The following is a 115,343-nucleotide window of genomic DNA, read 5'->3' as shown; positions in this document are numbered from 1 at the left end:
CCCATCGATGATCTCGACATTGCGCCCATGGATCTGCTCCATCCACACCAGCCGATCCGGCGTCAGCCCGATCCCCTCGGCCAGCCGATCCCGATTGCGCCGCACCGTAGCCGGATCATCCCCCACATGATCCCCCAGATTGAACGACTCATACGGCGGCGCCGAAAACCCACCCGCCCTGGTCGTCGTCACTCGTCGAACGGTCAGCGTAGGGGCAGAAGTCATCCCCCAACCCTAGCCAACCCCCACCCCCGCACCGGTCTCACAGAGCTCCCATACGTCTCACAGGCCCGCCGCCCCCTGTGAGGCGTATGGACGTCCTGTGAGATCAACGACTTTCACACACTCACCCGGCGAGGCCAACCCGCGACGGGGCGAGGTGGCGCGAAGGCCCTGATCCCGGGTGGGGTCAGGGCCTTCGTTCAGCTTGTTGTGCGCGCGGGGGTGGACGTCACCTTCGCATGAAGGAGGGGACGTCTACGTCGTCGTCATCGTCGTCGGGGGGGTCGATGTGGGTGCGGGCGTTGTTTGTCACGGTGGGGTCGGCCATTCGGGCCTTTTCGCTGTCTCGGTAGCTCGGGACGGCGCCTCGGGTCGAGGAGGTCGAGCTCGCGGCGGCGGCGGCGATGTCGGTGCTGCGGGCCGCTACCTCGGCGGGGCGGCTCTGGCCGATCTCGCCGGCACGGGCCGCGCCGATGGTGCTCCGGCTCGGGTTCTCGAAGGTCCGCCGGGCGGGGCCTCCCCCGTCAAAACCCGCTGCGATCACGGTGACTCGCACTTCGTCGCCGAGCGAGTCGTCGATCACCGTGCCGAAGATGATGTTGGCCTCGATGTGCGCGGCCTCCTGGACCAGCGAGGCGGCCTCGTTGATCTCGAATAGGCCGAGGTCGGAGCCGCCCGCGATGGACAGCAGCACGCCGTGCGCGCCGTCCATGGACGCCTCGAGCAACGGCGAGTTGATCGCCGACTCGGCGGCCTTTACCGAACGGCCCTCGCCGCGCGCGGAGCCGATACCCATCAGCGCGCTACCCGCGCCGGACATCACGCTCTTGACGTCGGCGAAGTCGACGTTGATCAGGCCGGGGGTGGTGATCAGGTCGGTGATGCCCTGCACACCGTTGAGCAGCACCTCGTCCGCCGAGCGGAACGCGTCCATCAGGCTCACCGCCGCGTCGCCGAGCTGCAGCAGCCGGTCGTTCGGGATCACGATGAGCGTGTCGCAGGACTCGCGCAGCTGGCCGATGCCGGTCTCGGCCTGGCCGCCGCGCCGCTTGCCCTCGAACGAGAACGGGCGCGTGACGACGCCGATGGTCAACGCGCCGAGCTTGCGCGCGATCTGGGCGACGACCGGGGCGCCACCGGTGCCGGTGCCACCACCCTCGCCCGCGGTGACGAAGACCATGTCGGCGCCCTTGAGCACCTCTTCGATCTCGTCCTTGTGGTCCTCGGCGGCGCGTCGGCCGACCTCGGGGTCGGCGCCGGCACCGAGACCACGGGTGAGTTCGCGGCCGACGTCGAGCTTGACGTCGGCATCGCTCATCAGCAGGGCCTGCGCGTCGGTGTTGACCGCGATGAACTCGACACCTTTGAGGCCCTGTTCGATCATCCGGTTGACGGCATTCACACCGCCGCCGCCGATACCGACGACCTTGATCACGGCAAGGTAGTTGTGCGGGGGCGTCATGGGCTCTCGCCTTCCTTCGATCTAAAGCCTGTCGTTTTCGGATTCGAGACACTTCGCCGGTTCCGCCTGAGCGGCTTCACTCAGCGAACCGCCGCCCGGGCAAACCCTCAACCTCAACCATAGGGTTAGCGTTATGTCAAGTATCCGACTGCTGCGGAACGCTATTCGCCGCCGCTGCAATACGCGCGCAGGCGCGCCGAAACGAAAGACAGAATCTTGTGTGATCCCTCTCGTTTCGCAGCGCCGCACGACGTATGGTGAACGGTTGCCCCCCGGCGCTCGGTTCCCGGCGCGAGGGCCGGTGCCATGAGCGTCAGGCCCGGAAGCGGCAGCTCGCGCGACCGGGGAGGGTCTGCGAACGCCACCCGTCGAATACTGCAATTCGACGCGGGCGCAATGGGTATCGCTCACTTTACCGTGACCAGGTTGGGACTCGACACATCGAACACCGTTCCGGGGCGGGTCAGCAGCGGGAGCACGACCGCCGCCTTGCGTTCGGCGTCGTTCGTCCCGCCCCAGAGTACCGTGCGGCCGTCCTTCAGATTCAGCGAAACATCCGAAATAGACCGCGCCACAACCTCGTCCACCTGAACGGCCAGCGCGGGCGGCACCGCGGCGAGCACCGCGACCGCGGCCCTGGTCACGGGGGCGTCACTGGCCGGATGATCGGTGACCAGCTTGGGCACGCCGATGGGCGCGTCCTCGATCGCGAACTCCACGCTCTCGGCGTCGAGCAGATGCGCGCCCTGCGGACTGTCGAAGAACAGCACCGGAGTCCGCTCCACCACGGTCACCCGCACCGTCGAGGGGAAAACACGCCGCACCCGTGCGGTGCGCACCTTCGGAATGCTCGCCACCCGCCGGGCGATGACGGTGGTGTCGATGCGCAACATCGAGCGCCCGGACGGGATTTCGAGCAAGTCACGCACCTGCTGCTCGGGCACCGCGACCACGCCGTCGATCTTGACGGCACGCACCGACAGCACGGGTGTGAACCAGGCAACGGCACCGACGATGGCAAGAACGCACACGCCCAGCAATCCCCACAGCCGAACCCGCCGCCACCCGTTCGGGCCCATGGGCAGGCTGTGTCTTTGGTTCGCTCGCTGACGCTCGCTCATGACTACACCTCGCTGACGCTCGGCTCCGTCATGACCGAGCGATGCTCGACTGTGACTTTGGTTCGCTCGCTGACGCTCGCTCACGGCATCACCGGCCGTACTGAGGGCGCGCCCGTAAACCGTCGAGGATCTGGCTGCCGAGCATGGTCACATCGCCCGCGCCCATGGTGATCACGACATCACCGGGCAGCGCGAGCTTGGCGACCTGACGGCCGACGCGCGACATATCCGGCTGGTAGTGCACGGGTTTGGTGACCGACTGGGCGACCAGCGCACCGTTCACCCCGGGCAGCGGCTTCTCCCGCGCGCCGTAGACGTCGAGCACGACCACCTCGTCGGCGAGGCTCAGTGCCGCACCGAAGTCCTGCGCGAAAGTCGCGGTGCGGCTGTACAGATGCGGTTGGAAGACCACGATCACCCGGCCCTGCCGAGACCGGGCCCCGTCGCGCGCCTCCTGCTGCACCAGCTCGGCGGCGGCGCCGAGCACGGCCCGCACCTCGGTCGGATGGTGGGCGTAGTCGTCGAAGACGCGCACCCCGTTCTCCCGGCCCGCGAACTGGAACCGGCGGTGCACGCCACCGAAACCCTCCAGGCCCTGGATGATTTCGTCCATGTCGGCCCCCGCCGCGCGGGCGGCGAGCAGCGCGGCCAGCGCGTTCAACGCCATGTGCCTGCCAGGCACCGACAACCGCAGGGTGCGTGGCGTCGGTTCGTCGTCGAGCTGGAACTGGGCGATGCCGCCGACATCGCGCGGCTCCCAGCTGTGCAGCCGCACGCCGACGGGCACCGGCGCGTCGGCGAGTTCGCCGGAGCCGTAACCCAGTACGCGGATGTTCTTGGCGGCGAGCTTCGCGCCGACCCGTTCGGCCAGCGCCCGGGAGCCGGGATCATCCAGGCACACCACCAGCAGGCCGCCTTCGGCCAGCCGGTCGGCGAAGTCGTCGAAGACCTGGACGTAGGCCTCGTCGGTGCCGAAGAAGTCCAGATGATCGGACTCGATGTTGGTGACCACCGCGACGTCCGGGTCGTACTGCAGCAGTGACCCGTCGCTCTCGTCGGCCTCGGCGACGAAGATGTCCCCGGTGCCGTGGTGCGCGTTGGTGCCCGCCTCGTTCAGCTCGCCGCCGACCGCGAAGGACGGGTCGAAGCCGCAGTGCTGCAACGAGACGATGAGCATCGAGGTGGTGGAGGTCTTGCCGTGCGTACCCGACACCAGCAGGGTGCGATGGCCCCGCATCAGCGACGCGAGCACGGCGGGACGGAGCAGCACCGGGATGTCGCGCCGATTCGCTTCCATCAGTTCGGGATTGGTCTTCGGAATGGCCGCGTAGGTGGTGACCACCACGGTCGGCCCGCCGGGCAGCAGGTCGAGCGCGCTGGCGTCGTGGCCGATGCGCACCTGCGCGCCGCGCGCCCGCAACGCGAGCACGCCGCGGCTCTCCTTGGCATCCGAGCCGGACACGGCACCACCGCGGGACAGCAGAATCCGCGCGATACCGGACATCCCGGCCCCGCCGATACCGACCATGTGCACCCGCGCCAACGACGGCGGCAAAGCCGAAAGGTTCTCGTCAGCCACGTGCGACCTCCAGCACGATCCGCGCCACCGTGTCGGCGGCGTCGCGATGCCCGGCGCCGGCCGCCGCGCGACCCATCTCGATCAGCCGTGCGGAGTCCATGAGCAGCGGAATCACCTCATCGATCACGTATTTCGGCGTCAGCTCGGAATCCGGGACAATGCTGCCCCCGCCCTGCCGGACGACGGGCCTGGCGTTGAGCTCCTGCTCGCCGTTGCCGTGTGGCAGTGGCACATAGAAGGCGGGCAGCCCGACCGCCGACACCTCGGCGACGGTCATCGCGCCCGACCGGCAGACCACCGCGTCGGCGGCGGCGTAGGCGAGGTCCATCCGGGAAAGATACGGCACCGCGACATACGGTGCGGTGGCGCCACTCCCGGCCGCGGGCTGCGCTCCCGCAGCTACCTCGAGGGTGTTCTTCGGCCCGTGCGCGTGCAGCACGGAGATACCCGCGGCGGCGAGCTGTGTCGCGGCACCCGACACCGCCTCGTTCAGGCTGACCGCGCCCTGCGATCCGCCGAACACCAGCAGCACCGGTCCCTCGGCGGGCAGCCCGAAATGCGCGCGCGCCTCGGCCCGCAGCGCGGCCCGATCGAGCGTGGTGATCGCGGCGCGTACCGGGATGCCGACGACCTGCGCCCCGGCCAGCCCCGAATCCGGTACCGCGGCAAGCACTCGCGCGGCGCGACGCGCGCCGACCTTGTTCGCGATCCCGGCCTTGGCGTTCGCTTCGTGCACCACCACCGGCACCTTGCGCCTGCGCCGCAGCCCCGACCCGGCGGCCAGGTACGCGGGCAGTGCCACATATCCCCCGAAGCCGACGATCACGTCGGCCTCGACCGCGTCGATCACCGCCCTGGTCCGCGCCACCGAGGCACGCACCCGGCCGGGCAGCCGCAGCAGATCGGCGGTCGGCTTACGCGGCAGCGGAACCGGCGGGATGAGTTCGAGTGGATAGCCGCGCTCGGGCACCAGCTTGGTCTCCAGGCCGCGTTCGGTGCCAAGCACCGTCACCCGGATCGAATCGTCGAGCCGCCGCAGCGCGTCCGCCACCGCGAGGGCGGGTTCGATATGGCCCGCCGTGCCGCCGCCTGCGACGATTACCGAGATCACCTAGATTTTCCTCGTTCTCTTGTGTGGTTGACCGGGTAGCTGGGTTCCCACGCTCTGGTGGCCCGCGCCGAGCTGGTGCCGCGACTCTCCGGCGAGCGGCGTCGTCCCGGCTCCGGCTGCGGGCGTCGTGCGGGCAATGCCGGTGCGCCCGGCCGAGGCGCCTTGCGCTGCGCGGACTTCGCCCGTGCGGCGCTGGCCCTGGCCGGCGAGTACACCTCCGGCTTGGGCAGCCGCAGCAACTTACTGAACCTACCGTCTTGCCCGGCGTGCAGCGCGGAGACAGCCTCCGGTTCATGCCTGGCCGCGTTCGCGATGATGCCGAACATGAACAGGGTGATGGCCAGCGACGAACCGCCCGCCGACACCAGCGGCAGCTGCAGGCCGGTGACCGGGAGCAGCCCGACCACGTAACCGATGTTGATCAGCGCCTGGCCGGTGATCCAGGTCGTCGCGGTGGCCGTGAGCAGCCGGAGGAACGGATCGACCGAGCGGCTGGCGATGCGAATTCCGGTGTAGACGAACAGCGCGAACAGTCCGAGCACCAGGGCGCAGCCGAGGAAGCCGAGCTCCTCGCCGATGATGGCGAAGATGAAGTCGTTGTGCGAGTTGGGCAGATAGCTCCACTTGGCCCGGCTCTGCCCGAGGCCGCGGCCCCAGATGCCGCCGTCGGCGAGCGAGTAGAGCGCCTGCCGCGCTTGATAACCCATGCCCTGCGGGTCGTCGCCAGGGTTGAAGAACGCGCGCATGCGATCGGATCGATAACCCGCCGACAAGGCGAGCACCGTCGCCGCGACCAGGCCGGAAACCGCAACCGTCACGAACAGCCGCAGCGGCAGGCCGCCGAACCACAGCAGCGCCGCGATCACGATGCCCAACGCGATCGTCGTCGACAGGTTCGGCTCCACCACGACGAGCAGACACACCAGCAGACCCGCCGGAACCAGCGGCATCAGAATGTCTTTCAGCCCCGCGTGCTCCGAGCGGCGCGACGCCAGCAGGTGCGCACCCCACACCACCAACGTGACCTTCACGATTTCCGACGGCTGCACGTTGAAGACGCCGAGGTCGATCCACCGCCGCGCACCCTGCACCTTGGAACCGATACCCGGGACCAGCACCAGTACCAGCCCGAGCACCGAAAGCACGAACAGCGGAAACGACCACTGCCGCAACCGGCGCAGCGGAATCCGCAGCGCGAGATAGAACAGCACGGTGCCGATCGCGGCGAACATCGCCTGCTGGATGAACAGCGAATACGCCGATCCCCCATCGGCATACGCCTCGACACTCGACGCGGAAAGCACCATCACCAGGCCGAGCACGGTGAGCAGGGTGGCGATGGTGACGACCAGATGAAACGACGCGAGCGGCCGCGCCAGCCAGGCCACGAACCTGGCACCGGCCCGGGGCTGTTCCTTACGCCGCCCCGTTTCGTTCATATCGTCCGCCCGACGTCACCGTCTTCCAGTGCGTGCACCGCCGCCGCGAAACTGCGGCCTCGATGCGTGTAGTCGGCGAACATGTCCAGCGAAGCCGCCGCGGGAGCGAGCAGTACGGTGTCGCCGCGTCGGGCGTACCCGGCCGCGGCCTGCACGGCACGCGCCATCACGGCGTCGGCCTTATCTCTCGACGCGTCACCCATCCCTGCATCGTCTCCCGCGATCAGCTCGATGACCGGGACCTCAGGCGCGTGTCGCGCCAACGCGACCGCGAAAACCGGTGCGTCGGCCCCGATCAGCACCACCGCGACCAGCCGGTCGGCGACCTCTTCGACCAGGTCCTCGATGTGCGCGCCCTTGAGTTGACCGCCGGCCACCCAGACCACCTGCGGGTGCGCCAGGATCGCGGTGCGCGCGGCATGCGGGTTGGTGGCCTTGGAGTCATCGATGAAATCGACGCCGCCGACCTCGCGCACGAACGCGGACCGGTGCGGGCCGACCTTGTGCTCGATCAGCCCCTCCCGGATGAACTGCGGCGCCACATCGATGGCCCTGGTCAGCGCGGACGCGGCGAGCGCGTCGGCGACACCGGCCGGTCCCGGCGGGCTGATGTCGCCGACCTCGGCCAGGATCGCGGCCTTGGTGAACGCGCGATCGAGCAGCTTGCCGTCCACCACGCCGAGCTCACCGTCGGCGGGCACGCCGATCCGGAAGCCAACGGTGCGACGGGCTTTCGACCGGCGGGCCAGCGAGGCCGCCACCGGATCGTCGAGCCCGACCACGCCGACCCGGCCGACCAGCGCGCGTGCCTTCGCGGCGGCGTACGCGTCCAGGCCGCCGTGCCAATCCAGGTGATCCTCGGCCACATTGAGCACCACGCCCGCCTCCGGGCGCACCGACGGCGCCCAGTGCAGCTGGAACGAGGACAGCTCGACGGCGAGCACCTGCGGTCCCGGGTTGCGCCGCAACGCATCCAGGATCGGCAGGCCGATATTGCCGCACGCGACGCTGGGGATGCCCGCGGCGCGCAGGATGGCGTGCGTCATCTGCGTGGTGGTGGTCTTGCCGTTGGTTCCGGTCACCACCAGCCACTTGCGCACCGGACCGTAGATCCTGGCTTGATCCACCCACCAGGCGAATTCGACGTCGCCCCACACCGGCGTGCCCTCGGCCACCGCCGCGGCGAGCACCGGTGAGTCCGGTCGCCAGCCCGGGCTGGTGATCACCAGCGCGAACCGGCTCCAATCGGTGGTTTCCAGTTCCACGCAGGTGGCGATGTCCAGGCCGAGCCCGGCCGCCTCGGCCAGCGCCGCGGCGCCGCCGTCGGTGACCACCGGGCGCGCGCCGATATCGCGAAGCGGCTCGACGAGCGAGCGCCCCGATATGCCCCAGCCCGCGACGAGAACGTCACGGCCACGCAGGAATTCGAGCATGGGCCCAGGTGATCGCAGGGCCCGAGGAGAATGTTCGACCATCGCTAGTTCACCCGACCGCAGAGAGATATTCGCTGTAGAACAAGCCGAGGCCGACGGCGGAAGCCATCGCGGCCAATAGCCAGAACCTGATGATCACCGTAGTCTCGGCCCACTTGCTGAGTTCGAAGTGATGATGGAACGGCGCCATCTTGAACAACCGGTTGCGCGTGGTGCGATACACCGCCACCTGCAGCACAACCGACAGGGTTTCGGCAACGAACAGTGCGCCGATGACGATCATCAGCAGCTCGGTGCGGGTGGTGATGGACAGTCCGGCCAGCATGCCGCCGAGCGCAAGCGAACCGGTATCACCCATGAAAATCTTGGCGGGCGCGGCATTCCACCACAGGAAGCCGACGCACGCCGCGGCGCCCGCGGCGCAGACCAGCGCCAGGTCGAGCGGGTCACGCACGTTGTAACAGCCGACCTCGGCCTTGACCTCGCAGGCGTGGTAGTACTGCCAGAACGTGATGACCACGTAGCCGCCGAGCACCAGGCTCATCGACCCGGCGGCGAGCCCGTCCAGGCCGTCGGTGAGGTTCACCGCGTTGGACCAGGCGACGACCACCAGGCAGACGAAGACGAGGAACACGACGACACCCATCGTCACCGTGCTGATGTCGCGCACATAGGACAGGTGCCTGCTGGCCGGGGTCAGCCCGCTGGCACCGCGAAACTGCAGCGCGAGCACGCCGAACACGACGGCGGCGGTGAGCTGGCCTAGATACTTGCCCGCGGCGGTCAGGCCGAGGTTGCGCTGCTTGCGGATCTTGATGAAGTCGTCGACGAAGCCGACGCCGCCGAGCGCGGTGGCCAGGCCGAGTACCAGCAGGCCCGAGGCCGACGGCCCGTCCGCGCGATAGCCGATGCCGATCAGATGCGAGCCGAGATAGCCGGCCCACATGCCGATGATGATGGCGACGCCGCCCATGGTCGGGGTGCCGCGCTTGGCCTGGTGACTGGCCGGACCGTCGACCCGGATCTCCTGGCCGAAGCCCTGCTTGGCGAACATCTTGATCAGCAGCGGGGTCAGCAGAATAGACACGGCAAGCGCTATCGCCGCCGCGAATAGAATCTGTCTCACTCAAGTGCCTCCGTGCTTCCCATACGTCCGCTGGATGGCTCTGCTGCGATCAAGTGTTCGGCGACCTCCCAGAGGCCCACCGACTTCGACGCCTTGACCAGCACCACATCGCCCGCCTCGACCTCGTCGTCGAGCAACGCGATGGCCGCGCCGATGTCGGGCACGAGGATCGACTCCTCGCCCCATGAGCCTTCCATCACCGCTCCCTGATGCATCGCGCGGGACGGCCTTCCGTCGCCGACCACGATCAGCCGGTGCACGTCCAGCCGCACCGCGAGCCTGCCGATCCGGTCGTGTTCGATCACGGAATCTTCTCCCAGCTCACCCATTTCGCCGAGCACCGCCCAGCTGCGGCGCGGGGTCTCGCCCGCGCGCGCCATGGTGACCAGGGCCTTGAGGGCGGCGCGCACCGAGTCCGGGTTGGCGTTGTAGGAGTCGTTGACGACGGTCACCCCGGCGGCGGTGGTCCGCACATCCATCCGGCGGGCCGACGCGGCGCGCGCCTCGGACAGCGACCGCGCGATGGTGTCGAGGTCGGCGCCGCATTCGAGGGCGACCGCCGCCGCGGACAGCGCGTTGCCGACCTGGTGTTCGCCGTGCACCGCCAACTGAATCGGGATGCTGCCCAACGGCGTATGCAGGGTGAAGCCGGCGCGGGCCGCGTCGTCGAGCCGGATGTCGGTGGCACGGATGTCGGCACCGTCGGACTGGCCGACGGTCACCACGCGGGCGGTGGTCCGCGAGCTCATCGCGGCGACCTGGTTGTCGTCGGCATTGAGCACGGCCAGCCCGGACGGCGGGAGTGCTTGCACCAGTTCGCCTTTGGTCTTGGCGATCGCCTCGCGGCTGCCGAACTCGCCGAGGTGCGCGGTGCCGACGTTGAGCACGACGCCGATGGTCGGCGGGGTCACCTCGGCCGCCGCCGCGATATGACCTGGGCCGCGGGCCGACATCTCGAGCACCAGGAAGCGGGTATCGGCGTTGGCGCGCAACGCGGTCCACGGGTGACCGAGTTCGCTGTTGAACGAGCCCGGCGGCGCGACCACGGTGCCGAGCGGCGCGAGCACGGCCGCGAGCAGGTCTTTGGTCGAGGTCTTGCCGGACGAACCGGTCACCCCGATCACGGTGAGAGTGCCTGCCGCGGTGAGGTGTTGCACGCTGGCGCGGGCCAGGTCGGCGAGCGCGGCGAGCACCGCGGCACCGGAGCCGTCCGAATCACCGGCCAGCGCAACCGAAGTCGACGGCACCGAGCCTGGATGGGGCGCCACGACGATGGCGGGCACCCCGACCGGGCGTGCCGCGAGCACCGCGACCGCACCGGCCGCGACCGCCGGGACCGCCCAGTCGTGCCCGTCCGCTCGCGTGCCCGGCAGGGCCAGGAACAGATCGCCGGGACCGATTCGGCGCGAATCGAATTCCACCGAACCGGTCACTCGCACCTCCGGGTCGGGGACGTCGTGCAGCGTGCCGCCGACGACCTCCGCGATCTCCCGCAGTGTCATCTCGATCATGAAACCGTCAAGTCCTCCGCGTCCGCGTTATGCGGACTTCGCTTGTCCAGTGCCGCCGCGAGCACGTCGCGGTCGTCGAAGGGGTGCTTCACACCCCGGATCTCCTGCCCTGCCTCGTGCCCCTTGCCCGCAACCAGTACCACGTCGCCGGGCTGAGCCCAATTCACCGCCGCCGCAATGGCTTCGGCGCGGTCGCTGAGCTCGCGCACCTCGGCGCGGCCGGGCGCCGCCAGCGCGCCGGTGCGCATCGCCGCCCGGATCTCGGCCGGGTCCTCGCTGCGCGGGTTGTCGTCGGTGATGATCACCAGGTCGGCGCCTTTGGCCGCCACCGCGCCCATCAGCGGACGTTTACCCGCGTCCCGGTCGCCACCGGCTCCGACCACCACGGCGAGGCGCCCTGGCGCTTCCGGCGCGTCTGCCGCGAGATGTCCACGCAGCGTGGCGATCACCGATTCCAGCGCGGCGGGCTTGTGCGCGTAGTCGACGATCGCGAGGAAGTCTTGCCCGCGCTCCACCCGCTGCATCCGGCCCGGCACGTCGACGGTGGCCAGGGCGGGCGCGGCAATCGAGGCGTCGACACCGGCGGCCGCGCACACGGCGACCGCGAGCAGGCCGTTGGCCACGTTGTAGCGGCCCGGAAGGCGCAGCCGCACAGCGACATCGCCGCTGGGGCCGGTCGCGGTGAACTCCTGCTCACCGCCGTGCGCCGCGATCGGACCGTTCAGGCGCCAGTCGCCGGTTCCGGTGGTGGACACCGTGATCGGGGCTTCGAGACCGTCGGCGAGGCGCTGGCCCCACTCGTCATCGATACAGACCACCGCGGTCCGCGCGGCAATCGGCGACGTCGCCTCGAACAGCCTGCGCTTGGCGGCGAAGTAGTCCTCGAAGTCCGCGTGGAAGTCCAGGTGATCCTGCGAGAGATTGGTGAACGCGCCGACCGCGAACCGCACGCCGTCCACCCGGCCGAGCGCCAGCGCGTGGCTGGACACCTCCATCACCACCGCGTCCACACCCTGCTCGACCATCAGCGCGAACATCGCGTGCAGCTGCGGCGCCTCGGGCGTGGTCAGCGCGCTCGGCACCCTGCGGCCGCCGATCCTGGTCTCGATGGTGCCGATCAGCGCCGTCGACAGTCCTGCCGCGGCCAGACCGGCCTCGATTAGGTAAGAGGTTGTCGTCTTGCCGGAGGTGCCGGTGATGCCCACGATGCGCAGCCGCTCGCAGGGGTTGCCGTAGATCATGGCCGACAATTCCCCGAGCACCGCGCGCGGATTTTCCCGCACCAGCACCGGGACAGTCAGCTCGCCGGCCAGCTCAGCGCCTGCCGCATCGGTGAACACCGCCACCGCACCGTGCTCGACCGCGTCCCGCGCGAACCGGGCGCCGTGTGCCTGCGCGCCGGGTAGCGCGACGAACAGGTCGCCGGGCAGCACCGACGCCGAGCGCTGCTCGATTCCGGTCACCGACGCCGTGCCCAGCGGCCGCGGACCGACCGAATTCACCGCGACGGCGGACGCCAGGGCGTCCAGCGGCGTCACGGGTGACTGGGCGGGCCGCAACGTGCGCGGTTCACCGGACTGCACAGAAATCAGGCTCCTCTCGGCGGCAGCGATCGACGTGCCAGGTTACCGGCGACCGACCATCGCGCGACCAGGCAGCCCCACCGCAGCGGGCCGGCGCCGCTCATCGCACCCTACGACGCCGGCAACCCGACAGTGTGCCACCACGCGGCCCGCCACATTCGAATCAACGGAATTCGCCCACCAGTACTTCGCGTTCCTGCGACTACAGCGCTATCGCACCGCTAGCGAAAGATATTTCGCCTGCCATGATTCACGACAGGTAGGCAGCAAAATACTTGACACCGTATACATCGCGCGACAGACCTCGAGTACGCCGATAATTTGCCACCGAAATAAACTCGAGCCCAACGATATTCGCGCATTGTTCGAGTCGGCGCATTGTTGCCGGAACAAGGGCCACAAGCCCAGGCTTCGGGCAGCAAGGGCCGTACCGAGCTGGCGTGCGAGCCCCTTTCAACTAGCCGAAAGGGCCCATCTCAGCGTGGTCGGTGGCGGCGCACCGGCCGTAAGCAATGCGGCACCGGAAATCCTGATAAACATGAGCCCGCCCATTTCGCCCTTGCCCTAATTCCGGGGAACCGAGCAACACATTTGCCGTGACGGATTCAGTCCGCCTGGAGCACGAAACGTTTGGACGGTTCCGGCGATGGCGGGATTCGGTCGCGCTGCAACGCCCAGGAGGCGATGTTGTGGAACAGCGGTGCGGCCGACTGGCCGCCGCTGCCGTCGGAGCTGCGGATGGGGTTGTCCAGCATCAGGCCGATGACGTAGCGCGGGTTGTCGGCGGGGGCGATGCCCGCGAAGGTGATGAAGAACGAGGAGGTCGAGTAGCACCCGCAGCTGGGGTCGACCTTTTGCGCGGTGCCGGTCTTGCCCGCGATCTGGTAGCCGTCGATCGCGGCGGGCCAGCCGGTGCCGTTCTGGTTGGCGTTCATCGGGTCACGCTGGACCACCGACTGGAACATGGTGCGCAGCGTCGCGGCGGTCTGCGGGCTCACCACGCGCACACCGTCGGGCTGGGCCTCGTCGGTACGGGTACCGTCCGGCGCGATCTCGGCCTTGATGATCCGCGGCGGGATGCGCACGCCGTCGTTGGCGATGGCCTGGTACATGCCCGTCATTTGCAAGGTGGTCATCGAAAGACCCTGACCGATAGGAAGGTTGGCGAAGGTGCCGCCCGACCACTGGTCGCGGGCGGGCACCACACCGGCACTTTCGCCCGGCAGGCCGACGCCGGTTCGCTGGCCGAGTCCGAAGCGATTCACCATGTCGGCGAATCGGTCCTCGCCCACTCGCTGCGCGAGCATCAGGGTCCCCACGTTGGAAGACCTGCCGAAGATGCCGGTGGTGGTGTAGGGCGCCACACCGTGCACCCACGCGTCGTGGACGGTCACCCCCGCCATTCGGATCTCGCCCGGAACCTGGTGCACCTCATCGGGATTGGTCAACCCGTACTCGATCGAGGCGGCCGCGGTAATGATCTTGTTCACCGAGCCGGGCTCGAACACGTTGACCACCGCCGGATTGCTCATTTCGGCGCTTGCCCACGTTTGCGGCCCCTGCTGCGGATTGAAGGTGTTGTCGTTGGCCATCGACAACACCTGCCCGGTCTTGGCGTCGAGCACGACCGCGGAGGCCGAGTTGGCACCGGACATCTCCTTGGCCTGCTGCACCTGCTGCTGCACGTAATACTGCAGGTCCGAGTCCAGCGTCAGCTCCACGCCGTGGCCGTTGACGGCGTCCTGCTTGTCGCGCGAGCTGCCGGGAATGACCGCGCCGTCGGAACCGCGGTCGTAGGTGTGCGAACCGTCGGTGCCCGCGAGCGCCGAGTCGAGCGACGACTCCAGCCCGATCTGACCGTGCCCGTCCCAGCCGGTGGCGCCGAGCACGTTGGCCGCCAACGAGCCGCCCGGGTGCTCCCTCGGGTATTGGGAATCCGCGCCGACCTCGGGGTACTGCGTGCGGATATCCGTGGCGATTCTCGGGTCGACGCCGCGCGCCAGGTACACGAACGTTTCATCGCTGTGCAGCTTGGCGAGCAGGTCCGCCTCCGACGGGCCCGCCTTACCGAGCTTGTCGTGGATGGTCTTGGCGATCGCCTTCAGCCGTTCGTCCGGGTCGGGCGCCTTATCGTTTTTGGCCTTCGCGTCGGCCAGCTGCTTACGGACCGGGATCGGCTGGAAAGTCAGCTGTTTCGCGGCGATGGTGTACGCGAGGGCCTTGCCGTTGCGGTCGGTTATCGGGCCACGCACCGCGTAGTCGATCTCGTGCTGCGTGCGCTGAGTCGCCGCCTGCGCGGAAAGGCTTGGCGCACCGATGGTCTGGATCCACAGCAACTGCAGCGCCACGACGCCGAGCGCGAGCAGCATGATGATCCGGCCCGCGCCGAGTCGTCTGCGTTGCGGCCGGCCCTTTTTGGCCGGCGCGGAGCGTGGCCGGGCCGACTTGCTCGGACCAGGCTCGCGCCGCCTGCGCGGCGCGGGCCTGGTCTGTGTCACCGCTGGCCTCCGTCAGGAAGTGCTTGGGGCTGTGGGGTTTCCGGCTGACCCTGTGCGAGATCCACCGGCGGGTGCAGGGTTTCGGCCTGCGGCGGTGCGGGCTCGGCCGGTGCCGCGGGGACCGGGCTGACCGGCACCGGGCTCGCCGGGGCCGCGTTCACCTGAACATTGTTCGCCTGGGCACCGTTGCCCGGCGCGGGCGGCAGGGCGGGCGGCGGCGGGGTAGTCGTCACCGGCACCACGCGTTCACCGCGCGCCTGCACGTTGCCTGCCTGCGGGTTGGGCGGGGTGGTCGGCGAAATGTTCAGCGGCGGCACCGGGGGGCCGTCCGCCGGGGCCGGCTTGCCGACCACGGTCACGGCGCCGTCGGGGGCGACGATGATGCGGGCCGGGTCCTTGGCCGGGATCATGCCCTGTTCCCGAGCACGGGCGGCCAGGTCGGGCGGGGAATCCGCCGACTCCACCTCACGCAGCAACGCGGCGCGCTCGTCGGCCAGCCGCTTGTTGGTCGCCCGGATATCACCGAGCTGGTAGCTGTCCTCCGCGGCGCGGGTGGTCAGCAGCAGGGTGAGCGCGAGACCACAGCCGAGCAGCGCGATGATCGCCGCGACGAACGGAATGCGCCCCGCCATCGCCGACCCTTGCCGACGCGGCAGATCGGGAGTGTCCGAACGAGTTTCGGCGCGGGTCCGGCGCCGGGCGTAAGCCCGTTGCGCGGCACCCGATTTCACCCGCTCGGATTCGTGGACCCGGCGGGCGATCCGCCCGGGTGCCTCGACGGTCCGCGTCCTGATGCTCATGCCTCCACCTCGCTGGCGCTCGGTTCCGGCATGCGCATGGCGCCCTGATACATGATTCGCTCGCTGCGCTCGCTCATTCCTCTGCCGTCCCCTCGTGAGTCTGTGCGGGACATCCGGCCTCCCTTGTCCAGGCCCCGCACCCGGTCCGCCGGACGAGCTCATGTCTCATCCGGCCTCCTGAATTCGCTCCGCGGCCCGCATCCGTACCGGTGCGGCCCGCGGGTTCTCCACTATCTCCTCCTCGGTCGCCTTCTCCGCGCCACGGGTCAGCATCCGGAATTCCGGTCCCATGCCTGGCAATTCGACCGGTAGGTCGACGGGGGTCCTGGAAGCCGCGCGCGGCGCGAACTCCTGCTTGACCACCTTGTCCTCGAGTGACTGATAGGACATGACGACAATCCGGCCGCCGATCCGCAGCGAATCGAGCGCCGCGGGCAGCGCGGCACGCAGCGAATCGAGCTCGCGATTGACCTCCACCCGCAGCGCCTGAAAGGTGCGCTTGGCCGGATGCCCGCCGGTGCGGCGGGTGGCCGCCGGTATCGCCGCGTAGAGCAGCTCCACCAGCTCGGCGCTGGTGGTGAACGGCCGCTGCGCGCGGCGGCGCAGCACCTCGGAGGCGATCCGGCCCGCAAAGCGTTCCTCGCCATAGGTTTTCAGCACGCGGGCCAGGTCGCCGTGGCTGTAGGTGTTGAGCACGTCGGCGGCGGTGGGGCCGGTGGTGGGATCCATCCGCATGTCCAGCGGCGCGTCGATGGAGTAGGCGAAGCCGCGATCGGCCTCGTCGAGTTGCATCGAGGACACGCCGAGGTCCATCAGGATGCCGGAGACCGAGCCGCGGGCGGCCAGCCCGGCCTGCTCGAGCGCGTCGGCGATCCCGTCATATCGGGTGTGCACCAGGGTGACTCGGTCCGCGAACGGCGCGAGCCGCTCGGTGGCCAGCTTCAGCGCGGCGGTATCGCGATCGAGACCGACGAGCCGGAGGCCGGGGTAGGTGCGCAGGAAGTGTTCGGCGTGTCCGCCGAGACCGAGCGTCGCGTCGAGATAGACCGCACCGGGTTCGGTGAGCGCGGGCCCGAGCAGCGCGTCGGCCCGGCCGAGCAGAACGGGAACATGGCGAGGGCCGTCCTGCTCATGATTCACCTCGACCTCCCGGGATCTCGCCTGGCTTCGTCGCGTATCCCGGCCGGGTCGCGTTGTTCCTCTGTGCCGGTGCCGGAGTGCCAGCACCGCGTCGGTTCAACCAGTAGTTCGCGATTGTTTTGTGTTGGGCCGCAAGCGTTTTGCTCAGAAACTGTTGCCGGAGACGAATGCCCCGTGGTCTCTGACCGAACCTCGGCACCTGGCGTCGGGGAAGTACGTCAGGGTCCGCGTCCGGGCAGAGGCCGCGCGGCACTCGTTCGCTCGGGCTAGAAGATTCCGCCCAGTGACTCGTCTCTCGCTTGCGAGAAATCCTCCTCGTGCTCGGCGAGGTAGGAGTCCCACGCCTGCTTGTCCCATATTTCGAGGAAATCGACCGAGCCGGTCACCACGCAATCCCGTTGCAGGTTTGCGTACCGCCGGTGTTCGGCTGATAACACGATCCGGCCCTGTGCGTCCGGACGTTGTTCATCCGTTCCGGCCGCTAGTGCCCGGACGAACGCGCGCGCCTGCGGGTTACTTCGAGATGCCGCCGCGGCTCGTCGAGCGAGCGCGGTGAACTCTTCTTTGGGATACACGGCAAGGCTGTGGTCTTGACCCTTCGTGACCATCAACCCTCCCGCCAGATCGTCTCGAAATTTCGCAGGCAACGTGAGTCGCCCCTTGTCGTCCAGCCGAGGTGTGTAGGTACCGAGAAACAACTCGATACCTCCCTAGTCGATCACCTCGATGGTCGGCCTTTCCTGTAGTGCGCGCTCCACATTACCCCACTTTCCCCCACTTTCAATCGAAACTGCCGGTGATCTGGCTCCCGGCCCAGACGATTTCGCAGGTCATCCCAGCTATCACCATGGTGGAGAACTTTTTGCGTGTTCTGCCGACACGCACAGTCCGCATGGACAAAGGCCCGGAAACACCCAGCAAACGCCCAGGTGCGAGGTCACTCGGCCGAAGATGGGGGGAAGTGGGGGATCTTGTGGGGGGATGTGGAGCAAGCGCCGCCACCCCCCGCGCGGCGCGGCCGCGCTATCCACCCGCGAGACAGCGACGCCGCACCGGATCGGTGCGGCGTCGCCGTCTGTCTGCAGATGTCAGGCTACGAGCGAGCTAATCCTGCTCGAACCGTCGCCGGAAGCGGTCCTCCATGCGTTCGGAGAAACCGCCGGACTTACGTTGGCGCCCACGCGGTCCGGCCGTTCCACCGCTGGGACCGCCGGGCGTGGCGTCGCCACCGGCCCGATCGCCCTTCGCCATGCCCTTGGAGGTGCCGACCAGCAGCAGTACGCCGGCCGCGAACATGACGATGAAGCCGACCAGACTGATGATCGGGAAGCCGCCGGGCTTCACTGGGGCAGCGATGCCGGCGACGAGTAAAAACAGACCGAGGACGAACAAAGCCGCGGCCTGGAGTCTGCGACGACTCGAGGTCGAGCGAAGGCGCCCGCCGCGGACGGACGACGCGAACTTCGGATCCTCAGCATAGAGCGCGCTCTCGATCTGTTCGAGCATGCGCTGCTCGTGCTCGGAGAGTGGCACGGTACCTCCCCCGGCACTAGGCGTGGCTGTCGCCTCCGGGTAGGCGACCTGATAGCCGACCTTGGCGGCTATCTGTCACCAATGATACGAGTTCGATCAGGGCCGTACCACCTAGTCGCCCATAACTATGTGGGCGTGCCGCCGGTCACTATCCGGTCATGCCGCCTGTCCACCCCGGTGCGGGGCGCAACCGAGCCGATGCGGTAAGGAGATCTTCGACGTCGTGCAGGAATGCTCCTACCCGCGAATAGAACTCGTCGGCCTCGTCTTCGTCGACGTCACGATCGAGTCCGGCCTCCAGCGCGGCCCTGGTCTCCGAGCGCCCGCTGAAGTAATCCGCCCACATGACGAACTCGGGCGCGGCGGACTGCATCAGCACCCACGCGTTGCGCGAACGAGCCCGCGGCGCGTTGTCCGCACCGGTGAGCGCGATCACCGCGCCCGCCCCGCGTAATGCCGCCAGATAGGCGGTGCGGAACCGCTCGCGCGGGTCCCGCTCGCCCGCCGCCTGCATGAGCAGGCCATCGGCCCGTTGCAGCAGCTTGCCCGCCCGCCCGGGCTGTCCCGGATGTTCGACCCGACCAGACATCTCGGAGTCCCTCCGCCATCGCGTACCTGGAGCCAACACCGCCTAGTGTGACCGAACAGGTATTCGAACGTTTGAATTGAGATTGAATATAGAGACGCCCACCGACAAACTTTCCGCGCCCGCTGTGGACCCGACGAGAGCCATGACCGCCGTCAAGCCCAATCACACCCCCGCACCCGTTGTCGTCGACCTGTCTGTCGCGACTTTGCGCTCCCGGCTGCACGATGCGCTGGCGGTGTATGTCGCGGCGATGGACTATCCGCGCGGCACCGAACACCATCGCGCGCCGATGTGGACCGAGCACACCACCCGCCCCGGCTGGCAGGCCGTGGCGGCGGTGGTCCCCGACGATTCGGGGCACGTCGACCTGCGCTCGTCGCCGATTGTGGCGATCGCCTACGGCTACCGCGGTGCCGCGCACCAGTGGTGGCATCAGCAGGTGCACAGCGGTATGCGGCGCTCCGGATGGCCGGAACATTCGACGCGCGAACTGCTTTCGGACTATTTCGAACTGACCGAGCTGCACGTGCACCCCTCGGCACAGGGCCTCGGCATCGGCAGCACGCTGCTGGAACGCCTGCTGCGCGCGCGGCCGGAGAAGGCGGTGCTGCTGTCCACCCCCGAGGTGGAGCGGGAGGACAACCGGGCCTGGCGGCTGTACCGGCGGCAGGAATTCACCGACGTGGTGCGGAATTTCGTGTTCGCCGGTGACAATCGGCCGTTCGCCATTCTCGGACGACGGCTGCCGCTGTGAGGGTTACGCGCACAACGCCGCTGGGACCGCGGAGTGCCGGCGTGAGGGTCACGTGACGGTCGTTGTGGTCGGTTCGGGCCACAATGCGCTGGTCGCCGCCTGTTATCTCGCGCGGGCCGGGCACCCGGTGGAGGTGCTCGAGCGCGACGAGGTGCTCGGCGGGGCGGTGTCGACCGTCGAACGGTTTCCCGGGCATCGCGTTGATCGCGGATCGTCCGCGCACATCATGGTGCGGCACACGGGGATCATCGAGGAGCTCGAGCTTTCCCGTTTCGGGCTGCGGTACATCGATTGCGACCCTTGGGGTTTCACGCCCGGCAGCGATGGGCGCCCGCCGCTGGTGTTCCATCGCGATCTGGCTGCCACCTGCGCGTCGATCGCGGCCGCCGTTGGCGAGCGGGATGCCGCGGCGTATCGGCGTTTCGTGGAGGTGTGGGGGCCACGAAGCGCGCGGGTGATGCGGGCGTTCGGCGGTGGGCCGACGCCGGGCCGGTTGCTGCGTTCGTTCTGGGGACTGGACGCCAAGAACGGTGGGAGCGCGTTGTCGCGCGAGTTCCTGCAATCCGGGGACGCGTTGCTGGACACGTACTTTCAGGACGAACGGCTCAAGGCTTCGCTGGCGTGGTTCGGCGCGCAATCCGGACCGCCGATGTCGGAGCCGGGCACCGCGCCGATGGTGGGGTTCGCCGCGCTGATGCACACGCTGCCGCCGGGACGTGCGGTCGGCGGTAGTGGTGCGTTGTCCGCCGCGCTCGTCGAGCGGCTGCGCTCCGAGGGCGGCGTGGTGACGGCGGGTGACGCCGTGACCGCGCTGCGGCGCGAGGGTGACGGCTGGCGGGTGCGCACCGCCTCGGGGCGAAACCTCTACGCGGACACCGTTATCGCGGGCTCGCACGTGCTGACCACCCTGGATCTGTTGCGCGAGGGCGGGTTCGACGCCGCCATGCTCGATGACTGGAAGCGGCGGATTCGGGTCGGCCCTGGGATCGGCATGGTGGTGCGGGTGGCGACCCGGTCATTGCCGCACTACCCAGGCAGCTCGGTCGGCGAATCCGCGCGTGGACTCCAGTTTCTCGTGTCCGACCGGCGTCAGCTTCGGCTCGCCCACGGTGCCGCGTCGGCCGGGGAGCTGCCGCCGCGACCGGTGGTGCTGGCGATGAGTTTCAGCGCGCTCGACCCGAGTATCGCGCCGTCCGGCGAGCATCAGCTCTCCCTGTGGGCACAGTGGCACCCGTATCGGCTGGCCGACGGCAGCGATTGGGCCGCACACGCCGAACGGGAGGGCGACCGCATCATCGCCGAGGTCGACTCCTACGCACCGGGTTTCGCCGATTCGGTGCTGCGCAGGTTGGTGCAGACACCGGTCGATCTGGAGCGGGAGATGGGGCTGCTCGGCGGCAACGTGATGCACGTGGAGATGTCGCTGGATCAGATGATGCTGTGGCGGCCGCTGCCGGAACTGTCCGGGCAGCGGGTACCCGGTGCGCCTGGGCTGTATCTGACCGGCGCGTCGACGCATCCAGGCGGCGGCGTCTCCGGCGCCAGCGGCCGCAGCGCCGCCAACCTCGCCATGCGCGACCTCCGCCGCCGCCGATTCCCGCTGTTGCGCAAGCGATGACGGTGTACACGCCTACGGCCGTGCGGCGGGGCGGCGCACGTGCGACAGTGCGCCGAGGTGCGCCGCTTGCCTGTGCGGTGACGCTGATCCTCGTGCAGATCGCCTATCCGCTGACGTCCGGGGGCGGGCGGGACCGGGTCACCGTTGCGGTGGTGCTGCTCTCGGCGGGCACGGCGTTGGCGCACGCGACAGCGACCCGCGGGATTCGTTATGCGGCCGCATTTTTGGTGATCGTGTCGGGTCTCGGGCTGGCCGCTGAGATCGTCGGTACCGCAACAGGATTGCCGTTCGGGTGTTACGAGTACGCGGTGGATCGACTGGGGCCAGCGCTCAGTGGGGTGCCGCTGGTGGTCCCGCTGGCCTGGACGGGCGGGTTGTATCCGGTGTGGGTGGTCGCGGGGCTGCTCGCCCCTCGGGCGGCCTCGCGGATCGGCCTGCTGGCGGTGGGCGCGGTCGGCTGGGATCTTTTCCTCGACCCTCAGATGGTCGCCGACGGGCAGTGGACCTGGTGCGACACCGGCTCCGGGCTGCCCGGTCTCGCGGCGATTCCGGTCACGAATTATCTCGGTTGGTGCACGGTGGCGTTGCTGATGGGTGCGCTGCTGACCCTCTTGGATCGGGCGGTGCCCGCGTCAGCGGGGCTGGATAACCCGTCGAATCCGTCAGCGGGGCTGGACACCACTGTCTCGGATTCCGGCTCGGTCGCGGTGCCGGTGGCGGTCTTCCTGTGGACCTGGCTCGGGTCCGCACTCGCGCACGCGGTGTTTCTCGGTCTACCGGTTTCGGCCTGTTACGGCGGCATCGGGCTGGCTATTCTGGGCCTCCCGATGCTGCGTCACCTCTGGTTTTCCCGCCTCCGACCGGAACCGCCGGGCTAGCAGAAGCACATCGCGGGCCTCCTTCCGCCCGTCGCGTGGGCATCTGGACGGATGGCCTGGCACGATGTCCCCGTGCACCCGAGTCCCATCACCACGATGCCCGATGCCCCGGTACTACCGTCGCCGCGGACGCCCCGCCCTGGAGTGCGTGTCGCCGCGGCAGTCCTGCTCGCGGCGTTGCTGGTACCCGTACTCGCGGGCTGCCTGCGGGTGCAGGTATCGATGGGTGTTTCGTCCAACGACCGCGTGTCCGGGCGGATCGTCGCCGCGGTGGTGCCCGCCGAAGCCAATGACAAGGGCCCGCAGTTGAAGGCGCCCGACTCGCTGGCCGCGAAGGTACGGGTGGAGCCCTACTCCCAGGACGGGTACGTGGGCAGCCAGGTGTTCTTCGAGGACATGTCGTTCGGCGAGGTCGGCCAGCTCGGTCAGCTGTCCGAGCAAACCCAGGGCATGTTCCAACTGCAGTTCCAGCGGGCCGGTGACCTGGTCAGCCTGAGCGGGCGCGTCGACCTGAAATCCGTGCCGCCGCACGGCTCCGACGTGCAATTCACCATCGCGTTCCCGGCCCGCGTGGCCAAGACCAACGGCAATCGCGAGGGCGACAACATCGTCTCCTGGAAGCTGCCCGCCGGTGACGTCTCCACGTTGCGCGCCGAGGTCAGCTACGCCGACCCGAACACCCGCTCGTTCGCTGGCTGGGCGGGCATCGTCGGCGGCATCACCCTCGCCGTGGCCGCCGTCATCGCCGCCATGGCCTTCATGGACCGCAATCCGCCCGCACCGGGTGCTCCGACCGGCCTGTCCTGGAGCCGGTGGTGGAAAACGGTCAAGCAGGGCCGCTGAGCCGTTCGCCGGTGCGGGCGGCCGCGTGGGCCGGTGCCGGAATCTCGTTGGCGGGCGCTGGGATCGCGCTGTACAACCGGATCACGGTGCGACAGCTGGCGGATACCGCCGTCGAGGTGATCGAGCCGGTCACCGTGTGTGTTCCGGCTCGTGACGAGGCCGCGCGGCTGCCCGGGTTGATCGCGGATCTGCGGGCACAGCGTGGCGTCGCGCGGATGCGTGTCGTGATCATCGATGACGCGTCCGATGATGAGACCTATGCGATGGCCGTCGACGCGGTCGGTGGGGATCCGCGAATCACGGTGTTGCGCAACGACGCCGAGCCGCCCACCGGATGGACCGGCAAAGCCGCCGCGTGTGCGCGACTGGCCGAATCGGTGGTCACGCCCGTGCTGGTGTTCGTGGACGCGGATGTGCGGCTGGCGCCGGGAGCGATCGCCGCGGCCGTCACCGAATTACGCAGGCAGCGCGTCGTTGCGTTGGTGTCGCCATGGCCGATACAGCGGGCCGAATCGGTGGTCGAGGGCTTGGTGCAGCCGTTGCTGTGCTGGTCGTGGGCGGCCACGCTGCCGATCGCACCGGCCAACCGGAGCCTGCGACCGTCGACTTCCGTTGCCTGCGGCCAATTTCTGGTGTTCGACACCGCCGCCTACCGTGCCATCGGCGGACACGCGGCGGTGGCCGCCAGCGCCACGGAAGACCTCGACATCGCCCGAACACTGCGTCGCGCAGGACAATCCACCACCCTCGTTGCCGGGGGCCGCATGGCAAGCACCCGGATGTATGCGGGCACTGCCGAACTCGAGGCCGGTTACACCCGCTGGCTGTGGTCCGCGTACGGCGGCACCATCGCGGGCGGAGCGGTCGTGGGAACGATTGCCGCCCTGGCTTATTGGGTCCCGCCATTGGCGGCTATCAGTGGTCGTGGGGTGATCCGCCGCGCCGGTGTCCTCGGCTACGCGGCGGCCGTCACCGGCAGGCTGCTGGCCCGCTCCACCGAAACCTGCGGCCCGCTCTCCCCCGCTGATGTCCTTGCGGCCCTGGCCCACCCGTTCTCCGTGGCGGCCTACTTGCGGCTCTGGGCGCGCTCCCACCGCGCCCGAGGACGGGGCGCGCTGCGCTGGAAGGGTCGCGCGCTCAGGTCTGACGGCGGGTAGCCCGATCATTCGCGGCACCACGACTGCGGACCTGAAAATGACCCGCTCGCAACGTAAGCGGCACCACTTACGGAACCTCGGTGATCCCCACCGTCGGCAGGAAGAAGCAGGACTTGCCGCCGTTCTCGACGGTGCCGAAGACCGCGGCGAGCACCGTGCCCTGGCCGGTGTCGACAGGCACGGCGCGGACGCCACCCATCGGGAGGGCGGCGAAGAAGAAGTCCTGGATGGCGCGTTCGGCGATCGGGCGCAGGGCGACCGGGACCTCGGGCGGGATCATCGCGCGCAGGATGGTGGACAGCGGACCCATCGAGGCGAGGCCGCCGCGGCCGCTGGTCACGTTCAGCCAAGCCACCTGCATGCCGGTGGTGTCCGGCCCGTCCTGGTTCAGGCCGTAGGGGACGAAGGTGAACATGGTCTGTCCGGCCTTGACGGCGGACAGGTCGAGTCCGGGGATGGTGACCGAGGTCTTGGGCCATGGGCCCGGCACCGCACCGGCGACGGCCGGGGCGAGACCGAGGGAGTTGCCGTTGAGGCAGTACGCGGCCGCGGTCGGATAGAGGAACGGCTGCATGCCGAAGGCGCGCAGGCCGTCGATCGCGGTGTTGTAGACGCCGAACAGGTCGCCGGGAGCGACGGTGCCGGTCTGGTTGGTGCCGGGCGGCACGGGGGCCGTCGTGGGCGGCGCCGGGGCCGCGCCCGCGGTGGGGGCCGCGAGCGCCAGCGCGACCGAGCAGGTCACGACAGCGGACAGCATGGTCAGACGGCGCGGTACGGCCACGGAGACCTCTTCTCCTCGTCGACGCGAATCGAAGGCTGACGGTACTCCGGCAAACGCTGTGAACAGGCGGTATTGCTTGCGGCAAGCTCTCGGCGTGTCTCCCGGCCGCGACGGCGGCCCCTTACACTCACGATGATTACTTCCCTTGCCCAAGGGTCCCCCCGCTGGGCATGATAATTCGGCTCGACCCTGACATCATCCGGTGTCCGGATCGGACGACAACCATCCAGAGCGACCGAGAGACCTGGCTCGTCGACGTCGCAGCAACCCCCCGGTTCACCGGGTGCGGGTGCTTCCGCCGGGACCGATGGAGGAACCGAAGTGATCATCGCCGCTGTCCGAGGCACCCGTTGGCGCCGTCGCCATATCGATCAGTGCACAGTGACGTCCGCGAGCTGTCGGGGCTGACCCGCAGCCAGGCTGTTGCACCCGTCGCTGGCCGGGTGATGTGATCGCCGCCCGATGGGGGCGCGGTCTCGTTCGTTCTTCCGAAGGACCTCGACAATGAGTGAGCGCAGCGAGCGAGCAATAGGCATAGCTGCCACCGCAGTCATGACGGAGCACGGCGATTCGATCGCCACCGCCACGCCCGCACCCGGCGCCGGGACTGCTGTCCGTACCGAATCCGCGCTCGCGCCGGACGAATCCCCCACCGCACCGGGCGATTCCGCGCCGACCGTCGCCAAGACGTGGCACCCGTGGCGTTGGGTGATCAGTGCCGTCGCGCTCGTCCTGCTCGCGCAGTTCATGCACGGTCTGGTCACCAACCCGGGTTGGGATTGGCCGACTTTCGCGAAGTACATCACCGCCAAGTCGGTGCTGGCCTCGCTGAAGGTGACACTGGAACTCACCGCGTGGGGCACCGCCCTCGGCTTCCTGCTCGGCACCGCGCTGGCTATCGCGCGGTTGTCCAGCAATCCGGTGCTGCGGGTGATCTCGTGGTGCTACATCTGGGCGTTCCGGTCGATTCCGCTCATCGTGCAGCTGTTGTTCTGGTTCAACATCGCCTACCTGTACCACACACTGTCGGTCGGAATCCCGTTCGGCCCTTCGTTTTTCACCTTCGAGGTGAACGGCGTGATCAGCGGATTCACCGCGGCGGTGATCGGGCTCGCGCTGCACCAAGCGGCGTATTCGGCCGAAATCATTCGTGCGGGCATCATCTCCGTGGACGCCGGGCAACTCGAAGCCGCTGCCGCGCTGGGCATTCCGAAGGTGCGGCAGTTTCGCTCCATCGTGGTCCCGCAGGCCATGCGCTCGATCCTGCCCAACGCGACCAACGAGGTGATCAGCCTGTTCAAGGGCACTTCGATCGTGTCCGTGATGGCGATCGCGGAGCTGTTCTACCAGGTCCAGGTGATCTACGGCCGTAACGGGCGGGTGGTACCGCTGCTGCTGGTCGCCACCGCCTGGTACATCGTGCTCACCACCGTTCTCTCGGTGGCGCAGTACTACATCGAGCGCCACTACGCCAAGGGCACTCAGCGCACACCGCCGCCGTCACCGACACAGCGGGTCTGGCAGAAGCTGCGCGAGATCGCCGAATCCGGTTCCACCGCACCACGAGGAGCGACCCGATGACCGCCGCACTCGCCGTCGAGGTCCGCGGCGTCCGCAAAGCCTATGGCGCGCACGAGGTGCTGCGCGGCGTCGACCTGACCGTGCGCTCCGGCGAGGTGGTCACGGTGATCGGCCCGTCCGGTTCCGGCAAGTCCACGCTGCTGCGGGTGGTCAACCACCTGGAGTCGCTGGACGCGGGCACCGTGCACATCGACGGGGAGCTGATCGGCTATCGCCTGCGCCGCAATACTTTGCACGCGCTGCCCGACCGCGAGGTGCGCAAGCAGCGCTCCCGCATCGGGTTCGTCTTCCAGCAGTTCAACCTGTTCCCGCATCTCACCGTGCTCGACAATGTCACGCTCGCACCGCTTTCCGCGCAGCGCCGGGACCGCAAGGAGGTCGAGGCCGAGGCGCGGGTGCTGCTGGACCGGGTCGGCATCGGCGCACTGGCCGACGCGTACCCGCGCAGGCTGTCCGGCGGGCAGCAGCAGCGGGTGGCGATCGCGCGGGCACTTGCCTTGCGTCCCAGGGTGATCCTGTTCGACGAGCCGACCTCCGCACTGGATCCCGAGCTGGTCGGCGAGGTGCTCGACGTGATCCGTGACCTCGCGCACGGCGGCACCGCGCTGGTGATCGTCACCCACGAGATCGGCTTCGCCCGCGAGATCGCGGACACCGTGGTGTTTCTCGACGCGGGCGCGATCGTAGAGCAGGGCACGCCCCAGGCGGTTTTCGATAATCCGCGCCACCCGCGCACCCGCGCGTTCCTTTCCAGAGTCCGCTGATGAACAGGTATCCGATGAAGCTCTCCGCCCTGGCCACCGCCGCCGCCACCGCGATCGTACTGCTGGCCACCGGCTGCACCGATCCCGAAGCGGAGTCCGCGGTCAAGCCCGCCGGTGCGATCACCTTCGACCTCTCCGCCGCCCAGACCGCCCGCGTCCGCGCCGCCAAGGTGGACAGCATCGCCGCCGAGGTGCCGCAGGCCATTCGCGATCGCGGCACGTTGGTGGTGACCGGTGCGTCCGGCACGGCGCCGCCGCTGCGCTTCTACGCCGACGACGACAAGACCGTGGTCGGCTCCGAGATCGATTTCGCCTCCTTGGTCGCCGACATCCTCGGCCTGAAACTCGATGCGCAGGTGGCGGATTGGGCGCAGAACTTCGTGCGCATCGATTCCGGCGAGGTCGACGCCTTCGTCTCCAACGTGACGGTCACCGAGGAGCGCAAGGAAAAGTACGACTTCGCCACCTACCGCAACGACACCGTCGCGCTGGAGGTGCCCAAGCAGAGCACCCTCGACTTCAAGGACCGCAAGAGCCTGGCGGGCAAGCGGATCGGCGTCAGCAGCGGCACCAACCAGGAGCAGCTGCTGGTGAAGTGGAACGAGCAGAACCGCGCGGACGGCTTGGCGCCCATCGACATCGCCTACTTCCAGCAGACCAGCGACTACTATCTGGCGCTCGCCTCACAGCGGCTGGACGGCTACATCGGCCCGAACCCGACCGCGATCTACCACTCCGCCACCGCGAACCAGACCAAGATCCTCGGCACCTTCTCCGGCGCGGGCGACGCGCTGCAGGGCGAGATCGCGGTACTCACCAAGAAGAACAGCGGGCTGGTCACCGCGATCCAGCATGCGCTGAACTACGCCATCGAGCACGGCACCTATCAGCAGGTGATCGATCGGTGGGGCCTGAAGACCGAGCAGGTCACCGCGTCGCGGATCAATCCGCCCGGCCTACCTAAGCAGCGGTGACCCGGTGCCCCAACAACTTTCGACACCCGACCTGCGCGTACACCAGGTCGCCCAGGACGATCCGCTGGCCGCCCCCCTGCTGGCCGAGCTCGCCGTCGAATACAGCAGCCGCTACGGACGCAGTCCCGGCGAGATGCACGCGTCGTTGCGCGACTATCCGGCAACGGAGTTCGCTCCCCCGCACGGCGCGCTGCTGGTCGTCACCCGCGACAGCGAGGCGGTGGCGGGCGGTGCGTTCCAGCGCTACGACGCGGAAACGGCGGAACTCAAACGGATCTGGACCTCGCGCGAGCACCGCAGGCAGGGGCTCGGGTTGTTCGTGCTCGCGCAGCTCGAAGCCGAGATCGCGCGACGCGGCTACCGGCGCGTCTACCTGACCACCGGTCCGCGCCAGCCCGAGGCCGTCGGCCTGTACCTGGCTGCCGGTTACACCGCCCTCTACGACCCGGCCGTGCCCGCCGAGGAGCTCGGCCCGCATCCGTTCGAGAAGCATTTACCCGCCATCACCGGCGAACTGGGAGCCACCGCATGAAGTTCCTACTGTTCACCCTGGTCACCCGGGTGCCCGATCCGATAACAGGCCGGCTGCCCGGCACCAGGGAACGGCTGCGCAACGTCGTCGAACAGGCCAGGCTGGCCGAGGATCTCGGCTACGACGGATTCGCCGTCGGTGAGCGGCACGAGGATCCATTCCTGTCCGCGGCGCCGCCGGTGATCCTCAGCCACATTGCCGCGGTCACCTCCCGGATCACCCTGTTCACGGCGGTCACCACGCTGAGCCTGCTCGACCCGGTGCGCGCCTTCGAGGACTATTCGACGCTGGACAATCTGTCCGGCGGTCGCCTGGAGCTGATCATCGGCAAGGGCAACGGCGCCGCGCAGGCCGAGCTGTTCCACGTCACCGCCGACGACCAGTGGGACCGCAATCGCGAAGGCTATGACCTGTTTCGGGCGCTGTGGGGCAGCGACAGCGTCACCTGGTCGGGCCGGTTCCGGCCGGAACTGAAGGGCGCCAAGGCGCTGCCGCGGCCGTGGCAGCCGAGGATCCGGATCTGGCACGGCAGCGCGACCAGCCGGGATTCGGTGGAACTCGCCGCGCGCCACGGAGATCCGCTGTTCTCGGCGAACGTCACCAACCCGATCGAGCCGTACGCCGAACTGGTCCGCCACTATCGGGAGCGCTGGGAGTTCTACGGGCGCAACCCTGCCGACGCCCTCGTCGGCGCGGGCACGGCCGGATTCCATGTCGCCCGCAGTTCCCAGCAAGCCCTGCAGACCTACCGGCCGATCTTCGAGGCGCGACTGGCGTTGGCGCGCAAGCTCGGTCTGCCGGTCGTGTTCGAGACCCTCGACGACTTCGTCACCCGCAGTTCGGCATTGGTCGGCAGCCCGGAGCAGGTGATCGACAAAGTCGGCAGGCAGCACGAGCGGTTCGGCCACGAGGTGATCCACCTGTCCGCCGAGCGGGACGGCCGCCCCGAGATCGACTACCTGGACAGTCTCGCGCTGTTCCAGACCGAGGTGGCGCCGGAACTGCGCCGCCGAATCCCCAGCCGCCCGTTGGCGACCGGCGCCGATACCGCCGAGCTCGACCCGCGCGACGAACCCGTTCGCGCCGAAACTTCTGGAGTTACCTCGTGATTCGCACCCGCCGCCGGATCGTCGCGCGAACTGAGCCGCGCTCGGCTCCGTTTCGCGCGCGTCACGCCGCGCCTTCGATCCGCACGTTGATATGCGTGCTCGCCGCGGCCGGCACCGTCGCCGCCTGCGGCACCGATTCGGCTGCGCCTGGCGGCGACGCCGGACCGCCGAAGCCGGGCGGCACCCTGCGCTATGGCCTGTCGCAGGCTCCTACCTGCTCGGACCCCGCGCAGGCCGGCACCAACCAAACCCTGTACGTGACACGGCAGATCGTCGACTCGCTGACCGATCAGGATCCGAAGACAGGCCAACTGAAGCCGTGGCTCGCACAGAGCTGGGAGGTCACGCCGGACGCGAAGGTGTTCACCTTCCATCTCACCGACGGCGTCACCTTCAGTGACGGCACGCCGCTCACCGCGGACTCGGTGCGGCAGACCTTCGATTCGATCATCAAGCTGGGTTCGGCGAAAGCGCCGCTGGCCGCCAGCTACCTCACCAACTATGTCGGCACCACGGCCGTGGACCGGTTGACCGCGCGGGTCGAGTTCGGTAAGCCCAACGCACAGTTCCTACAGGCGTCCTCGACCACCCAGCTCGGGATCCTGGCCGAGGCCACCACCACCAAGCCCGCCGAGCAGCGCTGCCTCGGGGACAACATCGCCAGCGGTCCGTTCACCTATGCGAGCTACCGCCAGGACGCGTCGGCGACGCTGGCCAAACGCACTGGGTACCAGTGGGGTTCGGCGGTGTTCGCACATCGCGGCGAGGCGTACCTGGACAAGATAGAATTCACCGTGGTGCCCGAATCCGGGGTGCGCACCGGCAGTCTCGCGTCGGGTCAGCTCGACGCCATCAGCGACGCGCTACCGCAGGACGCGCCGCAGATCGAGGCGTCGGGCGGGCGAGTGCTGAGCACCGCGAATCCCGGCCTGCCGTTCGGTTTCCAGACCAACGTGACGCGCGGACCGCTGCGCGATCCGGCGGTTCGCCAGGCGCTGCTGCCCGCGATCGACCGTAAACAGTTGGTGGACACCGTGCTCGGGCCGCAGTTCAAGCCCGCGACCAGCTCGCTGGCCAGCAGCACGCCCGGCTATGCGGATCTTTCGGCGCGACTCGCCTACGACCCGGCCAAGGCCCGCGGCATTCTCGATCAGGCGGGCTGGGTGCCCGGCGGAGACGGTATCCGGGTGAAGGACGGTGCGCGCCTGTCCTTCTCGGTGGTGTTCAGTCAGGTTTTCGGCGGCAATCAGGCGATCATCGAGCTGGTGCAGCAGCAGCTGCGGCAGGTCGGGGTCGAGCTGACGCTGGATCTGGTATCGATCGCCGAGCAGACGGTCAAGCAGAACGCGAAGGACTTCGACAGCAGCTACGGCAACACCACCCGCGCCGACGGTGACATCCTGCGCACGGCGTTCGGGCTGGATGGCCGCAATCTCAATGCGCGCGAACCCATCCCAGCGCTCGATGACGCGCTGAACGGTCAGCTGAGCACGGTCGACGCCAATGTCCGCAACGACCTCATCCACTCCGCGCAGCAGCAGGTGCTCGACGCCGGGCTGTTGATTCCGACGGTGGAGCTGTCCCAGGCGATCGGCGCGGGCAGTGCCGCACAGGATCTGAAGTTCGAGGCCTCGGCGCGACTACAGTTCTTCGACGCCTGGCTGAGCGGGCGGTAACGATGACGCGCTATCTGGTGCTGCGGGTGCTGCAGGCGTTCTGGGTGCTGTGGGCGGCGTTCACCATCTCGTTCGTGGTGCTCTACCTGCTGCCCGCCGACCCGATCTCGATCGCGGCCGACGGCGGCGGTACAGGCACACCGGTGGACAAGGCCGCCATCGCCGAGTTGCAGGCCCGGTATGGGCTGGATCGCCCGCTGTGGGAACAGTATTGGACCGCGCTCGGGCACGCGATGCACGGCGATCTCGGGCATTCGATCGTCACCGGGCAGCCGGTGACCGATGCCATCGGCAACGCGCTGCCCGGGACGTTCGGATTGGCCGGGCTCGCGGTGGTTTTCGCGACGGTCGGCGGCGTGGCACTGGCCTTCGCCTCGACGTATACGCGGCGGCCGTGGCTGCGCACCGCGCTCGGCGCGCTGCCCTCGCTCGCGGTATCGGTACCCACCTTCTGGACCGGATTGCTGCTGCTGCAACTGTTCTCGTTCCGGTGGCGGCTAGCTCCCGCCTTCGGCGGTCATGGCTTCTCGGGCACTATATTGCCCGCGCTGACCCTCGCGCTGCCCATCGGCGCGGTGATCGCCCAGGTGCTGGCCGCCGGGCTGGCGTCGACCTGGCGTCAGCCGTACGTCGATGTGGCGTTGTCGAAGGGTGGCTCGCGCTGGTGGGTCCAGCGCAAACATGTGCTGCGCGCGGCCAGTGTGCCCACCTTCACCATCGCGGGGGTCTTGGTCGGCAACATGCTCGCCGGATCGGTCGTGGTGGAAACGGTCTTCGCCCGCCAGGGCGTCGGCCGCCTCACCCAGACCGCCGTACTGGCCCAGGACATTCCGGTGGTGCAGGGCATCGTCGTGCTCACCTCGATCGTCTTCGTCACCGTGAATCTCGCGGTGGACCTGCTGTATCCGCTGCTCGACCCGCGCATCGCCACGCGGTCGCGCCGGGCGGCCAAGGACGAGGAGACCGACGAACGGATCGGCAGCACTGTCGAAGGGGTGGCTATTCATGGTTGACGTCATCGATGAACGGCGCGGCACGGTGCCCCGCCTGCGCACACCGGCACTGCGATGGAAGTGGTTGCGCGACAACGCGGTACTGGTCTTGTCCGGTGTTGTTGTAGTGCTCGCGGTCGGCTGGGCCCTGTTCCCTTCGGTGTTCGCCAGTGGCGATCCGTTGATCGGGGTGCCCGTGCAGAAGTTCCAAAGCCCCAGTGCACAGCACTGGTTCGGCACCGACAATCTCGGCCGCGACCTGTACACCCGCATGGTGCACGGCGCCGGACTCTCGCTCACCGCGACACTCGCCGCGGTAGGCATCGCGTTGTTCGCCGGGTCCGGCCTCGGCCTGCTGGCGGGGGCGACCGGTGGCATCGTGGACGCCGTCGTCATGCGCGTCGTCGATGTGCTGTTGTCGATTCCGGCGCTGCTACTGTCGCTGGCACTGGTTACCGCGCTCGGCTTCGGTACCCGCAATGTGGCCATCGCGGTGGGTGTTTCCCTCGTCGCCAACTTCGCCCGGGTGATGCGGTCGGAAGTGCTCCGGGTACGCCACGCGGTATTCGTCGAGGCGGCGCACGCCTCGGGCGTCCGCTGGTACACGGTGCTGCTGCGGCACGTGCTGCCCAACTCCTATCAGCCGGTGCTCGCGCTGGCCGCCGTCGAGTTCGGCATGGCCGTGCTCTCGATCTCGGCGCTGAGCTTCCTCGGCTACGGCGCGAAACCGCCTACGCCCGAGTGGGGTTCGCTCATTTCCGAGGGCCGCAACTATCTCGCCACCGCCTGGTGGATGACCACCCTCCCCGGACTGGTCATCGTCGCGGTCGTGGTGGCCGCCCAGCGCCTCGGACGCGCCGTAGGAAGGAACGAATAGCCATGACCACTACCTCTTCGCCCTGGGCGGCACCGATCGACGCGCCTGCGCCGGTCGAAACCTCAGCGCCGGAAGCGGGCCCGCTGTTGCGGGTCGACAACCTTCGCGTGCGTTACCGATCGGATTCCGGTGACGTCACCGCGTTGGCCGGGGTCTCGCTCAGCGTGGCCCGCGGCGAAGTGGTGGCGCTGGTCGGTGAATCCGGTTCCGGCAAGTCCACTCTCGCGCAGGCGGTCATCGGCCTGCTCGGCGCGAATGCCAACATCGCGGGCGGGACGGTCGCCTTCGACGGGCACGTCATCGACACCCGGTCCGAGCGGGCATTGCGGCGGCTGCGTGGCGTGCGGATCGGGTTCGTGCCGCAAGACCCCGGGATGTCGCTCAATCCCGTACGGCGCGTGGGCGATCAGGTGGCCGAGGCGCTGCTGGTGCACCGCCTCGCCGACAAGCGTTCGGCGCGTGAGCGCGCGATCGAGCTGCTGGCCGACGCTGGCCTGGACCGACCGGAACTGCGGGAAGTGCAGTACCCCCATGAACTTTCGGGCGGGCAGCGGCAGCGGGTGCTCATCGCGTCCGCGCTGGCCTGCCAGCCGGACCTGGTGATCGCGGACGAGCCGACCAGCGCGCTGGACGCCACGGTGGCGCGGCGGGTGCTCGATCAGCTGGCGGCGCAGATCGCGGCCAAGGGTACCGCGGTGCTGTTGATCACCCACGATCTCGCGGTGGCCGCCGAGCGGGCCGATCGGATCGTCGTGCTGAACGGCGGCGAGATCGTGGAGACCGGGCCGACCGCGACGGTGCTCGCCGACCCACGGCATCCGTACACGAAGCGACTGCTCGCCGCGTCGCCGAGCCTGGCGCCCGCGGGCGCCTATCGGACGCCCAAACCGCGCGCGGGCGCGCCGCTGCTCGCGCTGCGCGAGGTGCACAAGCGGTTCCGCGCGCAGGCCGGCGGATCGGTGACAGCGGTCGCCGGGGTCGGATTCGAACTCGGCCGCGGCGAAACCCTCTCACTGGTCGGCGAATCCGGTTCGGGCAAGTCGACGACGGCGCGAATCGCGTTGCGGCTCACCGAGGCCGACAGCGGCCGGGTCACCTTCGACGGGCAGGAGCTGACCCAGGTGCGCGGTACCCGGCTGCGGGCGCTGCGCAAGCGGTTCCAGGTGGTGTATCAGAACCCGTACTCCTCACTGGATCCCCGGTGGCGGGTCGGCACGATCATCGAGGAACCGTTGCGCGCGTACGGTGTCGGCGACCGCGCGGCCAGGCAGGCCCGCGTCACCGAACTGCTCGGGCAGGTCGCACTGCCGGAGCACTTCGCCCAGCGTCGCCCCGCGGAACTCTCTGGCGGACAACGCCAACGCGTCGCCATCGCCCGTGCCCTCGCCCTGCACCCGGACCTGCTGGTGCTCGACGAACCGGTCTCCGCGCTCGACGCCTCGGTCCAGGCGCAGATCTTGGAGCTGCTCGACCGGCTGCAGGCCGAGCTCTCGCTGAGCTACCTGTTCATCTCGCACGACCTCGCGGTGGTCCGCCGCATCAGCGACCACGTCGCCGTCATGCGGCACGGCCGCATCGTCGAATCCGGGCCGGCCGCCGCGATTTTCGACAACCCGCAGCACGAGTACACCCGCGAGTTGTTGTCCGCCATCCCCACCCCCGCCGTCGCGAAAGGACCATCCTGATGTCGGAATCGACCTATCGGCACAGCCGGATACTCGTCCGCACCGAGCGGCCCGCGCACTGCCGCAGCACACCGGAGCGGTCCGGATCGCTGCCTGCCCGAGCCAAGCGCTGGTGGCGCACCCATCTGCACGTACCGGAGCACACCGCGGCCACCGATCTGTGGCAGCACGCGTTCTTCTTCGCGCCCGACGCCGCCGGCGTGCACCCCGCCGCGCGGCAATGCCTCGACTGGAAGGAAATCCACTGATGGCCGAATCCGACTTCTTCCTTGGCCTGGAACTCGCCGGAACCGGGATCCACCCCGCGTCGTGGCGACGGGACGACTCCCGGGCCGAGGATCTGTTCACCGGCGGGTATTGGGTCGACGCGGTCACCGCAGCCGAAAAGGCCGGTGTCGACGCGGTATTCGTGCCGGACTCGTTCGGCCTGCAGCCCGGTGGGGCCGGTGTCGCGCGGGGCAGGCTCGACGCGGTGGCGATCGCCGCCAGAGTTGCGGCGGCAACCCGGCACATCGGTCTGCTGCCGCAGGGGGCGGTGACGCATACCGAGCCTTTCCATCTGGCCAAAGCGATCCAAAGTCTGGATTTCGCCACGGCCGGGCGCGCGGGCTGGGAGGTCACCGTGTCCGAAGGTGGTGAGCAGGCACGGGCATTCGGGCGTAAGGACGAACAGGACGCGGCATCGCTGTGGCATGAGGCGAACGAGGCGATCGAGGTGGTCACCCGGCTGTGGGACAGTTGGGAGGACGACGCGGAGATTCGTGACGTGCCCACCGGGCGCTTCATCGATCGGGACAAGCTGCATTACATCGACTTCGCCGGGGACAACTTCTCGGTGCGGGGTCCCTCGATCACGCCGCGCTCGCCGCAGGGTCAGTCGATCGTCGCGGTGCGCGCGGACGATGACGCGAGCACTGGTGTGGCAGTGCGCCGAGCCGACCTGATCCGGTTCGCCGCAAGCGATCTGAACTCGGCGCGGGCCCTGCGGACGGCGCTGCGCACGGCCGTACGGGCGGCTGATCGGGATCCCGATGCGGTGCGAGTTTTGCTGGATGTCGAAGTGCATCTGGCCGATTCGGCGGAAACCGCCCACGACGAGGTGGTCCAGCTGGACCGATGGACCACCGACGCCCCCGCCAGTCTGCGCCACATCGGAACTCCGGCAACCCTGCGCGAATTGCTGGGCGCGGTCGGCGCTTCCGGCGCCGCCGACGGCGTCGTGCTCCGCCCGCTCGCGATACCTGCGGCGGTGCGCCATCTCACAGCGTTGACACGGAAACCCGTGTCCTCCGGCACATTGCGAGATCGGCTCGAACTGCCGCGGCCGGTCAGCCGTTATGCCCAGCAGGGAGCGGCTGCGTCATGAGCCCTGCCGAACGCTCGGACTGCCGGTGTACCGGAAAGCAACCCGCCGACAGCACTCCCACGATCCAGGAAGGTACGCCGTCGTGACCGGCAAACCACGCAAGCAGATCCATCTCGCCGCGCACTTCCCCGGCGTCAACAACACCACCGTCTGGGCCGACCCGGCGTCCAAGAGCCAGGTCGACTTCGAGTCGTTCACGCACCTCGCGAAGACCGCCGAGCGCGGCCTGTTCGACTTCTTCTTCCTCGCCGAGGGGCTGCGGTTGCGCGAACACCTCGGGCGCATCCACGATCTCGACGTGGTGGGCAGGCCGGACACCTTCACGGTGCTCAACGCGCTGGCCGGGGTGACCGACAAGCTCGGCCTCGCGGGCACCATCAACAGCACCTACAACGAGCCGTTCGAGCTGGCCAAGCAGTTCGCCTCGCTGGATCATCTGTCCGGCGGCCGCGCCGCCTGGAACGTCGTCACCTCCTCCGACGCGTTCACCGGCGAAAACTTCCGCCGCGGCGGCTATCTCGAGCACGCGCAGCGCTACCAGCGCGCCGCCGAGGTCGTCGAGGTGACCCGCAAGCTCTGGGACAGCTGGGCCGCCGACACCCTGGTGGTCGATCGTGCCGCCGGGGTGTTCGCCCGCGAGATCCCGGAAACCCGTCATCGCGGTGCGCAATTCGATATCGCCGGACGATTCGTGCTGCCGCCGAGCCCCCAGGGTCATCCGGTGTTGTTGCAGGCGGGCGATTCCGACGACGGCCGGGAGTTCGGTGCGGCCGCCGCCGACGCGATCTTCACCGGCCACGGCACGCTCGAAGACGGACAACGCTTCTACGCCGACGTCAAAGGCCGTCTGGCGAAATACGGCCGGGCGCCGGAGGAGTTGAAGATCCTCCCCGCCGCGACCTTCGTGCTCGGTGACAGCGCAGCGGACGCCGAGGATCGTGCCCGCCATATCCGCCGCCAGCAGGTCGGTCCGCAGACCGCCATCGCGTTCCTCGAACAGGTGTGGGGCCGTGACCTTTCCGGCTATGACCCGGACGGCCCGCTGCCCGACGTCGAGCCGACCGACAACGTCACCGTCACCCGCGGCCGGGTGCGCCACGCCAAGGACCCGCGCGAGGTCGCCGACGCGTGGCGGGCCAGGACCGAGGCCGACAACCTCAGCATCCGTGAGCTGATCATGGAGGTCACCGCGCGTCAGCAGTTCGTCGGCACGCCCGCCGCGGTCGCCGAGCAGATCGACACCTACGTCCAGGCCGACGCCAGCGACGGTTTCATCCTCGTCCCGCACCTCACCCCGGCCGGGCTCGACGAATTCGTCGACCTGGTCGTCCCGGAACTGCAGGAGCGCGGCAGTTTCCGCACCGAATACACCGGCACGACCCTGCGCGAGCATCTCGGTCTTCGCCATCCGCACCAGCACATCACCGCCCACGAAGGAGCACGAGCGTCATGACGACAAGCATCAGCACCGTTTTCGAAACCGAGTGGGCGCACTGGCATGACAGCAGGGAAGACCAGCTGCGCGACCCGCTCGGCTTCCTCAGCCTGACCGGATTGCATTGGCTCACCGACCAACCCGAGCGACTGCCGGACGTGCCAGGCACCTGGTGGGTCACCGACGACAAGGTATTCATCACCGCGCAGCCCGCCGACCGGCTGGCGTTCGACGGGGTCGGCATCGCGGGCGTGCGGATCATCACGCCCGCCGAGGGTGCGCCGGGACTCAATGTGCTGCACGAGAATCGGGTGCTCGAAGTGATCCGGCGAACCGGTCAGTACGCGGTGCGCGTGCACGATCCGGCCGCGCCGACACTGTCGAGTTTCGACGGCATCCCCAGCTACGCACCGGATCCGCGCTGGGTGGTGCCGGGCCGGTTCACGCCGTTCGACGAGCAGACCACGATCACCACCGGCGCCGTTGTCGACGGACTCGAACATCACCACACCGCCTCGGGCACCATCGAATTCACCGTCGGCGAGGCCACCGAACGGGTCATCGCGTTCGGCGATCCGAGCGATCTCCGCCTGCTGTTCACCGACGCGACCAGCGGTATCACCACCTACCCGGCGGCACGCGCGCTCGCGGTCGGCGCACCGGACGCGGACGGCACGGTGCGCCTCGACTTCAATCGCGCGGCGAATTTGCCGTGCGCCTTCACCGATTTCGCGACCTGCCCGATCGCGCCCGCGCAGAACCGGCTGCGGGTGGCCATCGAGGCGGGCGAGCAGCATCCACGGCTAGGGAGGCATTCATGACCGTGCCACTGTCCATCCTCGACCTGTCCCCGATCAGCGCCGGGTCGACCGCGCAGCAGGCGCTGCGCAATACGGTCGACCTCGCGCAGCACGCGGAACAGTGGGGCTACCACCGTTATTGGCTGGCCGAGCATCATTTCGTCTCGGTCGCGAGCTCCTCGTCGATCACCGTGATCGGCCTGGTCGCGGCGGCCACCTCGCGAATTCGGGTGGGGTCGGCGGCCGTTCAGGTCGGCCACCATACGTCGGCCTCGATTGTGGAGGCGTTCGGCACGATCGACGCGCTGTACCCCGGCCGGCTCGACCTCGGACTCGGCCGGTCCGGTCATCGGCGCAGTCAGTACGGCTCGGAGCCGTCTCACCCGAAAGGCAGCCACCCCAAGGTAGCTACGGCAACCGGGCGGACCGAGATCAGGGACGGTGTGGTGGTGCCGCCGCCGTTCGACCCCGGCCGGATCGCGGACCGGTCGAAGTTCCTCGCCTCGGCCAGCGCCCTACAGCAGGAGGGCGCGCAGCCGCTGGACTTCGCCGAACAGGTCGACGAGGTGCGGGCACTGCTCGGCGGCTACTTCGTGAGCAAGGATGGCGTTGCGCTGCACGCGGTTCCGGGCGAACGCGCACAGGTCGAGCTGTGGCTGTTCGGCAGCTCGGGCGGCGAAAGCGCAGTGCTGGCCGGGCAACTCGGCTTGCCGTTCGCGGCGGCCTACCACGTGTCGCCTGGTACCGCCCTGGACGCGGTCGAGGCCTATCGTGCGGCCTTCCGGCCGTCCGCACAGCTGGCCGAGCCCTATGTGGTGGTATCGGCGGACGTGGTCGTCGCCGGTGACGACGCCACCGCCCAACACCACGCCGCCACCTATGGCCACTGGGTGCACAGCATTCGCAGCGGCGCCGGCGCCGCCGACTACCTCGACCCCGCCACCGCCGCCCCGCTGACCCCCGAACAGCACCGCCTGGTAGCCGACCGCCTCGCCTCCCAATTCGTCGGTTCCCCAACCACCGTCGTCGAGCGGCTAGCGGCCTTGCAACGCGTCACCGGCGCCGACGAACTCCTCGTCACGAGCATCACCCACCACCACGCCGACCGCCTCGAATCCCACCGCCTACTAGCCGACGCCTGGGGCCTACGCACAGCCCGCGCCGCCTAACCACCCCGCACCCCTCCCGAGGTGCCCCAAACAAACATCGACGTGAGTCATATGGCTGCTAATTGATCTTGAACAGTAGCCATTTGACTCACCTCGACGGCCCAAAGCCCGGGCACACCCAGCTTTGTACTGCCGAAGACTGCACCCGGACTCGGGATCCGCACTGAGAATAGGGCCATAAAGTCGGTGCGGATCCCGAGAAGGTGCGCGGATTGCTGTTGGCGGGGCGAGCGGGCGGGGTCGGCAGATCGGCCAGGTTGGGGTGGGGTTCTTTGGCATATCGACAAGCTTCTCGCAATTGGGTTGAAACATACAATCGTGCATGTATATTTCTGGCCGACCAGGAGAGGGGGATATCGATGAGGATTGCTCCAGCCCGCCGGTGGACCAGGGTATTTGTCGGAGTGCTTGCGCTGCTTGCGGTTTCGCAGGTGGTGGTGCCCAGGGTGTCGGCCGCGCCCGAGGGGGTGGCGGCTTGGGCGGCGCTACATGATGGTCCGCAGCAGTATCCGTCGATGTATATCGACTGGGACGTGCCGATCACCATGAGTGACGGGACCGTGCTGAAGGCGAACGTGTATCGGCCGGCGGATGCGAACGGGCCGGTGCGCACGCCGCTGCCGACGATCGTGAATCTGACGCCTTACACGAAGCTGTTGTCGATGATCGCGCAGACGGCGCTGTCGGTGCCGGTGCTGTCCGACGCGATTGTCGGGTTCCTGCGTGACTTCGAGTTGCCCGGGACGCCGTTGGCGGCGCTGACCGACGCGACCCGGGTGGCGGGCGGCGGGTTCGGGCGCGCTTTCGCGGTGGACCCCAACCTGATTCGCAGCGGCTACACCCAGGTCGTCGTCGACGTGCGCGGCACCGGCTTCTCCCAAGGGATCTGGGAACCGTGGGGGCCGAAGGACCAGCAGGACACCCCGGAGGTGATCGGCTGGGCGGCGGCGCAACCGTGGTCGGACGGCAAGGTCGGGATGACCGGCGCCTCCTACTCCGGGATCAATCAGGTACAGGCGGCCGAAAAGCAGCCGCCCGCACTGAAAGCCATCGTGCCGGTGGTGCCGGGCAACGATCTGGTGCGCGACATGATCGCCCCGGGCGGCGCGGCCATCGGCATCCTGCTCCCCTACCTGCTCGCGGTGAACGCGGCCAAGTTCGTGCCGGATCTGGTGTCGATGGTGCAGGGCAACTTCGATATGCAGTGGCTGGCCGACCGGTTGGCCAGCCCGATGTCGTTCATGGACGTCGGAATTCAGACCATGGGCACCGATTCGTTCGACGCCATCCAGCCGCAGCTACGCGACGTCCTCGACCCGGACAGTCCGATCCGCCAGGCCTGGCTCGGGCATCCCGAACGCATTACCGTGCCCACCCTGGTGATCGGCGACTGGCACGACAACTTCGCCAACGGCGAACCCCGCATCTACCAAGACATTCCGCTGCCACCCGGTCAGAAGCAGCTGATCATGGGTAACAGCTACCACGTGAACGCGGGCTTCGACATGCGCGGCAAGCCCGGCGAACCGCCGCGTATCGACGTGCTGCAACGCGCCTGGTTCGACAAGTGGCTCAAGGGCATCGACAACGGCATCGACGGCTACGGCCCGGTGACGATGTGGCAGCAAGGCGCGGGCTGGACCAGCAACGACCAGTTCCCGCGGGTCGAGGCGAGCCACCGGCGGTTGTACCTGTCGGCGGCACCGAGCGGCAGTACCGCCACCAGCGCGCACGACGGAACCCTCACGGCCGAACCAACTTCCGAGACGACGCGGCTCACCGTCGCGCCCGGCCTGGCCAGCCTGTGTTCGGCGGATGCGGTCCAGGGCACCGCGGGCCTGCTCGTCTTCTCCGGCTGCGGCAAAGATGCCAGGGTGCAGGAACTCAGCGGGCTGACCTTCACCAGCCCGCCGGTGGCCGAGCCGACGACGATCTCCGGGCCGATCGCGGTGCACCTGAACACCGTGCACGACGCCACCGACGGCTACTGGACGGCGACGCTGAATGATGTTGCCCCCGACGGCCGTTCGGTGACGCTGAGCACCGGCCAGCTGATGTCTTCGATGCGGGCCATCGATGACGACAAAAGCCGCAGGTCGCCCGACGGCGCCTACACCGATCCGTTCCCGCTGATGTCCCTCGCCGCCAGGCAACCCATGGTCCCCGGCCAGCCCACCCAACTCGACCTCGGGCTCGCCCCCACCGACGCGATACTGCGACCGGGACACCGGCTTCGGGTCGATGTCTTCGCGGGCAACTACCCGAAGGGCCTGCCCATCCGCCCGATGCTGGACGCCACCGAGCTCAAACCCCAACACCTGCAACTGGATCCGTCGGCACCGAGCTACGTCAACGTCCCCATGGCCGGCACCCCAGGCTGGTAACCGCACACCTTATCGGGAAATCGGGAGCAGTGCTCAGGCGCTGATCGGGGCGGCGGTGACACCGTAGCCGAGGTTGGTGAGCACCTCGGTGGTCGCCTTGGCGAAGTTCAGCGTGATGAAATGCAGGCAGGGGGCGCCCTCATCGATGAGCCGCTGGGCCATCTCGGTGGCGATCTCGATGCCGACCTCGCGCACCGCGGCCTGATTCCCGTCGGGGTCGTCGCCCGCGGCCTTGTTCAGTCGCTCGAGCACCGCTGGCGGCAGCGAACGGCCACACAGCTCCTCGGCCCGCGCCACCGTGCGCAGCGAGGTGATCGGCATCAGCTCGGGAATGATCGGCTTGGCGCCCTCGACCGGGTCGAACTTCGCGATCCGGTCACGCAGCCGCAGGTAATGTTCGACGTCGAAGAACATCTGGGTGATCGAATACTCCGCGCCCGCACGCAGTTTCGCGGCCAGGTAGGCGGTGTCGGTGTCCAGATCCGGCGAGCGGTGGTGGCCCTGCGGGAACGAGGCGACGCCGACGTGGAAGTCACCGAGGTCGCGCACGATCCGCACCAGCTCCTCGGCGTAGGCGACCCCCTCGGGATGCTGCTGCCATTCGCCGAGCGGGTCGCCGGGCGGGTCGCCGCGCAGCACCAGGATGTTGCGGATGCCCGAATCGGCGTAAGAGCCGACCAGCGAACGCAATTCGGACAGGCTGTGCTCCACGGCGGTGAGATGCGCCACCGGCAGCAGCGTGGTTTCCTGCGCCAGCTCGCCGGTGACCCGCACGGTGCGATCGCGGGTGGACCCGCCCGCGCCGTAGGTCATCGAGACGAACGCGGGATGCATCCGCTCGAACTGCCGGACGGCCCGCCACAGCCTGGCCTCGTTGGCGGCGTCGCGCGGCGGGTTGAACTCGACGGAGAACGGCACCGAGGCGCCGGAATGGGCCCGCAGACTCTGGACAACCGAAGGTGTTGCAGAGACGTCCGGGTGCGTCCGGGGCGGACGGCCTGGGGTCGAGCGTCCCCGCGCATTGTCGAAAGTCACCGGTCCAGTGTAGTGGTGACCGACGGCAGGCCCCACGGGTCGTACCGACGAGTACGCGTATTCTTCGGACCACACCAGTGGCGCCACGCGCCCATCACCGCACGACTTTGGAGGCTCCCCTGTCCGCCGGACCTGGTATCCAGACGCCTCACCGCACCTCGGCTGCCGAGCTCATCGCCGCACAGCCGGGGACGGCGGCCTTCGTCACCGCCGTGGAAGACGCGGTGACAAGGTTCTTCGCCACCCGCCGCGGCACCGTCGAAGAGCTCGGCCCGGTCTTCGTCGAGGCCGCCGACGCGCTGGAACTGTTCGTGCTGCGCGGCGGCAAGCGCACCAGGCCCGCGTTCGCCTGGACCGGCTGGCTCGGCGCGGGCGGTGACGCCGGCGACCCGGCCGCCGCTGCGGTGCTGACCGCGTGCGCGGCGCTGGAACTCGTGCAGGCCTGCGCGCTGATCCACGACGACATCATCGATTCCTCGCGGACCAGGCGCCGCTTCCCGACCGTGCACGTCGATTTCGAGCAGCGCCACCGCGACCGTGGCTGGGCGGGCGACTCCGCGCACTTCGGCACCAGCGTCGCGATCCTGGTCGGCGATCTGGCGCTGGCCTGGGCCGATGACATGGTGCACGCGTCCGGACTCGACCCGGCGGCGATCGCCCGGTTCGCGCCGGTGTGGGCGGGCATGCGCACCGAGGTGCTCGGCGGCCAGCTCCTCGACATCCACGGCGAGGCGGGTGCCGACGAGTCGGTCGAGGCGGCGCTGCGGATCAACCGGTACAAGACCGCCGCCTACACCGTCGAACGCCCGCTGCACCTCGGCGCGGCTATCGCCGGCGCCGACCAGCGTCTGATCGACGCGTACCGCCTGTTCGGCACCGACATCGGCATCGCCTTCCAGCTGCGCGACGACCTGCTCGGCGTCTTCGGCGACCCCGCCGTCACCGGCAAACCGTCCGGCGACGACCTGCGCGAGGGCAAGCGCACCGTGCTGCTCGCCGAGGCGCTGGCCAGGGCCGACGAGGCCGATCCGGCTGCGGCGAAGCTGCTGCGCACCAGCATCGGCACCGATCTCGGCGCGGACGACGTGGCGAAGCTGCGCGATGTCATCACCGAACTCGGCGCGGTGGACGAGGTGGAACGCCGGATCACCGAGCTCACCGACGCCGGGCTGGCCGCCATCGAAACCAGCACGGCGACACCGGCCGCGAAGGAGCGGCTGCGGACCATGGCATTGGCGGCGACCAAGCGCGCCGCGTGACAGTGGTTGCGGATACCTGAACAACGCCGGTCCGATGGGTGCCGCGAAGAGGGGAATCTCATGAAAACCGTTGCCGGACCGACGGATCGTGTCGTCGTGGTCGGTGCCGGACTGGCCGGGCTGTCCGCCGCGCTGTACCTCACCGGCGCCGGACGCAAGGTCACCCTGCTGGAGCGAGCCGATCATCCCGGCGGGCGGGTCGGCCGCTATCAGGGCCCGGATTACGAGATCGATTCCGGCGCAACGGTGTTGACGTTGCCCGAGCTGATCACCGACGCGCTGGCCGCGGTCGGCCGGACGCCGCAGGACTGTGCGCTGCGCATCCACCAGCTGGCGCCCAGCTATCACGCCAAGTTCGCCGACGGTGCCACCCTGCGGGTATTCGCCGACCCCGACGCGATGGCCGAGGAGGTCGCGCTGGTCTGCGGCCCGGCGCAGGCGCGACGCTATCGGCGGCTGCGTGACTGGCTGGCGCGAATCTACGCGGCCGCGTTCAGCGAGTTCATGGACACCAACTTCGATTCGCCGCTGGATATGGTCCGGGTGCCCGAAAAGCGCCGCGCCCTAGCGGCTTTGGTGCGTCTCGGCGCGTTCGGCAGGCTCGGCCCCCGGGTCGACCGATTCCTGCGGGATCCCCGGCTGGCCCGGTTGTTCACCTTCCAGGCGCTGTACGCGGGCCTGCCGCCCGCCGAGGCACTCGCGGTGTACGGCGCGATCCCGCACATGGACACCTCGCTCGGCGTCTTTTTCCCCGAGGGCGGGATGCGGGCCATCGCGATGGCGATGGCCGAGGCGTTCACGACGGCGGGCGGCACGCTCGAGCTGGGCGCCGAAGTGACGAAGGTGGACTATGTGGGGCGGCGGGCCGAGCGGGTGCGCACCGCGGACGGTCGTGTGTTCGACTGTGATGCTCTGGTGTTGACCGCCGATCTCGGTTCGATCGACCGCTTCGGCGTGCGCCGCCGCCGCGGGTTGCGGGCCGCGCCCTCCGCAGTCGTCGCGCACGGCACCGTGCCCGCCGAGGTTGCCCGCGCCTGGCCCGTTCAGGCGCATCACACCATCGAATTCGGCGAGGCCTGGGACAAGACGTTCGCGGAGATCGCGGGCCGACGTGGCCGACTGATGAGCGACCCGTCGCTGTTGCTCACCCGGCCCGCACTCACCGACCCCGGCCTCTACATCGCCCGCGCCGACGGCCGGCACGAACCATTCTCGGTACTTGCCCCCTGTCCGAATTTGGCCGCCGCCGCACTGGACTGGCCTCGAATCGGCCCCGCTTACCTGCGTGAACTGCTCCAGGTGCTGGAAAACCGCGGTTACACGGGCATTGCCGACCATTTCACCGTCGACCATCTCGACACGCCACAAACCTGGCGCGATCAGGGCATGCTGGCCGGAACCCCGTTCTCCGCGGCACACCTCTTCCGGCAGACCGGACCATTTCGTTCGCGCAATTTTCCGCGCACCAGCGACAATGTAGTTATCGCCGGTTGCGGCACCACGCCGGGCGTTGGGGTGCCGACTACGCTGCTGTCCGGGAAACTGGCGGCAACCCGCATTACCGGCGAGACCGCCCCGCTCGAGATGAAACCGTGCGTACCAGCGAGATAGTGTTCCCGGCGACGCCGTAAACTAGGCGCCGACCTATTCACTCGCGGTTATCACCGCTGACCATTCGGGGGGACCGACACCAGATGGCACCCCCCGAAACGCGCGCCGCAGAGGCCACCTTGACTGAAATCACCGGCCACGCACCGAACATCGCGGCGAAACGCGAATCGGCCCCCGCCGAGCCACCGAGCCTGCGGTCGTGGATGCGCACCGCCGGCCTCTTCCTGCGCAGCCCGGAAGGGCATGCCGCGATGCTCGGCTGCTACGGCGCGATCATGATCACCTTCGGCGGGTTCGGGGCGGGCAGCACCCGCCAGCGCGACCCGATACTCGAGGCGCTGCACCTGTCCTGGCTACGGTTCGGCCACGGGTACGCGCTGTCGACCATCGTCGTCTGGATCGGCGTGCTGATGATGATCACCGCGTGGGTGCGACTCGGCCGCACCACGATCGGCCGGGGCGACCGCGTCGATGTCGGCGTGACGCTCAACGAGCTGCGCGCGATCGTCGGCATCTGGATCACCCCGCTGCTGTTCGCCGTGCCCATGTTCAGCCAGGACGTCTACTCGTATCTGGCGCAGGGCGCGCTGCTGCGCGACGGCTTCGACCCCTACGTCGACGGGCCGGTCAAGAACCCCGGCGTGCTGCTCGACAACGTGAGCCCGGTGTGGAAACTCACCACCGCGCCCTACGGCCCGATCTTCCTGCTGCTCGGCCGCGGCATCACCACCATCACCGGCGACAATGTCGTCGCGGGCACCATCGCGATGCGGATCGTCATGCTGCCCGGCCTCGCCCTGATGATGTGGGCGGTGCCCTATCTGACCAAGCACCTCGGCGGCAAGCCGACGGTGGCGCTGTGGCTCGCGGTGCTCAACCCGCTGGTGCTGATCCACCTCTGGGGTGGCGTGCACAACGAGATGCTGATGGTCGGCCTGATGTGCGCGGGCATCGCGCTGGTGCTGGAACGCCACCACGTGGCAGGCATCGTGGTGGTCGCCATCGGCGTGGCGATCAAGGCGACAGCGGGCATCGCCCTGCCGTTCCTGGTGTGGATCTGGATGCTGCACGAACGCGAGAAGCGCGCCGCCGAGCGGGCCGGACGCGACCCGGCGAACCTACCGGAGAGCGAACGGCCGCACGACGCCGCCGAGCCGACCGAGGACATGCCGCACCCCGCGCTGATGTTCGCCAAGATCGCCGGGCTCGGGCTCAGCGTGTTCGCGGCGGTCTTCGTGGCCGCCTCGGCCATCGCCGGCGTCGGCATCGGCTGGCTGACCGCGCTGTCCGGCTCGAAGAAGATCATCAACTGGCTGTCGCTGCCGACGATCATGATGCACGCGGTCGGCTGGGTGACCTCGTTCGACCCCGGCAAGGTGCTGAACGTGACCAGGGCGATGTGCGCGGTGGCGCTGGTGGCCGTGCTGGTGTGGGCCTGGTGGCGCTTCCGGCACAGCGAGCGGGAGGCGGTGTTCGGCATCCTGATCGCGTTCGTCGGGATCGTCATCCTGTCCCCCGCCGCGCTGCCCTGGTACTACTCGTGGCCGCTGGCGCTCGCCGCCGGGTTCGCGCTGTCCACCACGACCTTGATGGTGCTGGTCGGCCTGTGTACCTGGCTGATGCTGGTGTTCCAACCGGACGGCTCGATCGGGTTGTACAGCTTCTGGCACGTCGCCCTGGCGACCTTTGCCGCCGTGGTGGCGGCGATGTCGCTGCGCAAGGTGGACCCGCTGCGGTTGCGGGCCACGCCGCCGAGTATCGATCCGGCCGCGCCCGCTCGACCATGATCGGCGGCACGCCGCAGTCGGATCTCGCCGTCGCGTATCGCGAATGCAGGCAGATCGCGGCGGCGCACGGACGCACCTATTTTCTGGCCACCCGGTTGCTCTCGGCGGAGCGTCGACCGGCGGTGCACGCGCTGTACGCGTTCGCCAGGATGGTGGACGACATCGTCGATCATGCGGAAACCGATGTCGCACAGCGCTATCCGAACCAGATTCGGGAGCACGAGCTGCCCGAGCACGGTCCGGGCGGTGAGCTCGAGCTGATCGAGAAGCAGCTGCGCATTGTGCTGGAGTCCGGGGCGGGCGCCGCCAATGCCGCTCGGCTGCTAGGGGTCTCGCTGGACACGTCCCCGGCGTCGACCGGTGCGCGGCAACCGAGCGCTGCGGGTCGAGCCATGATCCTGCTCGCCGTGGCCGACACCATCCATCGCTATGACATTGCCGCACAGCACTTCTGGACGTTCCTGGACTCCATGCGGATGGACGTGCCCGGCACCGCGCGCTTCCGCGACCGCTACGCCACGATGGCCGAGCTGAACGAATACATGAGCGGTTCGGCCGCGGCCATCGGGCTCCAGGTGCTGCCCGTCCTCGGCACCGTGGTGCCGATCGCCGAGGCCGAACCTGCTGCCGCGGCGCTCGGCGAGGCGTTCCAGCTCACCAATTTCCTGCGCGATGTCGCGGAGGACCTCGATCGTGGACGGGTGTATCTGCCCGCCGACGAGCTCGCCGCCTTCGGTGTCGACCACGAGCTGCTGATCCACTGCCACCGCACGCACCGCACCGATCCGCGAGTCCGCCGAGCCCTCGCCCACCTCATCGCGATCAACCGCGACAGCTATCGACGCGCCGAACCCGGCATCGAACTACTAGAGCCGCGAGTTCGACCGGCCATCCGCACGGCCGCCGTGCTCTACGCGAGCATCCTCGACCACATCGAGGACTCCGGTTATGCCGTGTTCACCCACCGAGCAGTAGTACCCACCCACCAGCGCCTAGCCGTAGCCGCGACACAGTTCACCACCGCCGCACTACACAACCGCACTCGCCACTAACGTCAGGCCCACCACATCCCACTCACCCGACCACCACAGCGCGAGTTTTGCGAGCGCCGTTCGTGGCCCGTCGCGCGTCCGAGCGGTCGAAGCGCATGCGCCGCAGGCGCGAGTCTCGACCGCTCGGACGCGCGACACCCGGGGGCCACGAACACGCCGCCCCCGCGCGGCCAATATTTCAGAAGGGGTCGGCTGCGGCGCGGCGGATGACCTCGCGGGCGAGCGGGCCGTGCAAGGCCTCGACGGGGGTGCCGGGGAGGCTGTCGTCCTCGGTGAAGACCCATTCCAGGATCTCCTCGTCGGTGTATTTGGCGTCCTTCATCACGGTGATCAGGCCGGGCAGGAACCTGACTACGCCTTCGTGGTCGAAGAACCGTTCCGGGACGCTGACCACGCCGTCGCGGCGGACGGCGAGCAGCTGGTGGTCACGCAGCATCTGATGGACCCGGGTCACCACGAGCCCGAGCCTGTCTGCCACCTCGGGTAGCGGCAGCACTGCCACGGACTCCGGAAGGACATCATCACTGCAGGGAAATGCACTCACGACTGCGCCTCGCTGACGCTCGGCTCCGTCGTGAGTGCATATGCGGCTGTGCTGTTGGTTCGTTCGCTGCGCTCACTCACGCGGATAACGGTAGACGGTCGCCCGCAGCAAGTCGTGAGACACCCGGGTGCGTTTGGTCGATACCATCGTGAGGGCCGCACGGGGCGGTCGATCGCTTGTGGGATCAACCGCGAGGGGTGAGAACTTTGTGAAAGCCGGAGGACATCAATTGATCGGCCAGATGCTGGAAGGGCGCTATCGCATCGATGCGCCGATCGCCCGCGGCGGCATGTCGATGGTCTTCCGGGGCGTCGACACCCGTCTTGACCGGCCGGTGGCCATCAAGGTGATGGACCCGAAGTTCGCCGGTGATCCGCAGTTCCTTTCCCGGTTCGAGTTCGAGGCTCGCGCGGTCGCCAAGCTCAAGCACTCGTCGCTGGTCGCGGTGTACGACCAGGGTGTCGACGGCGAGTATCCGTTCCTGATCATGGAGTTGGTCGAGGGTGGCACGCTGCGCGAACTGCTGCGTGAACGCGGCCCGATGCCGCCGCACGCGGTGCGCGCGGTAGCCGAGCCGGTGCTCGCGGCGATCGGCGTCGCGCATTCGGCGGGGCTGGTGCACCGCGACATCAAGCCGGAGAACGTGCTGATCTCCGATGCGGGCGAGGTCAAGATCGCCGACTTCGGCCTGGTTCGCGCGGTGGCGGCGGCCAACACCACTTCGGCCAGCGTGATTCTCGGCACTGCCGCCTACCTGTCCCCCGAACAGGTGACCACCGGCACGGCCGACGCGCGCAGTGACGTGTATTCGTTCGGCGTGCTGATCTTCGAGCTGTTGACCGGGCGGGTGCCGTTCACCGGTGACACCTCGCTCTCGGTGGCGTATCAGCGGATCGAGAACGATGTGCCGAGCCCGAGCCGATTCATTTCGGGTGTGCCGCCGGAGTTCGACGAGCTGGTCGCGAAGGCGACCGCGCGCGAGCCCGCGCACCGGTTCGCCGACGCCAACGAGATGGCGGCGGCGCTGCGGCAGATCGGCGCGAAGCTGAACCTGCCGCCCTACCGGGTGCCCTCGCCGCAGGAGTCGGCCGAGCATCTGAGCGCGAGCTACCGGGTAGCCACGCCAGCCGCTCAGCCTGCCGGGATGCCCGCGCCGGAGCCGTACCCGCCGCAGACCGTGCAGCACACCAAGGTGGTCACCGCGCCGCGGCCTCGGGTGGATTACGGTCCGCCCGACGATTACCAGCCGCAACCGGTGCGTCAGCAGCACGCGTCGTCGCCGTATCAGGCGTACGCGCCCGACCGCACCAAATCGCGCCGCATGATGTGGGTGTGGGTCGCCATTGTGGTAATTCTCACGCTGGTCGTCGGGGTCGGCGGCTGGTGGCTCGGCGTCGGCCGGTACTCGCCGGTTCCGGCGATCGCCGGGATGGACTCCGATCGCGCCGTCGCCGCGCTGCGGGAGGCCGGGTTCGAGACCTCGATTCGGCAGAAGGCGTCGGACATCATCCCGGTCGGCGGCGTGGTCGGCAGCGACCCGTCGGCGGGCTCGCGGGTCACCAAGGGATCGACCGTCGAGGTTCTGGTGTCCAGCGGCAAGCCGAAGGTGCCCGACGTGCAGCCGGGTGATCCGATCACCAAGGTCAACCAGCTGATTCGTGACGCGGGGCTGCAACCGGTGGATTCCGGTGAGATAGGCAACGCCGCGCCGAAAGGATCGCTGGCCAAGGTGGATCCAGGTCCCGGAGTCGTCCTCCCGATGGGCGGACAGGTAAAGGTCTACCGCAGCAAGGGTTCTCAGCCGGTGAAGGTGCCCGACGTGCGCGGGAAAACCACCGCCGAGGCCACCAAGATCCTCACCGACGCGGGCATCGCGGTGCGCGAGAACCGATCTCAGTTCGACCGCAGTATCGAAGCCGACAAGGCGATCGGCACCGACCCGGCCGCGGGCACCACCATCCAATCCGGTGACGGGGTCGCCCTGCTGGTGTCCAACGCCTTGAAGATGCCCGATGTCCGCGGCTGGACGGTCGCCAACGCCAGGGCGAAGCTGCAATCCCTCGGCGTTCAGGTCGAGGTGAAACAGCTTGTGGCGAGCGACAGTTCACTCATCGTCTCGCAATCCCCGGCCGTCGGCGCCAACATCGAATCCGGCAACTCCGTCTCGCTGGTCGCCCTGCCTTAGAGCCGCTGAGGTCTCATCAGGCCCCGTGTGCGGAGCGCGGTCGAAACGCCCCCTCAGGGCCCTACTCGGCCTCCCCTTCGCCAGCACAGCACGAGACTGTGCGCGGCATCGGGAGTCAGCCCGGCGCGCATTGCCTGACTTGTCAGCCGAGCCGTAAACGCTTGCTCAGCGGAGCATTTCGGCGACGAGGAAGGCGAGTTCCAGGGACTGCTGGGTGTTCAACCGGGGATCGCAGGCGGTTTCGTAACGGCCGGAGAGGTCGAGATCGGAGATGTCCTGGGCGCCGCCGAGACATTCGGTGACGTCCTCGCCGGTGAGTTCGATGTGCAGGCCGCCGGGGTGGGTGCCGAGGGCGTGGTGCACCTCGAAGAAGCCCTGGACCTCGTCGACTATGCGGTCGAAGTGGCGGGTCTTGAAGCCGGTGGACGCCTCGTGGGTGTTGCCGTGCATGGGGTCGCACTGCCAGATGACCTGATGGCCGGTGGCCTGAACCTTCTCGATGATGGGCGGCAGCACGTCGCGGACCTTGCCGTTGCCCATCCGGGAGACGATGGTGAGCCGGCCCGGCTCGTTGTTCGGGTCGAGCCGCTCGACGTACTCCACAGCCATATCGGGCGAGGTGGTCGGGCCGATCTTCAGACCGATCGGGTTGGCGATCAGTTCGGCGAGCGCGATGTGCGCGCCGTCGAGCTGCCTCGTCCGTTCGCCGATCCACAGGAAGTGCGCGGACAGGTCGTAGAGCACCGGCTCGCCCGCGGCGTTCTCGCTGAGGCGCAGCATGGCGCGCTCGTAGTCGAGGACCAAGGCCTCGTGGCTGGCGTAGATGCGGGCCGAACTCAGGCTCGGGTCGTTGACCCGGCAGGCGGTCATGAACGCGAGGCCGCGGTCGATCTCCTCGGCCAGCGCCTCGTATCGAGCACCGGCGGGCGACTTGGCGACGAAGTCACGGTTCCAGTCGTGCACCTTGTGCAGGTCGGCCATGCCCGCGCCGGTCAGCGCGCGCACCAGGTTCATCGCGGCGCTGGCGTTGGCGTAGGCGCGGACCAGGCGGGACGGATCGTGCTCGCGCTGCGCGGCGTCGGCGACCAGCGCGTTGATCATGTCGCCGCGGTAGGACCTGAGGCCGAGCGAATCCGTATCGGAGGACCGCGGTTTCGCGTACTGGCCGGCGATGCGGGCCACCTTGACCACCGGCACGCTCGCGCCGTAGGTGAGCACGACGGCCATCTGCAGCAGGGTGCGGATGTTGCCTCGGATGTGCGGCTCGGTGTTGTCGGCGAACGTCTCGGCGCAATCACCGCCCTGCATGAGGAACGCCTCGCCGCGGGCCACCTCGGCGAGCTGCGCGCGCAGGTCCTCCACCTCGGCGGGCACGCAGATCGGCGGCACGCTCTCCAGCACGGTGCGCATCTGCGCCGCCTGCTCTCGATCCCACGACGGCTGCTGTAACGCGGGGCGGCCCAGCGCTTCGTCCAACCGCCTGCGCAACTCGGTAGGCAGCGGCGGCAGTTCCGGCAGGCGATCGATCGGCACGTCCACGGTCCAGTTCACTCGTTCAGAATACGGATCAGTCGGGCGCGGGCGGTACCCACCACACGGGTGGCACCGGCCACCCTTGATATCGCGGTTCGAGATCCGAGCCCGGCTGCCTAACCGACCCCCCGCCCACCTAGGGTGAATGTTCGGAGGTACCTCCGGCGTCACATCGGGCGCCGTACCGAACTGCTGAGGAGTAGACCGATCTCGCTTCGATACTTTTATGACTGCGAATTCATCGAGGACGGGGTCGTCATCGACCTGGTCTCCATCGGTGTCGTGTGCGAGGACGGGCGCGAATACTACGCGGTGTCCACGGAATTCGATCCCGAGCGGGCGGGCCCGTGGGTGCGCAGGCACGTGCTGCCGCAGCTGCCCTCGCCGTCCTCGCCGCTGTGGCGCGGCAGGAAGCAGATCCGCGACGACCTGTACAAGTTCCTGGTGCCGCGCTCGTCGGTGGTGCCGGAGCTGTGGGCCTGGGTCGGCGCGTACGACCACGTCGCGCTGTGCCAGCTGTGGGGTTCGATGGTCGACCTGCCCACCGCCCTCCCCCGCTACACCAACGAACTACGCCAGCACTGGGACGCCCACGGCCGCCCCGAACTCCCCCCCGTCCCCCCGGACGCCCACGACGCACTCGCCGACGCCCGCCACAACCTCGCCAAGTTCGAGGCCATCGAGGCATCCCGCCGCAGCACACCCCGGTTGTAGAGACCAAAAACGCAGGCCCCGAGTCGAAAACGACTCGGGGCCTTCGGTGTTCAGCTATCAGTGGCTGTTGTTGCCGTTGCCGTGCTCTTTTTCCTGACGCGCCTGCAGTACCTTGAGCTGCTTGTGCTCTTCGGCGTGCTCGTTCTCGAAGTGCTGCTCGCTCTCCTGCCACGGGTCGGCCCGCAGGAAGCTGCCGGTGCCGGGCTTGCCGGCCAGGCCGAGCTTGCTCATCTTCTTCGGGACCGTGGCGCCCTGGTACTCCAGCGGGATCGGGTGGCCGTGGTCGTCGACCGGGCCGAGCGGCTGGTGCACCTCGATGTACTCACCGTGCGGCAGGCGCTTGATCACGCCGGTCTCGATGCCGTGCTCGAGCACCGCCCGGTCGCCGCGCTGCAGGCCGATGCAGAACCGGTAGGCGATGAAGTACGCCAGCGGCGGCACGACGAGGATGCCGATGCGGCCCATCCAGGTGGTCGCGTTCAACGAGATGTCGAACTTCAGCGCGACGATGTCGTTGACACACGACAGGGTCAGCACCACGTAGAAGCCGATCGACATGGCGCCGATCGCGGTACGCACCGGCACGTCGCGCGGACGCTGCAGCAGGTTGTGCCCGGCGGTGTCGCCGGTCAGCCGCTTCTCGATCCACGGGTACATGATCAGCACCGTGAACACCAGGCCCATGATCAGCGCCACCCAGAACACGGCGGGGACCGTGTAGCGACCCAGGTAGAGCTCCCAGGGCGGCATCAGACGCGCCAGGCCGTCGGTCCACATCATGTAGAAGTCCGGCTGCGAACCCGCGGACACCTGAGACGGGTTGTAAGGACCGAGGTTCCAGATCGGGTTGATCTGGAACAGGCCACCCATGATGCCGATGATGCCGAGGGTGAAGGCGAAGAACGCGCCCTGGTCCGCGGCGAACACCGGGATGATGCGCGCGCCGACCACGTTGTTCTCGGTACGGCCCGGCCCGGGGAACTGGGTGTGCTTCTGGTACCAGACCAGCGCCACGTGGGCGGCGATCAGGGCCAGGATGATGCCCGGCAGCAGCAGCACGTGCGCGATGTAGAGGCGCGGGATGATGATCGTGCCGGGGAAGTCCCCGCCGAAGATCAGCCAGTGCATCCAGGTGCCCGCGATCGGGATACTCATCGTGATACCGCCGAACGCGGCGCGCAGGCCGGTGCCGGACAGCAGGTCGTCGGGCAGCGAGTAACCGAAGAAGCCCTCGAACATGGCCAGGATGAGCAGCAGCGAGCCGATCACCCAGTTCGCCTCACGCGGCTTGCGGAACGCGCCGGTGAAGAAGATGCGGAACAGGTGCACGATGATCGACGCCGCGAACAGCAGCGCGGCCCAGTGGTGCACCTGGCGGACGAACAAACCGCCACGCACCTCGAAGGTGATGTCCAGCGCTGTCTCGTAGGCCCGCGACATGGTGACACCACGCAGCGGCTGGTACGAGCCGTTGTAGACGACCTCGGTCATCGACGGATCGAAGAACAGCGTCAGGTAGACACCCGACAGCAGCAGGATGATGAACGCGTACAGCGCGATCTCACCCAGCAGGAACGACCAGTGGGTCGGGAAGACCTTGTTGATCGACCGCTTCATGAACGCGGCGGCTTGGTACCGCTCGTCCATCTCGTTGGCTTGCGCTGCGACAGAAGGGCTCATGAACGACGCTCCCAGTAAGCCGGGCCGAGCGGCTCGATGAAGTCGCCGTTGGCGACGAGGTAGCCCTCGGAGTTGACGGTGATCGGCAGCTGCGGCAGTGCGCGAGCGGCGGGACCGAAGACCGGCTTACCCCATTCGGTCGCCAGGAACTGCGACTGATGGCAGGGGCAGAGGATCTTGTTGGTCTGCGACTCGAACAGCGACGTCGGGCAACCGAGGTGGGTGCAGATCTTCGAGTAGGCGAAGTAGTCGCCGTAGTTGAAGCTCTCCTGGCCCTTACGCTTGACCGCCTTCTGCGCGTCTTCGGTGCGCAGGCGAATCATCATGACCGCGTTGCGGATACCGCGCAGCGATTGGAGCGTGGCGTGCTCGTCGCCGCGCCACTTTTCCTTCCAGGGGAACACCGTCTCCATGGCGCCCGCGTCCATGTCCTCGGGGCGGACGAGCACGATGTCTTCCGGGCGACCGGTGTCGCGGCGGATGTAGACGGTCTCGCCCTCGAAGTCCGGGGTCCAGCCCGACACCCACAGCGGCGACTTCTCGCGCTTGGCCCACGGGTTCTTCACCATGCCGCCGACGAACACCAGCAGCGCGCCGATGCCGAGCACGCCGACGCCCGCGCCCGCGGTGCGGGTGATCAGTTTGCGGCGGGCCAGCGTGGAGGTTTCCAGCGCGTCGGTGAGTTCGGCGACCAGGGTGCGGCGCTCGACCTCGGGCGACGGGCCGTCGTGGCGGTCCTGGATGGACAGCTCGGCGGGGATGAACATCTTGCGGATCAGCACCACCGCGACGCCGATGACCAGCACCGAGACGCCGAAGGTGACGCCGACCAGCGGGGTGAACAGCGAGTAGGCGGTGTGGCCTTCCTCGTCGGACGGCTTGAACTTCCACGGCCAGAACAGGTACACACCGACCAGCGCCGCCGCGGCGATGCCGGAGATGGCGAACCAGAACGCGACCGCGCGCTCGGCGCGCTTCTCGGCGCGGGTGCCCGGAACCGGGAACCGCTCGCGCCGGTAGGCGACGTCGACGCCGTCTCGCTCGGTGCCGAGCTTGACCAGCTCGTCGCGCGACATCGCGTCGAGTTCGGCCTCGGTGTAGTCCCGCTTCGCCGCGTGGCTGGCGGACTCCGCCACCGCGTGCCCGTCGGACTCCGCTACGGCATGGCCGTCGGAACCGGCGACCACCTCGTGGGAACCGTGGCCCGTGGATTCCTTCGACGGCTCGCCGTCGTGGCCCTCATCCGGCCGACCCATGTCGTTTGGCTCCTTCTCGTTCTCGCTCATGACTGTGTCCTCTGGGTCATGCGCCCGAGCCCTACGTGGTTACGCTGCGCTGCCGCCTCCGGGCTTGACGTGCTCATGACCGCGACCCGATCCAAATCGCGGCACCGACGACCGTCGTAATGCCGATCACCCACATGACCAGGCCCTCGGTCGCGGGACCGAAGCCGCCGAGGTCCCAGCCGCCGGGGGCCTTCTCCTCTTTCGAGTTCATGACGTAGGCGACGATGTCGCGCTTCTCTTCCGGCGACAGCTGCCGGTCGGAGAACTTCGGCATGTTCTGCGGGCCGGTCATCATCGCGTCGTAGACCTGCTGCTCGGAGGCGGGCTCCAGCGGGGGCGCGAACTTACCGGAGGACAGCGCGCCGCCGCGTCCGGTGAAGTTGTGGCAGGAGGCGCAGTTCATCCGGAACAGTTCCGAACCGCGGGCGATGTCGTCGCCGCGCAGCGACTCCTGCGCGATCTGGCCGTTCGCGTCGCGGACCACGCTGGGGCCGCCGCCGTTGGCCGCGACGTAGGCCATCAGCGCGTCGGTCTGGTGCTCGTCGAACTTCGGTGGCTTGCGCTGCGCCTGGGCCTCGTTGCGGGCCATCGGCATGCGGCCGGAGGACACCTGGAAGTAGACGGCGGCCTCACCGACACCGATGAGGCTGGGGCCGCGGTCCTGGACACCCTGCAGGTTCGCGCCGTGGCAGGTGATGCAGGACGTGTCGTACAGCTGGTTGCCCTCGCGGATCAGCGCCGAGGAATCCTCGTTCGCGGTCGCCCGCTGCGGGTCCGGCGTCAAAGCCGCTGCCAGGAAGCCTGCTCCGACGAGGCCCACCAACAGCGCGAGCCCGCCCGCGATGCGACGGCGAACGCGGCGCTGCCTGCGTGTCTTGCTGGCCTCGCCGTTCCCGTTGCTGGCGGGCTCTGGCGCTGACGGGGGAGATGAACTCATCTGTGTCCCTTTGGAGTAGACGGAACCGACGTGTGCAAAAGACTGGGGTATGCCCGGCTCAGCGGACGAAGTAGATCGTGGCGAACAACCCGATCCAGACGATGTCGACGAAGTGCCAGTAGTACGAGACGACGATCGCGGCGGTGGCCTGCGCGGGGGTGAACTTACTGACCTTGGTGCGGATCAGCAGGAACACGAACGCGATCAGACCGCCGATGACGTGCAAACCGTGGAAACCGGTGGTGATGAAGAACACCGAGCCGTAGGCGCTGCTCGAGATCGAGGTGCCCTCCTGGTACAGCGCGTGATATTCGGTGCCCTGACCCGCGACGAACATCGCGCCCATGATCAGGGTGACCACATACCAGCGGCGCAGGCCGAACACGTCGCCCCGCTCCGCGGCGAACACACCCATCTGGCAGGTGAACGACGACGCGACCAGCACGGCGGTGACCGGCACGGCGAGCTTGAGGTTCAACTCGGTCGGTTCCGGTGGCCAGACGCCGTGCGCCTGTGCGCGCGCGACGAAATACATCGCGAAAAGGCCGGCGAAGAACATCAACTCGCTGGACAGCCAGATGATGGTACCGACGCTGACCATGTTGGGCCGATTCAGCGAGTGCACACGCTGGGTAATGGCCGATCCGGGGGTCCCTACTGCGGTCGTCACGGGGGTAAGTATGACTCGTCGTAGTACGACACAAGTACCCGGGTGCGAAACTTGTGTCTCCGTGTCGGAAAACCCACGGACAGACGGCCTCTCGACCAGGGCTCGGCGTGTTGAAGTCGGCCCGCCCGCGGCGCGGCGGCGTCGGTCGGGACGGGTGCCGGTGCCGGGTCCGCGTGCCTTCGGGTAGCTGGACCACAGCATGACAGGTGTGCGTAAGTAAAAGCTGAGATGGAGGCGACGTGGCAGCGCGGTTGTGGAGTCGATTGTTCGGGCGCGGCGGTCCGGTGCCGCTGGATCCGAGTAGAGCCGACCTAGTGGTGGTCGCGGCGAGTTTCGATGACACCGAGGCCTGTTCGGTGGCGCTGGCGCGGGCGACCGAGCTGGTGCCGGACGCGGACGCGGTGCTGCGCCATCATCTGCGGATTCCGCCTGGGCAGGTCGCGGCGGTGTGCGCGATCGCGGCACAGGACGGGTATGCGCCCGCGCCGCAGGTCGGCGGGCCGGGGACCGATGCGCTGGAAACGGTGATCCTGCAGCGGGTGCAGGTGCTCGACGCGCTGCACTGTGCGCAGGAGCAGTCGCGGATGGCGGGGCTCGCGCAGCGGCACGAGGGCACGGCCGACGGCTGGGACGCGCTGCAACCGCGTCCCGCGACCGAAGAATCCGGGCCTGCTGCCGGGCCTCGGCAATAAGTTGTCCCGACTACACCGTTCGCGATTTAACGACGCGATTCGCACCAACCGGGCACAGTAAGCTACTCCGCGACAAACTGGTGTGAACCAGTGTGACGGGAGAAAGTAAGTTCATGAGCGAGCGCAGCGAGCGAATCGTGACACAGCGCGCCGCGCGCGTGACGGAACCGAGCGCCAGCGAGGTGGAGTCATGAGCGTGCGCAGCTGGCCCCAGGTGCTCGGAACCCTCGCCGACGGTGGCGACCTGGCCGCGGACGACACGGCGTGGGCGATGGACGAGATCATGTCGGACAACGCCACCCCGGCCCAGATCGCGGCGTTCGGCGTCGCTATCAAGATCAAGGGGCCGACCGCCGCCGAACTGACCGGCCTCGCCACGGGCATGCTCGAGCACGCCAGACTGGTGCACATCGACGGCGACGCGGTGGACATCGTCGGCACCGGCGGTGATCGATCCGGTTCGGTGAACATCTCCACCATGTCCTCGATCGTGGTCGCGGCGGCCGGGGTGCCGGTGGTCAAGCACGGCAACCGCGCGGCCTCGTCCAAGAGCGGCGGCGCCGACGTGCTCGAATCGCTGGGTGTGCGGCTGGCGCTCGGGCCGGAGGCGGTGGCGCGCTGCGTGCGCGAGGTCGGGATCGGCTTCTGTTTCGCGCCGGTATTCCACCCCGCGCTGCGTTTCGCGGGTGCGGCGCGCAAGGAAATCGGCATTCCTACTGTCTTCAATGTGCTCGGGCCGCTGACGAATCCGGCCCAGCCGCGCGCCGGGCTGGTCGGATGCGCGTTCGCCGAACTGCTCCCGGTGATCGCGGGCGTGTTCGCCGGACGCGGCGGGAGCGCGCTGGTGGTGCGGGGTGACGACGGGCTCGACGAGATCACCACGTCCGACACCACCACCGCCTGGGTGGTGTCCGGCGGCCAGCTGCGCGAGACCACGATCGATCCGACCCGCCTCGGCATCCCGCGCGTCGACCTGGAGGCGCTGCGCGGCGGCGATGCCGAGGTCAACGCGGGCGTGGCACGCAGCGTGTTCGCCGGAACGAGCGGCGCGGTGCGGGACGCGGTGCTGGTGAACTCCGCCGCGGCCATCGTGGCCTACGACTTGTCGCAAGGGGCAGTCGATTACGCGGCCGACGTGCACGACGCGCTGGCAGGCGGACTCGAGCGGGCCGCCGAGGCGATCGACTCGGGCAAGGCCGCTGCGCTGCTCGAACGGTGGACGAAGTTGACGGTCACGCTCGGCGATCGCTGAACCCTGACGTCATCCGGCACGCGGGTCGTGGCCGCACTCATAGAAAAGGGCTCGCCGAGCACCGGCTCGCAGGTTCGATGCCGAAGGCGATGCGCTGTGATAGCTGAAGTGCATAGTATGGGGTCAGCGCGATAGCTGCATAGTGTGTCTACTACCTAGCCGACTCGGCGCGAGGATGGGCCGAACGGCTTCGACTGGCGAGGAGCACAGCATGCGACGCAGTGTTCGAGCAGTACTCGGGACCCTTTCGGCGGCCGCGATCTGCGCCGCCGCGCCGCTCGCCGTGGCCGACGAATGTGGACTCTTCGTCGACGGTGTGAACTACACCAACCGAAACGGATGCCTCCTCCTCGGCGAGGACGCGCCCCGTAATTTCGAGAACGGCACCGACAGCGTGGTGACCATCTATGCCGACGCCACCTGTGGTGGCATCTCGACCGGAGTGCTGTCTGCACACGACAGCGGCACATACACCGGTAAGTCGATGATCATCAGCTGATCGGGTCGCTCCCCGGTTCGACTGACGAGGAACGCGCTATGAAACACAGCGTTCGTACGACACTCACGGTGCTCTTACTGGTGGCCATGTTCGCTGCCGCGCCGATAGCCGGTGCGGCAGAAGGCGAATTGCTCGTCGACGGCACCGACTACGGCGGGCAGTCCGGCTGCATCGACCTCGGCCCCAACGCGCCACGCAAATTCAAGAACAACAGCGACCGCACGGTGACCATCTACATGAATGTCCACTGCGTCGGTGCCGCCTCCGGAATCATCACCGCCCGCGGCAGCGGCACCTACACCGGCAGTTCGATGCTGCGGAGCTGATCCTGGCTCACTCCCCCAGCGAGAATCCGGCCTCGGTGTCCGCGCTGGCGTAGGACTTGAACGCGATGTGCGTGGTGGTCCGGGCGACCCCGGCGACCTTGTCGATCCGGTTGGTCACCACCTCGGCGATCTGCTCGTGATCGCGCACCCGCACGATCGCGATCAGATCCACGTCACCCGCGCAGGAGTACACCTCGGCAACACCGTCGGTGTCCGCAACGGCCTGGGCGGTCTCGGGAATGCGGCCATTGTCGGCGTCAATCATCACGATCGCGGTAATCATGCGCTCAGCCTAAGCGGTCGATGTACGCCTCCTCAGCGGGTTGGGCGTGCGCCGCCGCATCCGCCACCTCCGCCCACCCCGACCACCGCGCGGCGCCATACATCGGCTCCCGATAGCCCTCGGTGGTCCGCACGATCCGCACCCCCGCCCGCGCCAGCCACCGCGCGATGAGAGCCGCCTCCTCCGGCGAGGCGCCGCGCAATGGGGGCACGTTCACCGGGACCCAATCCGGCCCCGGAGCGTCGACCGCCGACTGCGCTTGGGCCGCAACATCGCCTGCCGAGTTGAAGCCTGTTGCGCCATCATCCGCCGGGTTGTCCGAATCTTCGAGGTGCTGACGGTGATCCGGCGCGGCAGCGGCATCCGACCCACCCAGATGCCCCGAGACGACGGGTCTGGCGTGATCCAGCCCGGATTCTGCCCGCGATGTTCCAGCCAGACGGCCAGCACCCTGCGCGGGCACAGACGATCGGACCGCCAGGTCCACAGCGATCTGGGCCTGTGCGGATACACCGCCCTCGGGGATCACTGTTTCGGCCGCGGCAACGATCTGTTCGACGACAGCCATCGGCGGCACTCCCCGCACGGCGTTCCCCGCGCCCGCGAGGCGTCCGTAGCGGATGACCGCGAACTCCCAGCCGCCCGCGCCGTCGGGGTGGGCGGCGATCAATTCCGCGATGCGGGCGACGGCGGCGAGTCGCTGGGTGCGGTGCAGGGCGCGCACGACGGCGGCGGTTCGGTCGCGTAACCGCGCCGCTGCCTCGAAATGTTCGGCGCGGGAATGGGTTTCGATGGTGTCGAGCATGGTGCGCAGCGGGGCATCGGAGTAACCGGCGAACAGTGCGCGGACGAGGGCCGGAGCGGGTGCGTATTCCTCTGTATTAATAGGAGTGCCACTGACGGCCGCGGGGCACCCGCCGACGATCGCGGGCGGGCACTCGTGCAGGCCACGCCGAGGCAGCCGAGTGCCGCAGGTGCGCAGGCCGGTGTATTCGGCGATGATCACCGCCAGTTCGGCCGCGTCGGCGCGAGAGTTGAAGGGCCCCAGCGCATCCCGGTTCGGGGTGCGGACGATGGAGAATCGGGGGAAGGGCTCGTCGGTGAGCGTGATCCACCAGGCGCGCTTGGGGAACTTGGAGCGGCGGTTGTACGGCGGGGCGTGCGCGACGAGCAGGCGCAGCTCGCGGACGCCCGCCTCCAGCGCGTGCGCGCAGACCACGTGGTCGACCCTGGTGGCCAGGGCGACCATCTCTTTCATCCGGCCCCGGGTCTCCGAGCCGGTGAAGTAATTGCGCACTCGGCGGCGCAGATTCACCGCCGTGCCGATGTAGAGGACCTCCTCGGCCGGACCGCGGAACAGGTACACGCCGGGGCTCGCGGGCATATCGGCGGCGAGGACGCGCTTGGCGCGCTGGCGCGGGGTGACGTCGGGCAGGTAGTCGACCAGCTCGGTGAGGCTGTGCACGCCCTGATTACCGACCCGGGCGATCAGCGCGTGCAGCACGTCGACGGTCGCCCGCGCGTCGTCCAGCGCCCGGTGCGTCGGCTGTGTGCTCGCGCCGAGCAGCTGGGCCAGCGCGCTCAGCCGGACCGACGGCGCCTCGTCCCGGCCGAGCACGCGGCGGGCCAGCTTCACGGTGCACAGCACGGTCGCCGCGGGCCATGCCATGTCGTGCGCCGCCGCCGCGGCCCGCAGGAACGCCATGTCGAACCGCGCGTTGTGCGCGACGAGCACCGCGCCCGACGCGAATTCGAGGAAACCGGGCAGCACGGACGCGATGGTGGGCGCCGCGTAGACCATCGCGGTGGTGATCCCGGTGACCTGCACGATCGCCGGCGGCACCGCCCGTCCCGGGTTGACCAGCGTGGCGAACTCGCCGAGCACCTCACCGCCGCGCACCTTCACCGCGCCGATCTCGGTGATCGCGTCGCCGCCGGGACTGGTCCCGGTCGTCTCCAGGTCGACGACCACGAAGGTGGTGTCGTAGAGGGGCGTGTCTAGGTCATCGAAGACCAGCTGCTTGGCAATGGCCTTGCGCGGCGCGGGGTCGGACACGGGCTGGAGCGTAGGGGGTGGGTCCGACAAGGATGGGCGCACGCGGGCAGAGTTCGGCGCACACGAAAAAGCCAGGAAATGTCTGAATTACAGCGTGCGTATTTACGCTCGGGTACCCAGGAAATGATCTAGAACGTGGAAAAGTGATGCAGGTCACATTGTTGCATAAAGCGTATCAATCGGTCGGGCGTGTCGGATTCCGCGGACGGGCCGCTTGCCGCTCGCTGTGACCGATCACAGCGAGCAGGCCAACCGGTCAGTGTTGGACCCGCAGGTGTCCCCGAGATGAACGTAGCGACCTGGGGAAATGTCTAAACGGTTCACTTCGGGGCGCCGGTCGGCCATGGCATGGCTGACCGGGATAGCGACCGGGAAGCTCGTCGGCGGCAATGCATCGTTATCTGTTCGTGATTGTTGGGATATATCTCACACTGATTAAGCGTGAATTCAGACCCGCGCACGCATTTGCCAGGAGCCGGACTTTACAAACCCCCGTGATGTGTTCGTAACCTTTTCGAGACCTCACGGAGTCCGACGCACCAACTCGGTGCGAACGACACGAAGTCCGCGGCACCAGTCAGGGTGCGGCGTCGTGGGGCAGATTGGGAGTACCGCATAATGACGACCAAATCCGTCAAGCGTTCGGCGCAGCGTGCCGTCGCCGCCGGGGCCGTCGGCGCTGCCACCATCGGCGCGTTCCTGCTTCCGGCCGCCCCCGCATCGGCTCAGCCGGTGAACATCCCCGGCGTGGGAACCTTCGAGGTGCCGAACGAGATCCAGATCCCGCAGGGCATCCCGGGCATCGAACTGCCAAGCCAGTCGCCGCTGCCGTTCGTCGCCCCGAAGCGGACCATCGGCGAGGAAGCCCTCGACGCCGCCATGAGCAAGCTCGGCTCGCCGTACGTGTACGGCGCCGCTGGCCCGAACGCGTTCGACTGCTCCGGCCTCGTCAAGTGGTCCTACGAGCAGGCCGGCCTGGAGCTGCCGCGCACCAGCGGCGCCCAGCTGTCCGCGGGCAGCCCGGTCTCGATGGACGACCTGCAGCCCGGCGACCTGGTGTCGTTCTACGGCGGCGGCCACTCCGGCCTGTACGCCGGTGACGGCAATGTCGTGCACGCGTCCACCGCCGGCACGCCCGTGCAGGTGGCCCCGATCTCCTCGATGCCGGTCGCCGGAGCCCGTCGCTTCTGAGAAACCGCTGGTCGGGCCGTACGTTGCGGCCCGACCGCCGGACGGGCGCTGTGATCATTTCGTTCTCTACTGGACACAGACCCAGGCCGTTCCGTAACCTAATCGAGACCTTCTCGAAGTACCCGAGGCTCGCACAGCGCAAACCTCGTTTTCGATGAAGGTGCTCATCGGTTCAGATCGTCGGTTCCAGAGAGATCGTTTCACGAGAGAGCGGGGCAAGGCAGGCTGTGGCAGCGCACCGGAGACATGGCACGCGACGTCTGGTCGGCGGAGCACTGGCGGCCGGAGTCCTGGCCACCACCGCCCTTTACGGTGGCAGTCCGGCTGGAGCTGATCCGGTCGCGCTCCCGTCCACGGCCACCGAGGCCGTGCAGCGGATGATCGACCTCTCGCGACAGTCCGAGCAACTCAACCAGCAGGCGCTCGACGCTCAGTCCGACCTCGACGCCAAGCAGGTGATCCAGCGCGACGCCGACGCCAAGCTGGCCGCGAGCACCGACGTGGTGAACCAAGCCCGCGCCGAGGTGCGCAAGTACCAGCCGATCATCGACCGGACCGCGATCGCCGCCTACCAGGGCGCGCGCACCAACCGGCTGTTCGCCGTGCTGGTCAGCGATTCCCCGCAGCAGCTGCTCGACCAGATGTCGACGCTGGACGTGCTCGCCGCCCAGACCTCCGCACAGCTGGACCAGTACAAGGTGGCCACCGACTCCGCCGACGCCGCCGAAATCGTCGCGCGCCGCGCCGCCGACGAGGCTCGCGCGGCCGCCGACAAGGCCGACACGGTGCGCGCCGATCTGGAACGCAAACGCAGCGACCTCGGCGGCGCCATCGCCCAGGTGGTGCAGGCGTGGGGCTCGCTGTCCACCAAGGACAGGTCCGCGCTCGCCGGATCCCCCTTCCCGCCCGGCTTCGACCGCGACAGCCTGCTGCAAGGACTGGTTCCCGGCAGCGGCACCAGCGCACTCGCCGCGGGCCTCACCCGCATCGGCGACCCTTACGTGTGGGGCGCGACCGGCCCGAACCAGTTCGACTGCTCCGGCCTCGTGCAGTGGGCCTTCAAACAGGTCGGCAAGAACGTGCCGCGCACCAGCTCCGCGCAGGCGACCTACGGCACGCCGGTCGCCAAGGACGAACTGCAGCCCGGCGACGTCGTGTTCTTCTACTCCGACATCTCCCACGTCGGCATCTACGCGGGCAACGGACTCATGCTGCACGCCTCCACCTTCGGCGTCCCGGTGGCCGTCGCACCCATGGGCTCGACGCCCTATAACTCCGCTCGGCGATACTGACCAACTATGAATGGGCATGACCTGTCCACACTTTTCGGTCGCGCCGTCCGCGGACCTGCTCCAAGCAGCGGAGCAGCGGCGATGAACGAGCACGCCCGCGCGCGAACCGACGGTGTCGCGCCTGATGGGGCCGGGTGTCGGCGACGCGGAGTCATGAGCAGCGAGGCGCGGTCGTGAGTGGCGTGCGGGGGTTGCGCGCGTGGTGGTCGGCGCGGCGGCGGTTCGAGTTCTGCCTGACCGTGGCGATGATGGTCGCGCTGACCGGGTTCTGTGGTGCGCTGGTCATGCTGCCGAACTCGGCGCTACCGAAACCACATGCGGCACAGGCGACCGCCGATGCTGTCGGTCAGGCCCCGGCCACCGATCCGCGGCTGGCCGAGGTGCGGCGCAGCATCGAACCGTTCGGGCCGATCCTCGCCCAGCAGGTGGCGACCGGCGACGGACAGCAGTCCCTGGTCGTCGGCCATCCCGCACAGCGGACCGAAATCGACGTCCTGGAGCGGGAACTCGCCGCTGCCACCACCGCGGTCAGTGACGTGTGGGGCAAGGACTGGGCGCAGGCAACCACGGTCGTCGTCGCCTCCTCCCCGTCCGAATTCGCCGGACTCGTGCACGCGGGCAGCATGTCCGCCGAGGTCGCCGCCGCGTCTGTGGCCGACCCATTCGCACCGGGGACTCAGCCCACCGGCCAGCGCATCGTGTTCGGTCCCGACGCGGGCCGTCGCCTCGACCCCGACGGCTTACGCACCCTGCTCCGCCACGAACTCACCCACATCGCCACCCGCGCCGAGACCCGTGACGGCGCACCACTGTGGATGCTCGAGGGCTTCGCCGACTACACCGCCCACCGCGGCCAGGGCCACCGCTTCGCCGATGTCGCGCCCACCCTTACCGCGCAGGCCCGCCGCCACGACCTCCCCGGCGATCTCCCGGCCGACCCCGACTTCACCGGTCGCGACGCGGCGGGCACCTACGAACAAGCCTGGTCCGTCTGCGCCTACATCGCCGACAAATACGACCAGCCGCGCTTGGTCGAGCTCTACCGCCAGATCGCCGCCGACCGCCAGACTCCGGCCAGCGAGGACCAGATCCTGCAGAACGTGCTCGGCATCAGTCGCGACGACTTCGTTGCAGGCTGGCGCAATTGGCTGTCGACGCAGACGGTCTGAGCCGGGCACTTGGAGCGTCGACATGTCAGCCAAGGCACGCACGCGACCCGGTCGCTGGCTGGCGGCCGAGGCCAAACGATCTGAGCCCGCCGCGGACGTGACAAAGGCTCGTCAGCGAGCGAATCGCCGCAGCCGCACACCTTTCGACATCCGCACGCGTGTTAGTGCGGCGAGTCGGTGTGTGGGAAATCAGAAGGTGTGCGGCTGTTGTGGTCACAGCCCCGCTCGGCCGTCGCAGTCACTCGGCGGCAAGACCCGAGGGGCAGGGACACGCCGCGCGGAGTAGCGCGAAATCCAACACAGTAGGTTGTCACCATGGCCCGAACTCTGCTGGTGACCAATGATTTCCCGCCGCGGCCGGGTGGTATTCAGTCCTATCTGCATGCCTTGGCCGGTCAGCTCCCGCCGGACGATCTCGTCGTGTACGCCCCGCGCTGGCGCGGCGACAGCCACCTGAAATTCGATGCCAAACAGAAGTTTCAGGTGGTCCGCCACCCCACCACGCTGATGCTGCCGACCCCGCTGGTGACGCGCCGGGCCGCGCGGCTGCTGCGCAGCGAGAAGTGCGACACGGTGTGGTTCGGCGCGGCCGCACCCCTCGCCCTTATGTCGCCGATGCTGCGCCGCGCGGGCGCGGAGCGCATCCTGGCCAGCACGCACGGGCACGAGGTCGGCTGGTCCATGCTGCCCGGCGCCAGGCAATCGTTGCGTCAGATCGGTGAGCACACCGACGTGATCACCTACGTCAGTAAGTACACGCGCGGGCGTTTCGCGTCGGCGTTCGGCCGTAACGCCGCACTGGAGTACCTGCCGCCGGGCGTGGACACCGACGCGTTCGGCCCCGACCCGGCCGCTCGCGCGGAACTGCGCGACCGCTACGGACTCGACGACCGCCCGACCGTCCTCTGCCTGTCCCGCCTGGTCCCCCGCAAGGGCCAGGACGCGCTGATCGTCGCCATGCGCGAGATCCGCGACCGGGTCCCCGGGGCCGTGCTGGTGATCGCGGGCGGTGGACCCTACGAGGAGAAACTGCGCCAACTCGCGATCGCCACCGGCGTCTCCGATGACGTCATCTTCACCGGCCGCGTCCCCTCCGGCGAGCTCGCCGCCCACCACACCCTCGCCGACGTCTTCGCCATGCCGTGCCGCACCCGCGGCGCGGGCCTCGACGTGGAAGGGCTCGGCATCGTCTACCTCGAAGCCTCCGCCTCGGGCGTGCCGGTCGTCGCGGGTCGTTCCGGTGGTGCGCCGGAAACGGTCATCGAGGGCGAAACCGGGCGCGTCGTGGACGGACGCTCCGTCCAGCAGATCACCGATGCCCTGGTAGACATCCTTTCCGATCCCGACGCGGCGAAGCGGATGGGTGCCGCGGGCCGTGCCTTCGTCGAGGAACGCTGGCGCTGGGACACCCACGGTGCCCGGCTCCGCCAGCTACTGCGGTGATCACTGCTGGGGTGTATACGCCTCGATCCGATACGCTCTCGTACGTGAGGGAGCGCAGCGAGCGAACCATGGACACAGCGCCGGTGGGCACGACGGAGCCGAGCGCTAGCGAGGTGCAGTCGTGAGCACTATTCAGGTCGCCGATCAAACCTTCGTCGCCGCGCCGGGGATCGCCGTCGCCGATGTCCTATCGGCATCGAACAACTGGCGCCGCTGGTGGCCGGACCTCACGCTCGTCGTCCGGGAAGATCGGGGCGACAAGGGAATCCGCTGGACCGTTTCGGGCGCACTGGACGGCACCATGGAAGTCTGGCTGCAACCCGCGCTGGACGGAGTGATCGTGCACTACTTCCTGCACGCCGAACCGCAACCCGCGCTGCCGCAGAACCGGATGGCCGCCGCCAACCGCGCGCGCCGCGTGGCGGGCCGGAGCATGGCCTTCGAACTGAAATCCCGGCTGGAGGCAGGTCGCCCGGCGGGCGTCGCACCCGCGCACGCCTCCTGACGCTCACCCACCCCGCGCCGGCTCCGCCGGCCGCCGTCCCCAACCGACGCTGAAAGGAACCGCTGTCCGCCATGGCCGACAGGACCCAGAGGTCGATCATCATCGAGGCCACGTCGCAGCAGGTGATGTCCGTCATCGCCGACCTGGAGTCCTACCCGGAGTGGGTCTCGGCGGCGAAGTCGGTCGAAGTGCAGGAAAAGGGACCGGACGGCCGGGCGCGCACCGCGCGGTTCGTGCTGGACGCGGGCGTGGTGAAGGACAGCTATGTCCTGTCCTACACCTGGCAACCCGACAACAAGGCGGTCAGCTGGACGCTGGTCAGCGGTGAGCTGCAGAAGGCGCAGAACGGCACCTACGAACTCATCGATCAGCCCGACGGCAACACCGAGGTCGTCTACACGCTGACCGTCGACCTGAACATCCCGATGATCGGCATGTTCAAACGCAAGGCCGAGAAGGTGATCACCGATACCGCGCTGAAAGAACTGAAGAAACGGGTCGAAGGCTGACGACGCACACGACCCGGGTCGAACTGTTCATCGGCAAAGGCGGGGTAGGCAAGACGACGCTGGCGTGCGCCACCGCCATGTCCTATGCCAGGGCGGGCAGTCGGGTGCTGGTGGCCTCGCTCGACCAGGCGCACTCGCTCGGCGACGCGCTCGGCTTCCGCTTTCCGCACGATCCCGGCACCGTCACCGGCATCGCGAACGTGCTGCCCGGCCTCGACGTCATCGAGGTGGATTCCCTTGCGCTGCTGGAGGATCGGTTCCGCGACGTGGTACGCGTGCTGGCGCCGGGCGTCGGCCACGAGCACGGCATCGACCTCGCCGCGCTCGACCCGGCCGAGCTGACCGGCCTGCCCGGCGTGCAGGAACTGCTGATGCTCGTCGAGATCACCCAGTTCGCCAACGAGGACGACTGGGACGTGATCGTCGTCGACTGCCCGCCGTCGGCCGACATGCTGCGCATCATCACCGCGCCGGACACTCTGCTCGGCTATCTCGAGCGGATCTGGCCGCCGCACGCCAGGGCGATGAGCACGGTCGGCACCGATCTGCGCCAGGCCATCCTCGCCGCCACCGTCGAACGGATCGTCAAGGCGGTCACCGAGGTCCGCGATCTGCTCGCCGACCATCAGCGCACCGGCGCGCGGCTGATCACCGTCGCCGAGCGGGTCACGCTCGCCGAATCAGAACGGGTCCGCTCCGCCGCCACACTGCTCGGGCTGCGACTGGACGCGGTGGTGGTCAACAAGGTGCTGCCGCCGACATCCCCGCTCGACACCGAACACCCAGCGGTGCACTGGTATCTGAACCGGCGCGGCGAACAGCTCGCCGCCATCGCCGAATTAGAACGTGCCATGCCGGGTATCCCGCTGCTGATCGCCCAGCACACCGGACCGGAGCCGATCGGCCTGACCTCGCTCGCGGCCCTGTCGTACGCGGCGGACTCGGACAGGAACACCGGCGGCACAGGACCTATGCTGAGCGACAGTCCGGCGGAGGTTGACGCGAGTTCCGGCGAACCGGTGGTTCGATGTGAATCAGGCACCGGCCTGCGCGCGATATACACACTGCGGATGCCCCTGCCCGTTGTCGATGCGGCGACGCTGCGACTTGGCCGAGTGGAGGACGATTTGATCGTGGGAGCGGACGGTGTCCGGCGGCGAGTTCGTCTAGCGCCGGTGTTGCGGCGGTGCACGGTCGACGGTGCCGAACTCGACGGAGGACATCTCGTGGTGCGTTTCCGGCCGGATCCGGAGTTATGGCCCGAAGGTAGCGGCGATGAGCGGTGATCGAACGTCCGGATTCTTCCGGCGGGCTGCCGAAGGCCGGGAGATGAGCGGGACCGGTTTCTTCGGGCGCGGCGGCAAAGAGCGGGATCAGGCTTCCGAAGGCCAGGAGATGCCGGTCGATGCCGGGGATCGCGAGTCTGCGGACCCTGGTGCGCACAGTGATCGGATCGGCGGTACTGGAGGGAGCGCCGAGGACACCGCGAGTGGTTCGGGTGGCAGCGCTGAGGCGCACGCCAACCGGAGTAGCGACGGGCCGGACATGGGTGGTACCGCGGGCACCGAGCGGCCGAAAGGCGCTGCGGGCGAAGGCATTCCGGAAGACGGCATGGCCGAGTTCGTCGCGGAGTTGAAGCTGCTCGCCGAATCCGTGCTCGAGCGGGTGGAGCCGGTGTTGCGCCAGGCCGCCGACGGGCAGGTCGAATGGTCGAGTTGCAGTTGGTGTCCCGTCTGTGCGGCCGCCGCGCTGATGCGCGGGCAACACCACGAGGTGCTGCAGACCGTGGCCGATCACGGCACCGCCATCGTGACGGTGCTGCGCGAGGCGTTGGCCGGAGTACCGGTCGATCCGGTCATGCCGGAGTCCGATCCGGCTGACGGACCACAGCACAATCACGGTGTGCCACAGGATAATTCACCCCGCGCGGAATCGACCGCCGCACCCAACACATCGCGGACGACCAAGCGGTCCCGCTATGTCAGCATCCCCGTGACGATCAAGGGATGACGCACCGCATAGCAGGTGCGCGACCGCTGACCGTCGGAATCGACGTCGGCGGCACCAACATTCGCGCCTCCGTGATCGACAGCAGCGGCGAGGTCCTCGACACCGTCCAGGCGCCGACGCCGCATTCGGCCAAGGCGCTCGAGGACGCGCTCGCCCGCTCCGTCCGTGAGCTGTGCCAACGGCATCCGATCGGGGCGGTGGGCTTGGCCGTCGCCGGCTTCATCACCGGCGACCGCACCACCGTCCGCTTCGCCCCGCACCTGCCCTGGCAGGACACCCCCGTCGCGCAGCGGCTCAGCGAACGGCTCGAGCTGCCCGTCATCCTCGAGCACGACGCCAACGCCGCCATGTGGGCCGAGTATCGGTTCGGCGCGGCCGCGGGCGGCCACAACGTGGTACTCGTCGCGATCGGCACCGGCATCGGAGCCGCGCTGCTCATCGACGGCAAGTTGTATCGCGGAACCCACGGCGTCGCACCGGAACTCGGGCATCTACAGGTGGTACCGCAGGGTCGCTCCTGCCCGTGCGGCAAACACGGCTGCTGGGAAAGGTATTGCAGCGGAACGGCACTCGCCGACACCGCGATCGAAATGCTGGCCACCGACCCGGTCCGCTCGGTCCTCGCCAAGGACGTCTACCGCGACCCGGGCTCACTCACCGGCCGCCGCGTCGCCAATGCCGCGCAAGACGGTGATCCGCTCGCGGTCCGCGTGATGGCGGATTTCGCCCGCTGGCTCGGCCTCGGCCTGGCGTTCGTCAGCGACATCTTCGATCCCGACCTCGTCGTCATCGCCGGCGGCGTCAGCAGCTCCGCTCCCCTGTTCCTGGACGAAGCCCGCGAGGAATACGCCCGCTCGGTCACCGGCGCGGGCCATCGCCCCCTCGCCCGCATCCGCACCACCCAACTCGGTGAGGCCGCAGGCATGATCGGCGCCGCCGACCTCGCCCGCGCGGCGCTGATCGAGAACGAACGCAAGTCCTCCCGGGTAGCCCGCAGCCACTGACCCCACTCGTCAATGAGACCTGACCGGGTCATCGACAGCCGTAGATCATGAAGCAGCAGCGCCCAACTCGGCCACGGTGCGGGCTTCCGGGAGAGAACAAAGATTGGTTTCATCACCTGGGGCAGTGGTATTCAACAGAGGAAGGCTTGCTTCGGTCGCCGATGACCTCATTCCGGTCGCCGAGGAATCTGCTTCCGGTCGCCGATTACGGCGCGTCCGCCTGCGCATGGCAGAGTGTGGTGAGATTCGCCGCTGCGGTTGGATGTGATCTAGCTCCAGCGGTAAAGTCGGCAACTGACGCAGGTGCCCGCCTCAATCCCGGTCCCGGGGGAAGGACGTCATGTTCTACTGGCTGCTGAAGTACGTGCTGCTGGGGCCGTTCATGCATCTCTACAATCGACCCACGGTCGAAGGTGTGGAGAACATTCCGGCGGATGGTCCGGCGATCATGGCGGGTAATCATCTCTCCTTTGCGGACTGGCTGTTCGCGCCGCTGCTGAGCCCGCGGCGAATCAACTATCTGGCCAAGGCCGAATACTTCAACACCCCGGGCATCAAGGGCGCGTTCCAGAAGTGGTTCTTCACCACCTCCGGTCAGTTCCCGATCGACCGCACCGGCGCCGACGCGGCCGAGGACGCCCTCAACGCCGCGCGCAAGCTGCTCGACCAGGGCCGCCTCGTCGGCCTCTACCCCGAGGGCACCCGGTCCCCCGACGGCCGCCTGTACAAGGGCAAGACCGGCTTGGCCCGCCTCGCACTGGAAACCGGCGTCCCCGTCATCCCGGTCGCCGTCATCGGCACCGACGACGTGAGCCCGCCCGGCCCCTTCCGCTGGCGCCGCCGCAAGGTCACCGTCAAATTCGGCACCCCCATCGACTTCTCCCGTTACGAAGGCATGGGCGGCAACCGTTTCGTCGAGCGCGCCGTCACCGACGAAGTCATGTACGAACTCATGCAACTCGGCGGCCAAGAATACGTAGACGTCTACGCGGCCAGCCTGAAGAAGAACGTCCCGAGCGCACGCGAAGCCACACGCATCCCGCACACCGCCGCCAGCTGAACCGTCCCGCCCAGCAGAACGCCGCTAGTCAGCTGACTAGTGGCGTTCTCTGTATCCAGGCACTCGCCACGCGCGAGCAGGGTCGTTGAACGCAATCGAGGTGAGTCAAATGGTTGCTGTTGGAGATCAATTAGCCGCCCTATGACTCACCTCGATGGGCTCGTACCGCTGGCGTGGCTCGCGCCCGGTTACGGCGTGGTCAGGATGGCGGTGGTGAGGTGGGTAGCGTAGGCGACGATTTCGGGGCGGGAGGCCGGGATTCGGCCTGCGAGCCAGTCCAGGAAAAGCGAGACGAGAGCGCCGGAGAGGGCGCTGATCGGCATGGTGAGATCGCTCGGGGTGAGCTGGGCGGCCCGGTCCGGGGACAGTTGGGTGGCGATGAGGCGGACAAAGTCGGGGAGGGCGGCGGCGCCGTGGGTGCGCAGGGTGTCGTCGGCGAGAGTTTCGCGGAACATGATGCGACCGCGGCGAGGGTCGTCTTCGAAGTAACCCGCCGCGGCGTCGAAAGCGGCGTGGATACGGGCGATTTCGTCGGCGGGGGCGGCGGCCAGCCGGGTGGTGACCGCTGCCAGCAAGCCGTGCGCGACTTCGTCGTAGACCTCGACGAGCAGCGCCTCGCGGTCGGGGAAGTTCTCGTAGAAGTAGCGCAGGCTCAGCCCGGCCGTGCGGCAGACCGCGCGCATGGTGGTGGCCGCCGCGCCGTCCGCGCCGAGCAGTTCGAAACCGGCGCGCACCAACTGGTCCCGCCGCTCGGCGGAACGGGCGGCCATAGTGCTGCCGCGCCAGGTGTTGTCAGCTGAACTCACGGTCCTGATGATGTCACGGGAGCGTCGAGTGGTTCGGCGGCGTGCGGCAGTGCGCGGTTTTCGAGTCGGCGGATCAGCTCGTGCGTTGGCGCGTCGAGGCTGAGATAGCGATCGAGCGCGACGTTGACGGCGCCACGCAGCAGCGCGTACGGCTCCCAGGCACTCGGTGCGATCGTGCGCGGCGCCCGGCGCGCGATGCCGTCGGCGATGGTCGCGGCGGCCTCGGCGGCGGTGATACGCCGGTTCAGCGGCCAGGGCAGCAGCCTGCCTACCTCGCGGCCAAGCTCGTCTTCGTCCAGGGTGTGGTGGGTCATCGCGGTATCCACGATGCCGAAGTAGGCCACTCCCGCGCTGGCCCCCACCGCGGCGAGTTCGACGCGTAGCGCGCGACCGAGTTGTTCGACGCCCGCCTTGCTGATCATGTACGGCGACCCGCCCATGCCGGGGGCGAAGGCGGCGCAGGAGGACACCACCACGACATGCCCACGGGCAGCGACGATGTCGTCGAGGGCCGGACGCACGGTGTTGAACACTCCGGTCAGATTGATCGCGAGGACCCGGTCGAAATCGGCGGGGTCCATCGTGCGAATCGTCGCCGGAGCGGGCGTCACTCCGGCGTTCGCGACCACAAGGTCGATCCGGCCGAACCGTTCGCGAACCTTCTTCGTGGCTTCGACCATCTCCTCGCGATCGGCGACGTCGGCCCGTACGGCGAGAGCCCGCTCGCCCAATTCGCGTGCGGCAACGCGAGTTCTCGCCGCATCGAGGTCAATCATCGCCACCGAGGCGCCGCGCCGATACAGCTTTCGAGCCAACTCCAGTCCGATCCCCTGCCCCGCACCGGTGATCACCACCACCCGGCCGCGCACATCGAAACCCGCTGTCGACCAACGTAAACCCAGCATCACGCTACCGTCTTTGCAAGGTCGGTCTTCCGGACTGAATTCGACACAACCATCGGCGGCCCTGCATGCCCAGCCACGCGACAGTGATATCTGTGGTCGGTCGCCACACGGTCACCGCCCCTTGCCCCGAGCTGCATTACTCCCGCCGCCGGTCGCCCTAAAGGCCGCATCATCCACGCACCTCACTCGTCTGATAGGCATCCTGATCGAATCTGCTTGTGCGGCGGGCGTATTCGAAGCTCCAGTTCGGGTACAGGCCTGCGTTGCCGGTGCCGTCGGCGGTTTGGTAGTAGCTGCGGCAGTTTCCGGTCACCCAAACGGTGTCGCGGCTGCGAGCGTCCATTTCCTGAAGGAAGGCCCGTTGTGCTTCCGGGCGTACTTCGATTCGCTGGAGTCCGTTGTCCCGCATCGTTTTCAGCGCGTCCACGAGGTAGGTGACCTGTGCTTCGATCATGTAGATGGCCGACTGGTTTCCGGCGGCGCCGAAGGGGCCGAGGGTGGTGAAGAAGTTCGGAAAACCGGTCACCGTGGTGCCCAGATAGCTTTGCGGGCGTTCGCGATACAGCTCGCCCATGCTCCGCCCGTCGCTGCCGCGCACTCGGTCGAATACCTGCGGCGGCACGCCGAAACCGGTGCCCCAGATGATGGTGTCCACCTCGTGGTCCACGCCGTCGTCGGTGCGGATGGAGCGCGGTCCCACCGACGCGATCCGCGCGGTGACCACCTCGACGTTCGGCTTGGTGAGCGCGGGATAGTAGGCGTCGGAGAAGATCGCTCGCTTACAGCCGATCATGTAATCGGGGGTCAGCCGTTCGCGCAGCCGCCGATTCCGCACCTGCCGACGTAGCTGGAGCCGGCCCAGCGCCTCGTACGGGTGCCGGAATCGTTTGTCCACGAAGCCGACCAGCCCGAACCCCTCGATGCCCGCGAAATACGCGCCGCGGACGGCCTTGCCCAGCAAAGGCATCCGCCGCAGCATGGTCCGCTCGAGATCGGAGGTTGCCCAGTCCAGTCGCGGCACGATCCACGGCGCGGACCGCTGAAACACCGTCAGCTGCCGCACCATTGGCTGGATCTCGGGAATGAACTGCACCGCCGACGCCCCGGTCCCGATAACGGCAACCCGCTTGCCGGTCAGGTCGTGTTCGTGATCCCAATGCAGCGAATGGAATTGAGTGCCGGTGAAGTTCTCGCCCCCCGGCAGCTCCGGAATCCGCGCCTCACTGAACGGCCCGATCGCCGAGACCAGCACATCAGCCGTCATCGACCCCTGCGAGGTGTCGATCCGCCAATACCCGCGCGCATCATCCCAACTCGCCGCCAACAGCTCGGTGTTGTAGCGAATATGTTGCGGCACATTGAATTTCGCCGCAACACTGCGTAGGTAGTCGAGAATCTCCGGCTGTGTGCCATACCGGCGCGACCACTCCGGATTCGGTGCGAATGAATACGAATACAACATCGACGGCACATCACAGGCACATCCGGGGTACGTATTCGCACGCCAAGTACCGCCGAGCTCGCCAGCCCGCTCCAGGATCACGAAACCCTCGAAACCCGCCTCCCGCAATCGCACCCCGAGCCCGATCCCCGCGAACCCGGCGCCGACGACCGCGACAGCCACATGCTTTTCATCGAGCCGCACGTCGCCCGTACTGCGTTCCTGGTCCATCTGGCCTCCTAGCAGGGCCGCAGCCCGTTCGACCAGGCCGCCCGCCGGGGCGGAACAGACAACGTCGCTTCAAAGGAATCACTTGATTCCATTGGAATCAGATGATTCCCCTATGGGTTGAGGAAGTCAAGGACACGCGTCGGGATCTGAGGGGACGGCCGATTCGGTGACCACGCACGATGCCCGGCCCAGACGAGGCGCCCGCAGCCGACAATGGGTGAAAATCACTGCCACTATCGAAAGGGCCGCTGGAGGCCGATACATTCGACTTCACGCGCCGGTAGCCGCTGCCTCGCAACAACTTCCAGCTTCAGAGCAGTAACGCTCCCGCGCGCTTGATGGTCCTGATGATGGGGGCGGTCTCCATCGAGTTGACGCCTCGCAGCGGAGCGATCCGTTCGGTAAGAAACAAACTCAGGTCAGTGGTGTCACGGCAGTTGACCGCCACCAGCAGATTGGTCGACCCGGTGGTCAGCGCGGCGAAAGCAACCTCGGACCTGCGCGCCAAGGCTTCGGCGACATCCACGACGTAAGCGGGCTGCGCGTTGATCCACAGCCTGGCCTCGGTGCGGAACCCGATCGCGGCAGGCGGCATATCGAGGTGGAACTGCAACACACCCATCCGACGCAGTGCCACGAGACGCCGCCGCACCGTCGACTCCGACCACCCGGTCGCCGTCGACAGTTCCGCGTAAGAGGCACGACCATCCCGATTGAGCGCATGCAGCAATGCCCGCTCCCCATCGTCCAATTCGACTGGCGCGGTGGATGATTCGACCACCGGCGGTTCGAGAACCGCCACCTGCTCCGGCGACAGCGCCGCCACCCCCGCCCACCCCGACGGCAACGCGAATCCACGCAACACCAGATGCGCCGAAACCGCCACCACCCGACTGGTACGCGGCAATTTACCCAGCAGCAACGCGTCCTGCTCCTGACCGCTCGCTGCCTGCACGGTGCACGAAACCTCGGTCCCACCGGACAGCAGATACACGAATGACGTGTCCGAACGATCCGCCAGCGCCTTGCCCACCGACATCGCGGCATCAGGCGCACACCGAACCCGCACCGTCCAGGACACGTACCCCAGCCGCCCGCCATTCACCATGCCGACCACCCGCACCACCCCCTCCCCCCGCAACCTGCGATACCGGCGCGCAACCGTGTTCTCCGAAACCCCCAGCACCCCGGCAATGTCACGAAACGCAGCTCGCCCGTCGACATGCAGCGCATGAATCAGCCCACGATCGACAGCATCCATTGGCCAAGAATAAATCTGTGACGGTATCCGGCACACACCTTCTCCAGGATGGTGAAGACGACGGTCCGCACGCCGGATCCACTGGAAGCAGATACTGGTGCGGAAGATTCCGCCCGCCGGCCTGCCCGTGCGGCACGTGGCACGACGAATGCTGGGACACGCAGGTATACAGCCCGCTAGAAGCATTCCCGGTGTGGAGAGGCCATCTGCCAGCCTCCGTGGCGCGACGAATGCTGCGGCGCGCGGGCCACCCCGTTACCCAATCAGACCGGACCCGTTCACATTGCGTTGAGATAGCTGGTCCAGGGTGATCCCATGACTGGTTCGACCTTTTCCCGCCGCACCCTGCTGCGCACCTCCGCACTCGGCTTGGTGGCCGCCCCCGCGCTGGCCGCGTGCTCGTCGGACGGACCGGCCCTGGTCCGGCAGCGGCCGGTGCTGACGCACGGTGTCGCGGTGGGTGATCCGCGCAGTGACGGCGCGCTGATCTGGGCGCGGGCCGACCGGCCCGCGACGCTGATCGTGGAGACCGCGGCCACCGAATCATTCACCAACGTCAGGCGATTCACCGGACCGTTGCTCACCCCGGATTCCGACGGCACCGGCCGGGTGCGCGTCAACGGCCTGCCCGCGGGCGAGCAGGTGCACTACCGGGTCACTCTCGAGAGCGACGACGGCGGTGCCTCAGAACCGATCACCGGCGTGTTCCGCACCGTACCGACCGGCGCGTCCGACATCAGGCTGCAGTGGTCCGGCGACGTCGTCGGCCAGGGTTACGGCATCAACCCCGACCTGGGCGGCATGAAGATCTTCGCCACCATGGCCGCCCGCGACCCGCACCTGTTCCTGCACTCGGGCGACTCCATCTACGCGGACAACCCTGTCAAGGAATCGGTGACGCTCCCCGACGGGCGAATCTGGCGCAACATCGTCTCCGAGGCGAAAAGCGCTCCCGCGCAAACCCTTCAGCAGTACCGCGGCGCGTACGCCTACAACCTGACCGACCAGAACTACCTCCGCTTCAACACCTCGGTCGCCCAGGTGGTGCAGTGGGACGACCACGAGACGGTCAACAACTGGTACCCCGGCGGCCTTGTCCCGGAGTCCAAGGGCTACACCGAGCGCAGCATGGACACCCTGGCCACCCGCGCCTGGCAGGCGTTCCACGAGTGGATGCCGGTGGAACCCAAGGAGGCGGTGGACGGTCGCCTCTACCGCAAGATCTCCTATGGCCCGCTGCTGGACATCTTCGTGCTGGACATGCGCACCTACAAGGACACCAACGACGCCGACAACGGACCCGAGGGTCGCATCTTCGGTCCGGCGCAGACGAAGTGGTTGATCGAGGGCCTGCGCGACTCGAACGCGACGTGGAAGATCGTCGCCAACGACCTGCCGCTCGGCTTGGTTGTCAAGGATGGTGAACAGCCGAACACCACCGCGTTCGAAGGCCCGGCCAACGGCGACCCCGGCCGGCCATCCGGCCGGGAAACCGAGATCGCCCAGGTGCTCTCGGCGATCAAGGCGAACAAGGTGACCGACGTGGTCTGGCTGACCGCCGACGTGCACTACACCGCGGCGCACCACTACGCCCCCGAGCGCGCGGCGTTCACCGACTTCGACGAGTTCTGGGAGTTCGTCTCCGGACCGCTCAACGCCGGCGCGTTCGGACCGAACCCGCTGGACGCGACGTTCGGACCCGAGGCGGTGTTCGTGCACGCGCCGCCGGTGCAGAACAGTTCGCCGCTGGACGCCTTCCAACATTTCGGCGAGGTACAGATCGACGGTAAGTCAAGGGAACTGACAGTCAATCTGTGCGACGCGAGCGGATCCGTGCTGTTCAGCCAGCGACTAGAACCGACCGTCCGGTAGCACACGAGATCGGGGAGGCGTCGCGGGCCGCGCTGTAGTAGTTTTCGTGCCATGAGCACGCCGCAGTTTGTCTCCGCCGAGGAATACCTGCCCCGCGATACGGCGGATGTCGTTCGCACGGTTCGGGATTCACGCGGCCGCGCGGAACCGCTCACCGTGCGCGGCGGCGAGCAACTCGACGATGGACTCACGCTGCCCGCCCAGCCGACGGTGGTGTCGCTGCGCCGGATGAATCAGGTGCTCGACATCAACCTGGGGCGGCGGACGGTGCGGGTGCAGGCCGGCGCCAAGCTGTCCGACATCGATCGGCGGCTCGGCGCGCACGGGCTCGGGCTGCCGATCGTCGGCGACCACCGCGACATCACCGCGGGCGGATTCGCGTCCGTGGGCGGCGTGAGCGCAGCCTCGCACAAGTACGGCATGTTCATCGATCAGATCGTCGATCTGGAATATGTCGACAACGACGGACGCATCGGCACCTGCGGGCGCACCCACCACGCCGAGCGGTTCCACCGCATCCTCGGCGCGGGCGGGCGCGCGGGCATCATCACCGCGCTCACCCTCGACGTGATGGACATCGACAAGGACCGCACCTGGCTCACCACCAACGCCGACCGGTTCCTCGACTTCGACTCCTTCGTCGAACATGCCTACGCCGAGATCATGCGGCCGGGCAATGCGGCACTGCAGGTGGGTCGCTGGGTCGACACCGCGCCGCTGAAGGTCGCGCGGCCGGGCGGCGTCGGGCATGTGCAACTGGGCACGGTGCGGTTCGGGCAGTGGTCCACGCTGCATCCCACCGTGCCGACCCGCTCGGTCCGGGCCCGGCGTGAGGTGGGCTCCCGTGCGAGGAAGTCGCTGGGCGTCATCGCCTCCGCCGCCAGCGGCCCCGCCGGCATGCCGCTGCGCAACGCCGCGGCAGGCGCGGTGCTGTTCGCGCCGAAGGTGCAAACCCTGCGCGACGCCGAGTACCTCGCCGACACCGCGCTCAGCTCGTCCGAGCGCGGACCCGCCTACCGGGTCGGCATTTTCGCGCCGCTGTCGAGCTACACGTCGGTGTTCTACCGCCTGCACGACCTGTTCGCCGGGCATCGCGAGCGCACCGGCTGCTTCACCGTCATCTCCGCGATGACCTACGGCGTCCGCTCCCGCTACCTGCGCTCCGAATCCGCCGCCCGCGGCCTCTCCCCCGAAGACCACGGCCTGATCACCTTCACCAGCCGCCTACGCCCCGCCGCCCTCCCCTCAGAACTGTTGCGCGACATCGTTTCCGGGATCGACGAGATCTGCCGTTCGGAGAACGCACTGCGGTACGAGTCGGAGGAGTAAGCGCTGGTGTGCCATGCCAGGCACACCCCGCGCCGCGGTGAGCTGCGTCCGAAACGTCGCTACGGTGTCGGCGCCTCGCGGGAACACGCGATTCGACGCGTGGGCGCGTTACAAATCACGCTTCCATCTGATAGTGAAAGAAATGCTTTTAGAGTAGGACCGCGTGGTTCGGAATAAGACATTCGTTGCCGTCAGCGTCGTGGATGGAAGCGATCTTCCTTTTTCCACTCGACGCGCCGGTGTCGGCCGGGTACGCCGGTAAGGGTTTTGTTCGGCAACCACAGATGCGCTAACCTTTCGGCGACTCGAACCATGCACACACTCGGCTGATTGCACAGACCTGTCCAGGCACCTCGAAGGAGTAGTGGGAATACCCACCCGATTCCGGCGCGAATACCGCACCTCGATCACACCCTCCGGTGCCTCGACATTTCGAAGCGATCGGTATGCAATTCCTGCGGACGCACCATGCCGCGGGCATGATCTCGTTTGTTCCGGCGTCAATCCTGATCATCCGTGGAGGAAAATTGACACTGTCGCATCGCACCCGCACGGCAGCGGCCGCCGTGTTTCTCACCGGGACCATCACTTCGAGCGCCGTCGCCTATGCAGCCCCCTTCGAGCCGCCGGCGGATACGGACAGCTCACAACTGACCAAAATCATGAAAGATCAATACGGCCCGACGCTGGCCACGGCGATTTGCACCCCGGGCGATCTGCCTGATTCCGTTCTGTCCCAGTTCGCGGAAGTCAGAGATCAGAGCCCGCTCGACGGTGGTGCCGATGCTGAGCTGGAAGCTCGCCGTGTCATCAAGGTCAAGGCGACCGGAATCAAAAACAAGGACGGGGTCTACAATCCGGGACCGGCGTACGGCGAGGCTGCCAGGAAGGCAATCGAGAACGGCAAAGGCGGTAGTTACAACAATGCCTTCCGCCGCCTGATATGCGACAACGAAGAGGTAGCGGCGGACTACGCTGCCACGCGAAAGTCACTCAAGGAGAACCTGAAGTTCAAGCCCGGCTTCGAGGAAAATAGCAAACTCGTGAACTTCGAATACGTGAAGCTTATGAAAGAGTACGACATCCTGTGCAAGGCAGGGCTGCCGCTGGCGCCGGCCGGGGAGCAGACGTGCGGCAACGCCGCCAGCAAAAAGCTCGCCCAGTCGGAAGAGAAGGACAACTAACTCAGCCTCGCACAACGAAAGAACCGCCACCCCCGCATCGCCGCGCACCGCAATGGCGATGCGGGCGGTAGTGCGTCGCGCAACGAATCCAGTCACGCCGGTCGATCAGCCAACCTGTCGGTCGCGCGGGCTCGACCGCTCCACTTCGCAACACTGAGCATGCCGTACTCCCGCTTTGCCATCGGGCCGCGTACAGCCGAACGCGCACCACCCGAAGTCGAACGGGCACCCGCCCGATCAGGAACTCGCACCAGTAGCGGCCACAACCGCTGCACCTTGCAAGGCGCAGCGTGCCGAACTCCCGTTCCTGGTCGACCGCATGCAGCCGACCAGGAACGGCCCGTGGTCGAACGGTCAGTGACCCGCATCGGTCGAGCAGAAACCGACCACATCGCAATGCAAAGCGTGCCGAACTCTCGGTCGACCATCGGCCGCGTGCAGCCGAACACGCACGACCCGTGGTCGAACGGCACCACCCTGGCCGCGCAGCCACCCCTGGCCGAAGGGGCACGGCCCGCGGCCAGCCGATCAGCGAACCCGCGCCAGCCGACCGGGCACCGCCCATGGTCGAGCGGGCATGGCAGGTGGTCGGAGGGGCCTGGCCTGTGATCGGGCAGGCACCACCCTGGCCGAGCGGGCACCGCCCCTCGTGGAAGGGGCACGGCCGCGGCCAGCCGATCAGCGAACCCGCGCCAACCGAGCGGACACGACCGACCACATCGCAACGCGGAGCATGCCGAAAACCCACTCGACCATCGACCGCGTGCAGCCGACCGGGCACGACCCGTGGTCGTAAGGGACACAGCGCGTGGTCGACCGATCAGCGAACCCGCGCCAACCGAGCGGACACGACCGACCACATCGCAACGCGGAGCATGCCGAAAACCCACTCGACCATCGGCCGCGTGCAGCCGGATGGGCACCGCCCGTAGACAAATGGGCACGCCAGAAATCTCGAGCGACTGACCAGGTTTGGTGGTCGCCAGTTCAGGGCGGTGAGGCCGGAACATTTGATGAACGGGCCCCGTCAAACGGGCGGCTAACTCTATACTGTGACCGCCGTACATGGTCGCCAGAAGGTAGCGGCGACATGTGGGTTCGGCGCTGTCAGTGTGGTGCCGTGCGTGTGTTCAGCCCGTCCGCTTGTGAAGGTTGCTGTGCCGATGCCCGAGTTTCGTGCTGTTCCGGTGGGATTCGCTGATCGTAAACGTCACCGTCCGCCGGAGCGATCCCTGATCGGACAGCGCGTGCTGATCACCGATGCCTGCTCCGATATCGGCCGGGCCACCGCGAATGTGCTTGCCGCCCAGGGCGCTCAACTGCTGTTGGTCGCGCGTGGCAGCGATGAGCTCATCGGTGCCTGCGAGGAGATCCGCTCGGACGGCGGTGTGGCGGACTGGAATCGCTGCGACGTCTCCGCGCTCGGCGACGTCGATCAGCTCGTTACGTGGGTGCTCGGCGAATTCGGCACGGTCGACGTGCTGATCAACACGGCCGGGCGGCCGATGCGCAGACCGGTGACCCAGTCACTGCACCGCTTCCGCGACTACCAGCGAATGATGGCCACCAACTATTTCGGCCCGCTGCGCCTCACCCTCGGCCTACTGCCCGCGATGCTCCGCTCCGGCTCGGGCCACGTGATCAACGTCGGCCCCTGGAACGTACACACCGGCGCCGCACCGAATTTCGCCTCCTACGCCAGCGCCCAGGCCGCCTGGACCACCTTCGGCCAATGCGCCGACGCCGAACTCTCCCCCCACGGCATCCAGGTAACCGCCGTCCACTACCCCGCCTTCCGCACGGACGTCGATGCCACCCAGCCCCCCGCAGCAGCCACCCAAACCGCCCACCGCATCGAATCCGCCATCAACGCCACCTCCCCCCGCACCCAACCCCGCTTCACCCGCACCCTCTACGCCCTAGCCGGCGTAGCCCCCCGCTCCACAGCCCGCCTCATGCACGCCTTCGGCATCTAGCCCTACCCGCACTTGACGCAAGCAACATCCACTTGACGCACGCCGCAACCTACGTCAAGACGCCGAAAGCCCCCTCCGGCGGTGGCGGGAGGGGGCTTTTGGGGTGGGTTAGTGCTTTTCGGGGCCGAGGTAGTACTCGAAGACTAGGCCTGCGGCGGCGATGAGGATGCAGACTACGCCGAGGCCGATCAGCCAGAACTGGAAGAAGGCCAGGCCGAGGGCGGTGATGGCACCGGCACCGGCGAGGGTGATGGGCCAGAAGCTGCCGGGCGAGAAGAAGCCCAGGTCGCCTGCGCCGTCGACGATCTCGGCGTCTTCGTAGTCTTCCGGACGCAGGTCGAGGCGACGCGCGACGAAGCGGAAGTAGGTGCCGATGATCAGCGACAGGCCGGCGGTCAGGACGGTCGCGGTGGTGCCCGCCCATTCCACGCCGGTGCGAGAGACGCCGGTGAAGTAGCCGTAGACAATCGCGACGATGATGAAGAACACCGTCAGCAGTTCGAATATCCGCGCTTCGATCTTCATATCAGATCAGTCCCTTACTTTGCCTCGGCCGCGGTCTTGGTCGTGCGATCGGTGTTGAACGGCCGGGTCGACGTGGCGACCGGCGATTCACCGATGGACTGCAGCGCTTCGGCGTTGGTCTTGCCCGCCTTGCGCGCGTCCAGGTACTTCGTGAACTTGTCCGGCGAAACCGCGCGCACCTCGAAGTTCATCATCGAGTGGAAGGTGCCGCACATTTCCGCGCAACGACCGACGAACGCACCTTCCTTCTCGATCTTGGTGATCTGGAAGACGTTGTCCGAGTGGTTTTCCTTCGGGTTCGGCATCACGTCGCGCTTGAACAGGAACTCCGGCACCCAGAAGGCGTGCACCACGTCGGCCGCGGCGAGCTGGAACTCGATCACCTTGTTGGTCGGCAGCACCAGGACCGGCACCTCGGTGCTGGAACCATAGGTCTCGACCTTGTCGTAGTGCAGGTAGGACAGGATGTCGTTCGCGGGCAGGCCGTCGTGCATCGGGCCTGGCTGCGCGTGGCCGTCCTTGGTCTTTTCCTTGTACCCCTCGAGCTGTTCCTGGTTCGCGGACTCGCGCGTGCTGTCGACCCCGTCGTACTTGGCGCCGTCCTTGAAGTCCACACCGCGGTAGCCGAACTTCCAGTTCCACTGGAAGGCGGTGACATCGACCGTGACGTCGGGGTTGTCGACCTTCTCGTGCACGTAGTTCTGCACGACGACGGTGAAGTAGAACAGCACCGCGATGATGACGAACGGCACCGCCGTGTAGGTCAGCTCCAGCGGCACGTTGTAGCCGGTCTGCCGGGGGAACTCCGGGGAGTCCGCCTTCTTGCGGTGGAACGCGACGGTCCAGAAGGTCAGACCCCACACCAGCACGCCCATCAACAGAGCGGCTACGACCGACCAGGTCCACAGCTCCCGCATCCGGGTGGCCTGCGGCGTGACGCCCGAGGGCCAGCCGAACCGCAGCCAGACACTATCGATCGAGCAGCCCGAGACAAGCACCGCGGTGATCCCGAGGGACACCGCCAGCCCGGCCCGCCGAAGGATCCGTCCGTGGGAACGGTTAGCCGGCGAAGCCGGTGGGGTGGGTGAACCCTGTGCGGGTCGTACCCCGATCTCTTCGCTCGCCTTGTGCGCCACGCTCACGCCTTCCTGGTCGCCACACATTCCGACATTTGCACCGCCTGGGCTGCGACCGCCCGACGATACGTTCTAAGCACATGATCAGGCCGGTCCCCGGTCGAGCGCGTACGCCGCCTGAGAATGGCCTGAGTACTACGCAGCGTAGACCAAACGGGCGCCTTGTTTGTCGTCGGGTCGCATTCGACACTCCGCGCATCGCGCCCGCCCGCGCATCTCTGCGCAAAAGCCCTGGACAGGGTGCGCAGTACGCGGGCGGCGCGCGTGTGCGGCATACTCGGACACAACATTTCGGCCGCTGTGCTCACCGCGAGATCAGGCCCCGGCAGGTACCGGATCAACCCCTCGCGGTAGACGCTGCGCACCGCCCCCGCAAGACATTCGGACGCGCCGGTTTCCGGCCGTGTCCCGACCGGAGAAACGAGGTTGCCGACGCCGTGTGTGGACTGCTCGGGTTTCTGACATCTGACGAGGCAGCGCCTGGCGTGGTGGAGCAGGTGTACGACGCGCTGCACTGCGTCCGCCACCGCGGCCCCGACGAAAGAGGGACGTGGCACGACGGTGGCGATGGTCGCTCCGCAGGCTCCGCTCCGGTCCATATGATCTTCGGCTTCAACCGCCTGTCGATCATCGACATCGAACACTCGCACCAGCCGCTGCGCTGGGGCCCGCCGGAGAACCGGGAGCGCTACGCGCTGACCTTCAACGGCGAGATCTACAACTACATCGAACTGCGCAAAGAGCTGGCCGACGCGCACGCCGCCGAGTTCGGTGACGACTCGATCTTCCGGACCGAGGGCGACGGCGAGGCCGTGGTCGCGGCGTTCCACTACTGGGGCCCCGAGGCGGTGCGCAGGCTGCGCGGCATGTTCGCGTTCGCGATCTGGGACACCGAGACCAAGGAACTGTTCCTGGCGCGGGACCCGTTCGGCATCAAGCCGTTGTTCCTGGCCACCGGCGCGGGCGGCACCGCGTTCGGCAGCGAGAAGAAGAGCCTGCTGGAGCTGCTGCCCGCGCTCGGGCTCGGCGACGAGCTGGATCCGCGCGCGCTGGAGCACTACACGGTGCTGCAATACGTGCCGGAGGCGGAGACGCTGCACAAGGACATCCGGCGGCTGGAATCCGGGAGTTACGCGACGGTCGGTCTCGGCCAGGCGCCCAAGGTCACCCGCTACTTCCATCCGCAGTTCACGGTTCGCCCGTTCGCGCCGGGTTCGGCGGCCGCTCGCTACCGCGAGATCGCCGAGGCAATGGAGGATTCGGTCGCCAAGCACATGCGCGCGGACGTCACCGTCGGCTCGTTCCTGTCCGGCGGCATCGACTCCACCGCGGTCGCCGCGCTGGCCATGCGGCACAACCCGAAGTTGATCACCTTCACCAGCTGCTTCGAACGCGAGGGCTACTCCGAGGCCGACGTCGCCGCTGAGACCGCCGCGGCGATCGGCGCCAAGCACGTCATCAAGACCGTCTCGCCCGCCGAGTTCGCCGCCGCGATTCCCGAAATCGTCTGGTACCTCGACGATCCTGTGGCCGACCCGGCGCTGGTGCCGCTGTACTTCGTGGCGAAGGAGGCGCGCAAGCACGTCAAGGTGGTGCTGTCCGGCGAGGGTGCCGACGAGCTGTTCGGCGGCTACACGATCTACCGGGAGCCGTTGTCGCTCAAGCCCTTCGAGTACCTGCCCGGCGGGCTGCGCAAGCTGGCGGGCAAGCTCTCCGACCGCATTCCGGACGGCACCAGGGGCAAGAGCCTGCTGCACCGCGGCTCGCTCAGCCTGGAGGAGCGCTACTACGGCAACGCGCGCAGCTTCAGCGACGCCCAATTGCGTTCCGTGCTCCGCGAATTCCGGCCCGAATGGACCCATCAGGACGTGACCGCGCCGATCTACGCGCAGTCACGCGGCTGGGATCCGGTGGCCCGCATGCAGCATCTGGACCTGTTCACCTGGTTGCGCGGCGACATCCTGGTCAAGGCCGACAAGATGACCATGGCCAACTCCCTCGAATTGCGGGTGCCGTTCCTGGATACCGAGGTGCTGAAGGTCGCCGAGGGGCTGCCCTTCGAGCAGAAGATCACCAAGGAAACCACGAAATACGCTCTGCGCCAGGCACTCGAGGGCATCGTGCCCGCGCATGTGCTGCACCGCGCCAAGCTCGGCTTCCCGGTCCCGCTGCGGCACTGGTTGCGCGGCACCGAGCTCTACGATTGGGCCCATCAGCAGATCCTCGAATCGCAGACCGATCACCTGCTGAACAAGGCCGCGATCAGCGACATGCTCGTCGCCCACCGGACCGGCACCATCGACCACAGCCGCCGTCTGTGGACGCTGCTGGTCTTCATGGTGTGGCACGGCATCTTCGTCGAGGACCGCATCAAGCCGGAGATCCAGGAGCCGGTCTACCCGGTCTCACTGTAGGTCGTTGTCGAAGTGCCCCTCGCCGAAAGGGCTGAGGGGCTGCACAACTCATGTGCGGCAGCACCCTGATGCGCTGCCGCACAATACGTGTGCGGCAGCGTCAGGCTCAGAGCAGCGGCTTGATTTCGGCGGCCGCCTCGGCACCGTAGGCGCCGGCCAGGCGCTCGAGCGCGGTCTCTTTGTTGAGGGTCCACTCCTGGGTGCCCATGGTTTCCAGGACCAGCACCGCGATGAGGGAACCGAGCTGGGCCGAGCGCTCCAGGCTGAGGCCCGCGGTGTGGCCGGTGAGGAAACCGGCGCGGAACGCGTCACCGACGCCGGTGGGCTCGACCTTGGTGGTCTCGGGAACGACACCAACGGTCAGTTCGGTGCCGTCCCGGTCGACGATGTGCACACCGTCGGCGCCGAGCGTGGTCACCCGGATGCCGACGCGCTGCGCGATCTCGGCCTCGCTGAGACCGGTCTTCTGCAGCAGCAGCGCCCACTCGTACTTGTTGGTGAAAAGGTATGCGGCGCCGTCGATCAGCTGCACGGCCTGGTCGCCGTCGAGGCGGGCCAGCTGCTGGGACGGGTCGGCGGCGAACGGGATGCCGAGCTCGCGGCACTGGGCGGTGTGCACCAGCATCGCGTCGGGGTCGTTGGCGCCGACCAGCACGAGGTCGAGCGCATGCGCCTTGGCGAGTTCGCCGATGGAGATGTCGCGGGCCTCGCTCATCGCGCCCGGGTAGAACGACGCGATCTGCGCCATGTCGTCGTCGGTGGTGCAGACGAAACGCGCGGTGTGCGCGCGCTCGGAGATCAGCACACCGGAGCAGTCGACGCCGTGCGATTCCAGCCACTGACGGTATTCGGCGAAGTCGGCGCCGACGGCACCGACGAGCAGCGGCGTGCGGTTCAAAAGACCCATGGCGTAGGCGATGTTGCCTGCGACGCCGCCGCGGCGGATCTGCAGGTCGTCGACGAGGAAACTGAGCGATACGTGGTCGAGCTGATCAGCCAGCAGTGCGTCACGGAACCGTCCGGAAAAACGCATGAGGTGGTCGGTGGCAATGGACGCGGAAACGGCGATGGACACGAGGCTGGCCCTTCAACGGTAGGCGGCAGGCGGTGCAGACCGGGAACGAAGTCCCAGCATTACCGTACCAATGTTGGACAAGGGCTCGGCCCCCCTCGATGGGGGGACACGGTCGGCGAGATGCCTGGCGGCACGCGATCGTTGGGCCGGAGCGTCGTGCCCACCGGACTGCCGAGCCACCCGAATTCTTACGAAATCCGACGCTTCCGCGCTGGCCGGGCCCGGCGGCCGCCGGGCCATGCGGCCCTCGAATGGACTTGGTGGCGGCAAAGTGCGAGTGGCGCCTGTTCGGCGCGGAGTGTGTCGCCTGGCTGGGCAGTGGCCCGGAAACGCGCGACCCCACGTGAACGCTTCTCACGTGGGGTGGGCTGTTACGCGGAGAACCCGCTTACGACGAGTCGGACGGGTTCGGTCAGTTGAACGAATCGCCGCAGGCGCAGGAGCCGGTGGCGTTCGGGTTGTCGATGGTGAAGCCCTGCTTCTCGATGGTGTCGACGAAGTCGATGGAGGCACCCTGGATGTACGGGGCGCTCATTCGGTCGACGGCCAGCTTGACGCCGCTGAATTCGACGACGATGTCGCCGTCGAGCGAGCGATCGTCGAAGAACAGCTGATACCGCAGACCGGCACAGCCACCCGGCTGCACGGCGATCCGCAGCGCCAGGTCGTCGCGACCTTCCTGGCCCAGCAGCGCCTTCGCCTTGCTGGCGGCAGCGTCGGTCAGCACGGCACCGTGTGTTTCGGTGGCGGTCTCGTTCTGCACAGTCATGAACTCTCCTCGAGGAACCTGTCGTCGACCCGTGAACAGCGCACGGGTCGTGTCGGTCAACACCACTCGGCGGGCTGCTATTCCCCATCTTGCCACCACCGCGCCCGCGGGAACACGCAACCTACGTGACCCGGCACACCTGCGCGAATCGGACCGCATTTCCCGCCGCGTATTCCATCGAATAGCCTGGTCGATGTGAAATTGTTCCGTCGCGGCGAGTCCAGCACCACCGACGCGGCCGCCGATCAGACGGCGGTCGTGGACGGCGGCTCGACCGCGGGCACCACTCGCACGGCGGTCACCGCCACCGCGGGCAAGGGCCGTCCCACTCCGAAACGCCGTGACGCACAAGGCAAGCGACGCGGCCCGATCGCTCCAGCACCGCTCACCGCGAAGGAGGCCCGCGCCCGGCGCAAGGCCACTCGTGGCAGCAAAGAGGAGCGCAAACAAGCCTCCGCCGAGCGCAAGGCGGCCGTCCAGGATCGGCGCACGCGCATGCTCGCCGGCGAGGACAAGTACCTGCTGCCGCGTGATCAGGGGCCGGTGCGTGCGTTCGTCCGCGACATCGTGGACGGCAGGCGCAACCTGGTCGGCCTGTTCATGCCGATGGCGCTGGTGCTGATCCTGTCGATGTTCGTGGCGCCCGCGCTGCAGACGATCGTCACGCTGGCCATGCTGGTGATGATGTTCTTCATGATCGCCGAGGGCTTCCTGCTCGGCCGGATCGTGAACGGGCGGGTCAGGGAGCGTTTCCCGGACACCGAGGACGGTGGGTACAAGCTCGGTTGGTACGCGTTCGTGCGCGCGTCGCAGATCCGCAAGATGCGGGCGCCGAAGCCGCGGGTCCGCCCGGGCGAGGCGATCTAGCTCGTCCGCGGGGCCGATCGGCGTTAAGCGCCATTGACACCTTTCCGGCCGACGATTGATCAGCATGCCGTGCATCGGCATCCCCTGCACATGATTGCGGCCCGGCTCGTGGACACGAGCCGGGCCGCCGCCGGTTGCGGGAACATGAGGTCAGATGTTGGTGGTTCGGCCGTGCATCGCCGACAGGTCGGCCTGCATACGCTGCATGTCGCGATCGGTGATGTTGGACGAGCCCGCGGGTGACGAGTAGTGCGCCACCATCGCGGCGAAAGTGACGATGACTGCCATGGTGATCAGAAAAGTAATCATGGCAGTAATTTTGCCCTCGGCCAGTTACTGCCGAAAGTGGCTGGACTGACACAGTTCGTAAAGATCCAGCCATTAGACTGGGCGCATGCTGTCGAAGGTTGCGGTCGTGCTGTCCGACCACATGGCCATGTTCGAATTCGGGGTGGTCTGTGAGGTTTTCGGCCTCGACCGGACTGCCGACGGGCTGCCCGCGTTCGACTTCAAGGTGTGCAGCGCCACGCCAGGCAAGCCGCTGCACTCCAAGACGCCCGGCATCACGGTCACGCCGGAGTACGGCCTCGACGAGCTGGCGAAGGCCGATCTGGTCGCGATTCCGGCCGCCTCGTCGAAGGACGGGTTCGATCCACGGATCATCGACGCCGTCCGGGCTGCCGCGGACGCGGGGGCAATCGTGCTGACCGTCTGCTCCGGCGCGTTCCTCGCCGGCGCGGCCGGCCTGCTCGACGGGCGCAAATGCACCACCCACTGGAGCTACGTGGACGAGCTCGCCGCGATGTACCCCGAGGCGACCGTCGACCCCGACGTGCTGTTCGTCGACGCGGGCAACCTGATCACCAGCGCGGGCACCGCCGCGGGCATCGACGCCTGCCTGCATCTGGTGCGCCGCGAACTCGGCAGTGCGGTGGCCAACGCGATCGCGCGCCGGATGGTCGTGCCGCCCCAGCGCGACGGCGGGCAACGCCAATTCATCGAGCGGCCGGTCGCCACCTGCACCTCCGACAGCCTCATCCCGACCCTGGAGTGGATGAACGAGAACCTCGACCTCCCGCACACCATCGAAGAGCTGGCCGCGCGCTCGACCATGTCCACCCGCACCTTCGCCCGCCGCTTCGCCGCCGAAACCGGAACCACCCCGGTGAAATGGCTGACCAACCAGCGCGTCCTACTGACCAAACACCTGCTCGAGGAAACCGACCTCGGCCTCGAACAAATCGCCGCCCGAGCAGGTTTCGGCTCCGGCGCCCTCCTGCGCCACCACTTCCAACGCCTCGTCGGCATCGCCCCCACCGAATACCGCCGCCGCTTCGGCGCCACTTTAGAAATGGTCGACACCCCCGCCTGACAGTCCCAGCCGCACCCTCGCGGTCCGCACCCGCTCTTGGGTCCGCCACCTCCGCTCCTGTTGGCGCTGCGGATCCGTGAGCCCGGCGGATCGCGGATACCGCGTGGACGCGGTCGACTCGGCGGCGGTTGATACCGTGCTGTCGTGTCGCACAGTGTCTTGTCTGCCGAGCCGCGCCGGACTCTCGTCCTCGGCGGCGCCCGGTCCGGTAAATCCGCCTACGCCGAAGAGTTGGCCGCGACGGCGCCTGGGCCGGTCCGCTATCTCGCGACCTCGATTCCCGACCCCGCCGACCTCGACTTCGCCGAACGCATCGCCGTGCACCGCGACCGCAGGCCAGCCGACTGGACCGTGCTCGAAAGTGCCGACCCGGCAGCCGTTCTCGGCGCTCCGGCACCCGAGGGCAGCACACTGATCGATGACATCGGCACCTGGCTCACCGCACGTATCGACGCCCGCGCCGCCTGGGAATCCCCGCGCGGCACCGTCGCGCCCGACGCCGACGCTCTGGTCGCCGCCGTCGCCGCCTACCCGCAGCACCTGATCATCGTGAGCCCCGAAGTCGGCATGGGCATCATCCCCGCCACTCGCTCCGGCCGCCTGTTCCGCGACGAAATCGGCACCCTGAACCAACGCCTAGCCCAAGCCTGCGACGAAGCATTCCTCGTCGTAGCCGGACTCCCCCTGCGCCTCAAGTGAACCGCCCCAGCCCCTATTCGCCGCACCAGTCAGTACTTCGCACACCTGCTCCGTCCTCCACATAGGGAATGAACAGCTGAGCAGTGTGCGACGGGCGAAGCGCGTGTGTGAAGGACGCGCGCACTGAGGTGGCACGCGGCTGTGCGCCGTCGACGTGCTCGTGAGTCCGAGCCGCGCTTGACATCGGCAGCGACCAGCCCGGCGAGGCACCCGGGCGCGACGACGAAACACGACCGATCTCCGCGGTCGATGTTGGCGCAGCTGACGAAACACCGACCGATTTTCGCGGTGGATATTTTCGCGGTGGATACTGCCGTCGCTCGGCCGCGGCACGGCACAGCGCCGCGTTCAATCCGCCTGCGGACCAGCTCCCATCGATGCGTCCCAGCGGCTGGCGAAGGCGTTGCCGGAACTACTCCGCGACGGCGCGCGGCTCGGCGGGCACTGGCGGGTTGGGGCGGGTGATGTGCGGGGTGATGGGGGCGGCGGGCAAGATTGAGCGGCATATGAATGCATGGAACGTCCTGACCGGAAAGGCTCGACAGTGACACACGGATTTGGACCGGTGACGCCTCCTGACGCACAGGTTCGGGTGGCGGCCGAGCAGCGGCAGGCGCAGTTGACCAAACCCGGTGGGGCGCTCGGGCGGTTGGAGGAGCTCGGTAACTGGGTGGCGGCGTGCCAGGGTGTGTGCCCGCCGAAGCAGTTCGAGCGGGCCAGGGTGGTGGTGTTCGCCGGGGATCATGGCATTGCGCGACATGGGGTTTCGGCGTATCCGAGCGAGGTCACCGCGCAGATGGTCGCGAACTTCCTCGGTGGTGGCGCGGCGGTGAATGCCCTCGCCGTTGTCGCGGGCGCCACCGTTCGGGTCGCGGACATTTCCGTCGACGGCGAGACCGATTCGCTCATCGCCAAGCACAAGGTGCGCCGGTCCAGCGGGTCCATCGACCGCGAGGACGCGCTCACCGCCGAAGAGGTCGAGGCCGCACTCGCCGCGGGCAAGGCGATCGCGGACGAGGAAATCGACGCGGGCGCCGACGTGCTCATCGCGGGCGACATGGGCATCGGCAACACCACCCCCGCCACCGCCCTCATCGCGACGCTCACCGACACCGAACCCGTTGCCGCCGTCGGCCGCGGCACCGGCGTCGACGACGCGGGCTGGGCCCGCAAGGTCGCCGCGATCCGCGACACCATGCGCCGGGCTCGTCCGATCGCCAAGGACCCGGTCGAACTGTTGCGCGTCGCGGCGGGTGCCGATTTCGCCGCCATAGCCGGGTTCCTCGCCCAGGCTGCAGCCCGCCGGACGCCCGTCATCCTCGACGGTGTGGTCGTCACCGCCGCCGCCCTGGTCGCCGAGGACCTCGCCGCCGGTGCCTCGGCCTGGTGGCTGGCGGGCCATCGTTCCACCGAACCCGCCCACAACCTGGCCCTGCAGCGCCTGCGCCTGGAGCCGTTGCTGGATCTGGACATGCGCCTCGGCGAAGCGTCCGGCGCCCTCACCGCCCTGCCGATCCTGCGCGCCGCGGTCGCCACCCTCACAGAAATGTCCACCTTCGCCGAAGCAGGCGTCAGCACCGCCGACACCGACACCGCCGAAAACACGGAACTCACTGTCCCCGCGGACAACCCCGAGCCCACCGTCGACACTCCCCCGGCCGCGCCAGACTTGCGGAAATGAGCGAACGGCCGTCGCTGTTCGAAACACTTGCGAACACGTCGCGATACGCCGTTGTGGCGCAATTCAACTCGGGCCGACAGGGATGAACGGGGTGCGGCTCGCGGTGTCTTGGCTCACCGTCGTGCCGGTGCGCGGGCCGGAGAGTGTGGACCGGGCGGGGGCCGGGCGGGCAATTGCGTTGGCGCCGTTAGTAGGTGGGCTGCTCGGGGCGGGGGCGGCCGGACTGATGTGGGTGCTGGTTTGGGTGGGGGCGAGTTCGGTGCTTGCCGGGCTGTTGGTGGTCGGGGGGCTGGCGTTGATCACCCGGGGCATGCATCTGGACGGGCTTGCCGACACGATGGACGGCCTCGGCAGTTACGGGCCGCCCGAGCGGGCCAGGCAGATCATGAAGAGTGGTGGCGCGGGGCCGTTCGGTGTCGCCGCCATCGTGTTCTCCATTGGCGTCCAAGCGTTTTCGTTCGCCGCGCTGGCCGAGGCGGACCGCTGGTTCGCCGTCGCCCTCGCGGTCGCCGTCGGCCGTGTCGCGGTAGTTCTCGCCTGCCGCAACGGAATCGACGCCGCGCCCGACGCCAACTTCGGCGCGCTCGTCGCGGGTACCCAGCACCCGCTGACCGCCGCGGCCTGGACTGCCGTCGCCCTCGCCGCCGCCGTCTTCGCCACACCCGCGCCTTGGCAAGGTCCGCTCGCCGTCCTCATCGCCCTGGCCGCCTCGACCATCCTCATCCGCCACTGCGTCCGCCGATTCGACGGCCTCTCCGGCGACACCCTCGGCGCCGCCATCGAACTCACCGTCTCCGTCACGGCCGCCACGCTGTCCGTCTGTCTCTGAAGCACCACCTCCACGGCCAACGTGGATGACCGAGATCGCCACTGCCGCAATAGGCGCGGCCATGTCGCAAGTCTGTTCTCGTAAGTACGCGAACGACGTCCACGCGCACTAGCTCGAACCGAATCCACATTCAGTGGCACGTGGCGGCGGCAAACGTCGAGAAGCCCCCGCCCTGGTGTGCCACTGAATGTGGATTCGTCGATGGTTGGTGTCGAACCGACGACCCATCGTGGCGGAGGCTGCTGGGGCGATGCCACCATCACGCGCCGTTGATCTTGGTCAGGTCTAGGTGGGCGGATGTCCAGGTTTGCGGGGGTAAGAAGTTCGGCGCAGCAAACTATTTGCGGCCGCGGCGCGCGGATCGTCTGGGTCGGGCAATAAGGTGTGCGGTATGTCTTCTGAGCGCCTGTATTTTCGCCAGCTCTTGTCGGGGAGGGACTACGCCGTCGGCGATCCGATTGCGACGCAGATGCGGAATTTCGCGTATCTGATCGGCGATCGGGAAACCGGCGAGTGCTTGGTGGTCGATCCGGCGTACGCGGCGGCTGATCTGGTCGATATCGCCGAGGCCGACGGGCTCCGGCTGACCGGCGTGCTCGCCACGCACCACCATCCGGACCATGTGGGCGGAACCATGCTCGGGTTCACCCTGGGTGGGGTGCGCGAACTGCTCGAAAAGACAAGCGTCCCAGTGCATATCAACGCCCAAGAACTCTCCTGGGTGGCCAATGTCACCGGCATCGCGCCGAGCGAACTCACCGGTCACGAACACGGCGACAAGGTCAGCGTCGGCGCCTTCGACATCGAATTGCTGCACACCCCAGGACACACGCCCGGCAGCCAATGCTTCCTCTTCGACGACCGGCTCATCGCCGGCGACACGCTGTTCGTCGACGGCTGCGGCCGCACCGACTTCCCGGGCGGGGACTCCGATGAAATGTTCCGCAGCCTCCGCTATTTAGCCGAATTATCCGGCGACCCGGTCGTCTACCCCGGGCACTGGTATTCGGAGGAGCCCTACGCCCCGCTCTCCACTGTCCGGGACAAGAACTACGTCCTGCGCCCCAAAACCCTCGACGAGTGGCACGTATTCATGCCCAGCTGAATCGAGTGGCACACCAGGTGACAGCATGGTGTGCCACTCGACCGACTACATTCCGCGCATCCACCCGTGGATGTCGGCGAAGGTGCCGCGCTGGATGCCGGTGAGGGTGTCACGCAGCGCCATGGTGACCTCGCCGGGCTCGCCGCCGCCGATGGTGAACTCGCCCTCGGCGGAGCGGACCCAGCCGACGGGGGTGATCACCGCGGCGGTGCCACACGCGAAAACCTCGGTGATTTCCCCGGATTCGGCGCCCTTGCGCCATTCCTCGACCGACACCTTGCGCTCCTCGACCTTGAAGCCCGAGTCGGCGGCCAGGGTGAGCAGCGAGTCGCGGGTGATGCCGGGCAGCAGCGAACCGGACAGCTCCGGGGTGACCAGGCGGGCTTCCGAGCCGGAGCCGAAGACGAAGAACAGGTTGTTGGTGCCCATCTCCTCGACGTAGCGGCGCTCGCAGGCGTCCAGCCAGACCACCTGGTCGCAGCCCTTTTCCGTCGCCTCGGCCTGCGCGAGCAGCGACGCGGCGTAGTTGCCCGCGACCTTCGCCTCGCCGGTGCCGCCGGGTGCGGCGCGCACGTACTCGGTCGACAACCAGACCCGCACCGGCTTCACACCGCGCGGGAAGTAGGCGCCGGCCGGAGACGCCATGAGCAGGTATTTGTAGCCGGCGGCGGGCTTAACGCCGAGCCCGGCCTCGGTGGCGAACATGAAGGGGCGCAGGTACAGCGAGTCCTCGCCGCCCGCCGCGGGCACCCAGTCGCGGTCCACCTCGAGCAGCTGACGCACGGATTCGATGAACAGTTCCTCCGGCAGTTCGGCCATCGCCATCCGGCGGGCGGACCTGCGGAACCGGGCGGCGTTCGCGTCGATGCGGAAGCAGGCGACGCTGCCGTCGCTGTGCCGGTACGCCTTCAGTCCCTCGAAGATGGCCTGGCCGTAGTGGAAGACCATCGTCGCGGGGTCGAGGGCCAGCGGGCCGTACGGCTCGACGCGCGCGTTGGACCACTCGCCGTCGGCGTAGTCGATGGACACCATGTGATCGGTGAAGAACCGCCCGAACCCGGGCGCCGCCAGTACCTCTTGTACCCGCTGCGCCGGGGCGGGCGCGGGATGCGGGACACGGGCAAACTGTGCAGCAACGGTCATGGCCCTGATCCTAACCAAGCCGCTTTCAAGCTTTGCGGCCGATTGCCCGTCGCACCGCAGAACTTCCCGTCACCCCAGCCACTCGCGCACCAATGTGCACCCCGCGCCCCAATTCGTCCCAGGAAATCACACCAAGCAGTACGCACCCTGCGCACTCAGCTACCCGCCACGCCGCATCCGGCCGTGCGACACGCCGTGTCGCGCCACGCCGCACCCCCCGCGCCACGCACCCTCCGCGCCACGCCGCACCCTCCGCGCCACGCCGCACCCCCCGCGCCACGCCGCACCCCCCGCGCCACGCCGCACCCTTACGCCGCCACGCCGCCACGCCGCCACGCCGCATCGACCGCCACGCACCTCGCCGCGCGTCCGCGCCACGTCGTCCGCCACGCCACGTCCGCGTCGCCGCTACGCTGCCCGCACCATGCCGACGCATCGAGTCCTGCGAACGTCCGCTTGCGCCCGATGCGGGTGCTGCGTGCGAGCTGATCGTGGCATGACACGTCTAGCTGATCAGTACGCATGTCAACACTCACGCCGGGCGACACCGTCACAACCATGAGGTCCGCGCGACGCGTCAGCTCGTGCGAGCGGCCATCTCCTACTTCGTGTTCGTCTCCACGAAGGGCGGGCGGATGACCTCGCAGCGGAGGCGGCGGCCTCGGACGTCTACCTCGACCTCGGTGCCGGGTTCGATGCCTGCCTCGGTGTCGAGCAAGGCGAGGGCGATGCCGATCTTGAGGGTGGGTGAGAAGGTGCCGGAGGTGGTTTCGCCGACCGGCTCGCCGTCGCGCAGGACGTTCTGGCCCTGGCGCAGGACGCCGCGGTCGAGTGCCTTGAGGCCCAACAGGGTTCGGCGCGGGCCTGCCGACTTCTCCTGTTCCAGTGCGGCTTTGCCCCAGAATTCCGGCTTCTTCCAGCCGACGGCCCAGCCGGTGCGGGCCTGCACCGGGGAGATCTCCAGGGACAGTTCGTGGCCGTGCAGCGGGTAGCCCATCTCGGTGCGCAGGGTGTCGCGGGCGCCGAGTCCGGCGGCCTGACCGTCGGCGGCGCGCACCTGCGCGACGAGGGCGCGGAACAGCGGCTCGGCATCGGCCCAGCGGGGCAGCAGCTCGTAGCCGTGTTCACCGGTGTAGCCGGTGCGGCACACGCGCACCGGGCGACCGTCCCATTCGGCGTCGGCGTAGGCCATGTATTCCATCTCGGTCGGCAGGCCGAGCGCGGCGAGCACCTCGGTCGAGCGCGGGCCCTGCACGGCGAAGACGCCGTACTCCCGGTGCTCGTCGGTCACCGTGATGCCCTCGGGCGCCACCTTCTGCAGCTCCGCGACCACCGATGCGGTGTTGGCGGCATTGGGGACGAGGAAGATCTCGTCATCGCTCACGTAGTAGGCGATCAGGTCGTCGATCACGCCGCCTTCCGGCGTGCAGCACAGCGTGTACTGCGCCTTGCCCGGTCGGATCCGGCCGAGGTCGTTGGTGAGCGCCGAATTCACGAAGGCCGCCGCGCCCGCGCCACGCACCGTCGCCTTGCCGAGGTGGCTCACGTCGAACAGTCCGACCGTGGTGCGGACCGACTGATGTTCGGCCACCGTCCCCTCATACGAGACGGGCATCTCCCACCCGCCGAACGGTGCGAAAGTCGCCCCCAGCTCGACGTGTACACCATGGATAGGGCCTTGCAGCAGGTTCGAGTCGGTCACCCGGCGAGCTTATCCGCCGACCCCGAACTCCGGGCCCGCTCCCTCCCACCCACCGTCTGACCCTCCAGACGACCGCTTCCCGCTCCCCGTCAGCACCAGAATCCGGCCGTCCCCAGATCCTCCTCGCGCGCCCACCAACGACCGGACGCCACGAGCACATCCCGACCCGGTGCCCACCCCCGCCTCACTTGACCTCCAACCCACCCTCCGGCGTCTCCACCCGGATGAAGCCTCGCCGGACGGGACATGAGGGCGGCGCCACTCGCACATCACCGCCACCATGCCCCGCTCGACGACTCACGATCCGGTGAACGGGGCATGGTGGCGGCGCACTTCGCGGCGCCCATGTCCCGTTCGACAGCAAGAGATACCGGCGGTTACCCGCGGAACCACATGGGGCGCAACGTCGGCCCGCCGTCGGGCAGATCGTGGTTGGTGCCGGTTTGGGCGAAGCCCATGCGGGTGTAGAGGCGGGCGGAGCGGTCGGTGCTTGCCTCTAAGTAGGCGGGAACTGAGGCGGCTTTGGTTTGGTGGGCGAGGATAGCGGCGCCTGCGCCTTTGCCTCGGTGTGCCGGGACCGTGACGATCACTTGCAGATACCGGTGCGGGAATTCGCGGGGGTGGGAGTGCTCGAGTAGTTCACTCACGACGGCCGCTCGCTGGAGCGCGCGGATGTCGGGAACGGATTCGGCCTGCGCGCGAGCTTCGACTGCCTCGCGCTCGACGCGGTCCGCCGACTCGACGTGCTGCCAGATCGATATCGCCCAGATCTCCGATTCCGTGCCGGCGATCCAGATCTCGTCGTCACGCAGCGCGCGGTCGATGAGCGCGGGGACGTACTGGTCGCTGAACTGTTCGATCGGGTGTCCCTCGAGTATCCAGGCCGTCACCACCTCGTCGGGGCTGGCGATCGCGAATGCCGCGATCACCGCATCGCGATCCTGCGTGCTCGCCTGTCGAACCGTGAGTTCCATCCGCTGACCCTTTCGTTGTGAACGCTGTGCTCTCTTGTAAAAGTAGGCAGGTCAGAGTCATACAGCTACCATTTCGTCACACCTATTCGTGTGTCGAAATGGAGTCCATATGGCTTGCGGAAGCTGCGGCAGCGTCCTCACCCATCCGTCACGCGGCCGCAAACGCCGGTACTGCTCACGTGCCTGCCAGGCCCGCGCCTACCGCGCCCGCCGCGACGACGTAACTCCTGCGCGACGCACCGCGCGACCGATCAGACTGACCGCGGTCGGCATCCTGCGCGCCGCCATCGACCTGGCCGATCGCGACGGCATCGACGGACTTTCCATGCGCCGCCTGGCCAGCGAACTCGGCGCGGCGACCGCGGGCCTGTACCGCTATTTCCCCGATCGCGAGGCACTCCTGGACGGCATGGCCGAACTGGTACTCGCCGAAATCCGCCCGCCCGCAACCGAACTCACCGACTGGCGGGCCAGGCTCAGCTACGAGGCGCACGAGGAATGGCAGCTGTACCAGCGCCACCTGTGGATGCTGCCGATCCTGGCGCGCACCCGTCCGCCGGTCGGTCCCGCGCTCGCCGACATCCTGGAACGCTCCTTCGCCGCGCTCGACCACCGCGGCCTGACCCGCGAGTCGATGCTCGCGATCTATCTGTCGTTCTCCGGGTTGGTGCAGGGCCTGGCTTTGCTGACGAATTCGGAACGCGCCGATCGCCTGCGCGGCACCGGCGTGCCTGACGTGCCCGTCGACCTTCCGGAGCTGCTCGACCCGGCCGTCCGACCGATCCTGCATCGGCTCTTCTCGGATGGCCCGCCGGGCCCCGACCTGGACTTGGACCGAATCCTCGACGCCGGGCTCGCACTGCTCCTCGACGGCATCGCGATCAGACTGCCCAGTAGCCTGAGCCCATGACCGCTGTTGCAGATCGTTCACTAGGACCGGAACTCGCCCGCACGCAGACCATCAGCGCGGACACCGACGTGCTCGTGCTCGGATTGACGTCGTCCGAGAACGGCCCCGCCATCGTGCCCGAGGACCTGTTCGGCGACGTGCTCACCGCGGAGGTCCGTGCGGAACTGCTCGATCAGCTCGGCGCGGTCGGCGCGAAGGGCAAGTCCGAGGAACTCACCAGGGTGCCCGCCCCGGCCGGCCTGGACGGGGTGACCAGCGTGCTCGCGGTCGGCCTCGGCGCCGCCGAGAAGATCGATGCCGAGCAGGTTCGTCGCTCGGCCGGAGTCGCCGCCCGCGCGCTGTCCGGCACCGAGCTCGTGGTGACCACGTTGTCCGGCATCGATATCGGTGCCGCCGCCGAAGGTTTCTACTTGGGCGCGTACACCTTTACGCCCTTCAAGTCGGGCAAGTCCGCGCCTAAGCCGGACGAGCGACCGGTGGTCAGGGTCGAATTGCTGGTCCCCGAGCCGGAATTCGGCGAGGAGGCGCTGTTCCGCGCCCAGCTGATCGCCGAAGCCGTCGCCACCGCACGGGATTTCACCAACACCCCGCCGAGCCACCTCTACCCCGCCGAATTCGCCTCCCGCGCGCAGGAATTGGCGGAGGCGGCTGGGCTGGAGGTCGAGGTGCTCGACGAAAAGGCCTTGGACGCAGGCGGTTACGGCGGTGTGCTCGGAGTGGGCAAGGGTTCGTCACGGCCGCCACGGCTGGTCCGGATCACCTACCCGGGCGGCCCGAAGAAGGTCGCGCTGGTCGGTAAGGGCATCACCTTCGACACCGGCGGCATCTCCATCAAGCCCGCGCAGAACATGGAGAACATGACCTCGGACATGGCGGGTGCCGCCGCGGTCGTGGCCACCGTCCTGCTCGCGGCGCGGCTGAGCCTGCCGGTCACGGTCACCGCGACCGTGCCGATGGCCGAGAACATGCCGTCGTCCACCGCCCAGCGCCCCGGTGACGTGCTCACCCAGTACGGCGGCACCACCGTCGAGGTGCTCAACACCGACGCCGAGGGCCGCCTCATCCTGGCCGACGCGATCGTGCGGGCGAGCGAGGACGAGCCCGACTACCTGATCGACGTGGCCACCCTGACCGGCGCGCAGATGGTGGCGCTCGGCACCCGCACCCCCGGCGTGATGGGGACCGAGGAGTTCCGCGACCGGGTCGCCGCGATCTCCCGGGAGATCGGCGAGAACGGCTGGGCCATGCCGCTGCCCACCGAACTGCGCGCGGATCTGAACTCGAAGATCGCCGACCTGGCCAACGTCGCACCGCACCGCTGGGGCGGCATGCTCTCGGCCGGACTGTTCCTGAAGGAGTTCGTGCCGGAGGGCGTGCAGTGGGCTCACCTCGACGTGGCCGGCCCGGCCTACAACACCGGTGGCCCGTTCGGCTATATCGGCAAGGGCGGCACCGGCGTCCCGGTCCGCACGCTGATCGCCGTCATCGAGGACATCGCCGGAGAGTGACCCGAGTGCGTCGGCCGGAGTCTCCTGAATCCGGCCGACGCACTACACCCGATTCGGGCGCCGAAATCGGGACATCTGCGACACAAAACTGGGTCGCCCGACGGTAGCCAGCGGCTATAGATCGCGCAGATCGGCCTCGAACGCTCGTTGACGCTCGATGCGCTTGCGCGCGTCGTAGTCCCGCATCCGCTGCGGATATCCGGTCTTGGCGGCCTCGTAAACGGGGATCCGCAAATCCTTGGCAAGCCGCTGCGCCCCGCGCTCGCCGACGATCCGGCGCGTCCATTCACCATCGGCGGCTATCAACACGACAGTGACATCGGTCACCGTCGTTTTCGGCTCTAAATATCCTTCGACGCCGACATGGGCGCGTACCCACTCGGCCAGATACCGGGCGTCCTCGCCACCCCCCGAACCCGCACGTAGCGCGCTACCACCCCGGGTCACGCCGCCTCGGAAACGATCCAGCAAACCCAACGACGCGCACCTCCTTTCCCACCCCGATACATCGCACGCATCGGTACCTCTATCTTGCCAGCTCCGTGAAGTTCGCCGCCCTTGTGCTACGCGCCGAGCGGACGAGTGCAAGGATGGATCGCGGTACAAGAACCACACAGATCTCCGGTGCCACGCACAATGATCGGTGGCTTTCGGACTCGCGCCGCAACCCGCGACGGGGGTCCGCTGAGAGATCAACTGTTGTAGAAACCCGTCGAGCAGTCAGAGGAGTCAGAGGACATGGCCTTCTCCGTCCAGATGCCAGCTCTTGGTGAGAGCGTCACCGAGGGAACGGTCACCCGGTGGCTGAAGCAGGAAGGAGACACGGTCGAGGTCGACGAGCCGCTGCTCGAGGTCTCCACCGACAAGGTCGACACGGAGATCCCGTCCCCACAGGCGGGCGTGCTGTCGAAGATCGTCGCCCAAGAAGATGATGTGGTCGAGGTCGGTGGTGAACTCGGCGTGATCAGCGATGCCGGCGAGGCGCCCGAGCCGAGTTCGGCTCCCGCCCCCGAAGCCGCTGCCGCGCCCGCGCAGGAGGCTCCCGCCGAGGAAGTCCCCGCCGCCGAGCCCGAGCCCGCCGCCCAGCAAGAACAGGCCCCCGCCGCCGAGACCGCGCCCGCGTCGTCCGGCGACGGCACCTCGGTCAAGATGCCCGAACTCGGCGAGTCGGTCACCGAGGGCACCGTGACCCGGTGGCTCAAGGCCGTCGGCGACGACGTGGCCGTTGACGAGCCGTTGCTCGAGGTCTCCACCGACAAGGTCGACACCGAAATCCCTTCGCCGGTGGCGGGCAAGCTGCTCGAAATCACCGCGCAGGAAGACGATGTCGTCGCTGTGGGTGGACAGCTCGGCGTGATCGGCAGCGGTTCCCCCGCCAAGGCCGAGCCGGCGCCCAAGCCGAAGCCGGAACCCAAGCCCGAACCCCAGCCCGAGCCCAAGCAGGAAGCGGCCCCCGCGCCGAAGCAGGCTCCCGCCCCGGAACCCAAGCCCGCGGCCCCCGCCCCCAAGGCTCCGGCACCCGCCGCGGCCAAGGCTCCCGAGGCGGATTCCAGCGGTAACGGCGCGACCCCGTACGTCACCCCGCTGGTCCGCAAGCTGGCCGACGAGAACGGCGTCGACCTGTCCGCGCTCACCGGTTCCGGTGTCGGCGGACGCATCCGCAAGCAGGATGTGCTCGCCGCAGCTGAGGCCAAGAAGGCACCGGCTCCGGCCGCCGCCGCACCGGCGGCCGCCCCCGCGGCCAAGGCTCCGGCCGCCCCCGCGGCCGCGAGCGCGAAGCTGGCCCATCTGCGCGGCACCGTGCAGAAGGCGAACCGCATCCGCCAGATCACCGCGACCAAGACCCTGGAATCGCTGCGCACCACCGCACAGCTGACCCAGGTGCACGAGGCCGACGTGAGCAAGATCGCGGCGCTGCGCGCCCAGGCCAAGGCGGCCTTCAAGGACCGCGAGGGCGTCAACCTGACGTTCCTGCCGTTCTTCGCCAAGGCCGTCGTCGAGGCGCTCGGCGTGCACCCGAACGTCAACGCCAGCTACGACGATTCGACCAAGGAAGTCACCTACCACGCCGCCGTGCACCTCGGCATCGCCGTCGACACCGAGCAGGGCCTGCTCTCCCCGGTGATCCACAACGCGAGCGACCTGTCGCTGGCCGGCCTGGCTCGCGCCATCGCCGACATCGCCAACCGCGCCCGCAACGGTGGCCTCAAGCCGGACGAGCTGGCCGGTGGCACGTTCACCATCACCAACATCGGCAGCCAGGGCGCGCTGTTCGACACCCCGATCCTGCTTCCGCCGCAGGCGGGCATGCTCGGCACGGGTGCGATCGTCAAGCGGCCGGTGGTGGTCAAGGACGACAGCGGCAACGAATCCATCGGCGTGCGTTCGATGTGCTACCTGCCGCTCACCTACGACCACCGCCTGATCGACGGCGCGGACGCGGGTCGCTTCCTCACCACGATCCGGCACCGGCTCGAGGAGGCGGCGTTCGAGGCCGACCTCGGTCTCTAGCCGTCGTGTCCACATGAAGGTCGTGATCGCCGGTTCGTCCGGGCTGATCGGGACAGCGCTCGTCGCGGCCCTGCGCCGCGACGGGCACGAGGTCGCCCGCCTGGTTCGCAGGCGGGCGGCGGGGCCCGACGAATTCACCTGGGATCCGGTTCGGGCCGAACTCGACGAGCGGGCGTTGCGCGGCGCGGACGCGGTGGTCAACCTGTGCGGCGCGAGCATCGGACGCCGCCGCTGGAACGGCAGCTTCAAACAGGAGTTGCGGGACAGCCGGATCACCCCGACCGACGTGCTGGCCGCCGCGGTGGTCAAGGCGAGTGTGCCGACGCTGTTGAACGCGAGCGGCGTGCACTTCTACGGCGGCGACACCGGCGACCGGGTGGTCGACGAAACCTCGCCCGCCGGTTCGGGTTTCCTCGCCACGCTGTGCCGCGACTGGGAGACCGCGACCCGGCCCGCCGCCGACGCGGGCGTGCGGACGGTGCTGTTGCGCAGCGCCGTCGTACTGTCCCGCCACGGCGGGCTGATGAGCATGTTGCACCCGCTGTACTCGCTCGGCCTCGGCGGACGACTCGGCAGCGGACGGCAATACACGCCGTGGATCTCCCTGGCCGACGAGATCGGCGCGATCCTCTTCGCCCTCGGCACCGAAACCCTCACCGGGCCACTCAATGTCGTCGGCCCGGCGCCGGTCACCAACGCCGAGTTCAGCCGCGCGCTCGGCCGTTCCGTGCACCGGCCGACCCCGCTGGTGGTGCCCGCGTTCGCGTTGCGGGCACTCATCGGCGAGTTCGCGCAGGAGGCGATCCTGCGCGGACCGCGAGCGATACCCACGGCCCTCGAGGAGGCGGGCTACGAGTTCCAGCACCCGACCATCGGCGCCGCACTGGCCGCGACGGCGGGCCGACCCGGAGACGATCGATGACCGACCAGCTCGACGCCCGCCCCGCCACGCTCATCCGGGACGCGCACCGCGACGACCTGTCCGCGATCCTCGACATCCACAACGCGAATATCGCCACCTCGACCGCGATTTGGGATCTGGAGCAGGTCGGCATCGAGGAACGCCTCGCCTGGTTCGAGGCACGCACCGCGGCGAGCCTGCCGATCCTGGTCGCCGAGATCGACGGTGTGGTCGCCGGATACGCCAGCTACGGCCCGTGGCGACCGAAGGCGGGTTACCGCTTCACCGTGGAGAATTCGGTGTACGTCGACGACCGATTCCAGCGCCGCGGCATCGCCACCGCCCTGCTCACCGAGTTACTCGACCGGGCAAGGCAATCGGGTCACGTGCACGCGGTCATCGCGGGCATCGAATCCGGCAACGCCGGCTCCATCCAGCTCCACGAACGCTTCGGCTTCCGCATAATCGGCGAATTCCCCGAGGTAGGCCACAAATTCGGCCGCTGGATGAACCTGACCCTCATGCAACTAACCCTCCCCGTCCACGCGCACTAACCCTCCCCTACGAATCCACATTCAGTGGCACACCACGGCGGGACCTTCTCGCGTTTTGCCGCCACCAGGTGCCACTGAATCTTGATTCGTTGGGCTTGGCGCCGTGCAAGCGGCACGAACCAATGGCAAGCGACACGAGCGACGGTTGACGCCCGTCCCGGCGACCGGCCGACGCAAACCCCGCTAACCTGTGGCACTCCCCACAGAGCACCGCTGGAATAGAAGTGCCCGTCCGGCGTAGCGTCGGGGTCGTGAACGACACGCGCACCACGGCGTCCGCTCGATTCGATACGACCCCGATCGTGGTCGAGGATCTCGGACTCATCGACTACCACAGTGCCTGGGAACTGCAGCGCACCATCGCGGCGGAACGGGCCGACGGTGCCGGATCCGATCGCCTGCTGCTGCTCGAGCACCCCGCGGTCTACACCGCGGGACGACGGACCGAGGCCGAGGATCTGCCGATCGACGGCAGCCCGGTGGTCGAGGTGGACCGCGGCGGCAAGATCACCTGGCACGGCCCCGGCCAGCTGGTCGGCTACCCGATCGTGCGGCTTGCCGAGCCGGTGGACGTCGTGCACTACGTGCGCCGTCTCGAGGAAGCGCTCATCACCGTCTGCACCGACCTCGGCCTGACCTGCGGCCGGATCGAGGGCCGCTCGGGTGTGTGGCTGCCCGCGACCGACGCGTTCGCCGAGCGCAAGATCGCCGCGATCGGCGTGCGGGTGCAGCGCGGCGTTGCCCTGCACGGCATCTCGCTCAACTGCAATTCGGCCATGGACGGCTTCCAGGCGATCATCCCCTGCGGCATCCGCGACGCCGGCGTCACCACGCTGTCGCGCGAACTGGGCCGCGAGTTCACGGTGGCCGAGGCCAAGCCGCTCGTCGCCGACGCCATCGCCAAGGCGCTCAATGGCGAACTGCCGGTAACCCTCCACGATATTGCGCGCGTCACACCAGCAGGAGGGGCCGCGAACGCCTGATCCGGTAGGCGTAATGTCGATCTAGTGACCTCAGCTTCAGCACCGGCAGGACGCAAACTGCTACGCATCGAGGCGCGCAACGCGGAGACCCCGATCGAGCGCAAACCTCAATGGATTCGTACCAAGGCCAAGATGGGCCCGGAGTATTCCGAGCTCAAGGGCCTGGTCAAACGCGAGGGCTTGCACACGGTGTGTGAGGAGGCGGGCTGTCCCAACATCTTCGAATGCTGGGAAGACCGTGAGGCCACCTTCCTGATCGGCGGCGAGCAGTGCACCCGTCGCTGCGACTTCTGCCAGATCGACACCGGCAAACCGGCCGCACTCGATCGGGACGAGCCGCGCCGGGTCGCCGAGAGCGTGCAGGCGATGGGTCTGCGCTACTCGACCATCACCGGCGTCGCCCGCGACGACCTGGAAGACGGCGGCGCCTGGCTCTACGCCGAAACCGTGCGCGCCATCAAGCAACTCAACCCGAGCACCGGCGTCGAGCTGCTCATCCCCGACTTCAACGCCGTGCCCGACCAGCTGGCCGAGGTGTTCTCCGCGCGCCCGGAGGTGTTGGCGCACAACCTGGAAACGGTGCCGCGCATCTTCAAGCGCATCCGCCCCGCCTTCCGCTATGAGCGCTCGCTGTCGGTCCTGACCGCGGCGCGCGAGGCAGGCCTGGTCACCAAGTCCAACCTGATCCTCGGCATGGGCGAGACCCCCGAAGAGGTCACCCAGGCGATGCGCGACCTGCACGAGGCGGGCTGCGACATCCTCACCATCACCCAGTACCTGCGCCCCTCCCCCCGCCACCACCCGGTGGATCGCTGGGTGAAGCCGCAGGAGTTCGTCGACCACTCGAAGATGGCCGAGGAGATCGGCTTCGCGGGCGTGATGGCCGGACCGCTGGTCCGCTCGTCCTACCGCGCGGGTCGCCTCTACAGCCAGGCAATGACGCACCACGGCCGCGAGATCGCGCCCGCCATGGCGCATCTCGCCGAGGGCGGCGCGGCCTCCCAAGAAGCCTCGTCCGTGCTGGCTCGCTTCGGCGGCTGACCACAGTGCGCATGCCGGGCCGCCCACGGGAGGTCCGGTGTGCGACGCCATCAGGCGATGGAGAATCTCGCTGTGCCGCACTACGTCTCAGGAAGCCTCGTCTTCCCCTCACTTCGACGGCCGACAGGTTCCCACCCAGCCTCCCTCGGGTGCGCTACGCAGTCAGGCCATGGCCCACCATCGCCACAAGGTCACCGGCAGATGACGCATTTCGCTGAGGGGCCGTCGCGTCTCAGGATGCCTCGTCCGTGCTGGCTCGCTTCGGACCCGTGCCGTCGTCGGCAGGTGCGCGAGATGTCCCGGTGCGCGACACTCGATGGCACAGATACGACCTGTACGCCGTTCGTCGGTAATCGCGCCAGGTAGCTCCGCCGATATATAGAAGTGCGGATCCGCAGGACACGGGGGATCGAAATATGCTCGGCCGTAATAACTTCGCTCGACTCATGCGCGCCGGTGCCGGTACGCTCGCCGTGGCGGTGGTCACCACCGTGCTGGTCAGCTGCACGACCGATGGCACGACCGATAGGGAGTGCGGGCCCAGGGATAGTTGCGCCGCCGTGTTTCTTCCGGCTGATGCGCAGAGCAAGATCGATGAAGTCGTTCGCAAGAACATCGACGCCGGCTTGATCCCCGGCGCGCTGGTCTCCGTGGACGCCCCTGGTCGTGGCGTCTACACCCAGGCATACGGCGTCGCCGATCTCGCCACCGGACGTCCGATGACCACCCAGGATCACGTCCGAATCGGCAGTGTCACCAAGACATTCACCGCGACCGCGATCCTCCGGGCCAGCGATGAAGGCAAACTCTCGCTCGACGACCTGCTGAGCAAATACGTCCCCGACGTACCCAACGGCCACACCATCACCCTCCGCGACCTGCTCGGCATGCGCGGCGGCGTCTGGGATCTGGTGGGCGACACCGATTTCGCCGCTCAACTGGTGACGAAGACACCGAGCGAATGGCACGACGGCGACCGACTGCGCGCGCTCGCCGCGCACCCGGAGAAGGCGAAACCGCCACGCACTGCCACCGAATACTCCAACTCCGAGTACTTCCTGCTCGGCCTGGTGCTGGAGAAGGTACTCGGCAAGCCGGTACACCAAGTCCTCGATGAGCTCGCACAAGCACAGCACCTGTACGACACCTCCTACCCCGCCGACGCCACCATGCCGACCCCGGCCAGCCAGGGCTACTCCTACTTCGACGACACCGCCACAGACGTCACCAGCCGCAACACCCCGGCGATCTTCGGTGCCGCGGGCTCCATGGTGTCGACCATTTCCGACCTCGCCAGATACGCGCCCGTGCTCGCAGAAGGCTCCCTGATCACCGGAGACTCCCTGCTGAAGCCCGACACCCTGCTGGCCAGACGGCAATTCACCAGCGGAACCGCAGGCGGCTCCCCCTTCGAGTACGGCCTCGGACTACAGCGCTTCGGCCCCTGGCTCGGTCACACTGGCGGCGTGCTCGGATACACCACCCACGTCGCCTACCTCCCGGCCCAGCGGGCAACCGTCGTGGTGGCAGTCAACCAATACACGATCCCGCCCACCCTCCTGCGGATCACCGCATCCGATATCTGGGCATCCATCGTTGAGCAGCTCTACCCCGACTCGCTACCCGGCGACCAACCCGCACCACCGATTCCACCCGTAGCCCTGCCCGACTCCGCGAGCCTTGCCACCCAACTCCAGCAAGTCTTCGACACTCGACTCCCCGCCGCGCAGAAGACGTTGCGCATCGCAGCCGACGACAAGGACCCGGAACTGATCACCAAGCTCGCGAAGGTCTACGCCGGATATCCCATGACCTTCCAGGTCGACAAGCTCACCGATCTCGACGGCACCACCCTCCTTGCCACCACAACGGTCAGCGCCCCCGACGGCAAACGCCGCATGGTGCTCCCTTTCACCGCCCACGACAACGCTTGGCACCTGGACATCAGCTGGGTCTGCGAAAGCCTCCATCTGGGCGGCGAATCCTCCCCCGCCTGCACCTGATCGATACGCTCCAGGTGCGCTTAGTCCGTTTTCTTCAGTGAGACCGAATCCTCCTGCGCGCCAACGCTGGTCCGTTTCCACAGCACCAGCGCACCGATGGCCGAGCCGACCATGGCGAACCCGACCACCCACAGTCCGGCGCGTTGCGTTCCGGTCCAATCCTTCAGTCCACCAGTGATATACGGTGCCGCAAAGCCGCTGATGTTGCCGATCGAGTTGATCAACGCGATGCCGCCCGCGGCGGCGGCGCCGGTGAGGAAAGCGCTGGGCAGGGCCCAGAAGGTGGGCAGGGCGGCGAGAACGCCGACGGCGCAGACAGTTACGGCGGTCATGGCGGCGATCGGGTTTCCGAGGTAGAGGGCCACCGGGATGGCCAGGCCGCCGAGCAGCGCGGGAAGGGCTACGTGCCAGGGACGTTCGCCGGTCCGGTCGCCGTGCCTGCTCCACCAGATCATCACGACGGCCCCGATGACGTAGGGCACCGCGTTGATCAGGCCGCGCTGCACCACCGAGTAATGCGTCCCGTATTGCTGCTGGAATCCGTTGATGATCGTCGGCAGGAAGAAGCCGAGCGCGTAGAGCCCGTAGACGATTCCGCCGTAAACGAGGGCGAGGCCGATTATCCGGGTATCGGTGAGCGCCTTGCGTAACGTCCAGTGCTCGCCCTTCTCCACCTCGGCCTGCTCGGCGGCGAGTTCGATGCTGAGCCACTGACGTTCGGCGCTGGTCAGCCACTTCGCCTGGGCGGGACTGTCGGTGAGGAAGAACCAGGTCACCACCGCGAGCAACAGCGCGGGCACCCCTTCGACGAGGAACATGAACCGCCAGCCGCTGAGCCCGAACACGCCGTGTCCGTACTGGATGATCAGGCTCGACATGGTCGAGCCGAGCGCGGTGGAGATCGGCACGGCGACCATGAACAACGCGACGAACTTCGCCCGCTGCTTTTGCGGGAACCAAAACGTCATGTAGAGCAGGATGCCGGGAAAGAACCCCGCCTCCGCCACACCCAGCGCGAATCGCAGGACGTACAGCAGGGTTTCGTTGGGCACGAACGCCATCGCGGTGGCGATCACCCCCCAGCTGGCCAGGATTCGGGCAATCCAGCGACGCGCCCCGAACCTGTGCAGCGCCAGATTGCTCGGCACCTCGAGCACCAGATAGCCGAGGAAGAAGATCCCGGACGCGAACCCGAACGCCGTCTCGGTGAGCCCGAGATCGGCCTTCATCCCGCTGGGCCCGGCGAATCCGATATTGACCCGATCCAGGTAATTGACGAAATAGAGCAGCCCGAGAAACGGCACCAGGCGAAGCGTGACCTTACGCAGCGTCGCGCGCGGCACGTCCTGTGTGACAACCATGCGCGCACTCTCGCCCGGCAGACGCCCGCCGGTCAAGCCCCCAACCGGGGGTCAGCATGTCTCGACCTAGCCGCAGAAGCGGGCTCGAGTGGCCGCCCGATGCGCGTAATTCATAGCAGGACTGCAAGATTCAGGCTCTCCCCGGTGTGCGAAAAGGCCGTCTACGCTGTGCCCATGGCGAAGATCAACGAACGGCTCACCGACATCCCCGGCGTCGCTCCCGGCTTCGGATACGCCCACGCGGTCACCACCTCCAACGGACTCGCCTTCATATCCGGCCAGATCGCCGTCGACGCCGACGGCAGCCTGGTCGGCGAGAACGACATGGCCGCACAGACCAGGCAGGCACTCACCAACCTGCAGAACATCCTGCACGCCCTCGGCACCGACTGGACCGGCCTGGTCAAACTCACCTGGTTCGTCACCGACACCGACCAACTCCAGGACATCCGCGACGTCCGCGACGAGTTCCTCCGCCCCGCGCTCGGCGACCTACCGAACCCCGCCAGCTCGCTCATCCGAGTAGCCGGACTGTTCCGACCGGAGTTCCTGATCGAGGTGGAGGCCGTGGTCGCGCTCGGCAGCTAGTTCGCGCCTCCTGGCCAGGTACGGACCGGACAGTCCGTGGCACCGGATCTCCCGATCCGTGGACGCGCGGTCGCCGCCGGTGGGAAGCTCGAAGGACCGCAGGGTGTCGGGGCGCGAGGAAGCGAGACGCACAGTGGACAAGACGAATGGAACCGTAGGGGGCAACGGCAGAGTGGTTGCGGCCGAGCGGCCGGATCAAATTCGCAATGTGGTGCTGGTCGGGCACAGCGGGTCGGGGAAGACGACACTGGTCGAGGCGATGGCGCTGACCACGGGGACGGTGAATCGGGCGGGGCGGGTCGAGGACGGAACCTCACTCTCGGACTACGACGAGATCGAACATCGACAGCACCGATCGGTGCAATTGTCCGTGGTTCCGCTGGCCTGGTCGGGGATGAAGATCAATCTGCTGGATACGCCCGGCTACGCGGACTTCGTCGGCGAGCTGCGGGCGGGACTGCGGGCCGCGGACGCGGCGCTGTTCGTCATCTCGGCGGCCGAGGGCGCGGAAGGCGTCAGCGGCGCCACCCGCGCGCTGTGGGAGGAGTGCGCGGCGGTCGGCATGCCGCGGGCGATCGTCCTCTCGCACCTGGACACCGCGCGAGCCGACTTCGAGGAGATGACCGAGACCTGCCGCACCATCCTCGGCGGCGGCGCGTCGGACAACGTTCTCCCCCTGCATCTTCCGGTCTATGGCCCGAAGAGCGCGGACGGCCATCGCCCGGTCACCGGACTCATCGAACTGCTGCCGAACTGCGTGGTCGACTATTCCTCCGGCGAACGGGTGGAGACCGCGCCGACACCCGAGCAGCAGCCGATGCTGGACGAGGCGCGCAACCGGCTCATCGAGGGCATCATCGCCGAAAGCGAAGACGAAACCCTGATGGATCGCTATCTCGGCGGCGAGGAAATCGACCTCGCCACCCTCGTCACCGACCTCGAACGAGCCGTGGCCAGAGGTAGCTTCCATCCCGTCCTGTTCGGCGCGCCCGCGCCCGAGGGCGCCAAGCAGGGCTTGGGCACCGTCGAGCTGCTCGACCTGATCACCGGCGGTTTCCCGACCCCGTCGGAACACATCGTCTCCGCCGTCACCGCCGCGGGCGGCAATACCCGGCGCAATCTCGACTGCGATCCGGACGGCGTGCTGGCCGCGGAGGTGATCCGCACCGCGTCGGACCCGTATGTCGGCCGGGTGTCGCTGGTCCGGGTGTTCTCCGGCACGCTGCGCGCCGACGACACGGTGCACGTCTGCGGCCACGGCCTGGAGGAGCGCGGCCACGAGAGTCACGATGTCGATGAACGGGTCGGCGCGGTGTCCTCGCCGTTCGGCAAGGGGCAGCGCCCGCTCGGCCAGGCCATCGCCGGCGACATCGCCTACGTCACCAAGCTGAGCCGCGCGGAAACCGGCGACACCCTCTCCGGCATCGACAAACCGCTGCTGATCGAGCCGTGGCAGATGCCGGATCCGTTGCTGCCCATCGCCATTACCGCGCACAGCAAGGCCGACGAGGACAAGCTCTCGCAAAGCCTGGCCCGGCTGGCGGCCGAGGATCCCGCCGTGCGGCTCGAGCACAACGCGCA

Annotated in this window: 101 protein-coding genes and 1 riboswitch (2 of these 102 running past the window's edge); of the genes, 61 read left to right on the top strand and 40 right to left on the bottom strand. The window is 68.1% G+C overall.

Going from position 1 to position 115,343, the window contains the following annotated elements:
* From pgeF to ACIBCN_RS03200, 16 genes are all read right to left on the bottom strand, one after another.
* Positions 1-225, bottom strand: partial view of a peptidoglycan editing factor PgeF gene (gene pgeF, locus ACIBCN_RS03275; RefSeq protein WP_396989821.1) — the beginning only. The gene continues 501 nt to the left of window position 1, outside the view; 225 of the gene's 726 nt are visible here — the first part of the coding sequence; it begins with the start codon at positions 223-225; its stop codon lies off the left edge, out of view.
* Between the two features lie 226 nt (positions 226-451).
* Complete coding sequence (ftsZ, locus tag ACIBCN_RS03270; RefSeq protein ID WP_396989820.1) at positions 452-1,684, bottom strand: cell division protein FtsZ; 1,233 nt, start codon at positions 1,682-1,684, stop codon at positions 452-454.
* Between the two features lie 407 nt (positions 1,685-2,091).
* A complete protein-coding gene (locus ACIBCN_RS03265) occupies positions 2,092-2,805 on the bottom strand; it encodes a cell division protein FtsQ/DivIB (RefSeq protein ID WP_396989819.1) in 714 nt (237 codons plus the stop codon).
* An 88-nt stretch (positions 2,806-2,893) separates the two neighbouring features.
* A complete protein-coding gene (murC, locus tag ACIBCN_RS03260) occupies positions 2,894-4,333 on the bottom strand; it encodes a UDP-N-acetylmuramate--L-alanine ligase (protein ID WP_396990178.1) in 1,440 nt (479 codons plus the stop codon).
* A gap of 43 nt (positions 4,334-4,376) precedes the next feature.
* The gene (gene murG, locus ACIBCN_RS03255; protein WP_396989818.1) at positions 4,377-5,495 is read right to left on the bottom strand and encodes an undecaprenyldiphospho-muramoylpentapeptide beta-N-acetylglucosaminyltransferase; all 1,119 of its coding nucleotides are present in this window, start codon (positions 5,493-5,495) and stop codon (positions 4,377-4,379) included.
* Positions 5,492-6,934, bottom strand: a complete 1,443-nt coding sequence (ftsW, locus tag ACIBCN_RS03250) for a putative lipid II flippase FtsW (protein ID WP_396989817.1) — start codon at positions 6,932-6,934, stop codon at positions 5,492-5,494. The genes murG and ftsW overlap by 4 nt, the downstream gene beginning before the upstream one ends.
* Entirely contained in the window at positions 6,931-8,367 is a 1,437-nt protein-coding gene (gene murD, locus ACIBCN_RS03245; RefSeq protein WP_396989816.1) for a UDP-N-acetylmuramoyl-L-alanine--D-glutamate ligase, read from the bottom strand. The genes ftsW and murD overlap by 4 nt, the downstream gene beginning before the upstream one ends.
* Before the next feature lie 49 nt (positions 8,368-8,416).
* Entirely contained in the window at positions 8,417-9,493 is a 1,077-nt protein-coding gene (mraY, locus tag ACIBCN_RS03240) for a phospho-N-acetylmuramoyl-pentapeptide-transferase (protein ID WP_396989815.1), read from the bottom strand.
* Positions 9,490-11,004 carry a UDP-N-acetylmuramoyl-tripeptide--D-alanyl-D-alanine ligase gene (gene murF / locus ACIBCN_RS03235; protein WP_396989814.1) on the bottom strand — a complete coding sequence of 505 codons (1,515 nt, stop codon included), beginning with the start codon at positions 11,002-11,004 and terminating at the stop codon, positions 9,490-9,492. The genes mraY and murF overlap by 4 nt, the downstream gene beginning before the upstream one ends.
* Positions 11,001-12,593, bottom strand: coding sequence for a UDP-N-acetylmuramoyl-L-alanyl-D-glutamate--2,6-diaminopimelate ligase (locus ACIBCN_RS03230; RefSeq protein ID WP_396990177.1), 1,593 nt, complete (start codon positions 12,591-12,593; stop codon positions 11,001-11,003). The genes murF and ACIBCN_RS03230 overlap by 4 nt, the downstream gene beginning before the upstream one ends.
* A 599-nt stretch (positions 12,594-13,192) precedes the next feature.
* On the bottom strand, positions 13,193-14,956 hold the full coding sequence (locus ACIBCN_RS03225) for a peptidoglycan D,D-transpeptidase FtsI family protein (protein WP_396990176.1): 1,764 nt from the start codon (positions 14,954-14,956) through the stop codon (positions 13,193-13,195).
* A 125-nt stretch (positions 14,957-15,081) separates the two neighbouring features.
* A complete protein-coding gene (locus ACIBCN_RS03220) occupies positions 15,082-15,885 on the bottom strand; it encodes a hypothetical protein (protein WP_396989813.1) in 804 nt (267 codons plus the stop codon).
* A 165-nt stretch (positions 15,886-16,050) separates the two neighbouring features.
* Positions 16,051-17,025 (bottom strand): 16S rRNA (cytosine(1402)-N(4))-methyltransferase RsmH, encoded by a 975-nt coding sequence (gene rsmH / locus ACIBCN_RS03215; protein WP_396989812.1) that lies wholly within the window; start codon positions 17,023-17,025, stop codon positions 16,051-16,053.
* A gap of 266 nt (positions 17,026-17,291) precedes the next feature.
* Positions 17,292-17,723: a division/cell wall cluster transcriptional repressor MraZ gene (mraZ, locus tag ACIBCN_RS03210; protein ID WP_040733463.1), complete on the bottom strand. Its 432-nt coding sequence runs from the start codon at positions 17,721-17,723 to the stop codon at positions 17,292-17,294.
* Between the two features lie 406 nt (positions 17,724-18,129).
* Entirely contained in the window at positions 18,130-18,558 is a 429-nt protein-coding gene (locus ACIBCN_RS03205) for a DUF3040 domain-containing protein (protein ID WP_150406553.1), read from the bottom strand.
* A 148-nt stretch (positions 18,559-18,706) separates the two neighbouring features.
* Positions 18,707-19,147, bottom strand: a complete 441-nt coding sequence (locus ACIBCN_RS03200) for an SAV_6107 family HEPN domain-containing protein (RefSeq protein WP_396989811.1) — start codon at positions 19,145-19,147, stop codon at positions 18,707-18,709.
* Positions 19,148-19,289: 142 nt separating this feature from the next.
* On the opposite strand from ACIBCN_RS03200, the gene ACIBCN_RS03195 reads away from it, so the two are divergent.
* The 5 genes from ACIBCN_RS03195 (at position 19,290) to ACIBCN_RS03175 (ending at position 24,397) form a co-directional block, all read left to right on the top strand.
* Positions 19,290-19,901: a GNAT family N-acetyltransferase gene (locus ACIBCN_RS03195; RefSeq protein ID WP_396989810.1), complete on the top strand. Its 612-nt coding sequence runs from the start codon at positions 19,290-19,292 to the stop codon at positions 19,899-19,901.
* Positions 19,902-19,953: 52 nt separating this feature from the next.
* A complete protein-coding gene (locus ACIBCN_RS03190) occupies positions 19,954-21,519 on the top strand; it encodes a phytoene desaturase family protein (protein WP_396989809.1) in 1,566 nt (521 codons plus the stop codon).
* Positions 21,516-22,397: a carotenoid biosynthesis protein gene (locus tag ACIBCN_RS03185; protein ID WP_396989808.1), complete on the top strand. Its 882-nt coding sequence runs from the start codon at positions 21,516-21,518 to the stop codon at positions 22,395-22,397. The genes ACIBCN_RS03190 and ACIBCN_RS03185 overlap by 4 nt, the downstream gene beginning before the upstream one ends.
* A gap of 96 nt (positions 22,398-22,493) precedes the next feature.
* On the top strand, positions 22,494-23,240 hold the full coding sequence (locus ACIBCN_RS03180) for an LppM family (lipo)protein (protein WP_396990175.1): 747 nt from the start codon (positions 22,494-22,496) through the stop codon (positions 23,238-23,240).
* Positions 23,213-24,397, top strand: coding sequence for a glycosyltransferase (locus ACIBCN_RS03175; RefSeq protein ID WP_396989807.1), 1,185 nt, complete (start codon positions 23,213-23,215; stop codon positions 24,395-24,397). The genes ACIBCN_RS03180 and ACIBCN_RS03175 overlap by 28 nt, the downstream gene beginning before the upstream one ends.
* Positions 24,398-24,464: 67 nt before the next feature.
* Here the strand turns inward: ACIBCN_RS03175 and ACIBCN_RS03170 are convergent, their stop codons facing one another.
* On the bottom strand, positions 24,465-25,178 hold the full coding sequence (locus ACIBCN_RS03170) for a hypothetical protein (protein WP_396989806.1): 714 nt from the start codon (positions 25,176-25,178) through the stop codon (positions 24,465-24,467).
* Between the two features lie 219 nt (positions 25,179-25,397).
* Positions 25,398-25,492: riboswitch (SAM riboswitch) on the top strand.
* Between the two features lie 238 nt (positions 25,493-25,730).
* Here ACIBCN_RS03170 and ACIBCN_RS03165 point away from each other — a divergent pair.
* From ACIBCN_RS03165 to ACIBCN_RS03095, 15 genes are all read left to right on the top strand, one after another.
* The gene (locus tag ACIBCN_RS03165; RefSeq protein WP_396990173.1) at positions 25,731-26,759 is read left to right on the top strand and encodes an amino acid ABC transporter permease; all 1,029 of its coding nucleotides are present in this window, start codon (positions 25,731-25,733) and stop codon (positions 26,757-26,759) included.
* Complete coding sequence (locus ACIBCN_RS03160) at positions 26,756-27,523, top strand: amino acid ABC transporter ATP-binding protein (RefSeq protein ID WP_396989805.1); 768 nt, start codon at positions 26,756-26,758, stop codon at positions 27,521-27,523. Before ACIBCN_RS03165 ends, ACIBCN_RS03160 begins: the two co-directional genes overlap by 4 nt.
* Entirely contained in the window at positions 27,523-28,497 is a 975-nt protein-coding gene (locus ACIBCN_RS03155) for an ABC transporter substrate-binding protein (RefSeq protein WP_396989804.1), read from the top strand. The genes ACIBCN_RS03160 and ACIBCN_RS03155 overlap by 1 nt, the downstream gene beginning before the upstream one ends.
* Positions 28,498-28,501: 4 nt before the next feature.
* Positions 28,502-29,029 (top strand): GNAT family N-acetyltransferase, encoded by a 528-nt coding sequence (locus ACIBCN_RS03150; protein ID WP_396989803.1) that lies wholly within the window; start codon positions 28,502-28,504, stop codon positions 29,027-29,029.
* Positions 29,026-30,138 carry an LLM class flavin-dependent oxidoreductase gene (locus ACIBCN_RS03145; protein ID WP_396989802.1) on the top strand — a complete coding sequence of 371 codons (1,113 nt, stop codon included), beginning with the start codon at positions 29,026-29,028 and terminating at the stop codon, positions 30,136-30,138. Before ACIBCN_RS03150 ends, ACIBCN_RS03145 begins: the two co-directional genes overlap by 4 nt.
* 95 nt (positions 30,139-30,233) lie before the next feature.
* Positions 30,234-31,814: an ABC transporter substrate-binding protein gene (locus tag ACIBCN_RS03140; protein WP_396989801.1), complete on the top strand. Its 1,581-nt coding sequence runs from the start codon at positions 30,234-30,236 to the stop codon at positions 31,812-31,814.
* 2 nt (positions 31,815-31,816) lie between these two features.
* Positions 31,817-32,827, top strand: a complete 1,011-nt coding sequence (locus ACIBCN_RS03135; protein ID WP_396989800.1) for an ABC transporter permease — start codon at positions 31,817-31,819, stop codon at positions 32,825-32,827.
* Positions 32,820-33,683, top strand: a complete 864-nt coding sequence (locus tag ACIBCN_RS03130) for an ABC transporter permease (RefSeq protein WP_396989799.1) — start codon at positions 32,820-32,822, stop codon at positions 33,681-33,683. The genes ACIBCN_RS03135 and ACIBCN_RS03130 overlap by 8 nt, the downstream gene beginning before the upstream one ends.
* A gap of 2 nt (positions 33,684-33,685) precedes the next feature.
* A complete protein-coding gene (locus tag ACIBCN_RS03125) occupies positions 33,686-35,368 on the top strand; it encodes a dipeptide ABC transporter ATP-binding protein (protein WP_396989798.1) in 1,683 nt (560 codons plus the stop codon).
* On the top strand, positions 35,368-35,616 hold the full coding sequence (locus ACIBCN_RS03120; RefSeq protein ID WP_396989797.1) for a hypothetical protein: 249 nt from the start codon (positions 35,368-35,370) through the stop codon (positions 35,614-35,616). Before ACIBCN_RS03125 ends, ACIBCN_RS03120 begins: the two co-directional genes overlap by 1 nt.
* Positions 35,616-36,734, top strand: coding sequence for an LLM class flavin-dependent oxidoreductase (locus tag ACIBCN_RS03115; RefSeq protein WP_396989796.1), 1,119 nt, complete (start codon positions 35,616-35,618; stop codon positions 36,732-36,734). The genes ACIBCN_RS03120 and ACIBCN_RS03115 overlap by 1 nt, the downstream gene beginning before the upstream one ends.
* Before the next feature lie 82 nt (positions 36,735-36,816).
* The gene (locus ACIBCN_RS03110; RefSeq protein ID WP_396989795.1) at positions 36,817-38,187 is read left to right on the top strand and encodes an NtaA/DmoA family FMN-dependent monooxygenase; all 1,371 of its coding nucleotides are present in this window, start codon (positions 36,817-36,819) and stop codon (positions 38,185-38,187) included.
* The gene (locus ACIBCN_RS03105; protein WP_396989794.1) at positions 38,184-38,990 is read left to right on the top strand and encodes a DUF1684 domain-containing protein; all 807 of its coding nucleotides are present in this window, start codon (positions 38,184-38,186) and stop codon (positions 38,988-38,990) included. Before ACIBCN_RS03110 ends, ACIBCN_RS03105 begins: the two co-directional genes overlap by 4 nt.
* Complete coding sequence (locus ACIBCN_RS03100; RefSeq protein WP_396989793.1) at positions 38,987-40,138, top strand: LLM class flavin-dependent oxidoreductase; 1,152 nt, start codon at positions 38,987-38,989, stop codon at positions 40,136-40,138. The genes ACIBCN_RS03105 and ACIBCN_RS03100 overlap by 4 nt, the downstream gene beginning before the upstream one ends.
* 359 nt (positions 40,139-40,497) lie before the next feature.
* A complete protein-coding gene (locus ACIBCN_RS03095; protein WP_396989792.1) occupies positions 40,498-42,522 on the top strand; it encodes a CocE/NonD family hydrolase in 2,025 nt (674 codons plus the stop codon).
* A gap of 33 nt (positions 42,523-42,555) precedes the next feature.
* On the opposite strand, the gene ACIBCN_RS03090 is transcribed toward ACIBCN_RS03095, so the two are convergent.
* Positions 42,556-43,557 (bottom strand): methylenetetrahydrofolate reductase, encoded by a 1,002-nt coding sequence (locus ACIBCN_RS03090; RefSeq protein WP_396989791.1) that lies wholly within the window; start codon positions 43,555-43,557, stop codon positions 42,556-42,558.
* A gap of 107 nt (positions 43,558-43,664) precedes the next feature.
* Here ACIBCN_RS03090 and ACIBCN_RS03085 point away from each other — a divergent pair, with 107 nt between their 5' ends.
* The 4 genes from ACIBCN_RS03085 to ACIBCN_RS03070 all read left to right on the top strand — a co-directional run bounded on the left by ACIBCN_RS03085 (position 43,665) and on the right by ACIBCN_RS03070 (position 49,266).
* On the top strand, positions 43,665-44,816 hold the full coding sequence (locus ACIBCN_RS03085) for a polyprenyl synthetase family protein (protein WP_396989790.1): 1,152 nt from the start codon (positions 43,665-43,667) through the stop codon (positions 44,814-44,816).
* 60 nt (positions 44,817-44,876) lie between these two features.
* Entirely contained in the window at positions 44,877-46,427 is a 1,551-nt protein-coding gene (gene crtI / locus ACIBCN_RS03080) for a phytoene desaturase family protein (protein ID WP_396989789.1), read from the top strand.
* A gap of 83 nt (positions 46,428-46,510) precedes the next feature.
* Positions 46,511-48,214 carry an alpha-(1->6)-mannopyranosyltransferase A gene (locus ACIBCN_RS03075; protein ID WP_396989788.1) on the top strand — a complete coding sequence of 568 codons (1,704 nt, stop codon included), beginning with the start codon at positions 46,511-46,513 and terminating at the stop codon, positions 48,212-48,214.
* Complete coding sequence (locus tag ACIBCN_RS03070) at positions 48,211-49,266, top strand: phytoene/squalene synthase family protein (RefSeq protein WP_396989787.1); 1,056 nt, start codon at positions 48,211-48,213, stop codon at positions 49,264-49,266. Before ACIBCN_RS03075 ends, ACIBCN_RS03070 begins: the two co-directional genes overlap by 4 nt.
* 178 nt (positions 49,267-49,444) lie before the next feature.
* On the opposite strand, the gene ACIBCN_RS03065 is transcribed toward ACIBCN_RS03070, so the two are convergent.
* Positions 49,445-49,810, bottom strand: coding sequence for an Rv2175c family DNA-binding protein (locus ACIBCN_RS03065; protein ID WP_396989786.1), 366 nt, complete (start codon positions 49,808-49,810; stop codon positions 49,445-49,447).
* Positions 49,811-50,051: 241 nt separating this feature from the next.
* Between ACIBCN_RS03065 and pknB the strand changes: the two genes are divergently transcribed.
* Positions 50,052-51,995: a Stk1 family PASTA domain-containing Ser/Thr kinase gene (pknB, locus tag ACIBCN_RS03060; RefSeq protein WP_396990172.1), complete on the top strand. Its 1,944-nt coding sequence runs from the start codon at positions 50,052-50,054 to the stop codon at positions 51,993-51,995.
* Between the two features lie 165 nt (positions 51,996-52,160).
* Here pknB and ACIBCN_RS03055 read toward each other — a convergent pair whose 3' ends face one another.
* Positions 52,161-53,546, bottom strand: coding sequence for a class II 3-deoxy-7-phosphoheptulonate synthase (locus ACIBCN_RS03055; RefSeq protein WP_396989785.1), 1,386 nt, complete (start codon positions 53,544-53,546; stop codon positions 52,161-52,163).
* Between the two features lie 189 nt (positions 53,547-53,735).
* Between ACIBCN_RS03055 and ACIBCN_RS03050 the strand changes: the two genes are divergently transcribed.
* The gene (locus tag ACIBCN_RS03050) at positions 53,736-54,242 is read left to right on the top strand and encodes a polyadenylate-specific 3'-exoribonuclease AS (protein WP_396990171.1); all 507 of its coding nucleotides are present in this window, start codon (positions 53,736-53,738) and stop codon (positions 54,240-54,242) included.
* Between the two features lie 57 nt (positions 54,243-54,299).
* Here the strand turns inward: ACIBCN_RS03050 and ACIBCN_RS03045 are convergent, their stop codons facing one another.
* From ACIBCN_RS03045 to ACIBCN_RS03030, 4 genes are all read right to left on the bottom strand, one after another.
* A complete protein-coding gene (locus ACIBCN_RS03045; protein ID WP_396989784.1) occupies positions 54,300-55,922 on the bottom strand; it encodes a cytochrome bc complex cytochrome b subunit in 1,623 nt (540 codons plus the stop codon).
* On the bottom strand, positions 55,919-57,178 hold the full coding sequence (locus ACIBCN_RS03040; protein ID WP_396990170.1) for a ubiquinol-cytochrome c reductase iron-sulfur subunit: 1,260 nt from the start codon (positions 57,176-57,178) through the stop codon (positions 55,919-55,921). Before ACIBCN_RS03040 ends, ACIBCN_RS03045 begins: the two co-directional genes overlap by 4 nt.
* Positions 57,179-57,281: 103 nt before the next feature.
* On the bottom strand, positions 57,282-58,145 hold the full coding sequence (locus ACIBCN_RS03035; RefSeq protein WP_396989783.1) for a c-type cytochrome: 864 nt from the start codon (positions 58,143-58,145) through the stop codon (positions 57,282-57,284).
* A gap of 58 nt (positions 58,146-58,203) precedes the next feature.
* On the bottom strand, positions 58,204-58,815 hold the full coding sequence (locus ACIBCN_RS03030; protein ID WP_396989782.1) for a heme-copper oxidase subunit III: 612 nt from the start codon (positions 58,813-58,815) through the stop codon (positions 58,204-58,206).
* Positions 58,816-59,054: 239 nt separating this feature from the next.
* Here ACIBCN_RS03030 and ACIBCN_RS03025 point away from each other — a divergent pair, with 239 nt between their 5' ends.
* The 4 genes from ACIBCN_RS03025 (at position 59,055) to ACIBCN_RS03010 (ending at position 61,584) form a co-directional block, all read left to right on the top strand.
* Complete coding sequence (locus tag ACIBCN_RS03025; protein WP_396989781.1) at positions 59,055-59,507, top strand: hypothetical protein; 453 nt, start codon at positions 59,055-59,057, stop codon at positions 59,505-59,507.
* A gap of 190 nt (positions 59,508-59,697) precedes the next feature.
* The gene (gene trpD, locus ACIBCN_RS03020; RefSeq protein ID WP_396989780.1) at positions 59,698-60,759 is read left to right on the top strand and encodes an anthranilate phosphoribosyltransferase; all 1,062 of its coding nucleotides are present in this window, start codon (positions 59,698-59,700) and stop codon (positions 60,757-60,759) included.
* A gap of 211 nt (positions 60,760-60,970) precedes the next feature.
* On the top strand, positions 60,971-61,258 hold the full coding sequence (locus ACIBCN_RS03015) for a hypothetical protein (protein ID WP_396989779.1): 288 nt from the start codon (positions 60,971-60,973) through the stop codon (positions 61,256-61,258).
* A gap of 38 nt (positions 61,259-61,296) precedes the next feature.
* Positions 61,297-61,584, top strand: coding sequence for a hypothetical protein (locus tag ACIBCN_RS03010; protein WP_396989778.1), 288 nt, complete (start codon positions 61,297-61,299; stop codon positions 61,582-61,584).
* A 7-nt stretch (positions 61,585-61,591) separates the two neighbouring features.
* Here ACIBCN_RS03010 and ACIBCN_RS03005 read toward each other — a convergent pair whose 3' ends face one another.
* Both ACIBCN_RS03005 and ACIBCN_RS03000 read right to left on the bottom strand, forming a co-directional pair.
* Entirely contained in the window at positions 61,592-61,867 is a 276-nt protein-coding gene (locus ACIBCN_RS03005; RefSeq protein ID WP_357382007.1) for an Lrp/AsnC ligand binding domain-containing protein, read from the bottom strand.
* Between the two features lie 4 nt (positions 61,868-61,871).
* Positions 61,872-63,923: a DEDD exonuclease domain-containing protein gene (locus tag ACIBCN_RS03000; protein ID WP_396989777.1), complete on the bottom strand. Its 2,052-nt coding sequence runs from the start codon at positions 63,921-63,923 to the stop codon at positions 61,872-61,874.
* Positions 63,924-64,541: 618 nt separating this feature from the next.
* Between ACIBCN_RS03000 and ACIBCN_RS02995 the strand changes: the two genes are divergently transcribed.
* From ACIBCN_RS02995 to ACIBCN_RS02950, 10 genes are all read left to right on the top strand, one after another.
* On the top strand, positions 64,542-65,114 hold the full coding sequence (locus ACIBCN_RS02995) for a C40 family peptidase (protein ID WP_396989776.1): 573 nt from the start codon (positions 64,542-64,544) through the stop codon (positions 65,112-65,114).
* A 227-nt stretch (positions 65,115-65,341) separates the two neighbouring features.
* Positions 65,342-66,406, top strand: coding sequence for an NlpC/P60 family protein (locus ACIBCN_RS02990; protein WP_396989775.1), 1,065 nt, complete (start codon positions 65,342-65,344; stop codon positions 66,404-66,406).
* 173 nt (positions 66,407-66,579) lie between these two features.
* Positions 66,580-67,575, top strand: a complete 996-nt coding sequence (locus tag ACIBCN_RS02985) for a hypothetical protein (RefSeq protein WP_396989774.1) — start codon at positions 66,580-66,582, stop codon at positions 67,573-67,575.
* Between the two features lie 315 nt (positions 67,576-67,890).
* On the top strand, positions 67,891-69,018 hold the full coding sequence (locus ACIBCN_RS02980) for a glycosyltransferase family 4 protein (RefSeq protein ID WP_396989773.1): 1,128 nt from the start codon (positions 67,891-67,893) through the stop codon (positions 69,016-69,018).
* Between the two features lie 121 nt (positions 69,019-69,139).
* On the top strand, positions 69,140-69,523 hold the full coding sequence (locus ACIBCN_RS02975; RefSeq protein WP_396989772.1) for a polyketide cyclase / dehydrase and lipid transport: 384 nt from the start codon (positions 69,140-69,142) through the stop codon (positions 69,521-69,523).
* A gap of 71 nt (positions 69,524-69,594) precedes the next feature.
* On the top strand, positions 69,595-70,032 hold the full coding sequence (locus tag ACIBCN_RS02970) for an SRPBCC family protein (RefSeq protein ID WP_396989771.1): 438 nt from the start codon (positions 69,595-69,597) through the stop codon (positions 70,030-70,032).
* Positions 70,029-71,318 carry an ArsA family ATPase gene (locus ACIBCN_RS02965; RefSeq protein ID WP_396990169.1) on the top strand — a complete coding sequence of 430 codons (1,290 nt, stop codon included), beginning with the start codon at positions 70,029-70,031 and terminating at the stop codon, positions 71,316-71,318. Before ACIBCN_RS02970 ends, ACIBCN_RS02965 begins: the two co-directional genes overlap by 4 nt.
* A complete protein-coding gene (locus ACIBCN_RS02960; protein ID WP_396989770.1) occupies positions 71,308-72,042 on the top strand; it encodes a hypothetical protein in 735 nt (244 codons plus the stop codon). The genes ACIBCN_RS02965 and ACIBCN_RS02960 overlap by 11 nt, the downstream gene beginning before the upstream one ends.
* On the top strand, positions 72,039-73,046 hold the full coding sequence (locus tag ACIBCN_RS02955) for an ROK family protein (RefSeq protein ID WP_396989769.1): 1,008 nt from the start codon (positions 72,039-72,041) through the stop codon (positions 73,044-73,046). Before ACIBCN_RS02960 ends, ACIBCN_RS02955 begins: the two co-directional genes overlap by 4 nt.
* Positions 73,047-73,386: 340 nt before the next feature.
* The gene (locus ACIBCN_RS02950) at positions 73,387-74,106 is read left to right on the top strand and encodes a lysophospholipid acyltransferase family protein (protein WP_396989768.1); all 720 of its coding nucleotides are present in this window, start codon (positions 73,387-73,389) and stop codon (positions 74,104-74,106) included.
* 188 nt (positions 74,107-74,294) lie between these two features.
* Here ACIBCN_RS02950 and ACIBCN_RS02945 read toward each other — a convergent pair whose 3' ends face one another.
* The 4 genes from ACIBCN_RS02945 to ACIBCN_RS02930 all read right to left on the bottom strand — a co-directional run bounded on the left by ACIBCN_RS02945 (position 74,295) and on the right by ACIBCN_RS02930 (position 78,750).
* Complete coding sequence (locus tag ACIBCN_RS02945; protein WP_396989767.1) at positions 74,295-74,912, bottom strand: TetR/AcrR family transcriptional regulator; 618 nt, start codon at positions 74,910-74,912, stop codon at positions 74,295-74,297.
* Positions 74,909-75,817, bottom strand: coding sequence for a short-chain dehydrogenase/reductase (locus tag ACIBCN_RS02940; RefSeq protein WP_396989766.1), 909 nt, complete (start codon positions 75,815-75,817; stop codon positions 74,909-74,911). The genes ACIBCN_RS02945 and ACIBCN_RS02940 overlap by 4 nt, the downstream gene beginning before the upstream one ends.
* Before the next feature lie 169 nt (positions 75,818-75,986).
* Positions 75,987-77,489, bottom strand: a complete 1,503-nt coding sequence (locus ACIBCN_RS02935; protein WP_396989765.1) for a flavin-containing monooxygenase — start codon at positions 77,487-77,489, stop codon at positions 75,987-75,989.
* A gap of 310 nt (positions 77,490-77,799) precedes the next feature.
* Positions 77,800-78,750 carry an Lrp/AsnC family transcriptional regulator gene (locus ACIBCN_RS02930; protein WP_396989764.1) on the bottom strand — a complete coding sequence of 317 codons (951 nt, stop codon included), beginning with the start codon at positions 78,748-78,750 and terminating at the stop codon, positions 77,800-77,802.
* Positions 78,751-79,065: 315 nt separating this feature from the next.
* Between ACIBCN_RS02930 and ACIBCN_RS02925 the strand changes: the two genes are divergently transcribed.
* From ACIBCN_RS02925 to ACIBCN_RS02910, 4 genes are all read left to right on the top strand, one after another.
* Positions 79,066-80,622: an alkaline phosphatase D family protein gene (locus ACIBCN_RS02925; RefSeq protein WP_396989763.1), complete on the top strand. Its 1,557-nt coding sequence runs from the start codon at positions 79,066-79,068 to the stop codon at positions 80,620-80,622.
* 51 nt (positions 80,623-80,673) lie between these two features.
* A complete protein-coding gene (locus tag ACIBCN_RS02920; protein ID WP_396989762.1) occupies positions 80,674-81,951 on the top strand; it encodes an FAD-binding oxidoreductase in 1,278 nt (425 codons plus the stop codon).
* Positions 81,952-82,430: 479 nt separating this feature from the next.
* The gene (locus tag ACIBCN_RS02915) at positions 82,431-83,135 is read left to right on the top strand and encodes a hypothetical protein (protein WP_396989761.1); all 705 of its coding nucleotides are present in this window, start codon (positions 82,431-82,433) and stop codon (positions 83,133-83,135) included.
* Positions 83,136-84,298: 1,163 nt separating this feature from the next.
* The gene (locus ACIBCN_RS02910; protein WP_396989760.1) at positions 84,299-85,111 is read left to right on the top strand and encodes an SDR family NAD(P)-dependent oxidoreductase; all 813 of its coding nucleotides are present in this window, start codon (positions 84,299-84,301) and stop codon (positions 85,109-85,111) included.
* A 108-nt stretch (positions 85,112-85,219) separates the two neighbouring features.
* Here the strand turns inward: ACIBCN_RS02910 and ACIBCN_RS02905 are convergent, their stop codons facing one another.
* Together ACIBCN_RS02905 and ACIBCN_RS02900 are read right to left on the bottom strand one after the other, a co-directional pair.
* Positions 85,220-85,636, bottom strand: a complete 417-nt coding sequence (locus ACIBCN_RS02905; protein WP_378722150.1) for a cytochrome c oxidase subunit 4 — start codon at positions 85,634-85,636, stop codon at positions 85,220-85,222.
* Positions 85,637-85,650: 14 nt separating this feature from the next.
* Positions 85,651-86,772, bottom strand: a complete 1,122-nt coding sequence (locus ACIBCN_RS02900) for a cytochrome c oxidase subunit II (protein ID WP_396989759.1) — start codon at positions 86,770-86,772, stop codon at positions 85,651-85,653.
* 437 nt (positions 86,773-87,209) lie between these two features.
* Here ACIBCN_RS02900 and asnB point away from each other — a divergent pair, with 437 nt between their 5' ends.
* Positions 87,210-89,186 (top strand): asparagine synthase (glutamine-hydrolyzing), encoded by a 1,977-nt coding sequence (asnB, locus tag ACIBCN_RS02895; protein WP_396989758.1) that lies wholly within the window; start codon positions 87,210-87,212, stop codon positions 89,184-89,186.
* A 106-nt stretch (positions 89,187-89,292) separates the two neighbouring features.
* On the opposite strand, the gene ACIBCN_RS02890 is transcribed toward asnB, so the two are convergent.
* Both ACIBCN_RS02890 and ACIBCN_RS02885 read right to left on the bottom strand, forming a co-directional pair.
* On the bottom strand, positions 89,293-90,261 hold the full coding sequence (locus ACIBCN_RS02890; RefSeq protein ID WP_396989757.1) for a carbohydrate kinase family protein: 969 nt from the start codon (positions 90,259-90,261) through the stop codon (positions 89,293-89,295).
* Positions 90,262-90,673: 412 nt separating this feature from the next.
* Positions 90,674-91,030, bottom strand: a complete 357-nt coding sequence (locus ACIBCN_RS02885) for a HesB/IscA family protein (RefSeq protein WP_396989756.1) — start codon at positions 91,028-91,030, stop codon at positions 90,674-90,676.
* A 258-nt stretch (positions 91,031-91,288) separates the two neighbouring features.
* Here ACIBCN_RS02885 and ACIBCN_RS02880 point away from each other — a divergent pair, with 258 nt between their 5' ends.
* The gene (locus ACIBCN_RS02880) at positions 91,289-91,897 is read left to right on the top strand and encodes a DUF3043 domain-containing protein (protein ID WP_396990167.1); all 609 of its coding nucleotides are present in this window, start codon (positions 91,289-91,291) and stop codon (positions 91,895-91,897) included.
* 150 nt (positions 91,898-92,047) lie between these two features.
* On the opposite strand, the gene ACIBCN_RS02875 is transcribed toward ACIBCN_RS02880, so the two are convergent.
* Positions 92,048-92,206, bottom strand: coding sequence for a hypothetical protein (locus ACIBCN_RS02875; RefSeq protein ID WP_396989755.1), 159 nt, complete (start codon positions 92,204-92,206; stop codon positions 92,048-92,050).
* An 85-nt stretch (positions 92,207-92,291) separates the two neighbouring features.
* Between ACIBCN_RS02875 and ACIBCN_RS02870 the strand changes: the two genes are divergently transcribed.
* From ACIBCN_RS02870 to ACIBCN_RS02850, 5 genes are all read left to right on the top strand, one after another.
* Positions 92,292-93,269: a helix-turn-helix domain-containing protein gene (locus tag ACIBCN_RS02870; RefSeq protein ID WP_396989754.1), complete on the top strand. Its 978-nt coding sequence runs from the start codon at positions 92,292-92,294 to the stop codon at positions 93,267-93,269.
* 144 nt (positions 93,270-93,413) lie between these two features.
* Positions 93,414-93,968 (top strand): bifunctional adenosylcobinamide kinase/adenosylcobinamide-phosphate guanylyltransferase, encoded by a 555-nt coding sequence (gene cobU, locus ACIBCN_RS02865; RefSeq protein ID WP_396989753.1) that lies wholly within the window; start codon positions 93,414-93,416, stop codon positions 93,966-93,968.
* A gap of 514 nt (positions 93,969-94,482) precedes the next feature.
* On the top strand, positions 94,483-95,649 hold the full coding sequence (cobT, locus tag ACIBCN_RS02860) for a nicotinate-nucleotide--dimethylbenzimidazole phosphoribosyltransferase (protein WP_396989752.1): 1,167 nt from the start codon (positions 94,483-94,485) through the stop codon (positions 95,647-95,649).
* 82 nt (positions 95,650-95,731) lie between these two features.
* Complete coding sequence (locus ACIBCN_RS02855; protein WP_396989751.1) at positions 95,732-96,478, top strand: adenosylcobinamide-GDP ribazoletransferase; 747 nt, start codon at positions 95,732-95,734, stop codon at positions 96,476-96,478.
* A 391-nt stretch (positions 96,479-96,869) separates the two neighbouring features.
* Entirely contained in the window at positions 96,870-97,583 is a 714-nt protein-coding gene (locus ACIBCN_RS02850) for an MBL fold metallo-hydrolase (protein ID WP_396989750.1), read from the top strand.
* 45 nt (positions 97,584-97,628) lie between these two features.
* Here the strand turns inward: ACIBCN_RS02850 and ACIBCN_RS02845 are convergent, their stop codons facing one another.
* The 3 genes from ACIBCN_RS02845 to ACIBCN_RS02835 all read right to left on the bottom strand — a co-directional run bounded on the left by ACIBCN_RS02845 (position 97,629) and on the right by ACIBCN_RS02835 (position 101,402).
* Positions 97,629-98,726 (bottom strand): branched-chain amino acid aminotransferase, encoded by a 1,098-nt coding sequence (locus ACIBCN_RS02845; protein WP_396989749.1) that lies wholly within the window; start codon positions 98,724-98,726, stop codon positions 97,629-97,631.
* A 601-nt stretch (positions 98,727-99,327) separates the two neighbouring features.
* Positions 99,328-100,428 carry a glycine cleavage system aminomethyltransferase GcvT gene (gene gcvT / locus ACIBCN_RS02840; protein WP_396989748.1) on the bottom strand — a complete coding sequence of 367 codons (1,101 nt, stop codon included), beginning with the start codon at positions 100,426-100,428 and terminating at the stop codon, positions 99,328-99,330.
* 377 nt (positions 100,429-100,805) lie between these two features.
* Entirely contained in the window at positions 100,806-101,402 is a 597-nt protein-coding gene (locus tag ACIBCN_RS02835; RefSeq protein WP_396989747.1) for a GNAT family N-acetyltransferase, read from the bottom strand.
* Between the two features lie 109 nt (positions 101,403-101,511).
* Here ACIBCN_RS02835 and ACIBCN_RS02830 point away from each other — a divergent pair, with 109 nt between their 5' ends.
* Both ACIBCN_RS02830 and ACIBCN_RS02825 read left to right on the top strand, forming a co-directional pair.
* Positions 101,512-102,312 (top strand): TetR/AcrR family transcriptional regulator C-terminal domain-containing protein, encoded by an 801-nt coding sequence (locus tag ACIBCN_RS02830; protein ID WP_396989746.1) that lies wholly within the window; start codon positions 101,512-101,514, stop codon positions 102,310-102,312.
* Positions 102,309-103,820, top strand: coding sequence for a leucyl aminopeptidase (locus ACIBCN_RS02825; protein ID WP_396989745.1), 1,512 nt, complete (start codon positions 102,309-102,311; stop codon positions 103,818-103,820). The genes ACIBCN_RS02830 and ACIBCN_RS02825 overlap by 4 nt, the downstream gene beginning before the upstream one ends.
* A gap of 114 nt (positions 103,821-103,934) precedes the next feature.
* On the opposite strand, the gene ACIBCN_RS02820 is transcribed toward ACIBCN_RS02825, so the two are convergent.
* The gene (locus tag ACIBCN_RS02820) at positions 103,935-104,297 is read right to left on the bottom strand and encodes an oxidoreductase (protein WP_396989744.1); all 363 of its coding nucleotides are present in this window, start codon (positions 104,295-104,297) and stop codon (positions 103,935-103,937) included.
* A gap of 261 nt (positions 104,298-104,558) precedes the next feature.
* Between ACIBCN_RS02820 and sucB the strand changes: the two genes are divergently transcribed.
* From sucB to ACIBCN_RS02790, 6 genes are all read left to right on the top strand, one after another.
* Complete coding sequence (sucB, locus tag ACIBCN_RS02815; protein WP_396989743.1) at positions 104,559-106,331, top strand: 2-oxoglutarate dehydrogenase, E2 component, dihydrolipoamide succinyltransferase; 1,773 nt, start codon at positions 104,559-104,561, stop codon at positions 106,329-106,331.
* A gap of 13 nt (positions 106,332-106,344) precedes the next feature.
* Positions 106,345-107,253, top strand: coding sequence for a TIGR01777 family oxidoreductase (locus ACIBCN_RS02810; RefSeq protein ID WP_396989742.1), 909 nt, complete (start codon positions 106,345-106,347; stop codon positions 107,251-107,253).
* On the top strand, positions 107,250-107,786 hold the full coding sequence (locus ACIBCN_RS02805; RefSeq protein WP_396989741.1) for a GNAT family N-acetyltransferase: 537 nt from the start codon (positions 107,250-107,252) through the stop codon (positions 107,784-107,786). Before ACIBCN_RS02810 ends, ACIBCN_RS02805 begins: the two co-directional genes overlap by 4 nt.
* Before the next feature lie 251 nt (positions 107,787-108,037).
* Positions 108,038-108,769 (top strand): lipoyl(octanoyl) transferase LipB, encoded by a 732-nt coding sequence (gene lipB, locus ACIBCN_RS02800; protein ID WP_396989740.1) that lies wholly within the window; start codon positions 108,038-108,040, stop codon positions 108,767-108,769.
* A gap of 24 nt (positions 108,770-108,793) precedes the next feature.
* A complete protein-coding gene (lipA, locus tag ACIBCN_RS02795) occupies positions 108,794-109,810 on the top strand; it encodes a lipoyl synthase (protein WP_396989739.1) in 1,017 nt (338 codons plus the stop codon).
* A gap of 416 nt (positions 109,811-110,226) precedes the next feature.
* Complete coding sequence (locus ACIBCN_RS02790; RefSeq protein ID WP_396989738.1) at positions 110,227-111,813, top strand: serine hydrolase domain-containing protein; 1,587 nt, start codon at positions 110,227-110,229, stop codon at positions 111,811-111,813.
* Between the two features lie 20 nt (positions 111,814-111,833).
* Here the strand turns inward: ACIBCN_RS02790 and ACIBCN_RS02785 are convergent, their stop codons facing one another.
* The gene (locus ACIBCN_RS02785; protein WP_396989737.1) at positions 111,834-113,174 is read right to left on the bottom strand and encodes an MFS transporter; all 1,341 of its coding nucleotides are present in this window, start codon (positions 113,172-113,174) and stop codon (positions 111,834-111,836) included.
* A 174-nt stretch (positions 113,175-113,348) separates the two neighbouring features.
* Here ACIBCN_RS02785 and ACIBCN_RS02780 point away from each other — a divergent pair, with 174 nt between their 5' ends.
* Positions 113,349-113,762, top strand: a complete 414-nt coding sequence (locus ACIBCN_RS02780; RefSeq protein WP_396989736.1) for a RidA family protein — start codon at positions 113,349-113,351, stop codon at positions 113,760-113,762.
* A gap of 133 nt (positions 113,763-113,895) precedes the next feature.
* Positions 113,896-115,343 carry the 5' portion of an elongation factor G-like protein EF-G2 gene (locus ACIBCN_RS02775; RefSeq protein WP_396989735.1) on the top strand. 751 nt of this gene lie beyond the right edge of the window, so 1,448 of the gene's 2,199 nt are visible here — the first part of the coding sequence; it begins with the start codon at positions 113,896-113,898; its stop codon lies off the right edge, out of view.

This window comes from Nocardia sp. NPDC051052 (assembly GCF_044456045.1).
In the GTDB taxonomy this organism is placed as follows: Bacteria; Actinomycetota; Actinomycetes; order Mycobacteriales; family Mycobacteriaceae; genus Nocardia.
This window is presented reverse-complemented; position numbering and strand designations above follow the sequence as displayed.

Coding starts and splice junctions, on each gene's coding strand:
- ftsZ (WP_396989820.1), bottom strand. CDS start 1,684: ATGACGCCCCCGCACAACTACCTTGCCGTGATCAAGGTCGTCGGTATC.
- ACIBCN_RS03265 (WP_396989819.1), bottom strand. CDS start 2,805: ATGAGCGAGCGTCAGCGAGCGAACCAAAGACACAGCCTGCCCATGGGC.
- murC (WP_396990178.1), bottom strand. CDS start 4,333: ATGGTCGGTATCGGCGGGGCCGGGATGTCCGGTATCGCGCGGATTCTG.
- ftsW (WP_396989817.1), bottom strand. CDS start 6,934: ATGAACGAAACGGGGCGGCGTAAGGAACAGCCCCGGGCCGGTGCCAGG.
- murD (WP_396989816.1), bottom strand. CDS start 8,367: ATGCTCGAATTCCTGCGTGGCCGTGACGTTCTCGTCGCGGGCTGGGGC.
- murF (WP_396989814.1), bottom strand. CDS start 11,004: ATGATCGAGATGACACTGCGGGAGATCGCGGAGGTCGTCGGCGGCACG.
- ACIBCN_RS03225 (WP_396990176.1), bottom strand. CDS start 14,956: ATGCTGCTCGCGCTCGGCGTCGTGGCGCTGCAGTTGCTGTGGATCCAG.
- ACIBCN_RS03220 (WP_396989813.1), bottom strand. CDS start 15,885: ATGAGCATCAGGACGCGGACCGTCGAGGCACCCGGGCGGATCGCCCGC.
- ACIBCN_RS03200 (WP_396989811.1), bottom strand. CDS start 19,147: ATGTCTGGTCGGGTCGAACATCCGGGACAGCCCGGGCGGGCGGGCAAG.
- ACIBCN_RS03195 (WP_396989810.1), top strand. CDS start 19,290: ATGACCGCCGTCAAGCCCAATCACACCCCCGCACCCGTTGTCGTCGAC.
- ACIBCN_RS03185 (WP_396989808.1), top strand. CDS start 21,516: ATGACGGTGTACACGCCTACGGCCGTGCGGCGGGGCGGCGCACGTGCG.
- ACIBCN_RS03180 (WP_396990175.1), top strand. CDS start 22,494: ATGCCCGATGCCCCGGTACTACCGTCGCCGCGGACGCCCCGCCCTGGA.
- ACIBCN_RS03165 (WP_396990173.1), top strand. CDS start 25,731: ATGACGGAGCACGGCGATTCGATCGCCACCGCCACGCCCGCACCCGGC.
- ACIBCN_RS03160 (WP_396989805.1), top strand. CDS start 26,756: ATGACCGCCGCACTCGCCGTCGAGGTCCGCGGCGTCCGCAAAGCCTAT.
- ACIBCN_RS03155 (WP_396989804.1), top strand. CDS start 27,523: ATGAACAGGTATCCGATGAAGCTCTCCGCCCTGGCCACCGCCGCCGCC.
- ACIBCN_RS03145 (WP_396989802.1), top strand. CDS start 29,026: ATGAAGTTCCTACTGTTCACCCTGGTCACCCGGGTGCCCGATCCGATA.
- ACIBCN_RS03135 (WP_396989800.1), top strand. CDS start 31,817: ATGACGCGCTATCTGGTGCTGCGGGTGCTGCAGGCGTTCTGGGTGCTG.
- ACIBCN_RS03130 (WP_396989799.1), top strand. CDS start 32,820: ATGGTTGACGTCATCGATGAACGGCGCGGCACGGTGCCCCGCCTGCGC.
- ACIBCN_RS03125 (WP_396989798.1), top strand. CDS start 33,686: ATGACCACTACCTCTTCGCCCTGGGCGGCACCGATCGACGCGCCTGCG.
- ACIBCN_RS03120 (WP_396989797.1), top strand. CDS start 35,368: ATGTCGGAATCGACCTATCGGCACAGCCGGATACTCGTCCGCACCGAG.
- ACIBCN_RS03115 (WP_396989796.1), top strand. CDS start 35,616: ATGGCCGAATCCGACTTCTTCCTTGGCCTGGAACTCGCCGGAACCGGG.
- ACIBCN_RS03105 (WP_396989794.1), top strand. CDS start 38,184: ATGACGACAAGCATCAGCACCGTTTTCGAAACCGAGTGGGCGCACTGG.
- ACIBCN_RS03100 (WP_396989793.1), top strand. CDS start 38,987: ATGACCGTGCCACTGTCCATCCTCGACCTGTCCCCGATCAGCGCCGGG.
- ACIBCN_RS03095 (WP_396989792.1), top strand. CDS start 40,498: ATGAGGATTGCTCCAGCCCGCCGGTGGACCAGGGTATTTGTCGGAGTG.
- crtI (WP_396989789.1), top strand. CDS start 44,877: ATGAAAACCGTTGCCGGACCGACGGATCGTGTCGTCGTGGTCGGTGCC.
- ACIBCN_RS03075 (WP_396989788.1), top strand. CDS start 46,511: ATGGCACCCCCCGAAACGCGCGCCGCAGAGGCCACCTTGACTGAAATC.
- ACIBCN_RS03070 (WP_396989787.1), top strand. CDS start 48,211: ATGATCGGCGGCACGCCGCAGTCGGATCTCGCCGTCGCGTATCGCGAA.
- pknB (WP_396990172.1), top strand. CDS start 50,052: ATGCTGGAAGGGCGCTATCGCATCGATGCGCCGATCGCCCGCGGCGGC.
- ACIBCN_RS03045 (WP_396989784.1), bottom strand. CDS start 55,922: ATGAGCCCTTCTGTCGCAGCGCAAGCCAACGAGATGGACGAGCGGTAC.
- ACIBCN_RS03040 (WP_396990170.1), bottom strand. CDS start 57,178: ATGGGTCGGCCGGATGAGGGCCACGACGGCGAGCCGTCGAAGGAATCC.
- ACIBCN_RS03035 (WP_396989783.1), bottom strand. CDS start 58,145: ATGAGTTCATCTCCCCCGTCAGCGCCAGAGCCCGCCAGCAACGGGAAC.
- trpD (WP_396989780.1), top strand. CDS start 59,698: ATGAGCGTGCGCAGCTGGCCCCAGGTGCTCGGAACCCTCGCCGACGGT.
- ACIBCN_RS03015 (WP_396989779.1), top strand. CDS start 60,971: ATGCGACGCAGTGTTCGAGCAGTACTCGGGACCCTTTCGGCGGCCGCG.
- ACIBCN_RS03010 (WP_396989778.1), top strand. CDS start 61,297: ATGAAACACAGCGTTCGTACGACACTCACGGTGCTCTTACTGGTGGCC.
- ACIBCN_RS03005 (WP_357382007.1), bottom strand. CDS start 61,867: ATGATTACCGCGATCGTGATGATTGACGCCGACAATGGCCGCATTCCC.
- ACIBCN_RS02995 (WP_396989776.1), top strand. CDS start 64,542: ATGACGACCAAATCCGTCAAGCGTTCGGCGCAGCGTGCCGTCGCCGCC.
- ACIBCN_RS02980 (WP_396989773.1), top strand. CDS start 67,891: ATGGCCCGAACTCTGCTGGTGACCAATGATTTCCCGCCGCGGCCGGGT.
- ACIBCN_RS02970 (WP_396989771.1), top strand. CDS start 69,595: ATGGCCGACAGGACCCAGAGGTCGATCATCATCGAGGCCACGTCGCAG.
- ACIBCN_RS02960 (WP_396989770.1), top strand. CDS start 71,308: ATGAGCGGTGATCGAACGTCCGGATTCTTCCGGCGGGCTGCCGAAGGC.
- ACIBCN_RS02955 (WP_396989769.1), top strand. CDS start 72,039: ATGACGCACCGCATAGCAGGTGCGCGACCGCTGACCGTCGGAATCGAC.
- ACIBCN_RS02950 (WP_396989768.1), top strand. CDS start 73,387: ATGTTCTACTGGCTGCTGAAGTACGTGCTGCTGGGGCCGTTCATGCAT.
- ACIBCN_RS02940 (WP_396989766.1), bottom strand. CDS start 75,817: ATGCTGGGTTTACGTTGGTCGACAGCGGGTTTCGATGTGCGCGGCCGG.
- ACIBCN_RS02935 (WP_396989765.1), bottom strand. CDS start 77,489: ATGGACCAGGAACGCAGTACGGGCGACGTGCGGCTCGATGAAAAGCAT.
- ACIBCN_RS02930 (WP_396989764.1), bottom strand. CDS start 78,750: ATGGATGCTGTCGATCGTGGGCTGATTCATGCGCTGCATGTCGACGGG.
- ACIBCN_RS02925 (WP_396989763.1), top strand. CDS start 79,066: ATGACTGGTTCGACCTTTTCCCGCCGCACCCTGCTGCGCACCTCCGCA.
- ACIBCN_RS02920 (WP_396989762.1), top strand. CDS start 80,674: ATGAGCACGCCGCAGTTTGTCTCCGCCGAGGAATACCTGCCCCGCGAT.
- ACIBCN_RS02915 (WP_396989761.1), top strand. CDS start 82,431: ATGATCTCGTTTGTTCCGGCGTCAATCCTGATCATCCGTGGAGGAAAA.
- ACIBCN_RS02910 (WP_396989760.1), top strand. CDS start 84,299: ATGCCCGAGTTTCGTGCTGTTCCGGTGGGATTCGCTGATCGTAAACGT.
- ACIBCN_RS02905 (WP_378722150.1), bottom strand. CDS start 85,636: ATGAAGATCGAAGCGCGGATATTCGAACTGCTGACGGTGTTCTTCATC.
- ACIBCN_RS02885 (WP_396989756.1), bottom strand. CDS start 91,030: ATGACTGTGCAGAACGAGACCGCCACCGAAACACACGGTGCCGTGCTG.
- ACIBCN_RS02875 (WP_396989755.1), bottom strand. CDS start 92,206: ATGATTACTTTTCTGATCACCATGGCAGTCATCGTCACTTTCGCCGCG.
- ACIBCN_RS02870 (WP_396989754.1), top strand. CDS start 92,292: ATGCTGTCGAAGGTTGCGGTCGTGCTGTCCGACCACATGGCCATGTTC.
- cobT (WP_396989752.1), top strand. CDS start 94,483: ATGGAACGTCCTGACCGGAAAGGCTCGACAGTGACACACGGATTTGGA.
- ACIBCN_RS02855 (WP_396989751.1), top strand. CDS start 95,732: ATGAACGGGGTGCGGCTCGCGGTGTCTTGGCTCACCGTCGTGCCGGTG.
- ACIBCN_RS02850 (WP_396989750.1), top strand. CDS start 96,870: ATGTCTTCTGAGCGCCTGTATTTTCGCCAGCTCTTGTCGGGGAGGGAC.
- ACIBCN_RS02845 (WP_396989749.1), bottom strand. CDS start 98,726: ATGACCGTTGCTGCACAGTTTGCCCGTGTCCCGCATCCCGCGCCCGCC.
- ACIBCN_RS02835 (WP_396989747.1), bottom strand. CDS start 101,402: ATGGAACTCACGGTTCGACAGGCGAGCACGCAGGATCGCGATGCGGTG.
- ACIBCN_RS02830 (WP_396989746.1), top strand. CDS start 101,512: ATGGCTTGCGGAAGCTGCGGCAGCGTCCTCACCCATCCGTCACGCGGC.
- ACIBCN_RS02825 (WP_396989745.1), top strand. CDS start 102,309: ATGACCGCTGTTGCAGATCGTTCACTAGGACCGGAACTCGCCCGCACG.
- sucB (WP_396989743.1), top strand. CDS start 104,559: ATGGCCTTCTCCGTCCAGATGCCAGCTCTTGGTGAGAGCGTCACCGAG.
- ACIBCN_RS02810 (WP_396989742.1), top strand. CDS start 106,345: ATGAAGGTCGTGATCGCCGGTTCGTCCGGGCTGATCGGGACAGCGCTC.
- ACIBCN_RS02805 (WP_396989741.1), top strand. CDS start 107,250: ATGACCGACCAGCTCGACGCCCGCCCCGCCACGCTCATCCGGGACGCG.
- ACIBCN_RS02790 (WP_396989738.1), top strand. CDS start 110,227: ATGCTCGGCCGTAATAACTTCGCTCGACTCATGCGCGCCGGTGCCGGT.
- ACIBCN_RS02785 (WP_396989737.1), bottom strand. CDS start 113,174: ATGGTTGTCACACAGGACGTGCCGCGCGCGACGCTGCGTAAGGTCACG.
- ACIBCN_RS02780 (WP_396989736.1), top strand. CDS start 113,349: ATGGCGAAGATCAACGAACGGCTCACCGACATCCCCGGCGTCGCTCCC.